83 protein-coding genes and 2 pseudogenes (1 of these 85 running past the window's edge) are annotated in these 115,343 nt (G+C 64.5%); 48 read left to right on the top strand and 37 right to left on the bottom strand.

What is annotated here, in order from left to right:
* Positions 1-896, top strand: partial view of a bifunctional phosphoribosylaminoimidazolecarboxamide formyltransferase/IMP cyclohydrolase gene (purH, locus tag BJF92_RS17025; protein ID WP_075635946.1) — the 3' portion only. Its footprint begins 715 nt before the window's first position; 896 of the gene's 1,611 nt are visible here — the last part of the coding sequence; its start codon lies beyond the left edge, outside the window; it ends in the stop codon at positions 894-896.
* Between the two features lie 114 nt (positions 897-1,010).
* Here purH and BJF92_RS17020 read toward each other — a convergent pair whose 3' ends face one another.
* Together BJF92_RS17020 and BJF92_RS17015 are read right to left on the bottom strand one after the other, a co-directional pair.
* The gene (locus tag BJF92_RS17020; protein WP_075635945.1) at positions 1,011-2,417 is read right to left on the bottom strand and encodes an MFS transporter; all 1,407 of its coding nucleotides are present in this window, start codon (positions 2,415-2,417) and stop codon (positions 1,011-1,013) included.
* A gap of 162 nt (positions 2,418-2,579) precedes the next feature.
* Positions 2,580-7,349: an NAD-glutamate dehydrogenase gene (locus BJF92_RS17015; RefSeq protein ID WP_075635944.1), complete on the bottom strand. Its 4,770-nt coding sequence runs from the start codon at positions 7,347-7,349 to the stop codon at positions 2,580-2,582.
* Between the two features lie 327 nt (positions 7,350-7,676).
* Here BJF92_RS17015 and pdxY point away from each other — a divergent pair, with 327 nt between their 5' ends.
* Both pdxY and BJF92_RS17005 read left to right on the top strand, forming a co-directional pair.
* Positions 7,677-8,552: a pyridoxal kinase PdxY gene (gene pdxY, locus BJF92_RS17010; protein WP_075635943.1), complete on the top strand. Its 876-nt coding sequence runs from the start codon at positions 7,677-7,679 to the stop codon at positions 8,550-8,552.
* Between the two features lie 212 nt (positions 8,553-8,764).
* Positions 8,765-9,406: a carbonic anhydrase gene (locus tag BJF92_RS17005; protein WP_075635942.1), complete on the top strand. Its 642-nt coding sequence runs from the start codon at positions 8,765-8,767 to the stop codon at positions 9,404-9,406.
* A 79-nt stretch (positions 9,407-9,485) separates the two neighbouring features.
* Here the strand turns inward: BJF92_RS17005 and BJF92_RS17000 are convergent, their stop codons facing one another.
* On the bottom strand, positions 9,486-10,304 hold the full coding sequence (locus tag BJF92_RS17000; RefSeq protein ID WP_075635941.1) for a lytic murein transglycosylase: 819 nt from the start codon (positions 10,302-10,304) through the stop codon (positions 9,486-9,488).
* Between the two features lie 191 nt (positions 10,305-10,495).
* Positions 10,496-11,527 carry an aspartate-semialdehyde dehydrogenase gene (locus tag BJF92_RS16995; protein WP_075635940.1) on the bottom strand — a complete coding sequence of 344 codons (1,032 nt, stop codon included), beginning with the start codon at positions 11,525-11,527 and terminating at the stop codon, positions 10,496-10,498.
* A gap of 497 nt (positions 11,528-12,024) precedes the next feature.
* Here BJF92_RS16995 and BJF92_RS16990 point away from each other — a divergent pair, with 497 nt between their 5' ends.
* Entirely contained in the window at positions 12,025-13,911 is a 1,887-nt protein-coding gene (locus BJF92_RS16990; RefSeq protein ID WP_075635939.1) for an MFS transporter, read from the top strand.
* Here the strand turns inward: BJF92_RS16990 and BJF92_RS16985 are convergent.
* The 5 genes from BJF92_RS16985 to BJF92_RS16965 form a co-directional block, all read right to left on the bottom strand.
* Positions 13,895-14,731 (bottom strand): phosphatase PAP2 family protein, encoded by an 837-nt coding sequence (locus BJF92_RS16985; RefSeq protein WP_075635938.1) that lies wholly within the window; start codon positions 14,729-14,731, stop codon positions 13,895-13,897. The genes BJF92_RS16990 and BJF92_RS16985 overlap by 17 nt on opposite strands.
* Before the next feature lie 183 nt (positions 14,732-14,914).
* Positions 14,915-15,703: a phosphatase PAP2 family protein gene (locus BJF92_RS16980; protein ID WP_075635937.1), complete on the bottom strand. Its 789-nt coding sequence runs from the start codon at positions 15,701-15,703 to the stop codon at positions 14,915-14,917.
* Between the two features lie 344 nt (positions 15,704-16,047).
* Positions 16,048-17,160, bottom strand: a complete 1,113-nt coding sequence (gene leuB, locus BJF92_RS16975; protein WP_075635936.1) for a 3-isopropylmalate dehydrogenase — start codon at positions 17,158-17,160, stop codon at positions 16,048-16,050.
* 252 nt (positions 17,161-17,412) lie between these two features.
* Entirely contained in the window at positions 17,413-18,021 is a 609-nt protein-coding gene (gene leuD, locus BJF92_RS16970; protein WP_075635935.1) for a 3-isopropylmalate dehydratase small subunit, read from the bottom strand.
* Positions 18,022-18,279: 258 nt separating this feature from the next.
* Positions 18,280-18,561, bottom strand: a complete 282-nt coding sequence (locus tag BJF92_RS16965; RefSeq protein WP_075635934.1) for a hypothetical protein — start codon at positions 18,559-18,561, stop codon at positions 18,280-18,282.
* A gap of 154 nt (positions 18,562-18,715) precedes the next feature.
* Here BJF92_RS16965 and BJF92_RS16960 point away from each other — a divergent pair, with 154 nt between their 5' ends.
* Together BJF92_RS16960 and BJF92_RS16955 are read left to right on the top strand one after the other, a co-directional pair.
* Entirely contained in the window at positions 18,716-19,681 is a 966-nt protein-coding gene (locus tag BJF92_RS16960) for an HpcH/HpaI aldolase/citrate lyase family protein (RefSeq protein ID WP_075635933.1), read from the top strand.
* 54 nt (positions 19,682-19,735) lie between these two features.
* Positions 19,736-19,942, top strand: a complete 207-nt coding sequence (locus BJF92_RS16955) for a DUF1737 domain-containing protein (protein WP_075635932.1) — start codon at positions 19,736-19,738, stop codon at positions 19,940-19,942.
* Between the two features lie 161 nt (positions 19,943-20,103).
* Here BJF92_RS16955 and BJF92_RS16950 read toward each other — a convergent pair whose 3' ends face one another.
* Positions 20,104-20,538 carry a metallopeptidase family protein gene (locus tag BJF92_RS16950; protein ID WP_075635931.1) on the bottom strand — a complete coding sequence of 145 codons (435 nt, stop codon included), beginning with the start codon at positions 20,536-20,538 and terminating at the stop codon, positions 20,104-20,106.
* A gap of 32 nt (positions 20,539-20,570) precedes the next feature.
* The gene (locus BJF92_RS25270) at positions 20,571-20,798 is read right to left on the bottom strand and encodes a hypothetical protein (protein ID WP_143524074.1); all 228 of its coding nucleotides are present in this window, start codon (positions 20,796-20,798) and stop codon (positions 20,571-20,573) included.
* Between the two features lie 32 nt (positions 20,799-20,830).
* On the opposite strand from BJF92_RS25270, the gene BJF92_RS16945 reads away from it, so the two are divergent.
* The 5 genes from BJF92_RS16945 to bfr all read left to right on the top strand — a co-directional run bounded on the left by BJF92_RS16945 (position 20,831) and on the right by bfr (position 28,218).
* On the top strand, positions 20,831-21,829 hold the full coding sequence (locus tag BJF92_RS16945) for a hypothetical protein (protein WP_075635930.1): 999 nt from the start codon (positions 20,831-20,833) through the stop codon (positions 21,827-21,829).
* Entirely contained in the window at positions 21,726-23,426 is a 1,701-nt protein-coding gene (locus tag BJF92_RS16940) for a Y-family DNA polymerase (RefSeq protein ID WP_280938388.1), read from the top strand. Before BJF92_RS16945 ends, BJF92_RS16940 begins: the two co-directional genes overlap by 104 nt.
* On the top strand, positions 23,423-27,298 hold the full coding sequence (locus BJF92_RS16935; RefSeq protein ID WP_075635929.1) for an error-prone DNA polymerase: 3,876 nt from the start codon (positions 23,423-23,425) through the stop codon (positions 27,296-27,298). The genes BJF92_RS16940 and BJF92_RS16935 overlap by 4 nt, the downstream gene beginning before the upstream one ends.
* A gap of 139 nt (positions 27,299-27,437) precedes the next feature.
* On the top strand, positions 27,438-27,749 hold the full coding sequence (locus BJF92_RS16930) for a (2Fe-2S)-binding protein (protein ID WP_075635928.1): 312 nt from the start codon (positions 27,438-27,440) through the stop codon (positions 27,747-27,749).
* Complete coding sequence (bfr, locus tag BJF92_RS16925; protein WP_075635927.1) at positions 27,715-28,218, top strand: bacterioferritin; 504 nt, start codon at positions 27,715-27,717, stop codon at positions 28,216-28,218. The genes BJF92_RS16930 and bfr overlap by 35 nt, the downstream gene beginning before the upstream one ends.
* 315 nt (positions 28,219-28,533) lie before the next feature.
* Here bfr and BJF92_RS16920 read toward each other — a convergent pair whose 3' ends face one another.
* The 5 genes from BJF92_RS16920 to BJF92_RS16900 all read right to left on the bottom strand — a co-directional run bounded on the left by BJF92_RS16920 (position 28,534) and on the right by BJF92_RS16900 (position 35,236).
* Positions 28,534-29,445 (bottom strand): SMP-30/gluconolactonase/LRE family protein, encoded by a 912-nt coding sequence (locus BJF92_RS16920; protein WP_075635926.1) that lies wholly within the window; start codon positions 29,443-29,445, stop codon positions 28,534-28,536.
* Between the two features lie 210 nt (positions 29,446-29,655).
* Positions 29,656-31,278: an ABC transporter ATP-binding protein gene (locus tag BJF92_RS16915; RefSeq protein ID WP_075636018.1), complete on the bottom strand. Its 1,623-nt coding sequence runs from the start codon at positions 31,276-31,278 to the stop codon at positions 29,656-29,658.
* A gap of 19 nt (positions 31,279-31,297) precedes the next feature.
* A complete protein-coding gene (locus BJF92_RS16910; RefSeq protein WP_075635925.1) occupies positions 31,298-32,437 on the bottom strand; it encodes an ABC transporter permease in 1,140 nt (379 codons plus the stop codon).
* On the bottom strand, positions 32,430-33,353 hold the full coding sequence (gene oppB, locus BJF92_RS16905; protein WP_075635924.1) for an oligopeptide ABC transporter permease OppB: 924 nt from the start codon (positions 33,351-33,353) through the stop codon (positions 32,430-32,432). The genes BJF92_RS16910 and oppB overlap by 8 nt, the downstream gene beginning before the upstream one ends.
* Positions 33,354-33,640: 287 nt before the next feature.
* Positions 33,641-35,236 carry a peptide ABC transporter substrate-binding protein gene (locus tag BJF92_RS16900; protein WP_075635923.1) on the bottom strand — a complete coding sequence of 532 codons (1,596 nt, stop codon included), beginning with the start codon at positions 35,234-35,236 and terminating at the stop codon, positions 33,641-33,643.
* A gap of 205 nt (positions 35,237-35,441) precedes the next feature.
* Here BJF92_RS16900 and fba point away from each other — a divergent pair, with 205 nt between their 5' ends.
* A complete protein-coding gene (gene fba / locus BJF92_RS16895; RefSeq protein ID WP_075635922.1) occupies positions 35,442-36,482 on the top strand; it encodes a class II fructose-bisphosphate aldolase in 1,041 nt (346 codons plus the stop codon).
* Between the two features lie 233 nt (positions 36,483-36,715).
* Positions 36,716-37,408, top strand: a complete 693-nt coding sequence (locus BJF92_RS16890) for a DUF1045 domain-containing protein (RefSeq protein ID WP_075635921.1) — start codon at positions 36,716-36,718, stop codon at positions 37,406-37,408.
* A 119-nt stretch (positions 37,409-37,527) separates the two neighbouring features.
* Here BJF92_RS16890 and BJF92_RS16885 read toward each other — a convergent pair whose 3' ends face one another.
* The 6 genes from BJF92_RS16885 to hglS all read right to left on the bottom strand — a co-directional run bounded on the left by BJF92_RS16885 (position 37,528) and on the right by hglS (position 43,945).
* Positions 37,528-38,541: a lysophospholipid acyltransferase family protein gene (locus BJF92_RS16885; RefSeq protein WP_078058181.1), complete on the bottom strand. Its 1,014-nt coding sequence runs from the start codon at positions 38,539-38,541 to the stop codon at positions 37,528-37,530.
* A gap of 7 nt (positions 38,542-38,548) precedes the next feature.
* The gene (locus BJF92_RS16880) at positions 38,549-39,958 is read right to left on the bottom strand and encodes a cytochrome P450 (RefSeq protein ID WP_075635920.1); all 1,410 of its coding nucleotides are present in this window, start codon (positions 39,956-39,958) and stop codon (positions 38,549-38,551) included.
* A gap of 92 nt (positions 39,959-40,050) precedes the next feature.
* Positions 40,051-40,350: a type II toxin-antitoxin system RelE/ParE family toxin gene (locus BJF92_RS16875; protein ID WP_075635919.1), complete on the bottom strand. Its 300-nt coding sequence runs from the start codon at positions 40,348-40,350 to the stop codon at positions 40,051-40,053.
* Entirely contained in the window at positions 40,347-40,631 is a 285-nt protein-coding gene (locus tag BJF92_RS16870; RefSeq protein WP_075635918.1) for a ribbon-helix-helix domain-containing protein, read from the bottom strand. Before BJF92_RS16870 ends, BJF92_RS16875 begins: the two co-directional genes overlap by 4 nt.
* A 79-nt stretch (positions 40,632-40,710) precedes the next feature.
* Positions 40,711-42,258 carry an L-piperidine-6-carboxylate dehydrogenase gene (gene amaB, locus BJF92_RS16865; protein WP_075635917.1) on the bottom strand — a complete coding sequence of 516 codons (1,548 nt, stop codon included), beginning with the start codon at positions 42,256-42,258 and terminating at the stop codon, positions 40,711-40,713.
* Positions 42,259-42,532: 274 nt separating this feature from the next.
* Positions 42,533-43,945 (bottom strand): 2-oxoadipate dioxygenase/decarboxylase HglS, encoded by a 1,413-nt coding sequence (gene hglS / locus BJF92_RS16860; protein WP_075636016.1) that lies wholly within the window; start codon positions 43,943-43,945, stop codon positions 42,533-42,535.
* A 237-nt stretch (positions 43,946-44,182) separates the two neighbouring features.
* Between hglS and BJF92_RS16855 the strand changes: the two genes are divergently transcribed.
* The 3 genes from BJF92_RS16855 (at position 44,183) to BJF92_RS16845 (ending at position 55,758) form a co-directional block, all read left to right on the top strand.
* Positions 44,183-45,094, top strand: a complete 912-nt coding sequence (locus BJF92_RS16855) for a LysR family transcriptional regulator (RefSeq protein ID WP_075635916.1) — start codon at positions 44,183-44,185, stop codon at positions 45,092-45,094.
* A 724-nt stretch (positions 45,095-45,818) separates the two neighbouring features.
* Positions 45,819-54,311, top strand: coding sequence for a glycoside hydrolase family 94 protein (locus tag BJF92_RS16850; protein WP_075635915.1), 8,493 nt, complete (start codon positions 45,819-45,821; stop codon positions 54,309-54,311).
* Between the two features lie 349 nt (positions 54,312-54,660).
* Positions 54,661-55,758 (top strand): OpgC family protein, encoded by a 1,098-nt coding sequence (locus BJF92_RS16845; RefSeq protein ID WP_075636015.1) that lies wholly within the window; start codon positions 54,661-54,663, stop codon positions 55,756-55,758.
* A gap of 375 nt (positions 55,759-56,133) precedes the next feature.
* On the opposite strand, the gene BJF92_RS25820 is transcribed toward BJF92_RS16845, so the two are convergent.
* Complete coding sequence (locus BJF92_RS25820) at positions 56,134-56,307, bottom strand: hypothetical protein (protein ID WP_176218664.1); 174 nt, start codon at positions 56,305-56,307, stop codon at positions 56,134-56,136.
* A 368-nt stretch (positions 56,308-56,675) separates the two neighbouring features.
* Entirely contained in the window at positions 56,676-56,831 is a 156-nt protein-coding gene (locus BJF92_RS25815; RefSeq protein WP_176218663.1) for a hypothetical protein, read from the bottom strand.
* 303 nt (positions 56,832-57,134) lie between these two features.
* On the opposite strand from BJF92_RS25815, the gene BJF92_RS16840 reads away from it, so the two are divergent.
* From BJF92_RS16840 to BJF92_RS16820, 5 genes are all read left to right on the top strand, one after another.
* Positions 57,135-57,638, top strand: a complete 504-nt coding sequence (locus tag BJF92_RS16840; RefSeq protein WP_075635914.1) for a hypothetical protein — start codon at positions 57,135-57,137, stop codon at positions 57,636-57,638.
* A 404-nt stretch (positions 57,639-58,042) separates the two neighbouring features.
* A complete protein-coding gene (locus tag BJF92_RS16835; protein ID WP_075635913.1) occupies positions 58,043-58,561 on the top strand; it encodes a DUF992 domain-containing protein in 519 nt (172 codons plus the stop codon).
* A gap of 253 nt (positions 58,562-58,814) precedes the next feature.
* Entirely contained in the window at positions 58,815-61,973 is a 3,159-nt protein-coding gene (locus BJF92_RS16830; protein WP_075635912.1) for a response regulator, read from the top strand.
* A complete protein-coding gene (locus BJF92_RS16825) occupies positions 61,970-62,851 on the top strand; it encodes a CheR family methyltransferase (protein WP_075635911.1) in 882 nt (293 codons plus the stop codon). Before BJF92_RS16830 ends, BJF92_RS16825 begins: the two co-directional genes overlap by 4 nt.
* A complete protein-coding gene (locus BJF92_RS16820; protein WP_075635910.1) occupies positions 62,841-64,865 on the top strand; it encodes a response regulator in 2,025 nt (674 codons plus the stop codon). Before BJF92_RS16825 ends, BJF92_RS16820 begins: the two co-directional genes overlap by 11 nt.
* 80 nt (positions 64,866-64,945) lie before the next feature.
* Here BJF92_RS16820 and BJF92_RS16815 read toward each other — a convergent pair whose 3' ends face one another.
* Positions 64,946-66,040, bottom strand: coding sequence for a DUF475 domain-containing protein (locus BJF92_RS16815; RefSeq protein ID WP_075636014.1), 1,095 nt, complete (start codon positions 66,038-66,040; stop codon positions 64,946-64,948).
* Positions 66,041-66,700: 660 nt separating this feature from the next.
* Between BJF92_RS16815 and BJF92_RS16810 the strand changes: the two genes are divergently transcribed.
* Together BJF92_RS16810 and mqo are read left to right on the top strand one after the other, a co-directional pair.
* Positions 66,701-67,621: a DMT family transporter gene (locus tag BJF92_RS16810; RefSeq protein WP_075635909.1), complete on the top strand. Its 921-nt coding sequence runs from the start codon at positions 66,701-66,703 to the stop codon at positions 67,619-67,621.
* A 307-nt stretch (positions 67,622-67,928) separates the two neighbouring features.
* A complete protein-coding gene (gene mqo / locus BJF92_RS16805; protein WP_075636013.1) occupies positions 67,929-69,653 on the top strand; it encodes a malate dehydrogenase (quinone) in 1,725 nt (574 codons plus the stop codon).
* A 93-nt stretch (positions 69,654-69,746) separates the two neighbouring features.
* Here the strand turns inward: mqo and BJF92_RS16800 are convergent, their stop codons facing one another.
* Entirely contained in the window at positions 69,747-69,944 is a 198-nt protein-coding gene (locus tag BJF92_RS16800; RefSeq protein ID WP_075635908.1) for a DUF3008 family protein, read from the bottom strand.
* Positions 69,945-70,370: 426 nt separating this feature from the next.
* Between BJF92_RS16800 and osmF the strand changes: the two genes are divergently transcribed.
* The 5 genes from osmF to BJF92_RS16775 all read left to right on the top strand — a co-directional run bounded on the left by osmF (position 70,371) and on the right by BJF92_RS16775 (position 74,757).
* Complete coding sequence (gene osmF, locus BJF92_RS16795; RefSeq protein ID WP_075636012.1) at positions 70,371-71,276, top strand: glycine betaine ABC transporter substrate-binding protein OsmF; 906 nt, start codon at positions 70,371-70,373, stop codon at positions 71,274-71,276.
* Positions 71,277-71,501: 225 nt separating this feature from the next.
* On the top strand, positions 71,502-72,683 hold the full coding sequence (locus tag BJF92_RS16790) for an ABC transporter permease (protein ID WP_075635907.1): 1,182 nt from the start codon (positions 71,502-71,504) through the stop codon (positions 72,681-72,683).
* Entirely contained in the window at positions 72,680-73,615 is a 936-nt protein-coding gene (locus tag BJF92_RS16785; protein ID WP_075635906.1) for an ABC transporter ATP-binding protein, read from the top strand. The genes BJF92_RS16790 and BJF92_RS16785 overlap by 4 nt, the downstream gene beginning before the upstream one ends.
* 59 nt (positions 73,616-73,674) lie before the next feature.
* Entirely contained in the window at positions 73,675-74,379 is a 705-nt protein-coding gene (locus tag BJF92_RS16780) for an ABC transporter permease (protein ID WP_075636011.1), read from the top strand.
* A gap of 132 nt (positions 74,380-74,511) precedes the next feature.
* Entirely contained in the window at positions 74,512-74,757 is a 246-nt protein-coding gene (locus BJF92_RS16775) for a DUF982 domain-containing protein (RefSeq protein ID WP_075635905.1), read from the top strand.
* 132 nt (positions 74,758-74,889) lie between these two features.
* On the opposite strand, the gene hutC is transcribed toward BJF92_RS16775, so the two are convergent.
* The gene (gene hutC / locus BJF92_RS16770) at positions 74,890-75,654 is read right to left on the bottom strand and encodes a histidine utilization transcriptional repressor HutC (protein ID WP_075635904.1); all 765 of its coding nucleotides are present in this window, start codon (positions 75,652-75,654) and stop codon (positions 74,890-74,892) included.
* 308 nt (positions 75,655-75,962) lie between these two features.
* On the opposite strand from hutC, the gene BJF92_RS16765 reads away from it, so the two are divergent.
* The 9 genes from BJF92_RS16765 (at position 75,963) to BJF92_RS16725 (ending at position 88,064) form a co-directional block, all read left to right on the top strand.
* A complete protein-coding gene (locus BJF92_RS16765) occupies positions 75,963-76,805 on the top strand; it encodes a transporter substrate-binding domain-containing protein (RefSeq protein WP_075635903.1) in 843 nt (280 codons plus the stop codon).
* A gap of 185 nt (positions 76,806-76,990) precedes the next feature.
* Positions 76,991-77,716 (top strand): ABC transporter permease, encoded by a 726-nt coding sequence (locus BJF92_RS16760; RefSeq protein WP_075636010.1) that lies wholly within the window; start codon positions 76,991-76,993, stop codon positions 77,714-77,716.
* Between the two features lie 3 nt (positions 77,717-77,719).
* Complete coding sequence (locus tag BJF92_RS16755) at positions 77,720-78,433, top strand: ABC transporter permease (RefSeq protein ID WP_075635902.1); 714 nt, start codon at positions 77,720-77,722, stop codon at positions 78,431-78,433.
* 15 nt (positions 78,434-78,448) lie between these two features.
* On the top strand, positions 78,449-79,222 hold the full coding sequence (locus BJF92_RS16750) for an ABC transporter ATP-binding protein (protein WP_075635901.1): 774 nt from the start codon (positions 78,449-78,451) through the stop codon (positions 79,220-79,222).
* A 12-nt stretch (positions 79,223-79,234) separates the two neighbouring features.
* Positions 79,235-80,731, top strand: coding sequence for an HAL/PAL/TAL family ammonia-lyase (locus BJF92_RS16745; protein ID WP_075635900.1), 1,497 nt, complete (start codon positions 79,235-79,237; stop codon positions 80,729-80,731).
* A gap of 235 nt (positions 80,732-80,966) precedes the next feature.
* Positions 80,967-84,374, top strand: coding sequence for a type I restriction-modification system endonuclease (gene hsdR / locus BJF92_RS16740; RefSeq protein ID WP_075635899.1), 3,408 nt, complete (start codon positions 80,967-80,969; stop codon positions 84,372-84,374).
* A gap of 80 nt (positions 84,375-84,454) precedes the next feature.
* Entirely contained in the window at positions 84,455-86,002 is a 1,548-nt protein-coding gene (locus BJF92_RS16735; RefSeq protein ID WP_075635898.1) for a class I SAM-dependent DNA methyltransferase, read from the top strand.
* Positions 85,999-87,372, top strand: coding sequence for a restriction endonuclease subunit S (locus BJF92_RS16730; protein ID WP_075635897.1), 1,374 nt, complete (start codon positions 85,999-86,001; stop codon positions 87,370-87,372). Before BJF92_RS16735 ends, BJF92_RS16730 begins: the two co-directional genes overlap by 4 nt.
* A complete protein-coding gene (locus BJF92_RS16725) occupies positions 87,369-88,064 on the top strand; it encodes a hypothetical protein (protein WP_075635896.1) in 696 nt (231 codons plus the stop codon). The genes BJF92_RS16730 and BJF92_RS16725 overlap by 4 nt, the downstream gene beginning before the upstream one ends.
* On the opposite strand, the gene BJF92_RS16720 is transcribed toward BJF92_RS16725, so the two are convergent.
* Genes BJF92_RS16720 through BJF92_RS16710 form a run of 3 tightly spaced genes read right to left on the bottom strand, consistent with a single transcriptional unit; the run spans position 88,027 to position 96,449 of the window.
* A complete protein-coding gene (locus BJF92_RS16720; protein ID WP_078058176.1) occupies positions 88,027-89,478 on the bottom strand; it encodes an HlyD family type I secretion periplasmic adaptor subunit in 1,452 nt (483 codons plus the stop codon). The genes BJF92_RS16725 and BJF92_RS16720 overlap by 38 nt on opposite strands.
* Positions 89,475-91,688 carry a type I secretion system permease/ATPase gene (locus BJF92_RS16715; RefSeq protein ID WP_078058173.1) on the bottom strand — a complete coding sequence of 738 codons (2,214 nt, stop codon included), beginning with the start codon at positions 91,686-91,688 and terminating at the stop codon, positions 89,475-89,477. Before BJF92_RS16715 ends, BJF92_RS16720 begins: the two co-directional genes overlap by 4 nt.
* Positions 91,689-91,709: 21 nt before the next feature.
* On the bottom strand, positions 91,710-96,449 hold the full coding sequence (locus tag BJF92_RS16710; protein WP_245294809.1) for an Ig-like domain-containing protein: 4,740 nt from the start codon (positions 96,447-96,449) through the stop codon (positions 91,710-91,712).
* Positions 96,450-96,707: 258 nt separating this feature from the next.
* On the opposite strand from BJF92_RS16710, the gene BJF92_RS26135 reads away from it, so the two are divergent.
* Positions 96,708-97,292, top strand: coding sequence for a hypothetical protein (locus BJF92_RS26135; RefSeq protein WP_245294808.1), 585 nt, complete (start codon positions 96,708-96,710; stop codon positions 97,290-97,292).
* 148 nt (positions 97,293-97,440) lie between these two features.
* Here BJF92_RS26135 and BJF92_RS16705 read toward each other — a convergent pair whose 3' ends face one another.
* Entirely contained in the window at positions 97,441-98,037 is a 597-nt protein-coding gene (locus BJF92_RS16705; RefSeq protein ID WP_158032244.1) for a LysE family transporter, read from the bottom strand.
* 336 nt (positions 98,038-98,373) lie between these two features.
* Between BJF92_RS16705 and BJF92_RS16700 the strand changes: the two genes are divergently transcribed.
* The gene (locus BJF92_RS16700) at positions 98,374-99,519 is read left to right on the top strand and encodes a helix-turn-helix transcriptional regulator (RefSeq protein ID WP_075635893.1); all 1,146 of its coding nucleotides are present in this window, start codon (positions 98,374-98,376) and stop codon (positions 99,517-99,519) included.
* A 411-nt stretch (positions 99,520-99,930) separates the two neighbouring features.
* Here BJF92_RS16700 and BJF92_RS16695 read toward each other — a convergent pair whose 3' ends face one another.
* From BJF92_RS16695 to BJF92_RS16675, 5 genes are all read right to left on the bottom strand, one after another.
* Positions 99,931-100,326 carry a (R)-mandelonitrile lyase gene (locus BJF92_RS16695; protein WP_075635892.1) on the bottom strand — a complete coding sequence of 132 codons (396 nt, stop codon included), beginning with the start codon at positions 100,324-100,326 and terminating at the stop codon, positions 99,931-99,933.
* A gap of 59 nt (positions 100,327-100,385) precedes the next feature.
* The gene (locus BJF92_RS16690) at positions 100,386-101,450 is read right to left on the bottom strand and encodes an alpha/beta hydrolase (protein WP_075635891.1); all 1,065 of its coding nucleotides are present in this window, start codon (positions 101,448-101,450) and stop codon (positions 100,386-100,388) included.
* 157 nt (positions 101,451-101,607) lie between these two features.
* Entirely contained in the window at positions 101,608-102,624 is a 1,017-nt protein-coding gene (locus BJF92_RS16685; protein WP_075635890.1) for a zinc-dependent alcohol dehydrogenase family protein, read from the bottom strand.
* A 19-nt stretch (positions 102,625-102,643) separates the two neighbouring features.
* Positions 102,644-103,114, bottom strand: a complete 471-nt coding sequence (locus tag BJF92_RS16680) for a cyclophilin-like fold protein (protein WP_075635889.1) — start codon at positions 103,112-103,114, stop codon at positions 102,644-102,646.
* Positions 103,111-104,301, bottom strand: coding sequence for an MFS transporter (locus tag BJF92_RS16675; protein ID WP_075635888.1), 1,191 nt, complete (start codon positions 104,299-104,301; stop codon positions 103,111-103,113). Before BJF92_RS16675 ends, BJF92_RS16680 begins: the two co-directional genes overlap by 4 nt.
* A 122-nt stretch (positions 104,302-104,423) precedes the next feature.
* Here BJF92_RS16675 and BJF92_RS16670 point away from each other — a divergent pair, with 122 nt between their 5' ends.
* The gene (locus BJF92_RS16670; RefSeq protein WP_075636007.1) at positions 104,424-105,320 is read left to right on the top strand and encodes a LysR family transcriptional regulator; all 897 of its coding nucleotides are present in this window, start codon (positions 104,424-104,426) and stop codon (positions 105,318-105,320) included.
* Positions 105,321-105,778: 458 nt separating this feature from the next.
* Here BJF92_RS16670 and BJF92_RS16665 read toward each other — a convergent pair.
* A pseudogene (locus BJF92_RS16665) lies at positions 105,779-106,245 on the bottom strand (site-specific integrase); the annotation flags it as partial.
* 519 nt (positions 106,246-106,764) lie between these two features.
* Between BJF92_RS16665 and BJF92_RS26130 the strand changes: the two are divergent.
* From BJF92_RS26130 to BJF92_RS16625, 8 genes and pseudogenes are all read left to right on the top strand, one after another.
* A pseudogene (locus BJF92_RS26130) lies at positions 106,765-107,039 on the top strand (helix-turn-helix domain-containing protein).
* Between the two features lie 105 nt (positions 107,040-107,144).
* Positions 107,145-108,050: a HipA domain-containing protein gene (locus BJF92_RS16655; protein WP_245294807.1), complete on the top strand. Its 906-nt coding sequence runs from the start codon at positions 107,145-107,147 to the stop codon at positions 108,048-108,050.
* A 583-nt stretch (positions 108,051-108,633) separates the two neighbouring features.
* Complete coding sequence (locus BJF92_RS16650; protein WP_143524073.1) at positions 108,634-109,722, top strand: AraC family transcriptional regulator; 1,089 nt, start codon at positions 108,634-108,636, stop codon at positions 109,720-109,722.
* Positions 109,723-109,897: 175 nt separating this feature from the next.
* Entirely contained in the window at positions 109,898-111,880 is a 1,983-nt protein-coding gene (locus tag BJF92_RS16645) for a vWA domain-containing protein (protein ID WP_075635886.1), read from the top strand.
* Positions 111,877-113,142, top strand: a complete 1,266-nt coding sequence (locus BJF92_RS16640; protein ID WP_075635885.1) for a hypothetical protein — start codon at positions 111,877-111,879, stop codon at positions 113,140-113,142. The genes BJF92_RS16645 and BJF92_RS16640 overlap by 4 nt, the downstream gene beginning before the upstream one ends.
* Before the next feature lie 64 nt (positions 113,143-113,206).
* Positions 113,207-113,683, top strand: coding sequence for a hypothetical protein (locus BJF92_RS16635; RefSeq protein WP_075635884.1), 477 nt, complete (start codon positions 113,207-113,209; stop codon positions 113,681-113,683).
* On the top strand, positions 113,680-114,150 hold the full coding sequence (locus tag BJF92_RS16630) for a hypothetical protein (protein ID WP_143524072.1): 471 nt from the start codon (positions 113,680-113,682) through the stop codon (positions 114,148-114,150). The genes BJF92_RS16635 and BJF92_RS16630 overlap by 4 nt, the downstream gene beginning before the upstream one ends.
* Positions 114,147-115,007: a hypothetical protein gene (locus BJF92_RS16625; protein ID WP_075635882.1), complete on the top strand. Its 861-nt coding sequence runs from the start codon at positions 114,147-114,149 to the stop codon at positions 115,005-115,007. Before BJF92_RS16630 ends, BJF92_RS16625 begins: the two co-directional genes overlap by 4 nt.
* The last annotated feature ends 336 nt before the right edge of the window (positions 115,008-115,343 follow it).

Below are 115,343 nucleotides of genomic sequence, written 5' to 3'. Positions count from 1 at the left end.
TGACCGGCGAGCAGCGCCCCGGCGTGGCCACGGCCACGCTCCTGCAGGGCAAGCACCTCTCCTACAACAACATCAACGACACCGACGCCGCCTTCGAGCTGGTCTCGGAATTCCAGACCGGCCTCCCCGCCTGCGCCATCATCAAGCACGCCAATCCCTGTGGCGTCGCCACCGCACCGACGCTGCTGGAAGCTTATCAGCGGGCGCTCGCCTGTGACTCCACCTCCGCTTTCGGCGGCATCCTCGCTTTCAACGGCGAGCTGGACGAGGCGACGGCCGAAGAGGCGGTGAAGCTCTTCACCGAGGTGATCATTGCCCCCGCCGTCAGCGAAGCCGCCAAGGCGGTGATCGCCCGCAAGCCGAACCTGCGCCTGCTGGTGACCGGCACCCTGCCCGACCCGAAAACGCCGGGCCTGACGGCCAAGACGGTCTCAGGCGGATTGCTGGTGCAGACGCGCGACAATGGCATGGTCGAGGATCTCGAGCTCAAGGTCGTCACCAAGCGCGCGCCAAGCGAGCGGGAGCTGGCAGACATGAAGTTCGCCTTCAAGGTGGCCAAGCATGTGAAGTCCAATGCCGTGGTCTATGCCAAGGACGGCCAGACCGTCGGCATCGGCGCCGGCCAGATGAGCCGCGTCGATTCGGCGCGCATCGCCGCGATCAAGGCGGAGGAGGCGGCCAAGGCGCTGGGTCTCGACAAGCCGATGACCATCGGGTCCGCAGTAGCATCGGAAGCCTTCCTGCCCTTTGCCGACGGCCTGCTCTCGGCGATCGCCGCCGGCGCTACGGCCGTGATCCAGCCCGGCGGCTCGATGCGGGACGCCGAGGTGATCGCCGCGGCCGACGAGAACGGCGTGGCGATGGTGTTCACCGGCATGCGCCACTTCCGCCACTAACGGCTCAGCCAGGGCGCCGCTCGCTGCGGCGCCCTGGCTTTGATGAAATGTTTCACGGGAAACATTTCGGTCTGCCATCAGGCAGATAGAGCAGCCACTTCTTAAGCCGGATTCCTACACCACCGTCCCTTCCCCATCCTTCACCCTTTCCGCCGGATAGGGCGTGGTCGCCAGGAGAATGAGCCCGGCGACGAGGAAGAGGATCAGCGTTGCCATGCCGAGACGCGCCGAGCCTGTGGCGACGGTGACAAGACCAACCGCTGCCGGGGCGAGGAACGAGGTGGCGCGGCCTGTCAGCGCATAGAGGCCGAAGATCCGGCCGGCTTCCTGTGGTGACACGGATCGGGCGAGATAGGCCCGCGCAGAAGCCTGCACCGGACCGAAGGCCAGCCCGATCAGCAGGCCATAGAGGATATAGGCCTTCTCCGCCGCCGTGCCGAACAGGCCGCCGAGGTCGTCGGTGGAAAGCGGCATCAGCTCGTAGGCAGTAAAGCCCGGGCCGGTGCCGACGATGCCAAGCGTGGCGATGACGAGGCAGATGAGGCTCGCCACCACCAGACGCTTGGCGCCGACCATCCGGTCGAGCCGTCCGGCAGCCAGGCAGCCGCCGATGGCCACGACGTTGAGAATGATGCCGAACAGGCCGAGCTCCGTCGTGCCCCAGCCGAACATGCCGGCGGCGAAGGCGCCGCCCAGCGCGATCAGGCCGTTCACCCCATCCTGAAACAGCATGCGCGCAACGAGAAAGCGCGTCAGCCCCGGACGGTTGCGCAGGCTGAGGATGGTCTGTTTCAGCTCCGACAAGCCGTTGCGGATCGCCGCGCCCGCCCGGTGGCCGCGGATGCGCGGATCGGGCGTGAAGAGGAACATCGGCAGGATGAAGAGCGCATACCACAGGGCAGCGATCGGCCCGGTGATGCGCGCATCCTCCCCCTTGGCAGCATCCAGGCCGAAAAGGGGTTCAATGCCGATCAGCGTCCTGCCGGTCGCGGGATTGCCGGCGAGGAACAGGATCACCACGATCAGCACCACCATGCCGCCGAGATAGCCGATGCCCCAGGCGAGATTGGAGACGCGCCCGACCTCGGCCGGCGGCACCAGGCGCGGCATCATCGCATCGTTGAAGACGATGGAGAACTCCGCCGCCAGCGTGGCGAAGATCATGCAGACGAAGCCGAGCATCAGCCCGCTGCCGGGGGCGGCGAACCAGAGACCGAACAGGCTGACGATCTTGACCAGCGCGAGCGCGCCGATCCAGCGCTTGCGCCCGCCGGTCTGGTCCGCCAGGGCGCCAAGAATGGGCGAGAGCACGGCAATGACGATGCCGGTGATGGTCAGCATCAGGCTCCACCAGGCCTGCCCTGCTTGCGGGTCCGCAGCGAGCCGCGCGACGAAATAGGGGCCGAAGATGAAGGTGGTGACGACGGTGAAGAAGGGCTGGGCTGCACAGTCGAACAGCATCCAGCCCCAGATCGCCGCACGGCTCGGCGCCGTGCTCTTTCCGCTTTCCTGTTCCGTCACGTATCCGCTCCCTGCCCCGTCCGGATCCGACCAAAGGATGGTCGTCCCGTATCAGGGAATAGGACACGGCTGGCGCCCGCTGGCAATGGGACGCCGGCGAAGGCCGGCGCCCTTTCTCAATCAAAGGCCCTCGTTCAGCGCCTGTGGTTCAGAGCTTGTGCCTCAGGCCGAGAGACGCACGAGATCGCCGAGCAGGCCGGCGGCGACGGTGAGCTTGGCAAGCGTTGCCTCGCCCTTTTCCGTCAGGGTGGAAAGCTCGCCGATCACCCGCTGGACGCGCTCGCGCGCATGCTCCTGCCAGGCGGCCACCGGATCCTCCTCGTCCTTGTGCGCCGTCAGCGCGGCGATGGTGATCGCCCGTCGGGCCTGGGCCAGATCGCCGATGGCGCGCGAGAGCGCCATGGCTTCATAGGGATCGGTGACGACCACCCGGTCTGCGGCGACCAGCAGCGCGCCGACCTTCAGCCGCTCGGTGACGGCGAAGTAGCTCTGCGCCGTGCGCGTTAGCGATACGCCGGTGTCGTCGGCGATCTGCAGGATATCCGGCAGCAGCGTCATCGGCAGCAGCGTGGCGATGGCCTCGGCGAGATCGGCTGGCGCGCCGTCGGCCGTCAGCGCCTCGGCCCTGCTGCGGGCAAAGGCGAGTGCCTCGTCGGAGATGCTGTCGGTCAGCACCGCCTTGAGCTCGCCGAGCGCCTGCGACAGCCGCGCGACCGCCGCACCCAGCGGACCGGCGACGATCCGCGTGCGCAGGGCGCGCTCGGTGACGACCGCGAAGATCCGGCCGACATCATCATAGAGGCTGTTCTGGAGGGCGCCGCCGATCCTGTTGTCGAGCGCGTCGATCCGGGCATAGAGCGCACCGAGATCGAAGCCGTCGCGCGCGAGGATCGCCGCCTTGACCACGTCGGAGGGCAGGACGCCGGTGCGGTCCACCAGCGCGGTGACGAAGGCCGGGCCGCCGCGGTTGATCACCTCGTTGACGACAACGGTGGCGATGATCTCCCGTTTCAGCGGATGGGCGAGAATGTCGCCCTCATGGCCTTCATGCATCGTCGAGGGGAAGTAGCCGAGCAAGGTTTCGCGGAAATAGGGATCGTCCGGCAGGTCGCTGTCGAGCACGTCGTCGAACAGAACGATCTTGGAATAGGAGAGCAGCACGCCGATTTCCGGCCGGGTCAGCGCCTTGCCTGACTGGTAGCGTTCGCTCAAGGCCGCATCGGTCGGCAGCGCCTCCACCTTGCGGTTCAGCCGGCCGATCGCCTCGAAGCGGCTCATCAGGCGGGAGAGCGGCGTCCGGTTGGCCGCGCCCTGGCGCTCCACCAGCGAGATCGCCAGCGACTGCAGATAGTTGTTGCGCAGCACCAGATGGGCGACCTCGTCTGTCATGGAGGCGAGCAGCACGTTGCGTTCCTCGCGCGGCAGGCGGCCGTCCTTCATGGCCGGGGCCAGCGCGATCTTGATGTTGACCTCAACGTCGGAGGAATTCACCCCGGCCGAATTGTCGATCGCGTCAGAATTGCAGCGTCCGCCTTTCAGCGCATAAGCGATGCGGCCGCGCTGGGTGACGCCGAGATTGGCGCCCTCGCCGATCACCTTGGCGCCAACGTCCTCGGCGACGATGCGGATCGCATCATTGGCCTTGTCGCCGACTTCGGCATCGCTTTCGCTCGCCGCGCGGATATAGGTGCCGATGCCACCGAACCAGAGAAGATCGACCGGGGATTTGAGGATCGCCGTCATGATCTGCGCAGGCGTTGCCACGTGCGTGGCAAGGCCCAGCCGCTCGGCCGCCTCCGGCGTCAGATGCACCGACTTCTCCGCGCGCGAGATGATCATGCCGCCTGGAGAAAGCAGGCTGCGGTCGTAATCCTGCCAGCTCGAGCGCGGCAGGGCGAAGAGCCGCTCGCGCTCGACAAAGGCGGTCTCGGTATCCGGAGAAGGATCGATGAAGATGTCGCGATGGTCGAAGGCGGCGACCAGGCGGATCTGGCGCGAAAGCAGCATGCCATTGCCGAAGACGTCGCCCGACATGTCGCCGACGCCGGCCACGGTGAAGGGCGTGGTCTGGATGTCGATGTCCATCTCGCGGAAATGGCGTTTGACCGTTTCCCAGGCGCCGCGCGCGGTGATGCCCATCTTCTTGTGGTCATAGCCGGCCGAGCCACCCGAGGCGAAAGCATCGTCCAGCCAGAAGCCGGCTTCCTGCGCCAGACCATTGGCGGTGTCGGAGAAGGTGGCCGTGCCCTTGTCGGCGGCGACGACGAAATAGGGATCGTCTTCATCCAGCCGCAGCGTGTTGGCCGGCGGCACCACGGTCTGGTCGATGATGTTGTCGGTGATCGACAGGAGCGTGCGGATATAGGTCTTGTAGGCGGCCGTTCCGGCGGAAAAGACGGCGTCGCGGCTGCCGCCGGCGGGCAATTGCTTGGGATAGAAGCCGCCTTTGGCGCCGACGGGTACGATCACCGCATTCTTGACCTGCTGCGCCTTCACCAGGCCCAGCACCTCGGTGCGGTAATCCTGCGCGCGGTCGGACCAGCGCAGTCCGCCACGCGCCACCTTGCCGAAGCGCAGATGCACGCCTTCCACCTCGGTGCCATAGACGAAGATCTCGCGGAAGGGGCGTGGTTCCGGCAGGCCGTCGAGAAGCTTCGGATCGAGCTTCATCGCCAGCATGGCCGGCGGCTTTCCGGCGGCGTCCTCCTGGAAATAGTTGGTGCGCAGCGTGGCGAGCACGGCATTGACATGCCGGCGAAGGATCTGGTCCTCGTCGAGGCTCGGCACGGCGTTCAGCCCCTCTTCCAGCGCGGCAAGCCGGGTGGCCGTTTCCTCCTCGCGGGCGGCAGGGTCGGCCTGCGGGTTCATGCGGGCGAGGAACAGCCGGGCGATGTCGGCGGCGAGCGGCGCATATTTGTTCAGCGTCTCGGCGATGTAGCCCTGCGAATAGGTGATGCCGGCCTGGCGCAGATAGCGGGCATAGGCCCTGAGGATCGTCACCTCCCGCGCGGTCAGCCCGGCGAGCAGCACGAGGCGGTTATAGGCGTCGTCTTCCACCAGACCGTTCCAGGCGGCGAGGAAGGCCTCTTCCAGCCGCTGGCCGGCCTTGGCGAGATCGAGCGCCATGCCGTCGCGGTGGGTCAGCTCCATGTCATGGACGATGACCACGCGCAACCCCTGCCCGTCGGTGACGGCAAGCTCGTGCGTCTGCTCGCTGATCACGGAGAAGCCGAGATTTTCCAGAAGCGGCACGCGCTTGGAGAGCGGAACCGGAACGGCGGCGTGGAAGATCTTCAGCTCGAGGAAATGGCTTTCCTTGTTGGAGCGCTGGTAGAAGGCGATGCGGATCGGGTCTTGTGGCGAGACCGCGCGGATGGCGGGCAGGTCGGCGAAGGCCTCTTCCGGCGTGAAGGTGGCCTGATAGGCGTCACCCGCCTCCAGCTTCACCTGGGCCTGTCGCGTCAGCCGCTCCAGCCGGTCGGTCCACCGGGTGACGATGTCGCGTATGGCCTCTTCCAGCTGGCGCTGCGGCACGCTCGGCGTCTTGCCGCCGGAGCGGCCGATGATGAAGTGGACGCGGGCGAGACCGCCGGCCGGAAAGCCGGGATAGAAGGCCGAGACGCGCCCGTCATAGACCGTCTTGAGATAGAGGCCGATCTCCTCGCGCACCTGCGAATCATATTGTTCGCGCGGGACATAGACGAGCACCGAGACGAAGCGGTCGAACCGGTCGGCGCGCACCAGCACGCGCACGCGCGGCCGGTCCGACAATTCGTTGATCTGGGCGCAGAAGGATTGCAGGAGATCGGTGTCGATCTGGAAGAGATCGTCGCGCGGATAGGATTCCAGCGTGTTCAGCAGCATCTTGCCGGAATGGCTTTCCGGGTCGAAGCCGAAATGCTCGACCACGTGCTCCACCTTCATCCGCAGGAGTGGAATGGTGGCGGCCGGCAGCGTATAGGCGGAGGAGGCGAACAGGCCGACGATCCGCAGCTCGCCGATCACCCTGCCCTCGGCATCGAAACGCTTGATGCCGATATAGTCCATGTAGGTGCGGCGATGGACGACTGATTTGACGTTCGCCTTGGTGACGATCAGGAAGTCGGGGCCCTGCAGGAAGGCGAGAATTTCCGGTGTGGTGACCACGGCATCATGGCCGAGCCGGAGAACGCGCACTTCCGGGTCGGAGAGAATGCCGAGCCCATGGCCGGTGCCGCGCTCCAGAACGGCCGTCTCGCCCTCGCCCGAATAGCCATATTCGCGCATGCCGAGAAAGGTGAAATTGTCGTCGCGCAGCCATTTGAGGAAGGCGAGCGCTTCCTTGCGGTCAGCCTTGCGCTTGGCCGGCGCATTGGCCTTCAGCGCGCTTATGGCGTCGTCGAGGCGCTCGATCATCGCCTGCCAGTCGCCCACGGCGAGATGAACCTGAGCGAGCACCTTGGCCACCTGCGCCTTCAGCGTCTCGGCTTCCTCAGCGCCGAGGCGCGGCAGGTGCAGCTGGATATGGCTGAGGCGGCGTGCGGGATCGGCGGATGTCTCGGGATCGAAAGCCTGCGGCCTGCCCTGTCCGTCTATGTCGAAGATCGGATGGATGGCGAGCAGCATGTCACGGTAATGGCCTGTGACCTCGCCCATGACGGAATCATAGAGGAAGGGCATGTTGCGTTCAGTCACCGCCAGCACCGAGATCGGCTGTCCTTCCGGCGCGATCCGGTCGGAATGGATCACCTGGATGCGTGCGCCGTCCTGCCCGTCCTGCAGATAGGCGGCGATTTCGGCGGCGGCGATGGCCGCCGTCTCGCTGCGCATCGCACCGTCATAGGCCTCGAGATCGTCCTGGCTCGCATGGGCAAAGAGCAGTGCGGGATCCAGATCCGCCCTCGCCTTGCCCGCACTGTCCGTGTCGATCGTCCATTCCTGCTTCGTGCTCAAGATCGTCCTCCCAGGCCTGGGCGTGCACCCGCCGCCCCGTTATGTGATGACCGTAGCGCAGATTCCTTAGAATTCGAGTAGGCTGCGCGTTTTTGACAGATTTGCCGCAAAAGAGGGTCAGCTGAAGGCTCTCAGGCAGATTTTTTCGGGATTTCTCGGTCGGTTTTCCGCTTTCGAGCCTCGATCGCGTCTCTTCGGCACCTTTCGGCCCGGCGGAGCCGCCTTGCTTGCAGGCCTTTTTGACGCCTTCGGTTGACAGGAGCGTGACCGACGCGCCATGCATGCGGCGGGTTTTGCCGGATGGCAGCGTTCAAGGGGTGTGCCAGCATGTCGGAAGCGCAAAAGGGCGCGGTCATCGTCCTATCGAGCCATGTGGTGCGCGGGGCTGTCGGCAACAGGGCGGCCGTGTTCGGACTGGAAAAGCTTGGCCATCCTGTCTGGGCTCTGCCGACCATCGTGCTGCCCTGGCATCCGGGCCATGGCCCCTCCACGCGCATGCCGGTTCCCGCCGAGACCTTCGCCCGGATGATCGAGGATCTGATGGCCGCGCCCTGGGCCGGCGAGGTGACGGCCGTGCTTTCGGGCTATCTCGGCATGGCCGAGCATGCCGAGGCCGTGGCGGATCTGGTTACCAGCCTTTCGGCCCGCAATCCGGATCTGATCTATGCCTGCGATCCCGTGATCGGCGACGAGCAGGGCCTCTATGTGCCCGAAGCGACGGCGGTGGCGATCCGCGACCGGCTGATCCCGCTGGCGGGGCTGGCGACGCCCAATCGCTTCGAACTCTCCTGGCTGACCGGAGCGAGCCTTGGAGACAACAACCATCTGCTCGACGCGGCGCTGACGCTGGGGCCGAAGCGGGTGCTGGTCACCTCGGCCTTTCCGATGATCACCGGCAGCACCGGCAATCTCTACCTCTCCGGCCGCAATGCGCTGCTGGCGGAGCATAGGCTGGTGGAGCGCGCGCCCAAGGGCACGGGCGATCTTCTTTCGGCGCTTTTTCTCGCCCGGCTTCTGGAAGGGCTCGACGAGGAGCGCGCCCTGCATCTGGCGACCGCAAGCCTGTTCGAGATCGTTGCCCGCTCGGCCAGCCGTGGCGCGGACGAGATGACGCTGACGCAGGACAGCGCCAGCCTGGTCACCCCCATGGCCATGGTGCAGATGCGCCGCCTGTTTCACCCCGCACAGGCGCCGCGGCGATAGGGCCTGCTGCCCGAGCAGCGATCTGCCCGATCGCCGTCTTTGGCAGGCGCGGTCTTGTGCGCTGCAGCAGGCAGTCTTGCGCCTCGGCCCCTTCCTCGTTTACACGATCTTATTTGGCATGACGCCCGCGACCGCACCCTTGTCAGTGCGCGGGTCCATCCCATTCGGCGAGGAGAACCGCTTCCGCCGGCGCAAGAGGAGAATGAGGGCGTATGCATCGATTTCCCGCCAATCTTCTGGACGGCTATCGCAACTTCATGACCGGGCGCTATTCGGAGCAGCAGCAGCGCTACAAGGTGCTGGCCGAAACCGGGCAGTCGCCGCAGACGCTGATCGTTGCCTGTTGCGATTCGCGCGCGGCGCCGGAAACCATCTTCGACTGCGGGCCGGGCGAGCTTTTCGTGGTGCGCAATGTCGCCAATATGGTGCCGCCCTACGAGCCGGACGGCCAGTACCACTCCACCTCCGCCGCGCTGGAATTCGCGGTTCAGGCCCTGCAGGTCAGCAATATCGTCGTCATGGGCCATGGCCGCTGTGGCGGCATCAAGGCCGCGCTCGATCCCGAGGCTGAGCCCTTGTCGGAAGGGGATTTCATCGGCCGCTGGATGAGCCTGCTCAAGCCTGCCGCCGAACAGATCGCCAGCAATTCGATCCTGACGGCTGCGGAGCGCCAGCGGGCGCTGGAGCGTGTGTCGATCCGCAACTCGATCGCCAATCTGCGCACCTTCCCCTATATCCGCGACCGCGAGCAGGCCGGAACGCTAAGCGTCCATGGCGCCTGGTTCGATATTTCCACCGGCGAACTCTGGATCATGAACGGCGAAACCGGCGATTTCACCCGCCCGGGCATGTAATCCAACCTGGTGACAGAAACAAAAAGGCCGCGCATCGGTGCGATGCGCGGCCTTTTTCGTTGCTTTCTGCAGTACGAGATCAGCGGCCGTCGATGGCGGCGCCCATCTTGGCAATGGCTTGCTGATAGACGCTGGCGGCGTTCCAGCCCTGGATCGCAGCGAAATTCGGCTCGCCCGGCTGATAGCCGGCGCCTGCCCGCCAGCCATGGCCGCGCAGGAAGTTGGCGGTCGATGCCAGGGCGTCGGCGCGCGAGCGGACCATGTCGACATGACCGTTGCCATCGCCGTCCACGCCGTATTTGATGACATTGAGCGGCAGGAACTGCGTCTGGCCAATTTCTCCATGGGCAGCGCCACGGGCATTCGGGCTGAGATCGCCGCGCTGAACCAGCGTCAGCGCCGCATTCAGCTGTTCCAGGAAATAGTCCGAGCGGCGGCAGTCATAGGCAAGCGTGGAGACAGCCGAGAGCGTGTGCTCATTGCCCATAAAGTTGCCGAAGCCGGTTTCCATGCCCCAGATCGCAATGACCGGGCCGGCGGGCACGCCGAAGCGCTGCTCGATCGATGAGAACAGCGCCGCATTCTGCGCCTTCATCTTCTTGCCGCGGGAAATGATTGTGTTTGCGCCGCGCTTTTCCATGAACTCGTCAAGCGAGAGCTTGAAGCTCTTCTGCCCGCGGTCGGCGCGGATGGTCGCCTTGTTGTAGGTGACATTGGCGAAGGCCTGATCGAGAAGCGAGGGGCTGAAGCGGCCGCTGGCCTGGGCCTTGAAATTCTGCACCCAGGCATCGAAGCCTGCGGCGGTGTTTCCGCATTGCTGCGCGGCTGCGACCGATGGCAGAAGTGCCACGGCGGCCACCGCCGCCAGTTTCGTCGCCCAGCCCTTAATCGTCTGCATCAAGCCCTGTTTCCTCGCTGTCAATCTACATGTTCGACCGGATTTGCCGTAACGCGGCTGTTCGTCAGTATCGCCTTGCCAACGAAAGACCGGCACAACAACGCGGGGGAGGTCCCCCGCGTTCCATTTTCCACCTCTGCGCCTCGCATCCCTGCCCTGCTTTGTCGCCGGCATGGGTACGAAGGATGGCGTCAGGCGGCCTGCTTTGCCTTGATCAGGCCGCGGGCGACCAGAAGCTCGGCGATCTGAACCGCGTTCAGGGCCGCGCCCTTGCGCAAATTGTCAGAAACCACCCAGATATTCAGCCCGTGTTCGACGGTTGCGTCTTCACGAATGCGCGAGATGTAGGTGGCGTCTTCGCCGGCGCTTTCATAAGGCGTGACGTAGCCGCCATTCTCATGCTTGTCGACGACGAGGCAGCCCGGCGCATCGCGCAGGATCTCGCGCGCCCGCTCGGCCGTCATTTCGCTTTCAAACTCGATGTTGACCGATTCCGAATGGCCGATGAAGACGGGAACGCGCACGGCCGTGCAGGTCACCTTGATCTTCGGGTCCAGCATCTTCTTGGTTTCGGCCAGAACCTTCCACTCTTCCTTGGTGTAGCCGTCCTCCATGAAGACGTCGATGTGCGGAATGACGTTGAAGGCGATGCGCTTGGTGAACTTCTTGCTCTCGATCGGATCGGCGACGAAGACGGCGCGGGTCTGGTTGAAGAGCTCGTCCATGCCATCCTTGCCGGCGCCGGAGACCGACTGGTAGGTGGAGATGACGACGCGCTTGATGCGGGCGACATCATGCAGCGGCTTCAGCGCGACCACCAGCTGGGCGGTCGAGCAATTGGGATTGGCGATGATGTTGCGCTTGGTGAAGCCGGAAATGGCGTCCGGATTGACCTCCGGCACGATCAGCGGCACGTCGGCGTCGTAGCGCCAGGCCGAGGAATTGTCGATAACGACACAGCCCTGCGCGCCGATCTTCGGCGACCACTTCAGCGACACGGCGCCGCCGGCAGACATCAGGCAGATGTCCGTATCGGAGAAGTCGTAATTTTCGAGGTTCTTCACCTTCAGCGTCTTGTCGCCGAAGGACACTTCGGTCCCATGCGAGCGGGCCGAGGCGAGCGCCACGACTTCGTCGGCCGGGAAGCCGCGTTCGGAAAGGATGTTGAGCATTTCGCGGCCGACATTGCCGGTCGCGCCTGCCACGGCGATCTTGTAACCCATTGTCCTGCTCTCTTTCTCGTCTCTCCCAAGGGCTTTTCGAGGGGAAACCCGCCTGACCATCGTCGCGGGGCTTCTTGTCCCCGAGCCATGCCGGGGAGAGAGCGGGTGGCCAGGAGACGTCAGACGGTTTTCGTCGTCGTTTTGGCCTTGATCGTGAAAAGCGGATGGCACGGCATCATCGCGCCCGCGCAAGAAGCGCGGGATGAAGCGATCGATGCTGGAATGCGGTGACGCATGGGTGCCTTCCCGTTTTCGGGTTCTCGTGTGCGGGCAAAAGCCCTTGATGTCAAGGGATTTCAGTCGCGCCGCTCTGCCGGACGCCGTTCCCTCCTCCACGGGTCCTTATACCAAAGTCATACGCCCAAAGCATCGCTATCGCCTGCGCGGCAATCTGGCACAGTTCATCCTGGCGCAGACGTCGATGAAATGGGCAAGGAGGGCTGCTTTCATCCGGTGTGCTGCGAGACCACCTGCCGTTTATTGTGGAGGACAAGGAAATGGCCAATGTTACATCGGTGAGCGGCGCGAAAGCTGCTCCGATGACCGCCGAAGAGAGGAAGGTCATCTTCGCCTCTTCGCTCGGCACCGTTTTCGAATGGTACGATTTCTATCTTTACGGCTCTCTGGCCGTCTATATCGGCGCCACCTTCTTCAGCGCCTATCCCGAGACCACGCGCAACATCTTCGCCCTGCTCGCCTTTGCCGCCGGCTTCCTGGTGCGCCCCTTCGGCGCCCTGGTCTTCGGCCGGCTCGGCGATCTCGTCGGGCGCAAATATACCTTCCTGGTGACCATCCTGATCATGGGCATTTCCACCTTCACGGTGGGCGTCCTTCCGGGCGCGGCCTCGATCGGCATTGCCGCGCCGATCCTGCTCCTGGTGCTGCGCATGCTGCAGGGCCTGGCGCTGGGCGGCGAATATGGCGGGGCGGCGACCTATGTGGCCGAACATGCGCCCCATGGAAGACGCGGCTATTTCACGGCCTGGATCCAGACCACGGCGACGCTCGGGCTGTTCCTGTCGCTGCTGGTCATTCTCGGCGTGCAGCTGATCGTCGGCAAGGAAGCTTTCGCGGCCTGGGGCTGGCGCATTCCCTTCCTGGTCTCGGTCGCGCTTCTCGGCGTCTCGGTCTGGATCCGCGTGAAGATGAACGAGTCGCCCGCCTTCCAGAAGATGAAGGCCGAGGGCACCGTGTCCAAGGCGCCGTTAACGGAGGCCTTTGGCCAGTGGCGCAATGCCAAGGTGGCGCTGCTGGCGCTCTTCGGCGCCGTCGTCGGCCAGGCCGTGGTCTGGTACACCGGCCAGTTCTACGCCCTGTTCTTCCTGCAGAGCATTCTGAAGGTGGACAGCCAGTCGGCCAATCTGATGGTTGCGGCCGCACTCCTGCTCGGCACCGGCTTCTTTGTGCTGTTCGGCTGGCTGTCGGACAGGATCGGCCGTAAGCCGATCATCATGGCCGGGCTGCTGCTTGCCATGCTGACCTATTTCCCGCTGTTCAAGACGCTGACCTGGGCCGGCAATCCGGCGCTGGCCGAGGCGCAGGCCTCCAGCCGGGCGACGGTGACGGCCGATCCGGCCGACTGCAAGTTCCAGTTCAACCCCACGGGCACGGCCAAGTTCACCACCTCCTGCGATGTGGCGACGGCCTTCCTGACCAAGAACTCCGTGCCTTATGATGTGGTTGCCGGCCCGGCTGGCCAGCCGGCCACCGTGTCGATCGGCGGCGCCACGATCCAGAGCTTCGACGTCATCGCCGCCGGCGCCGACGCCAAGGCCCGCACCGCCGCCTTTGAAAAGCAGGTAAATGTGGCCCTGCACGATGCCGGCTATCCGCTGCAGCGCAGTGCCGCCAAGGTGCCCGATGCCAAGCTGGATGGCTTCATCGCCGCCAATCCCGAGCTGGGGCTGAATGCGGCGGCCGTGCGCGCCGGCGAACATGCCACGATGACGGGCCAGCAGTTGGTCGATGCCAAGCTGATGACGGCGGATGAGGCCGCGGGCGTGACCGGCATGCCGGTCTATACGGTGGCGGGCGGCGGCAGCTTCACCATGGTGGCCGATCCGCAGCGCGTGAACTGGGCGGTGATCATCGCCGTGCTGACCGTTCTGGTGATCTATGTGACCATGGTCTACGGCCCGATCGCAGCGCTTCTGGTCGAGCTGTTCCCGACGCGGATCCGCTATACCGGCATGTCCCTGCCCTACCACATCGGCAATGGCTGGTTCGGCGGCCTGCTGCCGGCCACCGCCTTCGCCATGAGCGCGGCCAAGGGCGATATCTATTACGGCCTGTGGTACCCGATCGTCTTTGCCGGCATCACGCTCGTCATCGGCATGCTGTTCCTGCCGGAGACCAAGGACCGCAACATCAACGCGATCGAATGATCGATAGCCGCCCGGTGGCCAGCGCCATCGGGCGTGCGCCTTCCGCCCCGGCAAGGAGAGGTTCGCTCTCCGCCGCTGCCGCTTGAGCCAGGCCCGGTCTCCCAGCGAGGCCGGGCTTTTGCGTTTCCCCTGTCTTCCTAAGCGGGGCCGGGCACTTCAGCGGCCGCAAGACCGGCCATCCCTGCGCCGAAATGTCGAAGACCCTGCCGCTGCGGGCAAAGAGAAGCGCGAAGGCCAGCGCGCTCCAGCCGCCAAAGATCAGGCCGGCCACCACATCGCTCGGATAATGCGCACCGACCATGACCCGGCTCAAGCCCAACCACAGCGCAGCCATGGCGAAGAAAAGGCGCGCGCGCGGCAGGATCAGCGCGCCGGCCATGCAGAGCGCGCCGATGGTGGTGGCATGGCCCGAGGGAAAGCTTTCAAAGACGGAATGGCCGGCAAAGGGCTGGAAAAAGGCAGCGCCATGCTCGGCGAACAGGCTTGGCCGGGCACGACCGATCGCCCGCTTGAGGAGGTTGGCGGCCAGGCCCGAGACCACGACCGTCATCAGCAGATAGGCGCCGAGCCAGCTGATCCTGAGGGCGACGGCGCGGGCCCGCGGCGCGCGCAGCAACCGGTAGCCCACCCTGCCCTGCATCAGGAGAACGAAGGCGCCGATGATCGACCAGCTGGAATCGCCGAAGCCCGAGAAGAAGGCGCCGAGCCGGCGCACACCCTGCGGCAGGCCGTCGGTGGCCTGCGGCCGGTCGAACAGAAGGGCGGCGATGAGGACGATGTTGACCGCGACAAACAGACAGGGCTTCCAGCGCAGGCGCATCGATGTCGTCTGTCGGCACCAGCGGGCGCAAAGCGATGTCCAGAAGGTGTGCATGGGCGGCCCGGCGAAAAGAACTCGTCATCCTCGCCTTTGCCCGAGCTTTGTAACAGGCACGCGTCATTGTCGCTGCCATTATATGAAAATATGCGCATGTGCCATTTTTGCCGCGTTTTGGCGGGTAATCTACACGACCCGGTTCAGGCGCGGCATCGGCCAGCCGTTTCGGTCGACGGAGAAGACCAGGCCGAAACGGGCGAACAGGATCGACACCGCAAAGGCGAGCCAAGCGCCGAGCGCCAGCCCGGCGACGACATCGCTCGGAAAATGCACGCCAAGGATGATGCGCGTCGCCCCCAGCCAGAGGCCGAGGCCGATGAACACCAGGCGGAAGCGCGGAAAGAGCAGCGCCAGTGCCATGAACAGGGCGCCGATATGGGCGGAATGGCCGGATGGGAAGCTCTCATGCAGGAAGTCGCCGCTGAAGGGGTGGACGCTCAGGACCCCGTCCTCCTCGAACAGCAGGGGCCTTGAGCGGCCAATCGCATATTTGAGCAGGTGAACGACGATGCTGGAAACGAGCACCGAGAGCGCCGCGTAGAGCGTCATCTGGCCGAGATAGGCCATGCGGAAACGGCGGCGCACGCCCGAAAGCCGCCGCCCCATGAGAAACAGGCTGATCAGCACCGTAGTGACGGCCGCGAGGATATAGGCGAGCTTGCCGATATCGGTGACATTGCCGGCAAAGCCTATCAACGGCGGCGGCAGGGATTTGGCCGCCTGGCCGAGCGGCGTGTCGAGCACGAAGAAGGCGATGGCGATCAGGTTCAGCGCCGAAAGGGTGAAACCGCGCCAGGGCACACGGCGGTGCAGGGTGCGGCGCGCCTCGTAGCGGCGGCGCAGCTTGGTCCAGAGAGGGACCCTGCGCGATTTCTCGCTGACACTGGTTTCGGCCCTGCCCTTTTCTGTGCCCATGCTGCGATCCGCCACGCCAATCCCTTCTCGATGTTCACGATCTCTGTTCAAGCTTCCGCTGGAGATAGGCATCTGCGCCGCGGGTTCAAACCGCAAAGCGCGATGTGATACGGTTTCCGGTTGATCAGACCGGAAACCGTATTCCGTCCAACGAAAATCTGGCCCTCCGGCCAGAGATTTTCGTTGGTTCTTGTTTCCGGTTCGCGAAGCGATCAGCCGGAAACCATATGAGCGGCCCGTGATCGGGTGGCGTGGCCCAAAAGCGGAAAACGGCGCCGCGCGAGGGCCGCGCGGCGCCGTTTGTCATGCGAAAGGATGGTCGGTTCGATGGTCCCGCCCGGCGATCAGGCCGAAAGGGCCTTGAATTCGGCGAGGATCGCGTCGCCCATCTCGGTCGTGCCGACCTTGCGGCAGCCTTCGGCCATGATGTCGCCGGTGCGGATGCCCTTGTCGAGCACGTTGGCGATCGCCTTTTCCAGGCGGTCGGATTCGGCCACCATGTTGAAGGAATAGCGCAGGCACATGGCGAAGGAGGCGATCATGGCGATCGGATTTGCCAGCCCCTGACCGGCAATGTCGGGGGCCGAGCCATGGACGGGCTCGTAGAGCGCCTTGCGCTTGCCGGTCTTGGCGTCCGGCGCGCCGAGCGAGGCCGACGGCAGCATGCCGAGCGAGCCGGTCAGCATGGCGGCGACGTCGGAGAGCATGTCGCCGAAGAGATTGTCGGTGACGATCACGTCGAACTGCTTGGGCGCGCGCACCAGCTGCATGCCGCCGGCATCGGCCAGCATGTGGTCGAGCTTCACATCGGCGAACTTGGCCTTGTGCGTCTCGGTGACGACCTGGTTCCAGAGCACGCCCGACTTCATGACGTTGCGCTTTTCCATCGAGCAGACACGGTTCTGGCGGGTGCGGGCCAGCTCGAAGGCGACCGAGGAGATGCGCTCGATCTCATAGGTGTCATAGACCTGGGTGTCGATGGCGCGCTTCTGGCCGTTGCCGAGATCGGTGATGGTCTTCGGCTCGCCGAAATAGACGCCGCCGGTCAGCTCGCGCACGATCAGGATGTCGAGGCCTTCGACCAGCTCGGGCTTGAGCGAGGAGGCATTGGCGAGCGCCGGATAGCAGATGGCCGGGCGCAAATTGGCGAACAGCTCCAGATCCTTGCGCAGACGCAGGAGCCCGGCTTCCGGGCGGACCTCATAGGCCACGCTGTCCCACTTCGGGCCGCCGACGGCGCCGAAGAGCACGGCGTCGGCCGCCAGCGCCTTGGCCATGTCGGCTTCGGAGATCGCAGCGCCATGCGCATCATAGGCCGCGCCGCCGACCAGACCCTCGTCCGTGGTGAAGCCGGCCGCCATCTCCTCGTTCATATAGGCGATGATCTTGCGCACTTCGGCCATGGCCTCCGGGCCGATGCCGTCGCCGGGCAAGAGGAAGAGATTGCGCGTTGTCATGAAACCCTCCGCGGAAAAACAAGCTGCGGCTTCTTAGACGCGGGGGGCGAGCGTTTCAAGCAAGGAGAGAAGGGCGCGTGCCGCAGGCAAAAGAAAAGCCGGGCAAGGAGCCCGGCCTGTCTCGTTCAGCATCTCGTCGATCCCAGAGCATCGGACTGAAAATCGTACGCAGTTCGCTGCTCTAGGCTTTCGTTTCCGCATCGGATTTATCCGAAAACCGGTTCCCACTTTTCGGACCGATGTTCTCGTGGATCAGGCAGCCCAGGGGCGGGCGGCGGCATTGGCCTTTTCGAAGCTGTCGATGTCGTCGCGCTTTTCCAGCGTCAGGCCGATGTCGTCGAGGCCGTTCAGCAGGCAGTGGCGCTTGAAGGCGTCGATCTCGAAGCTGATCTTGCCGCCATCGGGGCCGGTGATTTCCTGGGCCTCGAGATCGACGGAGAGAACGGCGTTGGAGCCGCGCGAGGCATCGTCCATCAGCTTGTCGAGGTCCTCAGGGCTGACCACGACCGGCAGGATGCCGTTCTTGAAGCAGTTGTTGTAGAAGATGTCGGCAAACGAGGTGGAGATCACGCAGCGGATGCCGAAGTCGAGCAGCGCCCAGGGGGCATGCTCGCGCGAGGAGCCGCAGCCGAAATTGTCGCCGGCCACGAGGATCTGCGCATTGCGATAGGCCGGCTTGTTCAAGACGAAATCGGCGTTCTCGCTGCCGTCTTCCTTGTAGCGTGCTTCGGCGAAAAGCCCCGTGCCGAGGCCGGTGCGCTTGATCGTCTTCAGATAGTCCTTGGGGATGATCATGTCGGTGTCGACATTGACGACGGGCAGGGGGGCGGCGACGCCGGTAAGCTTGACGAACTTGTCCATGATGCGGCTCTCGTTCCAGACAGTGAGACGGCGGGCGTCAAGTGATCCGGACGGGTCTGCCAGCCACGCCGGAGACGTCTCCGCCCCGATCGCTGCCTTGAGCCCCTCTTGGGCCCCGCCGAAGCAGGACCCGGTCCGGATGTGTGAAGCACCCTTTCGGCGTCGCTTTAGCCGAAAATGACGGAAAAATGAAGGAGATTTTCCCTGTGCAGCGCAGGGCACGCGCCGCCTCTGTCGCGCGGCCCGAGCCTGCCTGTCTCAGAGGTCGATGATCGTGCCGCGGCCATCGTTCCAGATGCGCGGTTCGCGGCCGGAATTGCGAGCGGCATCGCGGTTGCTCGCGGCCTGGGCGCTGTAAGAATTGGAGCGGGCACGCACCGGTGCGGGCTTGGCCGAGAAACGGGCCGACAGCGCCGAGCCGATCATGGCCAGAGAGACGAGACCCGCCAGGATGAGACCGAGCGAGGCGGTGAACACGAAAGCAGCCAGCACCAGGAGAAGGCCGATGGCCGAAAGGGCGATGGAGCGAAGGCTTTGCATCAACAGGTCCTTGATCTGAACGAGACCCCGAAAAGCGGGATCCTCTTCGTCCCCTCATATGGGAACGCGACCGATGCGACGCAAGCACAACGACCCCGGCCGATGCCTCCTCGTCTCGCTTGCGAAAGTGGCGAAAGCCGGGCATCAACAGAGTATGGACTCTTCAACAAATCGTCATCCGGCCCGTGTGCGTCGGTCCGTTCTGACCGTTCCGGCCGACAATCCACGGGCGCTGGCCAAGCTGGCGAGCCTTGCCTGCGACGCCGTGATCTATGACCTCGAAGACGCCGTGGCGCCCGAGAACAAGGCCGCCGCGCGGGCCGCGCTGGTGGCGCATCTCGACGCGCTTTCGCCGGACAGGCATGCGGGGCTAGACAGGCATATGGGGAAGGATCCGGTCGAACGGATCGTGCGCATCAACGCGCTTTCCGCGCGCGAGCAGGGGCCGGCCAATCTCGGCCTCGCCGATCTCGAGGCGGTGCTGCCTTTCGCGCCCGACGCCATTCTTCTGCCCAAGGTGGAAAATCCAGGCGATGTGCAGCAGGTGGCCGATCACCTCGAAGAGGCCGATGTGCCCGCGACGGTGCGGCTCTGGGCGATGATCGAGACGCCGCGCGGCCTTCTCAACGTCGCGGCGATCGCGGCAGCGGGCCGCACCAGCGGCGGCCGGCTGGATTGCCTCGTGCCCGGGCTCAACGATCTGGCCAAGGCCACCGGCGTGCTGCCGCAGCCGGGCCGGCCCTATCTGGTGCCCTATCTGATGCAGGTGCTGCTCGCCGCCCGCGCCTTCGGGCTCGATGCGATCGATGCGGTGTTCAACACGATTTCGGATGGCGCGGGCTTTGCCGAGGAATGCCGCCAGGCGCGCGCCATGGGCTTTGACGGGAAGATGCTGATCCATCCCGCCCAGATCGCTCCGGCCAATGCGGCCTTCGGTATCGATCCGGCCGATCTTGCCCGCGCCCGGGCGATCATCGCCGCCTTCGCTGAGCCCGATCAGGCGGGCAAGGGGGTGATCCGGCTTGATGGCGAGATGGTGGAGCTTCTCCACCTGGCGCAGGCCGAGCGGCTGGTGGCGCGCGCCGCGCACCTTGCCGCCCGAGACGGCACGACGATATAAGCTCAGGCCAAGGAAAAGCGTCCGGCGGGATCGGACCCGAAACAGGAGACACCGATGAAGCTCTACCGCTTCCTGACAGCCCCCGACGATGCCAGCTTCTGCCACAAGGTGACGGCGGCGCTCAACAAGGGCTGGGAACTCTACGGCTCGCCGACCTATGCCTTCAATGCCGACACGCAGCATATGCAATGCGGCCAGGCCGTGGTGAAGGAGGTCGAGGGCAAGGAGTATGACCCCGAGATCAAGCTGTCCGAGCAGTAAGCAGGACAAGGCGTGCGGGGGGAAGGCCCCGCCGCGCGGCAAGACCGGAGAGCGGCAGTCCAGGCGCTATCCGGTCTGATTGAATGAGATCGGCGCCTCTAAAGCCTTTTATGTGAAGCATAATCTGATCGATCTTCGTTTCACGCCGATCGGATTATGCTTTAGCCGCCCACATGCTCCACGCTGGCCTCGATGCGCTCCATATCGTCGTCGGACAGGCCGAAATGGTGGCCGATCTCGTGGATCAGCACATGGGTGATGATGTCGCCGAGCGTCTCGTCATTCTCGGCCCAATAGTCGAGGATCGGGCGGCGGTAGAGGATGATCTTGTTGGGCAATTGCCCGGTTTCCAGCGTGAAGCGCTCGCCGATGCCGCGGCCTTCAAACAGGCCGAGCAGATCGAACGGCGTTTCCAGCGCCATGTCCTCAAAGACGTCTTCGCTGGGAAAATCCTCGATCTCGATGATCAGGTCCTGCGCCAGCGCGCGGAATTCGTCCGGCAAATGGCCATAGGCCTCCATCGTCAGCGATTCAAATGCGCTGATCGTCGGTGCGTGACGGTCACGCCAGTCGTCTGTCTGGTCGATACGGGCCATGGACACTCCTTGTTGTCTCTATATAGCGGTTTTCACGCTCTTGACGAGAGTTCGCGAAATTTGCCCCCATCTGAGACCGGCGCCGTCACCTGTTCTTCATCATTGTCTCGCCCGGCGCCTGTTTCTGCACTCTCTGAGTATAGGGGCTGCAGACTGTTCGCGGCCTGCGCGATTCCGGCTTGTGGATAGGTTGCGTCAGGAATAAAGTCATAATTTCCGGCGTTGACTCTTCCGCCATCCTCTGGAATCAATTCGAACATAACAGGAACGAAATCCAGCGGGAGTGACCGTCATGGTGCAGACGACCATGGCGCGCGAGCGGCTTTTTGCGCTGCGCGAACAGATCGCCAAACTGGAAGGCCACGCGGCGCCGGCGCTGGTAGCGCAGGCCCGCGCCGAAGCGCTCAAGGCCTGTCTGGACGCCGAAGAGACGGATGCACCGGTCGGCGCACAGGATTATACTCCTGTCCCCGACCGGCTTGCCTTGCGGATTCCGGCGCTGGATCAGGCGCTCGAAGGCGGTCTGCCGCTCCAGGCGATCAGCGAGATCCGCGCCGAGAGCCATCGCGATGCCGGCGCGGCCAGCGGGCTGGCTTTGGCGCTTTCGGCCTGCCTGCGGGCCCGGCATGCCTCTGGAAATCCCGCAGAAGGTCCGCAAGCTTCACCCCGCCGGGCTGGCCAGCCGCTGGTCCTGTGGATTTCCGACCGTTTCTGCAGCCGGGAGGATGGCCGGCCCTATGGGATCGGGCTGGAAGGGTTCGGCCTGCCGTCCGCAGCGCTGATCGAGGCCCGGCCGCGCCGGCTGGAGGAGGCGTTGTTTGCCGCCGAGGCGGCGCTGCAGAGCGGGCTTTTCTGCGCCACCATTCTGGAAATTGCCGGCAATCCCAAGGGATTCGGCCTGACGGAAAGCCGCCGCCTCAGCCTGCGCGCCAAGGCTGCCGGCCGTCCGCTCCTGCTTCTGCGCCTCAGCGGGGCGGAGGAGGCGGGCAGCACGGCGCTGCGCCTGCAGGTGGCGGCCGCCCCGGCGCAGGCACGCCGTCTGCCGGATGGCACGCCGCTGGCCGGCAGCCTCGGCAATCCCGTTTTCCGCGTGACGCTTGAAAAGAGCCGCCTTCCCGCCCCCTTGACCTTCCTCCTGGAGTGGAACCCCCATGCCTGCCAGTTCCTGCCCGTCGCCTCTGCTGACGATGCCGCCCTTGCACGCCCAGCGCATTCTGGCGCTGTTCCTGCCGCATCTGGCCACCGACCGGCTGCGCCGCCGCGACAGGCGGGCCGGATCAGCCATGGCTGATGCCGGACAAGGCGCGGCGGCCGGCGCGGGGCAGGGCGGGCCTGCGGCAAAGAATGCGGGGGCCGGCAAGGGGGCCGGCGCCTGTCAGGGCCAGCAGGAGGCGGGCGAAGGCGAGACCCTGCTGGTCTGCGCCGGCCAGCGCGGCAATGCCATGGCGCTCACCGGCCTGTCACCCAGTGCCGCTGCGCGGGGCTTACGCCTGGGCCAGCCTCTGGCCGAGGCACGCGCGCTGTTTCCCGGTCTCGATGTGCGGCAGGAAGATGCGGCGGCCGACCGCCAATGGCTCGAGCAGCTGGCCGACTGGTGCGACCGCTATACGCCGCTGGTCGCCTGCGATCGACCGGACGGGCTGCTGCTGGACATTACCGGCTGCGCCCATCTCTTCGGCGGGGAGGCGTCCCTTCTCGCGCAGGTTCTCCGGGAAATCGGCGCGCTCGGCTTGCATGCCAAGGCGGCGATTGCCGACAGCGCCGCGCTGGCCGGTGCCGTGGCGCGTTTCGGCCCCGGCGGCGTGATCGCGCCAGGAGGGGGGCGGGCGGCCCTGGCGCCGCTTCCGGTCGCCGCGCTGCGGCTGGAGGCCGGCGTGGTTACGGCGCTCCACAAGCTCGGCCTGCGCCAGATAGAGGCGCTTCTGGATGCGCCGCGCGCGCCGCTCGTGCGCCGATTTGGCCCGGATCTCCTGCGTCGGCTCGATCAGGCGCTGGGCGCGCAGGGCGAGCCGATCTCGCCGCGCCGGCCCGTGGCGCCCGTTTCGGCCGAGCGGCGGCTGCTGACGCCGATCGACACGGTCGAGGCGATCCTGTCGCTGCTCGCGCCGCTCGCCGAAGCCTTCCTGCCACAGCTCGAAGAGCGGGGCACGGGCGGGCGGCTGTTCGAACTCGTGCTGTTCCGCGTCGATGGCATCGTGCTCCGGCTCAGTGCCGGCACGTCCGCGCCCCTGCGCAGCCCGGCGCGCATCGCCGCCCTGTTTTCCGCCCGGCTTGCCAATCCGCAGACCGTTCTCGATGCCGGCTTCGGTTTCGAGATCGTCAGGCTGAACGTGCTGCATGACGGCCCTTACAAGACGGAGCAGGGCCGGCTTCAGGGAGCGTCGGGGGAGGCGGAGGCCGGGGAACTGTCGCTCGGCGCCTTTCTCGATTCCATCGCCGCCCGCTTCGGCGATCATTTTCTGCTGGTCGGCACCCATCGCGAGAGCCATCTGCCCGAGCGCGCCGTCGAGACCCTGCCGGCTGCCCGCGCGCTGCTGGCGCCGGCGCAGGGGCGGGCCGCAGGCCAGACCCTGTCTCCGGTCTTTGCCCGGCCCCATCGCCGGCCGATCCGGCTGCTCGATCCGCCCGAGCTGATGGAGGCCTTCGCGGCCGAGGTGCCGGATGGACCGCCCGCCGCCTTTCGCTGGCGCCGGCTGCGCCATCAGGTGCGCCATGCCGAAGGGCCGGAGCGCATTGCCCCCGAATGGTGGCGCGACGGGCAGGGGGCGGCCACGCGCGATTATTTCCGGGTGGAGGACGAGGAGGGCTATCGCTTCTGGATCTTCCGCGACGGCTTTTACGATGCCGCCCACCTGCCGCGCTGGTACATGCACGGCTTCTTCGCATGAGCCCGCGCGATGAGAGCGGCGAAGGCGCGTCCCGGCCGGCTGAACGCCTTGGCGCCAATGTCGCGCGTCTCGAGGGCCGTGCGCGCCGGCCGCCGCGCCCTGACAGCCTGTCCGAGAGCATTCAGCGCTCCACGCTCGCCTTTGTCGAGATCGGCGCGCGCAGCAATTTCTCCTTTCTCGAAGGCGCCTCCTCGCCGGAGGAAATGGTGGAGCAGGCGGCGCGCATGGGCCTTGCCGGCCTCGGCCTTGCCGATCGCAACAGCGTGGCAGGCGTGGTGCGGGCCCATGCGCATGTGAAGGCCTTCGCCCGGCGGCGAAAGGAGGCGCTTACCTTCCTGGCCAGTGAAGGCGCTTCCGCGGCGCGAGAGCATGGGCGCGGGGCCGAAGCCGGTGCTTCTTTGCCGGAGTCCGAATCTTTATCCGACACGGATGAAGGGGAGGCCGGCGGTGTCGGGACGGAGGATGAGGAGGCCGAGCGGCGTCGGGCCGAGCGGCTTGCCAAGGCGCGGCGGGATGTCGTCCTGCCTGAAGATTTCGTCTTTCGCCCCGGCGCCCGGCTGGTCTTTCGCGACGGCACGCCCGACATTCTCGCCTTTGCCACCGATCGCCCGGCCTGGGGCCGCCTCTGCCGGCTCCTGAGCCAGGGCAATCTGCGGGCGCATAAAGGCAGCTGCCTGCTCGACGAGGCCGATCTCCTGCAATGGGGGGAGGGACTGATGCTGGCCGTGCTGCCGGATGCCGGATTCCATCATGGCGCGACGGAAGACGCCGTCCCTGCCACGCCATGCCCTGCGCAGGGCGATGCTCCGGCTGCTGCCGGTCAAATCCCTATGGCGCCTGCGGTCCGGCTTGAGGGGCTTCTGCGCCGGCTCGGCCAGCGCTTTCCCGGGCAGGTGCATCTGGCGCTGTCGCCCTGCCATGACGGCGAGGATGGCTTCCGCTTCGCCTGGCTGTCAGCGCTGGCCGACCAGGCCGGCGTGCCGCTGATCGCCACCAACCAGCCGCTCTACCATCATGCCGATCGTCGCTCGCTCGCCGATGTCGTCACGGCCATTCGCGAGGGTGTTCCGGTGATGCAGGCCGGATTTCGCCTCGCCGCCCATGCCGAGCGCTGCCTGAAGGACGGGCGGGAAATGGCCCGTCTCCTGCGCGCCCATCGCGTGGCCGTGGACAATGCCGCCCGTTTCTTCAGCCGGCTTACGTTCTCGCTGGACGAGATCTCCCATAATTATCCCGACGAGAGCCAGCCCGGCGAGACGCTGTTTCAGACCCTGGAACGGCTGACCTGGGAGGGGGTTTCCAGGCGGTACCCAAAGGGCGCTTCGGACAAGACAAAGCGACAGATCCACCATGAGCTTCAGCTGATCAAGAGCCTCAAATATGAGGGTTATTTCCTCACGGTCCACGGCATCGTCCATCATGCGCGCCACGAACTTGGCATCTTGTGCCAGGGGCGGGGCTCGGCCGCCAATTCCACGGTCTGCTTCTGCCTGGGGATCACCGAGGTCAATCCGGAGGAGCGCTCGCTCCTGTTCGAGCGCTTCGTCTCGACCGCGCGTGACGAGCCGCCGGATATCGACGTCGATTTCGAGCATGCCCGGCGCGAGGAGGTGATCCAGGCGATCTATGACCGCTATGGCCGCAACCATGCCGGCCTGACGGCGGCGGTGACGAGCTATCGCGCGCGCTCGGCGGGCCGCGAGGTGGCCAAGGCCTTCGGCCTGCCGGCCGACATCCAGACCGCCTTGTCCAACGCCGTCGGCGGCTGGTGGACGGAGGCGCTCAAGGCCGGCGATGCAAGGCTGGCCGGGCTTAATGCGGAGGATCCGGCAATCCGCGCGGTGCTGCGCCATGCCGCCATGCTGGCCGGCTTTCCGCGTCATCTCACCCAGCATGTCGGCGGCTTCGTCATCACCCGCGACCGGCTGGACGAGATCGTGCCCGTGATGAACACGACCATGCCTGATCGCATCATGATCGAATGGGACAAGGACGACCTCGACCAGGTGCGCCTGTTCAAGATCGACATCCTCGCGCTCGGCATGCTCACCTGCATGGCCAAGGCCTTCCGCCTGCTGGAGGCGCGCTATCAAAGGCATCTTTCCCTCGCCAGCCTGTGTCTGGACGCGCAGGACGATGTCTATGACATGATCTGCCGGGCCGATACGATCGGCGTGTTCCAGATCGAGAGCCGGGCGCAGATGAGCATGCTGCCGCGCCTGCGCCCGCGCGAACTCTACGACCTCGTCATCGAAGTGGCGATCGTCCGTCCCGGGCCGATCCAGGGCAATATGGTGCATCCCTATCTCAAGCGGCGCGAGATGGTGAACCGGGGTGAGGCGATCACCTATGAATATGAAAAACTGAAGGATGCGCTGGAGCGCACGCTCGGCATTCCCCTGTTTCAGGAGCAGGCGATGCAGATCGCCATCGATGCCGCCGGCTTCAGCCCGGAAAAGGCCGACCGGCTGCGCCGCTCCATGGCCACCTTCAAGCGCTCTGGCGAGGTGGCGGGTTTTCGCGAGGAGATGATCGAGGGCATGGTGCGCAACGGTTATGATGCCGATTTCGCCGCGCGCTGCTTCAGCCAGATCGAGGGCTTCGGCGAATATGGCTTTCCCGAAAGCCATGCCGCTTCCTTCGCGCTGCTGGTCTATGCCTCCTGCTGGGTGAAGGCCTATTATCCCGATGTCTTCCTGGCGGCACTCTTGAATTCCCAGCCCATGGGCTTCTATGCCCCGGCGCAGCTGGTGCGCGATGCGCACGAGCATGGGGTGGAGGTGCGCCCTGTCGACGTCAACCATTCCGACTGGGAGACGGTGCTCGAGGAGGGAGACTGGCGGGGAGAGCGGCTGCATCCGCGCCATCAGTCGATGTGGCGCGTCATCCGGACCCGCCATGCCGTCCGCCTCGGCTTTCATCAGGTCAAGGGTGTGGCGCAGGAGCGGATGGACGTGCTGCTTGATCGCAGGACGACGCCCTACCGCACGGTGCGCGATCTCTGGCTACGCACGCGGCTGGCGCCTGCCGAGCTCGAACGGCTTGCCGATGCCGATGCCTTCGCCTCCATGGGCCTCACGCGGCGCGAGGCGCTCTGGGCCGTGCGCGGGCTGGAGCGCGAAGGGCCTGTCGACGCCCTGCCGCTCTTTGCGCAGGCGGTGAAGACCGATGCGACAGCGACCGGGGATCGGCACGCGCACGCCCGGACTGAACAGGGGGAGGCAGCCGCGAAGGCGGAGGGCCCCGAGGAGCCGGATGCCTTTGCTGAGCTCCTGCGCGAGCCGCCGGTCACTCTGCCTGATATGACGCCGGGCGAGGAGGTGATCGAGGATTACCGCGCCCTGCAGCTGTCGCTGAAAGCCCATCCCGTCGCTTTCCTGCGCCAGCAGCTGCGCGACAGGGGGGCTGTGCCGGCCCAACGCCTGGCCGAGCTGGCGCATGGCTCCGATGTCACCATCGCCGGGCTGGTGCTGGTGCGCCAGCGGCCGGGCTCGGCCAGGGGCGTGATCTTCATGACGGTGGAAGACGAAACGGGCAGCGCAAATGTCATCGTCTGGACCGATGTCTATGGCCGCTATCGCCGCGAGGTGATCGGCGCGCGCCTGGTGCAGGTCTCCGGCCGCCTGCAGCGCCAGAACGAGGTCATCCATCTCGTCGCCCGCCATCTGGAGGATCTGACGCCGATGCTCGGCCTGCTCCAGACTCAGGCGCGCCGCTTCGGTGTCAGTCCGCGCGCGGACGAAACCCTGTCGGGCTCCGGCGATCCGCGCGACAAGCGCGCCGCGATCGCGGCCGAACGGGCGGCGATGGAGCGCCGTCTGGCCGCAGGCGCCGCCGCAGCCGTCATGCCCAAGGGGCGCAACTTTCATTGAGGAGATTTGTAAGAGTGATCTTTCGCAAGCGCCGCAGGGGCCCGCAACTCACCTGGATTTTTCTTGACAATCACTCTCCTCTTTTGAAATATCGTTGGCGAACCGACGCCGTTACCGGCCCTTGTTTGCAGGCGAAGCCATGTTGGTATGCAGCTGTAATTTCATTAGCGAACGCGACATCGAACAGGCGATCATCGATCTTCTGAATGAAGACTGTTGGCAGCTGATCGTTCCCGCAAAAGTCTATCATTTCATGCAAAAACGCGGCAGGTGCTGCGGCTGTTTTCCGAACGTGGTGGACATCATCGTTCGCACGACGGAACGGTATCATGCCGAACACCCCTCGACTGAGGAGGAAAAATCGGTATTTATGGCCCGCCTAAAACAGTTTCATGAAGATAATAGGAGGGCAGATCTTGAAAGGCGACACAAGAGTCATCGAGCGGCTTAACGAGGCGCTTCATCTCGAGCTTGGTGCGGTAAACCAGTATTGGTTGCATTTCCGCCTGCTCGAGGATTGGGGCTATACGCTCCTGGCCAAGAAGGAACGGGCCGAATCGATCGAGGAAATGCAGCACGCCGACAAGCTGATCGCGCGCATCATCTTCCTCGATGGCCATCCGAATTTGCAGACCGTCGCTCCGCTGCGCATCGGCCAGAACGTCAAGGAAGTTCTCGAGGCCGATCTCGCCGGCGAATATGACGCCCGCGCATCCTACAAGACCTCCCGCGACATCTGTCATGAGGCTGGCGACTACGTCACGATGAAGCTGTTCGAAGAACTGCTGATCGACGAGGAAGGCCATATCGACTTCCTCGAAACCCAGCTGCAGCTGCTGAACACGATCGGGCCGGAAAAATACGGTCAGCTCAACGCCGCCTCCGCCGACAAGGCCGAGGTCGGTTCGGAAGACGCCTGAAGCGTTTCGATCAGCCTGCTCTGTGTCGCGGTGCAGGCTGTTTCCCGTGAAACAGTGTCAGACGAGGGGCCGTCAATCCCGGCCCCTCTACCCTTGCCTTAGAGCATCGGACTGAAGAATAGCACTCAGTGCGATGCTCTAGATTTTTGTTTTTGCATCGGATTTTTCCGAAAACCGNAGGGGCCGTCAATCCCGGCCCCTCTACCCTTGCCTTAGAGCATCGGACTGAAGAATAGCACTCAGTGCGATGCTCTAGATTTTTGTTTTTGCATCGGATTTTTCCGAAAACCGGTTCCCACTTTTCGGTCCGATGCTCTAAGGCCTCAGCGCGCCATTGGCCGCGACATAGATCGCGTGCAGCGACTGGGTGGCGGTGACGAACAGCCGGTTGCGGCGCGGCCCGCCAAAAGCCAGATTCGACACTCGTTGCGGAAAGGCGATGCGCCCGAGCGACGTGCCATCGGGCGCGAAGACCTGAACGCCCTTGCCCGCAGCCGCCCAGACATGTCCCGCCGCGTCCACCCGCAGCCCATCCGGTCCGTGTTCGGCGTCGAGCGGGTAAAAGACCGAACCGCCGGACAGGCGGCGCCCCTCCTGCACGTCGAACATGCGGATATGGCGCGGACTGCCGCTGTCGACGATATAGAGCCGGCTTTCATCAGGGGAAAAGGCCAGCCCGTTGGGCTGCTCGAAATCCTCGCAAACCGCCTCGACCGCGCCGCTTCTGGGATCGATGCGGTAGACGCGGTTGCGCGCCTGCTCGATCTCGGATTTGTAGCCCTCGTAATCGCTCAGGATGCCGTAAACGGGATCGGTGAACCAGACCGCACCGTCGGAGGAGACCACCACGTCATTCGGCGAGTTCAGCGGCTTGCCGTCGAAGCGATCGGCCAGAACGGTGATGGTGCCGTCGATCTCGGTGCGGGTCACCCGGCGCAGGCCGTGCTCGCAGGACACCAGCCGGCCTTCCCGGTCGCGCGTGTGGCCATTGGCGTAGTTCGATGGCCCGCGAAAGACGGAGACGCTGCCAAGCCCGTCGGCTTCGGGCGAAAAGCGCAGCATCCGATTGTTGGGAATGTCGCTCCACAGGAGCAGGTTCTGGTCGGCGAACCAGACCGGGCCTTCGGCCCAGCGGCAGCCGGAATAGAGCAGGTCCGGCAGGGCATGGGACTGGATCAGATCGGCAAAGCGCGGATCGTGATGGGTGTAGAGCGGTGTGTCGGTCATGATTCTCCTCCGTCACGTCAGGCGAGAGCGGATCGCCGGCCGTGCCTCCTATGTGTTCCTGCCGCATGGCCGGGCAGCGCGCGCCGGCCGGGACCATGCCTCATGATGGGCGTTCACCGCGCCCTATGCTTCTGAAGGGGCGGACCTCCTCCCGATCCGTCCCCTCGTCTTGCGGCGCGCAAGGCGTTCAAGCCCTGCGCGCCGATCGGCTCAGCGCGAATAGGCGGCGCTGAGCAGAGCCCGGGTATAGGCCTCGCGCGGGTTGGAGAACAGCGCCGCCGTCTCGCCCTCTTCCACGATCTGCCCACCCTGCATGACGATGACATAGTCGGACATGGCCCGGATGACCGACAGATCATGGCTGATGAAGAGATAGGAGAGGCCGTGGCTGGCCTGAAGCCCGCGCAACAGCTCGATCACCTGCCCCTGCACCGAGCGGTCGAGCGCCGAGGTCGGCTCGTCGAGCACGACCAGGCGCGGCTTGAGGATGATCGCGCGGGCAATGGCGATGCGCTGCCGCTGGCCGCCGGAAAATTCATGCGGATAGCGGTTGCGCGCGGTGGGATCCAGCCCGACCTCCTGCAGCGCCGCCACGGCGCGGGCATCGCGCTCAGCCTTGGAGAGCTGCGGCTCGTGAACATAGAGCCCCTCGGTGATGATCTCGCCCACGGTCTGGCGCGGCGAGAGCGAGCCGAACGGGTCCTGGAACACCAGCTGCATATCGCGCCGCAGCGGCCGCATGGCCTTGCGGTCGAAGCCGGAAATGTCGCGCCCGTCGAACAGCACCCGGCCGGAAGAGGGGGTGAGCTTCAGCAGCGCCCGGCCAAGCGTCGACTTTCCTGAGCCGGATTCTCCGACGAGGCCGATGGTCTGCCCCTGGCGCAGGTGGATGTCGGCGCCGTGAACGGCGGTGAAGAGGCCGGACTTCTTCAGGAAGCCGCCAGCGATCTTGTAATCGACGCGCACCTTGCGGCCTTGAAGGATCACCGGCGCGTCCAGCGCAGGCGGCGCCTTCTCGCCGCTTGGCTCGGCATCGATCAGCATGCGGGTATAATCCGCCTTGGGCGCGTCGAATACCGCGCGTGTGGTTCCGGTCTCCACCACCTCGCCCCGGCGCATCACCACCACCCGGTCCGCCACATGGCGCACCACGCCCAGATCATGGGTGATCAGCACCACGGCCATGCCGAAGCGCTTCTGCAGCGATTGCAGGAGGGTGAGGATCTGCGCCTGGATCGTCACGTCGAGCGCGGTGGTCGGCTCGTCGGCGATGAGGATGTCGGGCTCGTTGGCAAGCGCCATGGCGATCATGGCGCGCTGGCGCTGGCCGCCGGAGAGCTCGTGCGGATAGCTGTCGATGCGCCGCGCCGGCTCGGGAATGCCGACCAGTTCGAGCAGCTCCAGCACCCGGGCGCGGGCGTCCGCCGCCGTGCCGCCGCGATGGTGGCGGATTGGCTCGGCGATCTGCCGGCCGATCGGGTAGAGCGGATCGAGCGAGGTCATCGGCTCCTGGAAGATCATGGTGATCTTGTCGCCGCGGATCGTGTTGAGATCCTTGATCGGCAGCCCGACCATTTCCCTGTCGCGATAAAGTGCGGAGCCGCTTGCCCGGCCATTGGCGGCCAGCAGGCCCATGATCGCCATCATGGTCTGGCTCTTGCCGGAGCCGGATTCGCCGACCACGGCCAGCGTCTCGCCGGCCCTGACGTCGAGATCGACGCCCTTGACAGCCTCCACCGCACCATCAGGCGTGTCGAAGACGACCTTGAGCTGGCGCACGGCCAGGATCGTCTCACCCGTTGCCGTCGCCGCCTGCGCAGTCCTGCTTTTCATGTTCGTGCGTGCTGTCATCTCAGCGGTCCCTCGGGTCGAGCGCATCGCGCAGGCCATCGCCGACGAAGTTCAGCGCGAACAGCGTCACCACGAAGAAGGCCGATGGGAAGATCAAGAGCCAGGGCGCGGACTGGATGTTGTTGGCGCCCTCGGCGATCAGCGCGCCCCAGCTCGTCAGCGGCGCCTGAACGCCGAGGCCGAGGAAGGAGAGGAAGCTTTCGAGCAGGATCACCTTGGGCACGATCACGGTGACGAAGACGACCACGGGGCCGATCGTGTTGGGGATGATGTGCCGGCGGATGATCTGCCAGTCCGACAGGCCGAGCGATTCGGCCGCGCCTACGAATTCGCGCCGTTTCAGCGCCAGCGTCTGGCCGCGCACGATGCGGGCCATGTCGAGCCATTCCACCGCGCCGATGACGAGGAAGATCAGGATGAAGGAGCGGCCGAAGAACACGACCAGAAGCACCACCAGGAAGACGAAGGGCAGCGAATAGAGGATTTCGACGAAGCGCATCATCACATTGTCGAGGCGCCCGCCGACATAGCCGGCCGTGGCGCCGTAGACGACGCCGATGCCCAGCGAGACGAGGCTCGCCAGAAAGCCGACGGCGATCGAGATCTGCCCGCCCAGCATGACCCGCACCAAGAGATCGCGGCCGTTGGAATCGGTGCCGAAGGGGAAATATTCCCGCGTCACCCGGCCCTCGACCACGAGCTTGCGGCCGTCCTCCAGCGTCTCTTTGACCACCGTGTCGTCGAACTCGTTGGCCCGGTCGATATAGCGCGTGGCGCGCGGATCGATCGGCTGGTCGGCGGCAAGCGTGGCGGTGAAGCTGCGGCCTTCGACCTGGAAGGCATCCAGCCGCAGGCGCGCGCGCTGGACCGCGTTTTCCATGGCGCCTTGCAGCGTGTCGGCGCCTGGCCGGGGCTCGAGGCTCGGGGCGATCGAGACGTAGGAGGGGAAGACCTCGTCATAGCTGTGGCTGGAAAACAGCGGGCCAACAAAGGAGAACAGCGCCACCAGCGCCAGCACGACGCAGCCGGCAATGGCGGCGCGGTTGCGCCGGAAGCGGCGCATGGCCAGCGCGAATAGGCTGCGGCCGCGCGTTTCCGGGGCGTGCGGGGCAAGGACAGGCATCTGGGCGAGATCACTCATGGCGCACCCTCGGATCGAGCAGGCCATAGAGCAGATCCACGACCAGATTGAAGACGATGACGAAGATCGCGATCAGAACCACCGTTCCCATCACCAGCGTATAGTCGCGGTTGATGGCGCCGATGACGAAATAGCGGCCGACGCCGGGAATGGAGAAGATCGATTCGATCACCGCCGAGCCGGTGAGCAGGCCGGCCGCGCAGGGCGCCAGATAGGAGACGATCGGCAGCAGCGCCGCGCGCATCGCATGGGTGACGATGACGGTGCGCGCCGGCAGGCCATAGGCGCGCGCCGTGCGGATGTGATCGGCATGCAGCGCCTCGATCATCGCCCCGCGCATCAGCCGCGCGAAGACGGCCAGCTGCGGCAGGGCGAGCGCGATCATCGGCAGGATGAGGAAGCGCAGCGAGCCATCGCCCCAGCCGCCGGCGGGAAGCCATGCGAGGATGACGGCGAAGACCAGCGTCAAGACAGGGCCGACGACGAAATTCGGCACGGTGACGCCCACGGTGGAGACCGACATGACGAGTAGATCGGTGAGGCTGTTCTGGCGCAGCGCCGCATAGGTGCCGGCAGCAACGCCGCCGATCAGCGCCAGAAGCAGCGCCAGCAGGCCAAGCTTGATCGAATAGGGCAGGCCCATGGCGATCAGCTGGTCGACCGTATTGTCGCGATAGACATAGCTGGGGCCGAAATCGCCATGCACGACATTGCTGAGATAGCGCAGATATTGCTCCCAGAGCGGCAGGTCGAGGCCATAGGCCCGGTTGAGGTTCTCCATGGTCTGCGGCGGCAGCGGCCGCTCCAGATTGAACGGACCGCCAGGGGCGAACCGCATCATGAAGAAGGAGATGGTGACGACGATGAACAAGGTCGGCACCGCACTCGCCAGTCGGCGAAGGATGAAGGAGATCATGTCCTGTTCCTGAGGCTTGAGAGCGTCCAGCGCTCTTCTGCACGGGGAGGAACAGGACAGGGCACAGTCGATCTGCTTGGCAAACCACCCTCATCCGATCCTTCAGGCCACCTTCAGCCCAACGGAGAGAAGGTGTCGGAAGCCGGGCGAGGGGGCGCGAAAGGGCGAAATCCCTGTGTCCTGTCCTGTGAGAGTTTGCAAACGCGGCCGCCCTGAGAGCCGCATCCCGCCCGGCGGTCTCACGCCAGGCGAGATGCGGCCGACAAGGGCAACCGCTTTGTCCGTGCTTAGTTGCTGACGCTCAGGAAGCGGCTCAGATGCTGGTTGTTGGCATTGTCGTACCAGCCCTGCACCTTCTTGGAGACGAGCCACAGATCGTTGTTGACGAGGAAGGGCGCAACCGGCTGCTCCTTCATCAGGATCGCCTCGGCCTGGTGCAAAAGCTTCTGCCGGGCCTCCGGGTTCTGCTCGTCATAGGATTTCGCCATCAGGGCATCGTAATCCGCGTTCTTCCAATGCGCATAGTTGAACGTCTTGTTGGTGGAGATGTTCAGCGACAGGAAGTTCTCGGCATCGGCATAGTCGGCCGTCCAGCCGGCGCGGGCTGCGGAGTATTTGCCGTCCTGCTGCAGGTAGGAATAATGCGAGGAGACGTCGAGGTTGACGAGGCTGACCTGGGCGCCGAAGGTGGTCTTCCACATATCGGCGATGGCGGTGGCGACGCGCTCGTGATTGGGGTTGGTGTTGTAGCGGATTTCCAGCGTCAGCGGCTTGCCACCCTCGCCATAGCCGGCCTCCTTCATCAGCTTCAGCGCTTCGTCCTCGCGGTCGAGCTGGCCCTTGTCGGCGAAGTCGGCCTTCTCCGGCGTGCCGTAGCTGGCGATTCCCGGCGGGATCCAGCTGTAGAGCGGCTGCTGGGCGCCCTTGTAGATCTCGTTGGCCAGGAAGTCACGGTCGACCGCCATGGACAGCGCGCGGCGCACGCGCACGTCGTTCATCGGTTCGGAGCGGGTGTCGAAGGTGTAGTAATAGGTCGCCAGAGCCGGCGAGACATGCACCTCCCCGCCAAACTGCTGGCGCAGGCGCGGCAGCTGGTCTGCGGAGAAATTATAGTCCACATGCAGCTCACCCGCCTCATAGCGGCGCACGGCGGCGGCCTGGTCTTCCAGCGGATAGAAGATCACCTTGTCGAGCTTGGTGTTGGCCGCGTCCCAATGTTCCGGGTTCTTCACCAGCGTCAGATGGTCGTTGGCCACATGCTCGGCCAGCTTGAAGGCGCCGTTGGAGACCAGCACGCCGGGCTTGACGAAATCGGCGCCATTCTTCTCGACGCTGGCCTTGGACAGCGGCAGCGCCGTCTGATGCGCCAGGAGCTCCAGGAAGAAGGGCGTCGGGCGCTCCACGGTCAGCTCCAGCGTCTTGGCGTCGATGGCGCGTGCGCCCAGCTGGTCGATCGGCAGCTCGCCCTTGTTGACCTTCTCCGCATTCTTGATCGGATAGAGGATATTGGCATAGGCGGCGGCGGTCTTGGGGTCTTCCGCACGGCGGAACGAGAAGACGAAGTCTTCCGCGGTGACAGGCGAGCCATCCGACCATTTGGCATTTTCGCGAATCTTGAAGGTGTAGGTCAGGCCGTCCTTCGACAGCGTCCAGCTCTCGGCGGCGCCGGGAACGATCACGCCCTTGGCATCATAAAGGGTCAGGCCCTCATAGAGATCCTTGAGGATGAATTCCTCGATATTGATGGAGGTGTGATGCTGATCGAGGGTCGTCGGCTCTCCCGCATTGCCGCGATAAAGTACATTTTCAGCCCAAGAGGGAGCAGCTGCAAAAAAAATTGTGGCTGCGAGAAGCGCCCTCAGTGTCGTGATGCTGGACGTCATCAAAAGATCTCCCGTTTTATATCGTTTGAATTGGGCGCTTTGACGCCCGAAACGTTTTTACCTTGATTTTGTGCCGCAAAAACAAGTCTTTCGACCCGGATTGCCAAGCGGTCATCATGCTTTAATAGTGGCCGCCTACGCGTCGTCGAGCGGCTGACGCGACGGATTTCCAACCGATTTTCAACTCCTTTGGAGGACAGATCCTATGGCCTTGATTACCCTGCGGCAATTGCTCGATCACGCGGCGACGGAAAACTACGCCCTTCCTGCATTCAATGTAAACAATCTCGAATATGTTCAGGCGGTGATGCGCGCCGCCGACGCGACCGATTCGCCCGTCATCCTCCAGGCCAGCCGCGGCGCGCGCGCCTATGCCGGCGACGGTTTCCTGCGCCATCTCATCCTCGGTGCGGCGGAAGAATATCCGCATATCCCGGTCTGCCTGCATCTCGACCATGGCGACCAGCCCTCGACCTGCATCTCGGCGATCACCAACGGCTTCACCTCGGTGATGATGGACGGCTCGCTGCTCGCCGACGGCAAGACCGTCTCCACCTATGAGTACAATGTCGATGTGACGGCCGAAGTCGTGAAGATCGCCCATGCCGCCGGCGTTTCCGTCGAAGGCGAACTGGGATGTCTCGGCAATCTCGAGACCGGCGCTGGCGACAAGGAAGACGGCCACGGCTTCGAAGGCAAGCTCACGCGCGAGGAACTGCTGACCGATCCGGAGCAGGCCTTCGACTTCGTCACCAAGACCGGCGTCGACGCGCTGGCGGTTGCCATCGGCACCAGCCATGGCGCCTACAAGTTCACCCGCGCTCCCGACGGCGACATCCTGTCGATCGACACGATCGCCAAGATCAATGCCAAGCTGCCGAACACCCACCTGGTCATGCACGGCTCCTCGTCCGTTCCGCAGGACCTGCAGGATCTGTTCACCACCTATGGCGGCGATATGAAGCAGACCTGGGGCGTTCCGGTTTCGGAAATCCAGAAGGCCATCCCGCTCGGCGTTCGCAAGGTCAACATCGACACCGACCTGCGTCTGGCCATGACCGGCACGATCCGCAAGAGCTTCAAGGAAAAGCCGGACAATTTCGATCCGCGCAACTATCTGAAGCCGGCCGTCGCGCTGATGACCGAGGTCTGCAAGGAGCGCTTCATCGCGTTCGGCACCGCCGGCAATGCCTCCAAGATCCGCGCCAAGCGTCTGGCCGAAATGGCCAAGGCCTACGCCGCCTGAGGCCTTTCCCAAGGCCAGCGCCGGGGCCGTCATGGCCCCTGGCGCGGCCGTCAGGACCGGATCCGGCGTTTCTTTGCCGGATTCTCCCTCGCTTTTCGCAGGATGGTGGCGCGCAGCCATAAGGCCGGCCAAGACCCTTGCGCGCCGGCCTTTGTGCATGTCATGGCTTTGCCGCAACCCCGCGGCCGGGTTTTGGCTTGGTCGCGCATTCCGGCCCCTGCTGCGAGACGCCCATGCGCTATGCCCTCTATTTCACGCCTCCCGCCGATGATCCGCTGACGCTCGCCGCCGCGCGCTGGCTGGGGCGCGATGCCTTTTCCGGCGCAGTCCTGGAGCAGCCTGCGGTGCCGGGTCTCGACCGCGAGCGCTTTTTCGATCTGACGGCCGATCCCCGCCGCTACGGCTTTCACGCCACCCTGAAGGCGCCCTTCGCGCTGAAGGACGATGCAAGCGAGACCGCGCTCCTCGACGCCTTCGAGCGCTTTGCCGGGACGCAGCCGGCTTTTGACATTCCCGAACTGGCGCTGACGCGGATCGGCAGTTTCCTCGCGCTGGTCTCCGCTGAACCCTGCGCGCCGCTGCAGGATCTCGGCGCGGCCGCCGTGCGCCACTTCGAGCCGTTTCGTGCAGCCTTGAGCGAGGCCGATATCGCCAGACGCAAGCCGGAAACGCTGAGCGAACGCCAGCGCCTTGCCCTGATGGACTGGGGCTATCCTTATGTCTTCGAGGATTTCCGCTTTCACATGACGCTGTCGGGCCGCGTGCCGGAAGCGGAACAGCCGGCGCTGCAGGCCGCCGCCGAGGAATGCTTTGCCGGATTCATAGGCAGGCCGCTTACGGTCAAGACAGTCGGCCTGTTTGTGGAGCCCGCGCCCGGTGCGCCCTTTACCGCGCGTGCGCTGCTGCCGCTTGCCGGCCTCGGCTGATCGGCCGTCGGTCTAGAGCATCGGACCGAAAAGTGGGAACCGGCTTTCGGAAAATCCGATGCAAAAACAAAAGTTTAGAGAATCGGACTGCGTATGATTTTCAGTCTGATGCTCTAAGGTCACAAGGCGCTGTCGAGAAAATACCATTGATCGAGATGCGCCCGGATCACCGGCTCGATCTCGGCATTCAGCCGGATGACATCGGCGGTCAGCTGGTCCATGTCGGCCGCGCCCGGATCGAGCGTGAGCGCTGGCCGGATCGTTAGGGCGAAGCGGGTAGGGTCCTTTTCGTCGCGCACGGTCCAGACCGGACAGATCGCGGCACCCGTCAGCCGTGCCAGCCGCGCGACCAGAGCGAGATTGCCGTCGAGATGGGCCGGTCGGCCGAGGAAGGGGCCGCGGATCTTTCCATGCAAGCCCTCGTCGCAGAAGATGATCACCTGGCCGCCCGCCTGCAGCCGCTTCAGCGCCGGGCGCACGGCGCTCATGCCCGGCGGCAGCAGGTCGATGCCCGCCTGGCGCCGAGTGCGGCGGGCGATCCAGTGGCGCGCGCGGGAACGTGGTGGCGCATAATTCAGGGCGGGGTGAAGGTCGAAGCCGACGAGGGCCGGCCAGATCAGCTCCCAATTGCCCAGATGCAGGCCCATGAAGATCACGGGCCCCAGGCCTGCCGCGGCCTGCGCATGTTCGCCGCCCTCGATGCGCAGGCGCTCGGGGTCGCGGGCGATGCGGTGGACCACGGAAAATTCCGTCATCAGCCGACCCTGGTTCTCCCAGTTGCGCCGCATCAGCGCGGCGCGCATTTCCGCCTTTGCCTCCGGCAGCAGCCTTTCGAGATTGGCAGTCAGCCGCGCCACCGCCGTCTTGTGAAAGCGCGGCAGGGAGAAGCGGCCGAGACGCGCGCCAAGGCCGGAGCAGCCAGCGACGGGCAAAGCGCGCATGGCGTAGAACAGGAGAATGTCGAAGCCGTCCTGCAGGCTGTCGGCGATCCAGACGCGCCGCGCCGCGCGCCTTTTGCCGGCCTCGCCGGACCAGAGATCGGCTAGGGGAACGGCATCCGGCGGGCGCCAGATCCAGGCGCGCTTGCGGATCTCTCTCTTCGGCTGTCGTTCTCTCTTCGGCTCTGTGGCCATATCCGCCTCAGCGCCGGTGCAGCGTAACAGGAATGCCGCCGCGTGGGCGCAGTGTCAGCCGGCATTGCGGCTCCACCTTATGCTCCTCGGGCACGCGCAGGCGAAAACGCTGGGTGAGGATGGCCAGGCACAGCACCGCCTCGTTCAGGCCGAACTGCAGGCCGGGGCAGACGCGCGGTCCACTGGCGAAGGGAATATAGGAATAGGGGATCGGCTTCTGGCCGGGCAGGAACCGCTCGGGCTTGAACAGATGCGCCTCGGGAAAGAAGGCTTCCGTGCGGTGGAGCAGCCAGGGCACGATCAGGATCAGCGAAGCCGGCTTGACGTCAATCTCGCCGATCCGGTCGGCCTCCTTGGCCTGCCGCGCGAGGATCGGCACGGGCGGATAGAGCCGCAGCGTCTCTTCGATCACCGCCTTGCACCAGACGAGATCGTCGAGATCCTCGAAGCGGGGTGGGCGGTCGCCGCAGACCCGCTCAATTTCTTCATGCAGCCGCGCCTCCACCCAGGGCGCGCGGGAAAGCAGATACCAGGCCCAGGTGAGCGTTGCCGCCGTTGTCTCATGGCCGGCCATGAAGATGGTTGCCGCCTCGTTGCGCAGCGCCACCACGTCGAGCTTGAGTTCGGGCGAGCGCTGCTGGCGTCGCACCAGGAGCTCGATCATCGAATCATGATCGCCGCGCCCGGCCAGATGATCCTCCACCACCTTGTCGATGATCGTGTGGATGCGCTTGACCGAGCGGCGCAGCTTCGGCGTGCGCAGCACCGGCAGGCCCTCGTCGAAGCCGAGGAAATAGCCGATATTGATGCTGTCGATCAGCGACTGGTAGCTTTCGAACCCCTCGCTCACCGCATTGGCCGCATCCTCGCCCAGATCGCGGCCGAAGACGCTGCGGGCGATGATCTCCGCCGTCAGCCCCGCCATCTCGAAGAGCACGTTGACCGAGGCGCCATCGGCTAAGCTCTCCCAGCGGCGCACCAGTTCGCCCGTCGTCTGCTCCATGATCCTGCCGAAGAAGGGCAGGCGGTTCTTGTGAACGATGTCGTTGACGAGGGGACGGCGCTGCTTCCAGGTCTCGCCATCGGAAATGAACAGGCCATCTCCGAGCAGGAATTCCAGCGCGCGGCGCATCTGCGGCGTCTTGCGCTCGAAGTTCTCATGGCGCTTGGCCACGACAGTGCGGATCGCCTCGGGCGAATTGACGACCACCAGCTGGCGGCCGAACAGCGTCATGGAGGAGACCTTGTCGCGGTAATCGCTCTCGCGCCAGATCGACAGGAAATCATGGCGCGCCTGCAGCATAAGCTTCAGCGGCCGGCCCGGGCGGCCGCGATAATAGTCGGAATGTGCCGGCTCGAAGCGCTGGGCGTCGCGCCGCTCCACGATGTCGGTCGATGGCTTCAGCCCGGCCAGCATGGCCTCTCCTCGCACGGGTGTCGCCCGTCCCCGGGCTTCGTCATCCTGTCCGGATAACAGCAAATGCCGGCAAGGCCAATGGCGGGGACCTCTCAAAGACCATCCAGGCGGATTTGCCGGCCGCCGATGAAGATCCGCAGGATCATGATTCGATCTGTCATGACCACGAAGGCAATCGAAGCACGCCGCCGATACCCGACGATCCGCAGACCCGGGCGAATGTCGTCATAGGCCTGCCCGCGCTCGGGAAACAGGGAAGACTCCCGGCAATGATTGATCAACCTGTCCACCGTACGGCGCGCGATCGCTTCGCCTGCAAGGGGAACGAGATAGTCAAGAAAGTCCGAAAGATCGGTAATGGCTTCGGGGCTGAAGAGGACAGGCCGGTTCATTGCCGGCTTTTGGAGAGGATGGTTCCGATGTGAGCGTGAAGACGGTCGCGAACCGCATCAAGGCCGACAGCGCGGCCAGGATCGGCCATGGCAGCATCGTAAGCCGGCGCGACCTCGTCGCGAAGCCAGGCTTCCATTGCATCGTCGCGTTCATCAAGCGCCGACAGGCTTTCCCGGAGCACGGACTCTTCCGTGTCATAGCGCCCCGAGCGCAATTTCGCCTCGACCCGCTCGGCGAGGTCAGGGGGAAGGGCGATCAGCTTCGGCGCGATTTCGGCCATGACAGGCATCCCAGGTTCGAAGGCTGTGTCATAGCATGAATGGCCGCCCGCGCGAAGTACGCGGGCGGCCTGTTGCGGATCATTCGATATCGAAGGACACGCCCTGTGCCAGAGGCAGGGCCTTCGAATAGTTGATGGTGTTGGTGGCGCGGCGCATATAGGCCTTCCAGGAATCCGAGCCGGATTCGCGGCCGCCGCCGGTTTCCTTCTCGCCGCCGAAGGCCCCGCCGATCTCGGCGCCCGAAGTGCCGATATTGACGTTGGCAATGCCGCAATCCGAGCCGTCCGCCGCCAGGAAGCGCTCGGCCTCCTGCATGTTCAGCGTGAAGATCGAGGAGGAGAGGCCGGCAGCCACCGCATTGTGATCGGCGAGCGCTGCGTCGAAATCGCTGTATTTCATCACATAGAGGATCGGCGCGAAGGTCTCTTCCAGCACAGGGCCGGTCTGGGCGGGCATTTCGACCAGCGCGGGGCGGACATAATAGGCATCCGGTGCGCCGGTATCGACGCGGGTGCCGCCGACAACGCTGCCGCTGCCGCCGCTGGTGCCGGATTTTGCCTCTTCAAGCGCCTTCTGCATGGCGTCGTAAGCCTGTTTGTCGATCAGCGGGCCGACGAGGGCCGACGAGGTCAGCGGATTGCCGACCGACACGCTCTCATAGGCCTTCTTCAGCCGCGGCACGAGCTGGTCGTAGACGCTTTCATGCACGAAGAGGCGGCGCAGCGTGGTGCAGCGCTGGCCGGCCGTGCCCATGGCGCCGAAGGCGATGGCGCGCAGCGCCATGTCGAGATCGGCCGAGGGGCAGACGATGCCGCCATTGTTGCCGCCGAGTTCGAGAACGGCACGGGCGAAGCGCTTGGCGAGACGAGGACCGACCTCGCGGCCCATGCGGGTGGAGCCGGTGGCCGAGACAAGCGGCACCTTGGGATGATCGACCAGCACCTCGCCGATCTCGCGCCCGCCGATCAGCACCTGGGACAGGCCTTCCGGCGCATCCTTGCCGAAGCGGGCGATGGCGCGCGCGAGGATCGCCTGGCAGGCGAGCGCGGTCAGCGGGGTCTTTTCCGACGGCTTCCAGACGACGCTGTCGCCGCAGACCAAGGCCAGCGCCGCATTCCACGACCAGACGGCGACGGGGAAGTTGAAGGCGGAGATGATGCCGACGACACCGAGCGGGTGCCAGCTTTCCATCATCCGGTGGCCGGGGCGCTCGGTGGCGATCGTCAGGCCGTAAAGCTGGCGGGAGAGACCGACGGCGAAATCGCAGATGTCGATCATCTCCTGCACTTCGCCCAGGCCTTCCGACGGGATCTTGCCGGCTTCGATTGAGACCAGCCGGCCGAGATCGGCCTTATGGGCGCGCAGCTCTTCGCCGAGCAGGCGCACCAGCTCGCCACGACGCGGGGCCGGCACCTGGCGCCAGGCGCGGAAGGCGGCGTCGGCCGCATCGATCTTGGCCTTGGCCTCCTCGGCGCTGTCGGTCGGCAGCTGGGCGATCACTTCGCCGGTGACAGGCGTGCGCGAGGCCATGTCGCCGCGGGTAAAGGCCGCGGCATCGACGCCGAGGGCGGCAAGAAGGGCGACGGTTTCGCTTTTAAGGTCGAGCGGATTGGTCGCGATGTTCATCGGGATCTCCTTGAAGAGGTGGCCGGCTCGAAGGCGGTGCCGGCCTGAAGAGGATGGATGCCGCCGGGCCAGATCGCGTCTGTCGGCGGAGGGTTCATGGGGCGCATGCTGCGGCTTTTTCAAAGGACAAGGCAACGCGGTTAAGCCCCCTCACCCTGCCCTCTTCCCGGTGGGGAGAGGAGAACAGTGCCTCAAGCGCCTTTCCCACTGCGTATCGAGCGGCAGGCAGATGAGGGGGCGACCGCCCGCCTTTATCGTCTTGTCACTGCGCCGCTCATTCCGCCGCGCGGGCACCGGCAAGCGCGGCGAGGCAGGCATCGATCGAAGCCTGTTCGATCGCGGCATAATGGTCGAACTCGTTGAGCACGGATGCGCCGAGATCGCGCTCGAACATCACCTGGTTTGGGCTCGCGACGAAGTCCTGGGCGGCATCGTCGCCGAGATTGGACTGGAAGATCCCGGCGGCGCTCACCGGCAGGAAGTCTTCGTAGACGATCGGATCGGCAACGATGTGGCCGCTGGCAATGAGGCTTTCGAGTTCGCCCGTCACAGGAACACCGGCGCGGCCTTTCGGCGTCAGGCGATAGGCGAAGTAGCCGAGCCCGGCCTTGCGGATTGCTTCCCAATCATCGGGGAAATCGGTGAAGGCCTGCTTGAGCGCCGCTTCGTATTCGCCGGCATTGGAGCCGTCCGCGGCCGGGCGGACGATGGCGCGGGAGCGATCGAGCAGCTGGTCGTAGAGCGCCCGGCCCTTGGGCGTCAGCGCCAGGCCTCGCTGCTCGATCTCGCCGAAGCGGGCGGTGTGCGAACCGGGCACCCAGCGTCCGTCCTCCGCCTCGAAGGAGACCGGCTCCTCCAGCGCCTTGAACGAGGTCTGGCGCAGCAGGATCGGACAGGCGCGGGTCGGCGGACCTTCCACCACGGCCTTGGGCGCGATGCCGCGCTCGGGCATCAAGGCCTGCACGCGGTCGATGTCGAGCGTGCGCGGCGTCAGGTGGTTGATGTGTGGCCCCTTGAAGGAGACGACGTCGGCGATCAGGCGATGGGCGCCGTGCAGGCGCTTGTACAGCGCGGGGCTGACGATGGCGCGGTCATGCCAGCGGAAGGTTTCCAGCGCTTCGGTGACGAAGCGGTCCGCTTCGGCCTCGGTCAGGCCGCCTTCGCGCTCGGCGGTCTCGATCAGCGAGAGCACGCCGGGCGTGAAGATCTGGCGCTTGGACAGCACCGCCTCGGCCTCGGCGCGCAGGGCCGGATCGGCGATCAGGTCGAGGCGCAGGAGCGAGGTGAAAACGCGGAAGGGATTGCGCTTCAGCGCGGCATCGCCCACCGGGCGGAAAGCGGTGGAATGCACCGGCACGCCTGCGGTCGACAGGTCGTAATAGCCCACCGGCATCATGCCCATCACGGCAAACAGCCGGCGCATGGTGGCCAGCTCCTGCGGCGTGCCCAGGCGGATGGCGCCGTGGCGCTCCTCGGAAATGCGCTCCAGCGTGTCGGTCTCGGAAAGCTGGGCGGCAAGCTCCGGCCGGGCGGCAAGCGTCTCCGCGTTCACATCAGCCACCAGCGTCATCAGCGTGCCATAGGCCGGCACTTCCGTCTTGTACATGGCGGACATGGCGCGCGAGAAGGCGCTGCGGATAAAGTCGCTGCTGACGAGATCCTTCGTGGTCGAAACGGCATGTGTCATGATGTTCCCTCCCTCGGGCGTCTTGTGGTGTTGATCGGCGGGCATTGCCGATCTTGTGACGGCCGCCATGTCCCGTTCGCCGGGCCTGTCCCGGTCTTTCTCGCCGATGACCGATTTCGGTCCGGCGTAATTGGCGCTAAAGAGGGCTTGGCGAGCCGGTCATTCTGAAAACGTATCATATCCTCGGAAAGACCGCACCGCTTGCAATGGATCCGACTATCGTCATGCGAGGATGGAATGAAGTTGAGCCGGCGCCTGGTTCCCGACATCGCCACGCTGCAGGCCTTCGAATGCGCGGCGCGCCATGGCAGCTTCACCCAGGCCGCGGCCGAGCTCAGCCTGACGCAGAGCGCGGTCAGCCGCCAGATCAAGGATCTGGAAAACCAGATCGGCACGCTGCTGTTCCAGCGGGTGCGCCAGCGCGTGGTGCTGTCGGAGGGCGGGGCCAAGCTTTTGCCGGAGGTCCGCCGGCTTCTCAACCAGTCGGAAGCGCTGATGCTCAAGGCCATGGGCTCGGCCCAGGCCGAAGGGGCGCTGGCGCTCGCCACGCTGCCGACCTTCGGCAGCCGCTGGCTGACGCCGCGCCTGCCGGATTTTCTCGCCCGCCATCCCGGCGTCACGCTCAGCGTCGCCTCGCGCTCCCAGCCTTTCGATTTCGCCGAGGAGAGCTTCGATCTCGCCATTCATTATGGCCAGCCGGTCTGGGCCCATGCCCATTGCATCTATCTGTGCAGCGAGATCATCCTGCCGGTGGCTGCGCCCTCGCGCTTTTCTCTCGGGCGGCCGCAGGCTCCCGCCGATCTTGCGCGCGGGCCGCTGCTCCAGCTCGCCACCCGGCCGAAGCTCTGGGCCGAATGGCTCGAGGGGAACGGCGCGGAGACCGGCGGCGCCTATCGCGGCAACCGCTTCGACCAGTTCTCCATGGTGATCGAGGCGGCCGTGGCCGGTCTCGGCTTTGCCCTGGTTCCGCGCTACCTGATCGAGCAGGAACTGGCGAGCGGCGCGCTGGAGGTGGTCTTCGAGCGGCCGATGCGCACGGAAAACGACTATTATCTCGTCGTGCCCGAGGGGAAGACCGGCAACGGACCGGCCCAGGCCTTCTGCGCCTGGATCGCCACACAGATCAGTCCGGCCAGCGGCGCGGCGTAGCCATGAGGATCGGCCGTATCATCGAGCCCGCCGCCGCGTCCCCCCCCCCCGAAATGTCCCGATTGAAATGCGCCTGTGAATTCCGCAGCTTGCCATAAAGGCGCCGCGAGCGGGTGGCATCCAGCTCACGCAACCGTGAAGCTAGGGGCAGGACGCTAGGGGAGGGGCCATGATGATCCGCCTGCGCTCGAGAGGAGATGAAAATTGGCTCCAAACCCCCTGGAAGAGCGCTTTAGAATGTTGAATTCACTATGTAATTTTATGGAGACGCACCTTCCGGTTTCCGGGATTATGCAGTAGAACAACATCGATCTTCGCTTGAATACGAATTCCTCGCCCCTATCTGCGCCGCTAGTCAGCCATTCGCGCCGACAGTGCAGACGGGATGCCGAAGCCCGCAAGGCCGAAGACGGGCCGAGCGGGTGGGCGGGGCGCCGGCGCATCCCGCGCTGGTTGCCTGGCCCAGGCCTTTCGTCGCGTCGGACCCTCTGTCCTGCGGCCCTTCGTGGCCGCAGCCGGAGGCCGGCGCAGGCAGGGCATGACCCCGTGGTGTGATTTACCCTGACAGATGGTCCTCATCTGTCAGGGTAAATCGCCCTACCAGACCCATAGCTTGTGGGCTGACTTTTCGAAACAGATGGGCCCCATCTGTTTCGGTCAGACCGCTAGACCCGGCCCTTGCCGGACCCGCCAACCTCTCGTTCGGACGCTAGAACCCGCACCCATGGCCCTTAATACCCCGCAGACTGCCGCGCGAGACGCGCAACCTCTCCCGGTCGATTACAACGATTCCATCCGCTCGACCTATCTGTCGACCGAGGAATTAAGGACGCTGGGCGAAACGCTGGCGCGCAACGGGGCGCCGCCGCTGGCCGGCTTCTTCCCCTTCGAGTTCCGCGCCCGCCACCGCGAGAACGAGAACGAGATCTTCCGCGTCTACAAGATCACCGCGGCCGATGTCGAAGCCGGCGCGTCGATCACGCCGGCGGCGGAATGGCTGCTCGACAACCACTATATCGTTGAGGAGGCGATCCAGGAGGTGCGGCGCGACTTCCCCCGCCGCTTCTATCGCGAGCTGCCGACGGTGCCGGTGGCCGGCACGACCATCCCGCGCATCATGGCGCTGGGCTGGCTCTATGTCGCCCACACCCATTCCACCGTGACGCAGGACACGCTAACGGCCATGGTGGAGGGCTTCCAGAAGCACAGCGCGCTGAAGATCGGCGAGCTCTGGGCGCTGCCCTCGATCGTCCGCTTCATCCTGATCGAGAACCTGCGCCGCATCGCCATCCGCGTCGAGCGCTCGCGCGCCATGCGCAACAAGGCCAATGACGTGGCCGACCAGATCGAGCGCGCCGGCGACCCGGAAAAGGTCAAGGTGCTGCTTGCCGATTTCGAGGCGCTCGCCGCCGACAATACCTTCGTCGCGCAGCTGCTCTACCGTCTGAGGGACGGGTCGGCCAGCGAAGGCGTGGTCATGACCTGGCTGGAGGACCTGCTCGACAAGCGCAACAGCCATATCGAGGATGCGATCGCCGCCGAGCAGAACCGGCTCGCCTCCGGCAATGCGACGATGAGCAACATCATCCGCTCGCTGCGCAAGATCGACGACACCGACTGGGCCGTCTGGTTCGAAAGCGTCAGCAAGGTGGACGAGGCGCTGCGCGACGGCGCCGATTACACCGCGCTCGATTTCGGCTCGCGCAACAAGTACCGCACCACGATCGAGAAGCTGGCCAAGCGCGCCTCCGCCTCAGAGCTGGAGGTGACGCAGACGGCGCTGAGGATCGTGCGCGAGGAAAAGCTGGCTTACGAGGCCGGCACGCTCAAGCACGAGCCGAATGTCGGCGAACTGCTCGTCGGCAGCCGCAAGAATGTGCTCGAAGAGGCGATCGGCTACGACCCCTCGCCGCTGCAGAAGTGCATCCGCTTCGCCCGCAGCCTGAACTGGCTGGCGATTGCCGGGCCGAACCTGATCTTGACGGTTCTCGCCATGGTGCTTGTCTATGGCTTTGTCAGCCCGATGGACATTCCCGATGGCGCCAAGCTGATCATGCTGCTGCTCTTCGCGCTTCCGGCCTCGGAAGGCGCGATGGGCCTGTTCAACACCGTGGTGACGCTGTTCGTCACGCCGACCCGGCTCTCGGGCTATGAATTCCTGGAGGGCATTCCGCCGGAGGCGCGCACGCTCGTCGTCGTGCCCTGCCTGATCTCCAAGCGCGACCATGTCGACGAGCTGGTGCGCAATCTCGAGGTCCACTATCTCGCCAATCCCAAGGGCGAGATCTCTTTCGCGCTTTTGAGCGACTGGGCCGACAGCCAGGTCGAGCAGACGGCGCATGACCTCGACATTCTCGACCATGCCAAGCAGGAAATCGCCGCGCTTTCCGCGCGCTATGCCCATGACGGGCGCCAGCGCTTCTTCCTGTTGCATCGCCGCCGGCTCTATAATGAGGGCGAAGGCTGCTGGATGGGCTGGGAGCGCAAGCGCGGCAAGCTGCACGAGCTGAACCTGCTCCTGCGCGGCGACCGCGACACCACCTTCCTCGCCGGTGCCGACATCGTTCCTGAAAACGTCCAGTATGTGATGACGCTGGATGCCGATACGCGCCTGATGCGCGATGCGGTGACCAAGCTCGTCGGCAAGCTCTACCATCCGATCAACCGCCCAGTTATCGATCCGAAGACCGGCGCGATCACCTCGGGCTATTCGATCCTGCAGCCGCGCGTCACCCCTTCGCTGACGACGGGCAGCGAGGCCTCGGCCTTCCAGCGCATCTTCTCGGCCAATCGCGGCATCGACCCCTACGTCTTCACCGTCTCCGACGTTTATCAGGACATTGCCGGCGAAGGCACCTTCACGGGCAAGGGCCTCTACCATGTCGACGCCTTCGAATCGGCGATCCGCGGCAAGATCGACGAGAACGCGGTGCTCAGCCACGACCTTCTCGAAGGCTCGCTGGCGCGTTGCGCCCTGGTGAGCGATGTCGAGCTGGTTGAGGATTTCCCGATCCGCTACGAAGTCGAAATGTCGCGCCAGCATCGCTGGACGCGCGGCGACTGGCAGCTGCTGCCCTATATCGTCGATCCCTCCAACGGCCTGTCCATGCTCGGCCGCTGGAAGATGTATGACAACCTGCGCCGCTCGCTGATCCCGATCGCCTGGGTCATCGCCTCGGTCATGGGCTGGTACTATATGGAGCCGACGGACGCGCTGATCTGGCAGATCGTGCTGATCTTCTCGCTCTTCGTGGCGCCGACGCTTTCGCTCTTCAACAGCATCCTGCCACGGCGCAACGACATCGTCGCCCGCGCCCATCTCCATGCTGTGCTCTCGGAAGTGCGCGCGGCCAATGCCCAGGTCGCGCTGCGCATCGTCTTCATCGCCCATGGCGCGGCGATGATGGCGGATGCGATCGTGCGCGCGATCTACCGCACCTTCGTCAGCCGCAAGCTGATGCTAGAATGGCGCACGGCCGCCCAGGTGCAGAGTTCGTCCAGCGGCTCGGTCGCCGACTATTACCGCAGCATGTGGACCGCGCCCGTCATCGCCGCCGTCTCCGTGCTGATCGCCGCCGTGTCGGATACCGGCCTGCCCTATATCGGCCTGCCCTTCGTGGCGATCTGGGCGCTGTCGCCCGCGATTGCCTGGCTCGTCAGCCAGTCGGCCGAGACCGAGGACCAGCTTGTCGTCTCGGAAGAGAGCAAGGCCGAGCTGCGCCTGATCGCCCGGCGCACCTGGCGCTATTACGACGAGTTCGTCACCGAAAAGCAGTCCTTCCTGCCGCCGGACAATTTCCAGGAAATTCCGCATCCGATTCTCGCAGAGCGCACCTCGCCCACCAATATCGGCGTCTATCTGCTCTCGGTCATGTCGGCGCGCGATTTCGGCTGGATCGGTTTTGAGGAGACGGTGCGCCGTCTGGAAGAGACCATCGGCACGCTCGACGCCATGCCGAAATTCCGCGGTCACCTGTTCAACTGGTACACCACCAATCCGCTGGCGCCAATGGAGCCGCGCTATATCTCGGCGGTCGACAGCGGCAACCTCGCCGGCCACCTGATCGCCGTCTCCTCCATGTGCCGCGACTGGGCGGAAGCCCCGTCCGCTCATGTGCAGGGCAATCTCGACGGCATCGGCGACGTTGCCGGCATCCTTCTGGAAACCCTGGCCGATCTGCCGGATGACCGGCGCACCGTGCGCCCGCTGCGCCGCCATCTGGAGGAACGGATCTCCGGCTTCCAGAACGCGCTCGACGCCGTCAAGCGCGAGCGGGAATTCGCCTCGATCCGCGTGATCAACCTGGCCGTTCTCGCCCGCGACATCGAGAAGCTGGCGCTCAATCTCAATCATGAGATCAAGAGCGAGAAGAGCGGCGAGATCAATCGCTGGGCCAATCTCCTGGTGAAGACCTGCGAGGCCCATATTGCTGACGGCGTCTTCGACCTTTCGGCGATCGAGACCCTGCGCGAACGGCTGGTGGTGCTGCGCGACCGCGCCCGCGACCTCGCCTTCTCCATGGACTTCAGCTTCCTGTTCCGCCCGGAACGCCGGCTCTTGTCGATCGGCTATCGCGTGGCGACCGGCGAGCTCGACGAAGCCTGCTACGATCTGCTCGCCTCCGAAGCGCGCCTGACCTCGCTCTTCGCCATTGCCAAGGGCGACCTGCCGACCGAGCACTGGTACAAGCTCGGCCGTCCTGTCGTGCCGATCGGCTCGCGCGGCGCGCTGGTCTCCTGGTCCGGCTCGATGTTCGAATATCTGATGCCGCCGCTGGTCATGCAGGAGCGCTATGGTGGCATTCTCAACCAGACCAACAATCTGGTGGTTCGCGAGCAGATGAACCATGGCCGCCGTCTCGGCACGCCCTGGGGCATTTCGGAAGCGGCTTTCAACGCCCGCGACCATGAGCTGACCTATCAGTACACCAATTTCGGTGTGCCGACGCTGGGCCTCAAGCGCGGTCTTGGCCAGAACGCCGTCATCGCGCCCTACGCCTCGATCCTCGCCTCGATGTATGATCCGAAGGCGGCGCTCGCCAACCTCAAGCGCCTGCGCGCCGTTGGCGCGCTGGGTCCGTATGGCTATTATGACGCAGTGGACTACACGCCGACCCGCGTGCCGGAGGGCAAGACCTGCGCCGTGGTGCGCAACTACTATGCCCACCATCATGGCATGTCGATCGCAGCCGTCGCGAACGTGGTGTTCAATGGCCGCCTGCGCGAGTGGTTCCACGCCGATCCGGTGATCGAAGCGGCCGAACTCCTGCTGCAGGAAAAGGCGCCGCGCGACATCCCGATCATGAACGCCAAGCGCGAACCGGAATCGCTCGGCAAGGGCCAGGCCGACCTGTTGCGGCCCGAGGTTCGCAGCATCGTCAATCCGCTGGTCAAGGATCGCGAGACCGTTTTCCTGTCGAACGGCCATTACTCCGTCATGCTGACGGCGACGGGCGCGGGCTATTCGCGCTGGAACGGCCAGACGGTTGTGCGCTGGAAGCCTGATCCGGTCGAGGACCGCACCGGCACCTTCCTGTTCCTGCGCGACACGGCGACCGGCCAGTGGTGGTCGGCCACCGCCGAGCCGCGCCGCGCCGAGGGCGAGAAGGCCTCGACCAAGTTCGGCGACGACAAGGCGGAGTTCATCAAGGTCGTCGGCGATCTGACGAGCGAGGTCGAATGCATCGTCGCGACCGAGCACGATGCCGAAGGACGCCGCCTGACGCTGGTCAACACCGGCACCGAGGATCGCTTCATCGAGGTGACCTCCTATGCCGAGCCGGTGCTGACCACGGATGACACCGACAGCGCCCATCCGCTGTTCTCCAAGATGTTCTTGAAGACGGAGATCGATCCGAAGGGCGACGTCATCCGCGTGGTGCGCAACAAGCGCGCGGCCAACGAGCCGGACATGATGGTGGCGCATCTGATCACCGACAGCGCCGGCGCCTCGCGCCAGACCGAGGCCGAGACCGACCGTCGCCGCTTCATCGGCCCCGGCCGCACGCTCGCCGAGGCCCGCGCCTTCGATGGCGATGTCAAACTGTCCGGTACGGATGGCTTCACGCTCGATCCCGTCATGGCCCTGCGCCGCACCGTGCGCGTGCCGGCCGGCAAGAAGGTCAAGGTGATCCTGTGGACCATCGCCGCACCGAGCCGCTCCGAGCTCGATGCCGCCGTGGAACGCTATCGCCATGCCGCGAGCTTCGACCAGGAGCTGATCCAGGCTTGGACGCGCGCCCAGGTGCAGATGCGCCATGTCGGCATCACCTCGCAGGAGGCGGCAAGCTTCCAGATGCTGGCGCGCTATCTCGTCTATCCGGATATGCATCTGCGGGCGGACGCCGCTTTCGTCGAAAGCGGTCTGGGGCCGCAGTCGGCGCTGTGGCCGCTGGCAATTTCGGGCGACTTCCCGATCGTGCTGGTGCGCATCAATGATGATATCGACCTCAACATCGCCCGCGAGGCGCTGCGTGGCCAGGAATTCCTGCGCACGCGCGGCGTGATCGTCGACGTCGTCATCCTCAACGAGCGCGCCTCGTCCTATGTGCAGGACACGCAGCATGCACTCGACGGCATGTGCGAGGCGATGCGCATGCGCGCCATCGGCGATGGCGGGCGTCAGCACATCTTCGCGGTGCGCCGCGACACGATGGAGCCGGCGACCTATTCGGCGCTGCTGGCGGCGGCCCGCGCGGTCTTCCATGCCCGCAACGGCAAGATCTCCGACCAGATCACCCGAGCCGAGGCACTCTATGCCAAGCCGGTGGTGGCCAAGGAGGATGCTCCCCTTCCGCTCGCGGCGCTGCCCCCGGTCGATCTCTCGCGCAAGCCGGCTTCCGTCTCGGGCGAAGACCTCGACTACTGGAACGGCTATGGCGGCTTTACCCGCGATGGCGCGGAGTATGTGACGCGGCTGACGGGTGGCGAAACCACGCCGCATCCGTGGATCAACGTCATCTCCAACGAGCGCTTCGGCTTCCACGTGTCCGCCGACGGTGCCGCCTTCAGCTGGAGCCGCAATTCGCGCGACTATCAGCTGACCCCCTGGAGCAACGACGTGGTCGGCAACCGGCCGGGCGAGGCGATCTTCCTGCGCGATCTCGATCGCGGTTCGGTGCATGCGCCCTATGCCAGCCTGTCGCGCCGCCAGGATGTGGTGTTTGAAACCCGCCATGGCCTCGGCTATTCGGTCTTCACCAGCCGGCAGGACGAGCTGACGATCGAGGTCACCCAGACCGTCCATGCCAGCCGCCCGGTCAAGGCGGTGCAGCTCGTCGTCGTCAATGACGGCCGCGAGACCCGCCGTCTGCGCGCCTATGCCTATGCCGAATGGGTGCTGGGCAACAACCGCGCCAAGACCGCGCCCTTCATCGTGCCGCATTATGACGATGCGTCCGGGGCGGTCATGGCCGCCAATCCCTACAGCATCGATTACGGCCAGCGCACCGCCTTCCTCGCCTCCAGCGAGACTCCGTCGAGCCACACGGCCAGCCGTCGCGAATTCCTGGGCGGCTTCGGCGCGATCCAGGCGCCGCAGGCGGTGCTCGATGGCGCCAAGCTTTCCGGCGCCACGGCGATCGATGGCGATCCCTGCGCGGCGATCGCCATCGACCTGACGCTGGCACCCGGCGCCCGCCAGGCGCTGACCCTCTATCTCGGCGACGGCGACGACCGTGCCGAGGCGCTCGGCCATCTCGAAGCCGTCAAGGGCGAGGCCTTTGACGATCTCCTGGATCAGGCCAAGCGCTTCTGGGCGGATTTCACCGCGCATGTGCAGGTGGAAACGCCGGATGCGGCCTTCAACAATCTGGTTAACCGCTGGCTGCCCTATCAGAGCCTCGGCTGCCGGATCCTGGCACGCTCCGCCTTCTACCAGGCCAGCGGCGCCTATGGCTTCCGCGACCAGCTGCAGGACACGCTCGCCTTCATCGGCCACCGGCCGGAGCTGGCGCGCGCGCAGATCCTCAATGCCGCCGCGCGGCAGTTCAAGGAAGGCGACGTGCTGCACTGGTGGCTGCCGGGCACGGGTGCCGGCGTGCGCACGCTGATCTCGGACGACGTGGTCTGGCTCGGCTATGCCGTCAACAGCTTCTGCACGGCGACGGGCACGACCGACATTCTCGACGCGCAAATCCCCTTCATTGAAGGTGATCCGCTCGAGCCCGGCCAGCATGACCGCTTCTTCCAGCCGAAGGTCTCGGAAGAGGTCGCAAGCCTCTACGAGCATTGCGCCATCGCGCTCGACCTCGCCATCAAGCGCACGGGCGAGAACGGCCTGCCGCTGATCCTGGGCGGCGACTGGAACGACGGCATGAACCGCGTCGGCATCGAAGGTCGCGGCACCAGCGTCTGGCTCGGCTGGTTCCTGGCCGCGACGCTGCGTCCCTTCATCGCCATTGCAAGGTCGCGTGGCGACGAGGCGCGGGCAAGCCATTGGTCCGCCCATCTCGACAGCCTCAAGGCCTCGCTCGAACAGGCCGGCTGGGACGGCGCCTATTACCGGCGCGGCACCTATGATGACGGCACGCCGCTCGGCACCGCCGACAGCGACGAATGCCGCATCGACTCGATCGCCCAGTCCTGGAGCGTGCTCTCGGGCGAAGGCGATCCGGCCCGCGCGGCTGAGGCCATGGATGCGGTTCTGGCCAATCTGGCCGACGAACAGCACCAGATCATCCGCCTCTTCACCCCGCCGCTTTCGGGCACCGAGCAGGATCCCGGCTATATCAAGGCCTATCCGCCCGGCGTGCGCGAGAATGGCGGCCAGTACACGCATGCGGCCACCTGGGTCGTGCTGGCGCTGGCCCGGCTGAAGCGATCCGAGGATGCCTGGAAGGCCTTCTCCATGCTGAACCCGGTCAACCACGCGCTGGACCGTCCCTCAGCCGATCTCTACCGCGTCGAGCCCTATGTCGTGGCCGCCGATATCTATGGCGACGGCGCGCTGACGGGGCGTGGCGGCTGGACCTGGTATACGGGCTCCGCCGCCTGGCTCTACCGTGCGGCGGTCGAGGGCATCCTTGGCGTCACCCGCCAAGGCGGCAGGCTCGTGGTCGATCCGGCGATCCCCGATCACTGGGAGGGCTTTGCCATCACGCTGATGGTCGAAGGCCGCGCGCGCCGCATCGAGGTGCGTCGCGACGGGCAGGGTGCGTTTGAGGTTACGCTCGACCATGCTGCCATAAAAAACGCGCAGGAAGGCCTTTTGCTGTAGGGCGAATCGAACGGAGGCGCGGGCGGCCCCACCGCCGGCGCCTCCGTTCGCCCTGACTGCACGCTGATCATGAACAGACCCGGATCGTCATCTTCACGCATGTCTTCACGAGGACGTGCGTGAAAAGGCCGTTCTTTTCCTTGAAAAAGGGAAGAATGAAGGCTGTCAAAGCCGGGTGGCTGCCTATGTTCGTCTTCAGGTGCAGTCGCAAAGCGCTGGATGGCCGTCCCTGATCGGACCATTCGCGCCTGGTCAAGGGAACGCCAGCATGCTGCAGATCACACCGCCATCCGAGCGCCAGGCGGCGCCCTTCGCCGCAGCACCGGCCAGAGTGGCCCAGCCGGTGCCGATGGCGCGCGACACCAGGCTGGACGTCTTCCGGGCGATCTGCCTGATCATGATCTTCATCAATCACGTTCCCGGCCAGTATCTGGAACACCTGACCTCGAAGAATTTCGGCTTCTCCGATTCGGCCGAGGCCTTCGTGCTGATCTCCGGTCTGTCGGCCGGTCTCGCCTATGGCCGGAAATTCGTGCCCGGCAAGCGCATCGCCACCGCCATCAAGATCTGGCGCCGCGCCTTTACCCTATATGTCGCGCATATCATGACCAGCATCATCACCCTGGCGATCTTTGCCGGGGGCGCGCTCTATTTCGGCCGGCAGGAGCTGGTCGGCGAGATCAACATTCGCCCGCTGGTCGATCATACCGAACAGGGCATTGTCGCCATGGTGCTGCTCGGCCACCAGCTCGGCTACAACAATATCCTCTCTATGTATGCGATCGTGCTCCTGGTGCTGCCGGGCATGCTGCTGCTGCGCAACATCTCCGCCGGCCTGCTGATGGCGGTCTCAGGTGCGCTCTGGCTGTCGGCCGGCCTGTTTCACATCGTGCCGGCCAATTTTCTGGATGAGGGCTACTGGTTCCTCAATCCCTTCTCCTGGCAGTTCCTGTTTGCCATCGGCATCGTCTGCATGATGCGCACAAAGCAGGGCCGACCGCTGCCGCGCCATCCGCTGCTGATCGGACTGGCGGGCGGCTATGTGCTGATCAGCCTGTTCTGGGTTGCTGGCTCGCTCTGGCACTACGACATGTCCTTCGGCCTGCCGGCCGTGCTGACCGGCTTCGACAAGACCTTCCTCTCCGCACCGCGCCTCCTGCATGTGCTGGCGGTTGGCTATCTCTGCGCCGTGATCCCCTCGATCAGCGGCTGGGCGCGCCTGCCGATGGACCATCCGCTGGTGCGCGTTGGCCGCCACTCGCTGCCGATCTTCATTCTTGGAACGATCCTCGCCATGCTCGGCCAGGTGCTGATGTTCGTGACGGGGCACGATCCGCTCTGGGGAACGCTCTTCGTCATGGCCGGCATCGCGCTGCATTTCGCCTATGCCCGCTATCTCGACTGGCTGAGCACGCTGACCAAACCTGCCGCACCTCTGGCGGCATAAGGTCGCTTGGCTGGGGCCGTGCGCTTCTGGGCTGCTCGCAAGCCGGGGGCGGCGGCGAAGAGATGCCTGATGGCGCGGAAGGCGCACACACAGACCGATCCACAGAAGTCGGCTCTTCCCGGCGGGTTTTCGGCAACAAAAAAGCGCAGCTTTCGCCGCGCTCGTGTTCCGTTCCAGACTGGTTCGCCCCTAGGATTGTCTCCCATGAGGCTGTCTCGCATGCCGCCGGATGACTGTAGGCACCGGCAGGCCAGGGGCGCGACTTTGTGACTTAAAGCCCGTCGCGATCCTTTGGATGCGCTGCCCGAGCCTCAGTCACGTGTCATGCTGCATGTCGTGATCGCAATAGCTGTGACCACGTTTGCAGGACATGCGTTAGCGGCGGCCGACCGAGTTGAATGCGGCCGGGTCGATGCCGAGCGTGCCGAGATCCTGGGCGCGGGGGCGGCGACCGCTTTCGACGGCTGCAGCAGCGGCCGATGCTGCGCCGAACACAGCGATGGCGCGGCCAAGGAAACCTGCCTTGCGTGCATTGTTCGGGGTGGTCATCGTCTTTCTCCTGATCTGTCGTTTACAGGGACAATATGGGCGTCCCGGCGCGTTGTCACAATGAACAAGGGCACAGTGCTGCCATGCAGTCAGGGCAGGGCCGCCGTAAGCGAAAAGAGACGAATGGATGCCGTGCGCGTCGGCTTGCCGAAGCGCTGGGGCGGTCGCGCATAAGTTTTGGACAGGAGAGGGGGGCCGTCCCGCGCTGGACCGCGTGCCGTGGCACGGAACCTATGGCGTGTCGTGGGAGGCAGGAAGGCGGGGGAGGGCTGCCGACGCGGGCGCCGGACAGGATTGTCCGGCCTATGCGTCAGGAAAAGGCTTCAGTGTCTTCGGGCATCCGCCCTGGGGCGGGGTGCGCCTGGTGCTCAGTGCAGGGTGCCGCTGGCGTCTCTCAGCACGTCGAATGCCTCGTCGAGGGCAGCGACCAGAAGGTCGGTCAGAGCGTCGCCATTGTCATTGGCAAGAAAAAGCGCGATCGCCTCTTCGCTTGGCTCGCTCGAGATATGATTTTCGTTCGACATCCTGTCGTCTCCTTGAGGTCGAATCATTCGACGCCGAGCCAGAACTAGACAGAGAGGCTTGTGCTGGGCTTGTGCGCCCGGCGCAGATGAGCCGAACGCGGTGGGCAGCCCATGGCGACCTGCTGTCGAGGCGGCCGCAGAACTGACTGCTTCGCCGGTGCCCGTCAAGACGGCCGTGCCAACAAACTTAAGCTCCCCCGTCGGAATATGATGCGAAAACATGAGCCTACCGCTGCTGCGCTTTCCGCCCCGCCTGGCTGTGCTATAGAGCCAGTGTGATGCTGCGGAGACAAGATGACACGAATGGCCAGGAAGACGAAGAGCGCAGATCGCTTGAGCGCGCCGATGCCGCCCGGGGCCGGTGAGGGAACCCAACCCGCCGCCACGACGGGCGAACCGGCCGCGTCCGAGGGCGCCGCAGCAGCGCGCGTCCCGGATCCGCAAGCCATGGCCGAGGGCGCGCGCCGCCTGCGCAAGGCGTGGACCAAGGCGGATGAGGCCGCGCGCGGGCAGTTTCTCACCTGGCTGTCGAAGAAGGGGTATCTGCCCGAAGCGGCCTCGGCGCCGCCGATCGCCTCCGGCCGCTATCTGCTGCCGGCCACTGTCGAGCGCATCGCCCTGAAGATGACACAGGAGAAACTGTCGCCCGCCGCGCTTGCGCGTCACCTCGGCTTTTCTACGGAAGGACCGGCGCTCGAGCGCGCGCTGCGCCATGGCGCCGCCCTGCGGCTGGCCCTGGTGGCCGCGCTCTCGGCCTGGCTTGTCCAGCCGGCGCAGGGTGAGGCGGATCCGACAGAGCAGGCCTGATTGCATCGCACCAGAGCATCGGCCCGAACCGGGTTTCGCCTTCTGGCCCGATCTTTCGACAGGGCAAGCATGGCGCTGCTCCGCTCGCGTTCCTGCCGGCCCTTGCCTGATCAATGCGGTGCCGGCGTGGCGCCATCTTGTTTGCCGGCTTTTCCTGCCTAATTGCTGTCGAGGTCGTTCTCGACGGTCCCGGCCGCAAGGCAGGACGGCACTGCACGGCTTGCGCCCTGTCTGGCGATCTCGAACAGATGCCAAGTACTGTGGACGTCGAAAATGCACCCTGGCACCGGCACGATGCGCTTGCGGCATCCATCAATCGCCGCAGTTTTAGCCGATTGACATGTGAGTCGGGAACGAAATGCCCGGCTTCATCATTTCTGTCCCGATTGTTGAAAGAGGACACCATGCGTAAAAAGCTTACCACCGTTCTGGCTCTGGCCGGCGCCCTCGTCGGCGCAAATGCCGTTTCCGCTGCCGATATGATCGAGGCCGCTCCGACCTATCAGGATACGGACAGCCGCGATGGCGTGAAGATCGGCATGCTGAGCTGCAATGTCGGCGGCGGCGTGGGCTATGTGATCGGCTCGGCCAAGTCCGTCGATTGCGTCTTCACCTCCACGCGCGGCACCACCGATCGCTATACCGGCACGATCCGCAAGATGGGCGTCGATCTCGGCTTTACCACACAGGGCCGGATCGTCTGGGCGGTCTTCGCACCGACCGCCGGCTATCACCGCGGCTCGCTCGGCGGTCTCTATCAGGGCGCAACCGCCGAGGTCACGGTGTTTGCCGGCGTCGGCGCCAATGTGCTGGTCGGCGGAACCGCCGGGTCGATCCAGCTGCAGACCGTCAGCATCGGCGGCCAGCTGGGCCTGAACCTCGCCGCAACCGGCACCTCGGTCACGCTGACGCCGGCTGGCTGAGGCGGGATGGTCAGGAACGGGCATGAGGCCTTGGGTCTCGTGCCCGTTCGTCTTTTTGCCTCGACGTCCTCGGCGATCTGTCCCTTTCGCGCGAATTGATGACAAGATCGGTACGCTTGACGACGATCTGTCGCCAAAAGTTAATTTTGCCTTCTGGCGGATCTGGACCGGGCAGGCGGGCTAACCTATCTCTCGCCCCGGCGATTAGGGGCGCATTGAATGAACAGCCGCTCCGCTGGGAGCATTATATTTGATGAAGGCGATTTCCGAAGGCCGGTTCGATCCCTGGCTTCACGCTGTTCTGGTGGTCATGGTCGCGTTTGCGTTCCTGGCCGATATTCTTCTTCCGCTCGGAACCGCGAACTGGCTGGTCTATGTCCTGGCCATCGCCCTTTCATCCCTGACCTCGCGTGCCTCGACGCCCCTGATCCTGGCGGCCGTTTCCACGGTTCTGATCGTCATAGGCCTGTTCCTGGCGCCGGATGGCGTATCTGTGCAACTTGCCCAGCTCAACCGTAGCCTCTGCATCATCATTTGCTGGATCATCGCCGCGAGCGGCTATTCTTTTATTCGCAACAAGGTGGAGGTGCGCCAGCAGGAATGGGTGCGCCAGGGACAGGTCGCCATGGCCGCCCGTGTGTCGGGCGAGCAATCGGTGGAGCAGCTTTCCGACAATATGCTGACCTTCCTGGTAGATTATCTCGGAGCCCAGGGCGCCGCGATCTTCGTTAACCGCGAGGGACGCTTTGCCCGCCTCGGCGCCTTTGGCCTGCCCTCGGATGCACCGGTGCCGGCGGAGATCCTGCCCGGCGACGGGCTGATCGGCCAGGTCGCGCGTGACGGTCGGCTGATCGATCTCAGCGACGTTCCTGAAAACTACCTCTATATCGGCTCGGCGCTTGGGCGCAGTCTGCCGCGCCGGCTGATGATCGCGCCGGTCGCCGCGGACGGCACCGTCCATGCGGTGATCGAGCTCGGCTTTCTCAAGCCGATCGACCGGCCGGTGGAGGAGCTTCTCGGCCGGCTGTCCGACAAGATGGCCGTTGCCATCCGCTCGGCCGAATATCGCGGCATGCTGCGCCGGCTCCTGGAAGAGACGCGCCAGCAGGCCGACGAGCTGCGCGCCCAGAGCGACGAGCTGCGCGCGGCCAATGACGAGCTGGAGGCCCAGAGCCGCAGCCTGCAGGAAAGCCAGCAGCGTCTGGAACATCAGCAGGCCGAGCTTGAGCAGAACAATGCCGAGCTGGAGGCACAGACCCACGAGCTGATGACCCAGCGCGACGAGCTGACGCGCGCCCGCTCCGAGCTGGAGCGTCAGGCGCGCGATCTCGAGCAGGGCAGCCGCTACAAGTCTGAATTCCTGTCCAACATGTCGCATGAGCTGCGCACGCCGCTCAATTCGCTGCTGATCCTTGCCCAGCTGCTCGCCGAAAACAAATCCGGCAATCTGACCGAGGAGCAGGTGAAGTTCGCCCGCACCATCGGCGCGGCCGGCAATGATCTCCTGGTGCTGATCAACGACATTCTCGATATTTCCAAGATCGAGGCCGGCCAGGTCGAGCTGCAGATGCAGCCGGTCGCCATTTCGACCCTGCTCGACAAGCTGCGGCGGACTTTCGAGCCCTCGGCGGTGCAGAAGGGGCTGGATCTGCAGCTCCTCGCCAATTCCACAGTACCGCCGACGATCGTCACCGATCCGCAGCGGCTGGAGCAGGTGCTGAAGAACTTCCTCTCCAACGCGCTGAAATTCACGCATAAGGGCGAAGTCTCGCTGACGGTGGCGCGCGAGAACGACGCCTTGTCCTTCAGCGTGCGCGACAGCGGCATCGGCATTTCGGCCGACAATCTCAAGGCGATCTTCGAACCTTTCCGCCAAGCCGATGGCACGATCAGCCGCAAATATGGCGGCACCGGCCTCGGCCTGTCGATCTCGCGCGAGCTTGGCACCCTGCTGGGCGGCCGTATCGCCGTGTCGAGCGCGGAAGGCCAGGGCTCCACCTTCACGCTGACGCTGCCGATCGATGCCGATCTCGGCCTGTCCGAGCCTGTGCAAGGCGCGTCCGTCAGCCGCGGCGAAATCGCGCCGGTGCTTGCGGTCGGCCCGCATTCCTCGGAGAGAACGCCGCCGATTCAGCCTTTGGCACAGCCGCCTTTGTTACAAACGCCGCCGGCGCACCGGCCCGTGCCGATCCGCGACGACCGGGCAATGCTGCGCGCCGGCGAACGCGTGCTTCTGGCGGTGGAGGACGATCCGGCCTTCGCCGAGATTCTCTACGACCTCGCCCATGATCTCGGCTTCCAGTGCATCGTCGCCGGCACGGCGGATGACGGGGTGATCATGGCCCGGCAATATCTGCCGCATGCCATCGTTCTCGATATCGGCCTGCCCGATCACACCGGCCTGTTCGTGCTGGACCGGCTGAAGCACGATCTGCGCACCCGCCATATCCCGGTCCATGTCGTGTCCGGCGCGGACTATACGTTGAAAGCCCGCGCGCTGGGGGCTGCCGGCTATACGCTCAAGCCGGTCAAGCGCGATGAACTGGCCCTGACGCTCGAAGGCATCGAAAACAATCTGCAGGAGCCGGTGCGCCGGGTGCTTGTGGTCGAGGACGATGCGACCCAGCTGGAAAGCGTGCAGCTTCTCCTGGGCTCGCGCAGTGTCACCACGGTCGGTGTGAAGACGGCGGCCGAGTGCATCGACATGCTGACGCGCGAAAGCTTCGACTGCATGGTGCTGGATCTCACCCTGCCGGATGCCTCGGGCCTGGATGTGCTCGACCATCTCAAGGAAAACGGCACGCTCTCCTTCCCGCCTGTCATCGTGTATACCGGCCGCGACCTGTCGGCCGATGACGAGCTCCGGCTGCGCCGCTATGCCAAGTCGATCATCATCAAGGGGGCGAAGTCGCCGGAGCGGCTCCTCGACGAGGTGACCCTGTTCCTGCATCAGGTCGTCTCCGCCCTTCCCGACCGCCAGCAGGAGATGCTGGCCAAGTCGCTCAACCGCGACGAGACGGTGGAGGGCCGCAACATTCTGGTGGTCGAGGACGATGTACGCAATGTCTATGCGCTGACCAGCATCTTCGAGACCCATGGCGCCAGCGTCACCATTGCCCGCAATGGCCTGGAGGCCCTGAAGGCGATCGAGACGGGGCTGGAGCAGAAGGGTGCCGTGCCCTTCGATCTCGTGCTGATGGATGTGATGATGCCGGAAATGGACGGCCTGACCGCCACGCGCGAGATCCGCAGCCGCTTCCGGCTGAATCATCTGCCGATCATCATGCTGACAGCCAAGGCCATGCCGCAGGATCAGGCGCAATGCCTGGCCGCGGGCGCCAATGATTACGTCACCAAGCCGCTGGATGTCGACAAGCTGCTCTCGCTGGTGCGGGTGTGGATGGCGCGATGAGCGAAGACTTGATGATCGAAAAGCTGGCCAAGACCCGGGAGATCGAGCTGAGCCTGCTCCTCGAAGCGATCTACCGCGCCAGCCATTATGATTTTCGCGGCTATTCCCAGGCGTCGATAATCCGGCGTATGGATCAGGCCTGCCAGCATTTCGGCTGTTCGAGCCTGTCCATGCTCCAGCATCTCGTGCTGCATCAGCCGGGCGTGATGACCAGGCTCCTGGATTTCCTGACCGTGCAGGTCAGCGAGCTGTTTCGCGATCCCGGTTATTACCGCCGCCTGCGCGAGGAGGTGCTGCCGCATCTGAGAACCTATCCCTCGCTGAAGGTGTGGATTGCCGGCTGCAGCGAGGGCGAGGAGCTTTATTCCATGGCCATCCTTTTCCGCGAGGAAGGGCTGGCCAGCCGCACCATCTTCTATGCCACGGATATCAACCCCGAGGCGCTGCGCAAGGCCGAGGCGGGCATCTATGCGCTCGACCGCATGGCGCTCTTCACCGACAATCATCGTGCATCGGGCGGCCGCTCCTCGCTGTCGGATTATTACACGGCCGCCTATGGCGCCGCCGTCTTCGACAAGACGCTGCGGGCGCAGACCGTGTTTTCCGAGCACAATCTGGTGGCCGATCAGGTCTTTGCCGAGGTGCACCTGGTTTCCTGCCGTAATGTTCTGATCTATTTCGACCGCGCCCTGCAGGATCGCGCCATCGGCCTGTTCGACGAATCGCTGGTGCGTGGTGGCTTTCTCGGGCTGGGACTGCAGGAAACCCTGGCTTTTTCGCGCCACAACGACAATTTCAATGAGTTTGCCGGGCGCGAGAAGATCTATCGCAAGCGACTGGCGCCGCGTGACGACGAGGGACGCCACCATGTCGCCTAGGCCGATCACCTTTCTGATTGTCGACGATCTCGAGGAGAACCTGACGGCGCTCGAGGCCTTGCTGCGTCGTGACGGGCTGACGGTGCTCAAGGCCCGGTCCGGCGCCGAGGCGCTTGAACTTCTTCTGGTGCATGAGGTGGCGCTGGCGCTGCTCGACGTGCAGATGCCCGAGATGAACGGTTTTGAACTGGCGGAGCTGATGCGCGGGCTCGAGCGCACGCGCGCCATTCCCATCATCTTCGTCACCGCGCTGCCCAGCGACGAGAGCCGGCGCTTCCGTGGCTATGAAACCGGCGCGGTCGATTATCTGCAGAAGCCGATCGACTCGGGCATTCTCAAGAGCAAGGTCGGCGTGTTCTTCGATCTTGCCCGCCAGCGCCAGGCGCTCGCCGAAAACAGCGAGCAGCTTGCCCGGGCGCTCGCGCAGCTGAGAGCCCATACCAACAATTCGCCGCTCGCCTTCGTCGATTTCGACCGCGAACTGACGGTCACCTCCTGGTCGCAAGGGGCCGAGCGGCTTCTCGGCTGGACGGCGCGCGAGGTGGTCGGCCGCTCTTTCGGCCAGATCGGCTGGATGGACGATGAGGAGGCCGGGCATTTTGCGAAAGAGGCCGGGCGGCTGATGCGGGAAGCCGGCGATGGCCGCGCCGTCTGCGAGATCAGGCTGTCGCATCGCGATGGTTCGGATCGGATCACGGAGTGCTATCTGTCCGCGCTGGGGCAGGGGGGAAGCCAGGAATGGGCGCGCCTGTCGCTCAGTGTGCAGATCCTCGACATTACCGAGCGGCGGCGGGCGGAAGAGACCCAGCGGCTTCTGATGGGCGAGCTCAATCACCGGGTCAAGAACACGCTTGCCACCGTCCAGGCGATCGCCAGCCATACGCTGCGCCATGTCGCCGATCCCCAGGACTTCGCCGTGACCTTTTCCGGGCGCATCCAGTCGCTCTCCAAGGCGCATGCGCTTCTCAGCGCCACGAGCTGGAGCGGAGCGAGCCTGGAGGAGCTTCTGCGCGAGCAGCTCAGCCTCGGCTCGCTCGACCCCACGCGTTTCCTGGCAGAAGGGCCGGCAATCCAGCTCAAGCCGCAGCAGGCATTGCATCTGGCCATGATCCTGCATGAGCTGGCGACCAATGCCGGCAAATATGGCGCCCATTCCGTGCCCGAGGGGCAGATCACCTTGGGTTGGACCCTGGCGGACGAGCGACTGGATCTCGTCTGGCGGGAGCGGGGCGGCCCGGCGATGGCAGAGGTCACCCGCAAGGGCTTCGGCACGCGGCTGATCCAGCAGAGTGCGCGCGCGGAGGGCGGCGATGCCGAGATGCAGCGCGACGAGACCGGGCTGACCTGGCGCCTGCGCCTCATTCTCGGCCCGGCAGGCCCTCTTCCCGCGCCGGGAAGGCTGAGGGAGAGGCAGGAGCCTCCCGTATCGGCGGCGGAGACCACAGGTGCACCGGTCCAGGCTCAGCAGCAACAGCAGCCGCAGTCATCCTTGACGGTCTCAGGCTCGACGGTACCAGGTGTGGCGCCTGGCCCGGCGGGCGCGCAGGCATCGGCTGCTCCTGCTCCTGCTCTTGGCGCAGCCGATGCAGGTGCCGCACAGACATCCGTGCCGAAATCCACCCTCCAGCGCGCTGCCTCGCAGAGCGACGCGCCGGGCGGCAAGGGGCGGATCCTGATCATCGAGGACGAGCCGCTCGTGGCGCTCGATCTGGCGGAGCGGCTGGCGGAAGCCGGCTTCGATCTCGCCGGAAGCGCCAGCGACATGGCCTCGGCCATGGCGATCGCACGCGACTGCGTGGCCGATGCCGTCCTGCTCGATGGCAATTTGCGGGGGGAAGCGGTGGATGCGCTCGCCGCTATGCTGACCGGGCGCGGCATCCCCGTTCTGTTCGTCACGGGTTACACCCAGGAAAGCCTGCCGCAGGATTTCCGCCATCTGCCGATCCTGTCCAAGCCCTTCACCGACCGGCAGCTTCTCCAGGCGCTGGCCGCCGTCCTGCCCACGGGGGCGTGACGGGTAGCCAAGCCACGGCATGAAAAAGGCCGACGGATCGCTCCGCCGGCCTCTGCTGTCCGCTCCGTGGGTCGCTGCCTTTATGCCGAATGTCCGGCCGGCGCGTGTCCCGTCAGCGTTTCCCCGGCATGCTGCCGGTTGTAGCGGATCGACGACCAGAGCGAGACGCCGATCAGCGCCGCGCCGCCCAGCCCGGTGATGACTTCGGGAATGTGGAACAGCGTCTGCACATACATGATCACCGAGAGGATCAGGATGGCGTAGAAGGCGCCGTGCTCCAGATAGCGGTAATGGGCGAGCGTGCCCTTTTCCACCAGCATGATCGTCATCGAGCGCACATACATGGCGCCGATGCCGAGACCGATGGCGATGACGAAGAGGTTCTGCGTCAGCGCGAAGGCGCCGATGACGCCGTCGAAAGAGAAGCTGGCATCCAGCACTTCCAGATAGATGAAGGCACCGAGGCCGCCCTTCGCCGCCTCGCTCATGGTCTTTTGCGAGGCATCCAGCAGGCCGCCGATGACCTCGACGATCAGGAAGGTGACCAGACCATAGAGCGCGGAGTGCACGAACAGCGTCGCTTCCGCTCCCTCCAGAAGCCGCGAGAAGCCGAGGATCAGGATCAGCACGAAGGCAATCTCGATGCCCTTGATCGCCGCTGCGGCCGAAAGCCGGCGCTCCAGAAACGCGATCCAGTGTACGTCCTTGTCCGGATCGAAGAAGTAGCTGAGGCCTACCATCATCAGGAAGGTGCCGCCGAAGGCAGCGATCGGCAGATGCGCCTCGTTCATGATCCGGGCATATTCGTCCGGCCGCGCGGCCGCCAGAACAACGGCGTCGATCGGGCCGATGCCGGCGGCGATCACCACGATCAGCAGCGGGAAGACGATACGCATGCCGAAGACGGCGATGAGGATGCCCCAGGTCAGGAAGCGCTGCTGCCAGACCGGCGTCATATCCTTGAGCTTGTTGGCATTGACGATGGCATTATCGAAAGAGAGCGAGATTTCCAGCACGGCGAGCACGGTGCAGATGAAGAACACGGAGGCCATGCCGCCCACGGTGCCCGTGGTGTTCCAGCCGAGCCATGCGCCGAGCGCCAGGCCGATGGCGGTGACGATGAAGGACCATTTGAAATAGCCCAGCGTCGAGGTGTGCGAAGAAGGCTGGGTCATGCCGCCCTCCCGCAGAAGGTCAGGCCCGAAAGGATAGGGCCGCAACGGTCACGAAACAGGAAAATCCGGCACGGCAAAACGCCGCGCCGATCGGAGATCGGAAGTTGGGGTGTCATCTTGGATCAAGATTCCGCCGGCTGATTGCTGGCGGTACCGACATCACGAGAGCGCCGTAACTCTCGCCAGAGGGGCCCGGCACCAAGTTTATCGCTGCGCGCGGAGAATACGACGTTTAAGGCGGCAGCTATAGATGAGCAAATAGCAAGACGGGGTTGAAGGTCAAGTCCCAAACCTCCGATCGCGTCATAATCATGGCTGTTCCGTCGTGTTTTAGACATGTATGTGACCACACAAACTTTGATGCGACCATCGCTTTTGGCGACTGGATCGGCCCAAGCGAATCTGTCACCGCTCGCTGACGTCGTCAGGCCTTGAGAAAGCGGTTTCTCCAGCTCTCGCGCTCGCCAAGCCGCCGCGCCGGCCAGGTCTGCATGTCAGACCATCGCTGGCCATGGGCGGCAGAAGCCGGGCCGAAAGCCATTGCCGCGCGGGCTCACGCCGATAAGAGAAGAGAGTCCCAAGCGACGTCCGCCGTACGGATTTGCCGGAGCCCGTTCCGGTCGATGCTCTCGTGCAGCCGTCCAGAGCCGGAGCCCGTTCATGGCCGTGCAGACCGTCGCAATGCCGCAAGGTGTCTCCGCCGCCCGCGCTGGTGTCCTGTTCATGCTCGCGGGCATGCTGATGTTTTCGCTCAACGACGTGCTGGGCAAATGGATGGCGGCTAGCCACTCCGCCTTCCAGGTGATGACCGTGCGCAGCGTGGCGGCGCTCCTGGTGCTGGCGCCGTTCATGGTGAGGGCCGGCTGGCGCAGCCTCGTCCTCGTTCCGCAGCCGGGGCTGAACATGCTTCGGGCGCTGTTCTTCTCGGTCGATGCGCTCGCCTTCTATTATTGCGTCGCCTTCATGCCGCTGGCCGATGCCATGACCTATTGGCTGGCGGTGCCGATCTATGTCGCCGCCGCCTCGCCCCTGGTGCTCGGGGAGCGGGTCGGCTGGCGGCGCTGGATCGCCATTCTCATTGGCTTTTCCGGCGTGCTGATCGCGCTCAATCCCTCGAGCGCCTCCTTCTCCCTGCCTGCTCTGGTCGCGCTGGGCGGCAGCCTGGCCTATGGCGGTGCGGTGGTTTTGGGGCGGCGCTTGCGTGAGACGCCTGATCTCACGCTCGTCACCTGGCAGGTGGTGAGCGCGCTGCTTGCCGCAGGCCTCGGCCTGGCGCTGTTTCCCGAGGCCTGGAGCCCGCTGACGCCGGTCAGTCTCAGCCTGCTCGGCCTTTTGGGCATCGTCGCCCTTAGCGCCCATCTCCTGGTCAACCGCTCGCTGAAGCTTGCCGATGCGGCGATGGTCGTGCCGCTGCAGTATACTCTGCTGTTCTGGGCCATCCTCTTTGGCTGGCTGATCTTCGGCGACATTCCCGGCACCCATGCGCTCGTCGGTGCCGCGCTGATCGTGGTCTCCGGCCTGTTCATCTTCTTCCGGGAGCAGAAGACACGGCGCGCTGCCGCCGTGGCCGAGGTCGTCTAAGACCATCCGGCACGCGCCATTTTGCGTTGCAGGTTTGTTCATATTGCAGGACAGCAATGCATGGCTGCGAGGTCACGATCACGAAACCGTGATCAGCTACTGCCGTTTGCTTGCGCAGGTGCGCAGATTCCCCTAATGGCGGTCAATAAGCCATCTTCAGTGACGAAATGTCGCTGCGGTTCATACTGTCGCAGTCCCGGCCGCTGTGGTCGGGCATTTAACTGAAACATCAGATTTTTCGATTTTTCTCGCGGCGCGGTTGTTTCACCGCAAGCTCAGCGATCTCCTGAAAAAGGGCGAAAACGACATGGTCTCCAGCAAAGATACCGGGCGCGCATCGCCCTTGAACGCAGCATCCGATAGCCTGAAGATTAACCGGCGCCAGTTCGTCGGTTCCGCTGCGGCGGGCCTGGGCGCGGCGGCCCTGACCAGCGGTGCGGCCCGCGCCTCCGGCGCGACCGGCAAGGTCGACGTGCTGCTGATCGGCGGCGGCATCATGAGCGCGACGCTCGGCGTCTGGCTGCGCGAACTCGAGCCTTCCTGGTCCATCACCCTGCTCGAACGGCTGGACGGCGTGGCGCTGGAAAGCTCCAACGGCTGGAACAATGCCGGCACCGGCCATTCGGCGCTGGCCGAGCTGAACTACACGCCGGAAAAGGCCAATGGCGAGATCGACATCTCCAAGGCCGTCGAGATCAACGAGGCCTTCCAGATTTCCCGCCAGTTCTGGAGCTGGCAGGTGCGCAACGGGGTGCTGAAGAACCCGCGCTCCTTCATCAACCACACGCCGCATATGAGCTTCGTCTGGGGTGAAGAGAATATTGCCTATCTCGAAAAGCGCTATCAGGCGCTGAAGGCCAGCCCGCTCTTTGCCGGCATGGACTTCTCCACCGATCCCGACGCGATCGCCAAGTGGGTTCCCCTGATGATGGAAGGGCGCGATCCCTCCCAGAAGATCGCCGCGACCTGGACGCCGCTCGGCACCGACATGGAATTCGGCGAGATCACCCGCCAGTTCGTCGCCTCGCTGCAGAGCCAGCCGAAGTTCGACCTGAAGCTCAATGCGGAAGTCGATGACATCAGCCGCAATGCCGATGGCAGCTGGCGCGTGACGCATCGCAACACGAAGGACGGCCGCGAAGAGAGCATCGACGCGAACTTCCTGTTCATCGGTGCCGGCGGCGGCGCCATCCACCTGCTGCAGAAGTCCGGCATTCCGGAAGCCGATGATTACGCAGGCTTCCCCGTCGGCGGCTCCTTCCTGATCAACGAGAATCCCGACATCACCATGCGGCATCTCGCCAAGGCCTATGGCAAGGCTTCGGTCGGCTCGCCGCCCATGTCGGTGCCGCATCTGGACACGCGCGTGCTCGGCGGCAAGCGCGTCATCCTCTTCGGGCCCTTCGCCACCTTCTCGACCAAGTTCCTCAAGGAAGGCTCCTATTTCGACCTTCTGACCTCGACCACGACAAGCAATGCCTGGCCGATGATGAGCGTCGGCATCGACGAATATCCGCTGGTCGAATATCTCGCCGGCCAACTGATGATGTCGGACGAAGACCGCTATCAGGCCCTGCGGGAATATTTCCCCAATGCCAAGAAGGATGAATGGCGCCTGTGGCAGGCCGGCCAACGCGTGCAGATCATCAAGCGCGACAAGGACAAGGGCGGCGTGCTGAAGCTCGGCACCGAAATCGTCGCCGCCAAGGATGGCAGCATTGCGGCCCTGCTGGGCGCATCGCCGGGTGCCTCGACCGCCGCGCCGATCATGCTGAAGGTCCTGGAAAAGGTCTTTGCCGCGAAGGTGAAGACGCCGGAATGGCAGGCCAAGATCCGCCAGATCGTTCCCAGCTACGGCACGCAGCTCAACGACGATCCGTCCAAGGTTCAGGCGGAATGGGCCTATACCAGCGAGCATCTGCAGCTGCCAACGCCGCCGCAGATCACGCTTGCCGCCGTGACGCCCGCAAGCCAGCCAGTGGTGCAGACCGCTTCGGACGCCGCAAAGCCGGTTCATGACTTCGCGCCGTAATCGCAGCTCGGTTTAAGTAAGAGGCCCCGTTGGCAAACCTGCCGGCGGGGCCTTTTGCATGAGGTGCATTAAAGACGCTGAAAGGCGGCGTGCTTAATCCGCGCGCTCTTGCGAGACGTGCTTCGGCTTGCCCTTCTGCTTGGTCGAGGCCATGTCGCTGAGTTCGGTTTCGCTCATCGACTTGGCCATGGATTTCGAGGCGCCCTTGAGCGAGCGCATCGGCCGCTCGCCGCGTTTGGCCGACAAGGCGGCCCCGGCTGCCATCTGCTGTGCTTTCGATTTGGCAGGCATTGCTGGTCCTCCATCGCATCGATGCGATCCAACCCCGGCCGCGCGCCGATTGTTCCCCCAGATCGCCGGCTTTGTCCCCAAAGCGGCGCCTTCGCTTTTGGCGCCTGACCGCGCCCGTGGTACGTCCGGCCTTGCCTGGGCGCGCTATGCGCGGTGATCGGCCAAGCGCGCAGGGCTAAAATCCGGCTGCGACCTTCAGCGCGATGGCGCAGCCCATCTTCTTCCGCGGCGATGCTCCCCTATCTTCGCAGGTCAGGTGATTGAGATCGGGTTCGGCCTGCCGAACGTATGGGCGAAAAACCGGCCGCGCGGATGCCTTCCTTTCGACGCGGCGCCCTTCCTTTCGACACCGTTTTCGACCTGCCGTCCGGTCTTCTTAGCCGGCGTCATGATGCAAACCCGCTGATGTCCAGAAAGGACAAGCCGATGAAGAAAAGCCTGCTCACAGCCCTGGCCGCCCTGGTTCTTGCCAGCGCGCCCGCCTATGCCGATGTCGTCGTCTCCTCCAAGATCGACACCGAAGGCGGGGTTCTCGGCAACATCATTCTCCAGGCGCTGAAGTCCAGGGGCATCGCCGTCAGCGACAAGATCCAGCTCGGGGCGACGCCGATCGTGCGCGAGGCGCTGCTGCAGGGGCAGATCGACATCTATCCCGAATATACCGGCAATGCCGCCTTCTTCTTCAACGAGGCCGCGTCGCCGGTCTGGAAGGAGGCGCAGGCCGGCTATGAGAAGGCAAAGGAGCTGGACTATGCGGCCAACAAGATCGTCTGGCTGGAGCCGGCCTCGGCCAACAACACCTGGGCTATCGCGCTGAAGCAGGCGGTGGCCGATGGCGCCTCGCTGAAGACGCTCAGCGACTTTGGCAAATATGTTCAGGGCGGCGGCGCGGTGAAGCTCGTCGCGTCTTCCGAATTTATCACCTCTCCTTCCGCTTTGCCGGCCTTCCAGACGACCTATGGCTTCCAGCTGAAACCCGACCAGCTCATCACCCTCTCCGGCGGCGACACGGCGGCGACGATCGCGGCTGCCGCGCAGGGCACGTCCGGCGCCAATGCCGCAATGGTCTATGGCACGGATGGCGGCATTGGCGAGGCGGGCCTTGTCGTGATGGAGGATGACAAGGGCGTGCAGCCGGTCTATCGCCCCGCACCGATCATCCGCGAAGCCGTGCTGAAGGAGCATCCAGAGATCGCCGAGATCCTGAAGCCGATCTTTGAAAAGCTCGATCTCAAGACCCTTCAGGGCCTGAACGGGCGGGTGCAGGTCGGCGGCGAGCCGGCGGCGGCCGTCGCGGCCGACTTCCTCGCCAAGAACGGCCTGGCAAAGTGATGGCGGCTGCCCGGCTTCATCGAACGGCCATGGTGGCCGGGCAGCGCCCTGCCGCCTGTATCCCGCGCCTAGAGCATCGGACCGAAAAGTGGGAACCGGTTTTCGGAAAAATCCAATGCGAAAACAAAAACTTAGAGCATCGGACTGCGTGCGATTTTCAGTCTGATGCTCTAGCGGGATGGGGCGTCATGCTTGGACAAATGGACCGGAAGGACTGGGTCCAGGATGGCTGAGCCTGCCTTTGCCGCATCGCGACGCGCCTTGATCGACCCTTTGGGCGCGACGCTTGCCGCGATCGTGGCCATTGCATTCCTGTTCCAGCCGCTGATGCTTTTGCGGCCGAACCGCATCGCCCCGGCTCAAGGGGCCTTCGCCTGGGAGGCGCTGCCGGGCCTGCAGCCGATGGCCTGCGGGATCATAACCGCGCTCGTCGTCCTCATCCTGATTTCGCGGGCCGATGCGCGGCTGCGGCTTGCTGCGGCCGTTGCCGGGCTGGTCGGTCTCGGCCTGGCCGTCGGTTCCGGCGCCTCGCATCTCCTGCCGCCGGGCAGTGCCTATGCGCGCGTCGCGCCCGGCGCCGGTGCCTGGCTTGCTCTGTTCGCGCTGTCCCTGGCCACGGGCGATGCGCTGGTGCGCCTGCGGCTTTCGCCTTCAGGCCGGATCGCCGCGCTCGTGGTGGCGGCCGGGGTTCTGGCTGGCTTTCTTGCCTCCGGTCTCTGGAGCGATCTGTCGGTGCTGCGCGAATATGCCAGCCGTTCGGATGCCTTCCTGCGGGAGCTGTGGGTGCATGCCGGCCTCTCGGTGTTCTCGCTTCTGGCTGCCGTCGTGGTCGGCGTGCCGCTCGCCATGCTGCTGCGGCGCGTTGCGACCTTGCGTCGGGCCGCGCTGGCCGCGCTGAATGTGTTGCAGACCATTCCCTCCATGGCGCTGTTCGGGCTGCTCATCGCCCCGCTTGCTTGGATCGGCGCGCATGTGCCCGGCGCGGCAGCGCTCGGCATTGCCGGCATCGGCGTGGCGCCCGCCTTCATCGCGCTCTTCGCCTATTCGCTGCTGCCGATCGTCGGCTCGACGATTGCCGGCTTCGAGGCGGTTTCCGAGCGGACGCGCGAGGCGGCCGATGCCATGGGCATGACGGCCTGGCAGAAGCTTCTGCGCGTCGAGCTGCCGCTGGCGCTGCCCGTCATCCTCACCGGCGTGCGCATCGTCCTTGTGCAGAATATTGGCCTGTCCGTCATCGCCGGCCTTGTCGGCGGCGGCGGGCTCGGCGTGTTCGTGTTCCAGGGCATCAGCCAGACCGCCACCGATCTCGTCCTTCTCGGCGCCCTTCCGACCGTCGCCATGGCCTTTGCGGCCGGCATCGTCTTCGACGCCCTGATCGACCTCAGCCGCCGACAGGAGACCCGATGATAGACTTCGACAGCGTCAGCCGCCTCTATGGCGACAGGCCCGCCGTGGCGGATGTTTCCCTGCGGGTTGGGACAGGCGAGATCGCCGTGATCGTCGGCACCTCGGGCTCGGGTAAGACCACCCTTCTGCGCATGGTCAACCGGCTGGTGGAGCCCTCCTCAGGACGCATCCTGATCGGCGGGCGGGACAACCGCACCCTGCCGGCGCATGCGCTTCGCCGCGGCATCGGCTATGCCATTCAGGGCCATGGCCTGTTTCCCCATCGCACCGTGGCCGAGAACATTGCCACCGTGCCTTCGCTGCTCGGCTGGGATGCCAAGCGCATATCGGCCCGTGTGGACGAGCTCCTGTCGCTCTTCCACCTCGATCCCGCCCTGTTTCGCGACCGCATGCCGCATCAGCTCTCGGGCGGGCAGCAGCAGCGCATCGGCGTGGCACGTGCGCTGGCCGCCGAGCCGCCCGTGCTTCTGATGGACGAGCCCTTCGGCGCGCTCGATCCGATCATTCGCGAAAAGGCGCAGGAGGATCTCCTGGCGATCCAGAAGGCCTATGGCACGACGATCATTCTGGTGACCCATGATATGGACGAGGCCCTGCATCTCGGCACGCGCATCGGCGTGATGGATGCCGGGCGGCTGGTGCAATATGACGTGCCGCATGCGATCGTCGCGGCCCCCGCCACCGATTTCGTGCGCAGCCTGCTCGGCGCGGGCGACCGGGCTTTCCACCTCCTCTCCTTATCCACGGTGGAGGAGATGATCGAGAGTGGCGAGGCGCCGGGCGCGGCCATTCCGGCCGACATGTCGATGCGCGCCGCCTTGTCCGAAAGTCTCTGGTCGCGGCGCGAGGCCTTGCCGGTGGCGAAAGACGGCCGCGTGATCGGCCGTGTGACGCGGGCGGCACTGGAGCGCCGGGGAGCGGGGCCCCAGTGACGCCTGCAGCCCCTGTGACGCCCGCCCGTCTTCCGACCCTTCTGCTTCTGGTGTGCCTGATGGCCTTTCTGGCCATGCCGGAGGCTTTTTCAGGGCTTTTCGCGCCGCTGACCCGCAATGGCGCGGCGCCGATCTACACCCAGGCCCCTCTGCTCTTCCTGACGCTGAACCATCTGGCGCTGGTAGCGGCGGGAACGCTTGCAGCCACGATCGCGGCTGTCGGCCTGGCGATCGCGACCACGCGGCTGGCGGGTCTCTCCTTCCTGCCGCTGGCCCGGGCGGTCGCCAATATTGGCCAGACCTTCCCGCCCGTTGCGGTTCTGGCGCTCACCGTGCCGATCTTCGGCTTCGGCCCGGTGCCGACGCTGGTCGCCCTGTTCCTCTATGGTCTCCTGCCGATCTTCGAGACGACGCTGACCGGGCTGACGGAACTGGCCCCCGAAGCACGGGAGGCGGCCACGGCCTGCGGTATGACCGAGACCCAGCGGCTGATGAAAGTGGAACTGCCGCTGGCCCTGCCGCTGATCCTCTCCGGCATCCGCCTTTCGGCCGTCATCGCCCTGGCAACCGCCACGATCGGCTCGACGGTGGCCGCCTCCACGCTCGGCGAGGTGATCATCTCCGGCCTGCTGACGGGCAACACCGCCTTCGTGCTGCAGGGTGGCCTGGTCGTTGCGGCGCTGGCCATTCTGCTGAACGAGGGTTTCATGCTGCTCGAAGCCATCGCCGCGCGGCGCGCCGGCCGTCCGTCCGCCAAGGGCTGAGGATCGCGCTCGCGGCCGACACCGCTGCCGACGGTGGGCTGGTCGTATCGGCCTGCGAAAACGCATGTCCCGCCTCGCCATATCAGATGATTGGCGCTACGGGAGGGACATGAACATCAGGAGGCCATCCGCTTGAGCAAGGACTGGAACAAGCCCGTTTCCCTGGCGCTGGGCGAGCCCGGCACCGTCACCACCATCCGAAACATCCAGGAAGCCTCCTGGGCGCTGATCGAGGACTGGCCCCTGGAAGAGGGCAAGGCGCTGGACAGTGCGCTGCAGACGCTGGAGGCCGCGATGAAGGGCAAGGCATCAGCGGAAGCCGCACGGCTCGCCTTCATCGCCGCGGCGCATGAGGCCGGCATCGAGATCCGGGAGTAAGGCCCGATCGCGCTGAGAAGCCTGCTCGCCGTTTGATCGGGGCCTTCGACGCGGGATTGCGCTGGTTGCGGTCCCGGGCCAACGCGATTGTCCCGTCTCTCCGTCAAGCACGTGCCAAGTCCCATATACAAGTTAGCGCGGCTGTTCCTCGAACATCCGGCCATTGCGCGCCTCCAGCCGGTAACGATTGCCCGGATAGATCAGCCGCGCCAGCGAGACGACCTGATTGGCCGACCAGGTTCGCCGGCGGATCATCAGGCAGGGTTCGGTGCGCAGAATGGTAAGAAGCTTGCATTCCCAGGGCTGCGGCATGGCTGCCTCCACCACATGCTCCGAGCCGGAGAGGGGGGCTGCGGCGGTCAGATAGGCATTGGGCGTGATCCGGGTGAAGTCCTGCTCCAGATAGGCGGGCGCGGCCTCGGGGCAGACGAAGCGGTCCTCCACCTGCACCGGCACGCCGTTTTCGCTGTGGACGATCAGAGAGTGGAAGACCGGCGCGCCGATCTCGAGCTCCAGCGCGTCCGCCACCTCCGGAGAGGCGGTTTCCTGGGCCAGAACCACCACGGCGGCCTCGTGAACATGGCCGCGTTCGGCGATTTCCTCGGCAATGCTGCGCACCTCGAACAGGGCGGAATAGCCCTTGCGCTCCGCCACGAAGGAGCCGACGCCCTGGATGCGCACCAGTTCGCCCTCGCTGGCGAGCTCTCTCAGCGCGCGATTGGCCGTCATCTTGCTGACGCCCAGCTCGGCCACCAGCTCGTTTTCCGAGGGCACGCGGTGGCGCGGCGGCCATTCGCCGCTGTGGATGCGATCCAGAATGGCCTGTTTCACACCCCTGTAGAGCGGCGTTGCCTCCCCCTTCGCTCCCTGCCGGCCGAGTCCGTCCGAACGTTTCATTGCCCAATCCTTTTGCACCGCCTGAAATTGCCTCTTAAGTGATTTTGCCTCTTGCGTCAGCCCTCATATTCCCTATGCTGCCATATACAACCTCCCGGTCAAGCGCGATCTGCGTGACCGGGCAAGCCGGCGGCAGATCGGCGGTTCGTTCGAGGCAAGGATCAGGACGGTCATCCCCCAGGGGTGCTCGCTCAGCGTCCGTGCGTTCGAGCCTTGGTTCTGGTCATCGTGGCGGCGGCAAAAAAGCTGCGCCCGGTGAAGGCGGCCCGCAACGGGCCCATGTCCCAATCTTCAGAGGAGAATGCTTGATGAAGCTCAGCGCACACCTTCTTTCCGCTGTCTGCGCCTTGACGATGCTCGCCGCACCGGCCGCGCATGCCAAGGACTGGAAGACAGTCACCATCACGCTGGAGGGCGCCTATGCGCCCTGGAATCTCACCAACGCCGACGGATCGCTCGGCGGCTTCGAGCCGGAGCTTGCCAAGGTGCTCTGCGAGCGCGCCAAGCTCGACTGCAAGCTGGTCGCTTCCGACTGGGACGGCATGATCCCGGCGCTGAATGCCGGCAAGTTCGACGTGATCATGGATGCGCTCTCGATCACCGAGGAGCGCAAGCAGATCATCGACTTCACCATTCCCTACGCCGCCACCCCCGCCGCCTTCGCCACCGCCAAGGACAGCCCGCTCGCCAAGGCCGCCGGCACCGGCGAAACCATCCAGATGACGCCCGGCCAGACCGGCGTGAAGGAGATCGAGGCGCTGAAGGCGGCCTTCAAGGGCAAGACCATCGGCATCCAGGCGGCCACCGTCTATGCCAAGTTCATCTATGACAATTTCGGCGATATTGCCGAGATCCGCGAATACAAGACCGGCGCGGATCGCGACCTCGACCTGCAGAACGGCCGCATCGATCTCGGCTTCGACGACGCCGTCTATTTCAACAATGCCTTTGCCGCCGCCAATGACACGCTGGCCTTTACCGGTCCGGAAATCGTCGGCTCGATCTGGGGCGAGGGCGAAGGCCTCGGCCTGCGCAAGGCCGACACCGATCTGCGCGACAAGTTCAACGCGGCCATCAAGTCGGCGCTTGCCGATGGCACGGTGAAGACGCTGTCCATGAAGTGGTTCAAGATCGACGTCAGCCCGCGCTGAGCCGCGGCCCTGCCGCGCCCGGCCACGGTGACGGCCGGGTTTCGCACGGGAAGACGGCGCGCCGGCAAGAGGCCGCGCCGCTTTCCTGTCAATGCCATGCCGGGTGGTGCCGAGCGAAAGCCCGGCGCCATCGGGCGCGATCAGGCAGAAGGGCGCCGCAAAGAGCGCCATGCGGGGAACCTATGATGACAAGCCTGCAACTCCTCGGCTTCGGTCCCGGCGGATGGGGCGCGCTCCTGCTTCTGGGCGCGCTGATCACGCTGGCGGTCACGGCGACCGCGCTCGCCATCGGCGCCGTCCTCGGCGCGCTTGTGGCGTCCATGAAGCTCTCGCGCAACCTGCCGCTGGCCGCGATCGGCCATGCCTACACCACCGTGTTTCGCGGCGTGCCCGAGCTGCTGATCATCTATCTGATCTATTTCGGCGGCAGCTCCGCCGTCACGGCCATCGGCCAGGCGCTGGGCTATGAAGGCTTTCTCGGCCTGCCCTCCTTTCTCGCCGGGGCGCTGGCGGTCGGCATCATTTCCGGGGCCTATCAGGCGGAGGTCTATCGCGGCGCCTATCTCGCGATTGCGCCGGGTGAGCTGGAGGCGGCGCTGGCCGTCGGCATGTCGCGCCGGCTGCGCCTGCGCCGCATCGTCATGCCGCAGGTCATCCGCTTCGCCATTCCCGGGCTGGGCAATGTCTGGCAGCTGAGCCTGAAGGATTCCGCGCTGATCTCGGTCACCGGCCTTGCCGAGCTGATGCGCACCAGCCAAGTGGCGGCCGGCTCCACCCGGCAATATTTCCTGTTCTACATCGTCGGCGGCAGCCTCTACCTGATCCTCACCAGCCTGTCGGACCGGATCTTCCGGCGCGCCGAGCGCCAGGCCGACCGCAGCCAGTCCGTCGCCATGATCGGCAGGGGGTAAGCCATGGATATCGCCTTTCTCTCCCAGACCATGGCCACGCTGATCAAGGCCGTTCCGACCACGCTTCTCCTGTTCTCGCTTTCGGTCTTCTTCGGCGGGCTGCTGGCGCTGCTGATCGTCTGGATGCGCGTCAGCGGCAATCCGCTGCTGTCGGGCTTTGCCCGCGGATATATCTTCGTCTTTCGCGGCTCGCCGCTGCTGATCCAGATGTTTCTGGTGTTCTACGGCCTCGGCCAGTTCGGCGTGATCCGCTACTCGTTTCTCTGGCCGTTCCTGCGTGAGCCGATGGTCTGCGCGGTGCTGTCGCTGGCGCTGTGCACAGCCGGCTATTCGGCTGAAATCTTCCGCGCCGGCCTGCGCGCCGTGCCGACGCGCGAGATCGAGGCGGCGCGGGCGATCGGCATGTCCGGCTTTCTCCTGGTGCGGCGCATCCTGGCGCCTGTTGCCTTCCGCCATGCACTGCCGGCCTATTCCACCGAGATCGTGCTGATGATGAAATCGACGGCACTGGCAAGCCTCGTCACCGTCTGGGAGGTGACCGGCGTCGCCCAGCGGCTGATCTCGCAGACCTACCGCACCATGGAGGTCTTCCTCTGTGCGGCGCTGATCTATCTCGTCTTGAACTTCCTCATTCTCCAGGCGCTGGCGCTGCTCGAATATGCCCTGTCGAAGCACCGCCGTGCCCCGTCCGCCGCAGCCGGCCCTCTTCCACGCTGATCTTCGGAGCCTCCCATGTCCGGCCCACCCCGCCTGTCCGTTCGCAACATCCGCAAGAGCTTCGGCACGCATGAGGTGCTCAAGGGCATCTCGCTGGAGGCGCGCGATGGCGATGTCATCTCGCTGCTCGGCGCCTCCGGCTCCGGCAAGTCCACCTTCCTGCGCTGCATCAACCTTCTGGAAATCGCCACCGAGGGCGAGATCTTCGTCGATGGCGAGGAGATCCGCATGGTGAAGAAGGGCGGGCACAACCAGCCGGCCAGCCAGAAGCAGGTGGACCATATCCGCTCCGAACTCGGCATGGTGTTCCAGAGCTTCAATCTCTGGTCCCATATGACCATTCTCCAGAACGTTATCGAAGGGCCCGTTCACGTGCTGAAGCGCCCGCGCGCCGAATGCATTGCTGAGGCCGAAGCGCTTCTGGAAAAGGTTGGCATCGTCGACAAGCGCCATGCCTATCCCGCCCACCTCTCCGGTGGCCAGCAGCAGCGCGCGGCGATTGCCCGCGCGCTCGCCATGAAGCCGAAGGCCATGCTGTTCGACGAGCCGACCTCCGCGCTCGATCCCGAGCTGGTGGGCGAAGTGCTGCGCGTGATGCGCGCGCTGGCGGAAGAAGGCATGACCATGCTGGTCGTCACCCATGAGATGAGCTTTGCCCGCAACGTCTCCAACCGGGTCGTCTTCATGCGCGAGGGTGTGGTGGACAGCGCCGGCGCGCCGCAGGACATGTTCGGCAGCGGTGCCTCGCCGGCTTTCCGCCAGTTCATCGGCCATTTCGGCCAGGCCTGAAAGGAAGACCGCATGACCCTTCAGCTCGACCGCTCCCTGACCTGGCAGGATGTCGCCGCCATCGCCAAAGGAGAGGACCTCGCTTTGTCCGATGCCACCTGGGCGCGGATCGGCCATGCGGCGGAGATCGTCGACAGGCTGGTGGAAACGGGGGTGCGCGCCTATGGCATCACCACCGGCGTCGGCGCGCTGTCGGAGACTGTGGTCGATCGTGCGTCGCAGGCGGCGCTGTCGCGCAATATTCTCTTCAGCCATGCCTGCGGCGTCGGGCCGCTTCTGCCGCGCGAGAGCGTTCGGGCGATCATCGCCGCGCAGATCGGCAATTTTGCCCATGGCCATTCCGGTGTCCGGCCCGTCGTCATCGAGACCCTGCTTTCGCTTCTCAGCCATGACATGATCCCCGAAGTGCCTTCCGGCGGCTCGGCGGGCTATCTCACCCACAATGCCCATACGGCGCTGGTGCTGATCGGCGCCGGCTGGGCAAGGCGCGGTGATCGACGCTTCTCCGGCCGCGCCGCTCTGGCCGAGATCGGGCGTAAGCCGCTGGTGCCCGGCGCCAAGGAGGGGCTGAGCCTCGTCAACGGCACCGCCTGCTCCACCGGCCTTCTCGCCCTGGCGCTGTCGCGCGCCGCCCATCTGCTCGACTGGGCGGATGCCGTCGCCTGCCTCACGCTGGAGGCAGCCGGTGCGCAGATGGCCGCCTTCGACGAGGCGGTTCTGGCGTTGCGCCCGTCCAGAGGCATCGCCACGGTCGGCCGCGCCCTGCGCCAGCGCCTGGCCGGCAGCGGCCTGATCGCTGCCAGTTGCGGCCGGCGCACGCAGGATGCGCTGAGCCTCCGGTCAATCCCGCATGCCCATGGCGCAGCGCGCGATCTCTTCGACCAGGTGGCCGCGACGGTCGATCGCGAGCTTGCCTCCGTCACCGACAATCCCGCCGTCTCGGGGTCGCCGGAGGCGCCGGTCGTCTCCTCCCAGGCCCATGCCGTCGCGCCCGCTCTGGCGCTGTGCGCCGATGGGCTGGCGATCGCGCTCGCCCAGCTCTCCGCCATGAGCGAGCGGCGGCTGGACCGGCTGGTCAATCCGCTGGTCAGCGGCCTGCCGCCGTTCCTCGCCAGCGATGCCGGCAGCCAGTCCGGCTTCATGATCGCGCAATATACCGCGGCCGCTCTCGCCAATGAGAACCGCCGGCTTGCCGCGCCGGCCTCCACCGATGGCGGCATCACCTCCGGCCTGCAGGAGGATTTCCTCGCCCACCCGACCGCCGCCGCGCTCAAGCTCCATGCCGTGCTCGACAATGCCGAGCAGATCCTCGCCATCGAGTTCCTGGCCGGCGCGCAGGCCCATGATCTCCTCGCTGAGCGCGCGCCGCGCGCGCCCGGCACGCAGGCGCTGCATGCCCTGATGCGCGATCAGATCCCGCCCTATGCCGACGACCGCCCGCTTGCCGACGACATGGCCGCGGCGCGGGCGCTGATCCGCGAGATGGCGCCGCCGGCCGTCCCTGTGTGAGGGGCCCGGCGCCCGGTCTTTGCCCCAAAGGACGACAGGTGCCTTTCGGTCCGATGCCGCGCGGCTCCCACGGAAATTTTGTCCGCGCGGATGTCATGATCGGCGGGCGGCGCGTCGGAATGCGCAATGACAGAGCCATGATGGGCAGCAGCCGGCTGCCGTTGCAACTGCAGTTTGCCTGCTTGCCTGTCGTGTGGCATGTTCGCTTTCGCACGATCAGCGTCTGGGTGGGGCATTGTCGGTCAATTTCGGTCATCTGCAGGGGATCAGCCCTGAGCTGTATCGCCTCGGCACGCTGGCCGAGCGCTTCTTTGCCGAGGACGCCAACACCTCGCTGATCAAGAGCCGCCAGTTCGGCGAATACATGGTCAAGGAGATCGCCGCGCTCTCCGGGGTCTATGATTCCGCAGCGCGCGAGACGACGCATGATCTCCTGCGCCGGCTCACGACACAGCAGGTCCTGCCGCGCGAGGTCGCCGATGTGTTTCACGCGATCCGCAAGCGCGGCAACGATGCGGCCCACAGCATGGCCGGATCGCCGGCCGAGGCGCTGGCCGCGCTGAAGTTCTGCCATGCGCTGGCGACCTGGTATCGGCGCAGCTATGGGCGGGATCCGGGGTTCAGGCCGGCGCCGTTCGTTCCGCCAAGGCCATCCGGCGACATTGACCGGGAGACGAAGAGCGAACTGGAGGCCCTGCGTGCGCAGGTGCGGGAGGCCGAGGCGCAGCTTGCCGCCGCGCGCGCCTCCGCCGACGAGCTTGCCAGGGCCCGGGCCGCGGCGGAAGCGCTGGCCGCCCAGGCCACGGCCGATAGTGCTTCCTGGGAGCAGACGGCTGTGGCGATGGAGGCCAACCAGGCGGCCCTTTCGCGAAAGCTGGCGGAGCTGCAGAAGGCGGCCGAGGCCCAGCCCGAACAGATCCAGATGCAGTTCAAGCAGGCCGGTCTGGAGGCCGCGAGCCGGCTGGAGCTGGATGAGCGCCAGACCCGGCGCCTGATCGATGTCCAGCTCACCGATGCCGGCTGGGAGGCCGACAGCGACCGCATCACCCATCGCAAGGGCGCCCGGCCGGAGGAAGGGCGCAATCTGGCGATTGCGGAATGGCCCTGCGAGGGCGGGCGGGCCGACTACGCCCTGTTCGTGGGGCTGGCCTGCGTCGGCGTGATCGAGGCCAAGCGCGCAAGCGTCGATGTGCCCTCCTCCCTGCAGCAGGCCGAACGCTATGCCCGCATGATCGCCCTCGCCCCGGAAGAGATCCACCCCCATGGCCCCTGGAAGCACGGTCTCGACGATCCCTTCCGCGTGCCCTTCATCTTCGCCACCAATGGGCGGCCCTATGTTCGGCAATGGCTGACGAAATCAGGCATCTGGTATCGCGACGTCAGGCGCGAGACGAACCATGCCATCGCCATGACCAGCTGGTTTTCGCCCAAGGACCTGATCGACAAGCTGACCACCGATGTCGGTAGCGCCGCCCAAGGGCTGGCCGATGAAAGCTTCGGCAAGGGCCGCATGCGCCCCTACCAGGAAGAGGCGATCGCCGCGATCGAGGACGCCGTGGCCGCCGGCCAGCGTGACATCCTGATTTCCATGGCGACCGGCACCGGCAAGACCCGCACGGCGATCGCCCTGATGTATCGCCTGCTCAAACACAAGCGCTTCCGCCGCATCCTCTTCCTGGTTGACCGCAAGGCGCTGGGCCGGCAGACCAGCGACGCGCTGGAGACCACCGAGATCGAAGGCATGCTGAACTTCGCCCAGATCTACAAGGTCGCCGGGCTGGAGCAGAAGCTGCCGGAGGACGAGGACCAGGTGCAGGTGGCGACCGTCCAGTCGCTGATCGCCCGCATCCTGAACGAGCCGGATCCGGCAAAGCGCCCGACGCCCGGCACCTTCGACTGCATCATCGTGGACGAGGCCCATCGCGGCTACACGCTGGATGCGGAGCTGCGCGAGACCGACATTGGCTTCCGCAACATCGATGAATACCAGTCGGCCTATCGGCAGATCCTCGACTACTTCGACGCCGTTAAGGTGGCGCTGACGGCGACGCCCGCGCTGCACACCCGCGAGATCTTCGGCCACCCGGTCTTTCACTATGGCTATCGCCAGGCCGTGGTCGAAGGCTATCTCAACGACCATCTGCCGCCCAGGCGCATCACCACGGCGCTTTCGGAAGCCGGCATCCATTTCGACGGCGGCGAGGAGGTCGAGATCATCGACCGCAAGACCGGGCAGATCGATCTCTTCGAACTGCCGGATGAGGTGTCGCTCGATTATGACCTCGCCGATTTCAACAGGCGGGTCTATTCCGAATCCTTCAACCGCATCGTCTGCCGTGCGATCGCGACCGAGATCCCGCCATCCAGGCCCGGCAAGACGCTGATCTTCGCGGCTCGCGATGCCCATGCGAACGATCTCGTGCAGCTTCTTATCCAGGAGTTGCAGGACGAATACGGCAAGGAAAACGTGCCGCATGGCATGGTGACGAAGATCACCGGCGCGGTCGACAAGGTCGATGACCTGATCCTGAAGTTCAAGAACGATCCCTATCCGAAATATGTCGTCACCGTGGATCTGCTGACCACGGGCGTCGACGTGCCCAAAATCTGCAATCTCGTCTTCGTGCGCCGGGTCAAGAGCCGCATCCTCTACGACCAGATGATCGGCCGCGCCACGCGGCTCTGCCCTGACATCGACAAGGAGTATTTCCGCATCTTCGATGCCGTCGATCTCTATGCCGAGCTGCAGGAGATGAGCGACATGCGCCCCGTCGTCGTCAAGCCGGATATTGCGCTTGGCCAGCTGGTGAGCGACCTGGAGAAGGCCGAGACGCAGGAGGACAAGAGCTGGGTGGCCGCCCAGGTGATCGTGCGCATGCGCAGCCTGGTGAAGCGCATGGATGCCGAGACCCGCGAAAGCTTCGAGCGCCACACGGGCGAGAGCCCCGAAAGCGCGCTTCAGCACCTCGCCACCCGCTCCGGCGCCGAACTTGCCGGCTGGCTTTCCGCCCATCCCCGCGCCGTCGAGCTTCTTGAGCGCCGGCCGCTGCGCTTAGACAGGAACGATGGCGTGGTCATCTCCACCCATGAGGACGAGCTGCTGCGCATCGAGGAGATCTTCGGCAGGAACACGACGCCGGAGGATTACATCACCGGCTTCGAGCGTTTCGTGCGCGAGAACATGAACCAGGTGCCGGCGCTGATCGCCGTCACCCAGCGCCCGCGCGATCTCACCCGCAAGGAACTCTCCGAACTCGCCGGCCTGCTGGACGAGAAGAACTATTCCGAAGCCATGCTGCGCGCGGCTTACGGCCGCGCCCGCAATGCCGATATCGCCGCCCATATCATCGGCTTCGTGCGCCAGGCCGCACTCGGCGATCCCTTGATCCCCTATGCCACCCGTGTCGACAATGCGATCCTCAAGATCGAGGCCTCGCGCCCCTGGACGCAAAAGCAGAAGGAATGGCTGCGCCGCATCGGCCGCGCCCTGAAGGACAAGCCGGTGGCGGACCCCACCCTGCTTGACCAGGGCGCCTTTGCCGACAAGGGCGGCTTCAAGCGCATTTCGCAGGAGTTCGACGGCGCGCTGGACGAGGTGCTGCATGCCTTCAACGAGGCGATCTGGGCGCCGCCCGCCGCCTGACCGCGCAAGGCGAGCGTTGACCATCGACGGCTGATCGCTACAACCGCAATCAGGAGCCCTGAGCCGAAAAGAATAGTGCCATGAACGCCAATGCCATCGTCCAGAAACTCTGGCGCCTCTGCACCGTCCTCAGGAAGGACGGCATCACCTATCAGCAATATGTCACCGAGCTGACCTATCTCTTGTTTCTGAAGATGATGGCCGAGCGCAACCGCGAGACGGGCAGCCTGCCCAAGGGCATGCGCTGGGCGGATCTGGTGGCCAAGAACCCCTTTGACAGGCTCGGTCACTATCGTACCGTCCTGCTCGCCCTCGGCTCCTCTGCCACCCGCCTTGGGAAGGACGACGAGCTCATCCCAGCCCCCGGTGACGATGCCGGCCCGGAGGAGCGCAAGCGCTATGCCGATGCGCGGCCCCTGCCTGACATGGTGCAGAAGATCTTCGACAATGCCTCCACCTTCCTGCGCGAGCCGCAGAATCTGACGACGCTGGTTACCGCCATCGACGAGCTCGACTGGTTCTCCGAGGATCGCGATCAGTTCGGCGATCTCTATGAGGGGCTGCTGCAGAAGAACGCGGAGGAGACCAAGCGCGGCGCCGGGCAATATTTCACCCCGCGCGTGCTGATCGAGCTTCTGGTCCGCCTGATGCAGCCGCAGCCCGGCGAGGTGATCCAGGACCCGGCGGCCGGCACCGGCGGCTTCCTGATCGCCGCCGACCGCTCTATGAAAGCGCGCACGGACGATTATCTGGCGCTGGGCGAGAAGGAACAGGCGTTTCAGAAGCGCCGCGCCATTCACGGCATGGAAAACGTGCCGGGCACGCTGCGCCTGCTGCTGATGAACCTCTATCTGCACGACATCGAGGGCGACCATGTCGATCTCGGCGATACGCTCTCCGACAAGGGCACCAAGCTTGGCCGCGCCGACCTGATCCTGACGAACCCGCCCTTCGGCCCGGCCGGCGGCACGCCGACGCGCGACGATCTGTCGGTCACCAAGACGGTCTCCTCCTACCAGCTTCCCTTTGTCGAACATTGCATCCGCGCGCTTGAGCCCGGCGGCCGCGCGGCCATCGTCGTGCCCGACAATGTGCTGTTTGAAGACGGGCGCGGGAAGGAACTGCGCCGGATGATGATGGAGCGGTGCGATCTCCACACCATCCTGCGCCTGCCGACCGGCATCTTCTATGCGCAAGGCGTCAAGACCAACGTCCTGTTCCTGACACGGGGCAAGACCGATACCGGCAACACCAAAGCCGTCTGGATCTACGACCTGCGCGCCCAGATGCCGAAATTCGGCAAGACGACGCCGCTGACCCCGGCCCATTTCGAGGGCTTCGAGAAAGCCTTCGGCGCGAGCCCTTACGGCGCCGAGCGCGGGCCGGATGAAGGCGAGGCCGGCCGCTGGCGCCCGTTCACCCGCGAAGCCATCGCCGCCCGCGGCGACAATCTCGACATCGCCTGGCTGCGCGAAGCGGAGGAAGAGGCGGAAGAAGGCCTCACCGAACCCGACGACATCGCCGCCGCCATCCTCGGCCATCTCCAGGCCGCGACGCTGGAGATCGAGGCGCTGATGGCGGAGCTGGGGGATGAGGTCTTGGCGGAGCTGCCGGAGGCGGCGGAATGACTGAATTGCCGAAGGGGTGGGTTGAAAGCTCTGTTGACGAGGTCGGAGACATATCATCAGGCTTCGGTTTTCCAGACCGTTTCCAGGGAAATGCCACAGGTGAGTTGCCGTTTGCCAAAGTCCGTGACATTTCACAGGCATATCAACGAAATGGAGGCACCCTTAGCAGTGCCGGCAATTACGTAAGTCGTGCGGACCTCCCTGCTCTCAAAGCGAGAACTGTCCCTGCAGGCTCGGTCGCGTTCGCAAAAATCGGTGAAGCGCTAAAGCTCAATCGCCGCGTCTTGCTGGATGTCGAGGCAGTACTAGACAACAATTGTATGGCTGTGACACCACATCAGCGGCTAGTTGAGTCGAAGTTCTTGTATCGCTTTCTGACAACGCTCGATTTCGCACCCTTTTCAGTCGCAACTACCGTTCCTTCTATCAGGAAAGGGGACGTCGGCAGCATTCGGCTACCTCTCCCACCCCTGGCCGAGCAAAAGCGCATCGTGGCCAAGCTGGATGCGCTGAACGCGAAATCCGCCCGCGCCCGCACCGAACTCGCCCGCATCGAAACCCTCGTCTCCCGCTACAAGCAGGCTGTGCTCAGCAAGGCGTTCAGCGGGGAGTTGACGCGGGAGTGGCGGAAAGTTGCAGCGACAATTTGGCCGTGGCGCTTAGAATTTTGGCGTGATTGTGGTGAGACCTTAAACGGGCGCGCATTCCCGAGTGACGAGTACTGTGAGTCTGGAGTAAGGCTCTTGAGGCCCGGAAATCTAGCTGAATCAGGCGTTGTATTCTGGAGTTCGAAAAACTCGCGGTTTCTCCCTAATAATTACGCTGTCAAATTCCCCAAGCATTTTGTTAAAGGCGAGGCGATACTTATTAATCTTACGGCTCAGAGCCTCGAGGACCAGTTTCTGGCAAGAGCCTGTCTTTCATCTGCGTCGGATGAGTTTATGTTGAACCAGCGAATTGGCCTATTTCGCCCTCGAAACATGATCCCAAAGTTCTGCCTGTTCGCTCTCAAGAGCCCCCGCTTCCGGAGCTTCGTGGATAACGGAATGAATTCAGGTAGCCTGATTCAGCACGTTCATACAAAGCAGCTTGAGCAATATAAGTTTGATATTCCAGATATTGAAGAACAACACGAAATCGTCCGCCGCATCGAATCCGCCTTCGCCAGGATCGACCGGCTGGCGAAAGAGGCAAAGCGCGCGCTGGCGCTGGTGGGCCGGCTGGACGAGGCGATCCTGGCCAAGGCCTTCCGCGGCGAACTGGTGCCCCAGGACGAAAACGACGAGCCCGCCGAACACCTGCTCGCCCGCATCCGGGCCGAGCGGGAGAGCGCGCCGAAGGGGAGGCGCGGGCGGGGCGCGAAGGCATGACAAGCGCCCCCAGCGCCGAAGAACGGTCGCTGGAAACGCCGGCCGAGGCCATGGCCGCCATCGGCGCCGCATGGCCCTTGATCGTCGCCGATTGCCGAAAGGTTCTGGGCGGCGAGCTTCACTATCAGGCCATGATCTATCATTGCCTGCGCCTCACCGGTGTGCCGATCGCTCAGCTCGGCATGAACGTCAAACAATGGATCGCCAATCCGGTGTCCCCCTTGTTCCAGAAAGCTGATCTGCGCAAGCACGAAGCCTTTCGCGGGGGCTTTGAACCCATCCCGGATCTCGTGCTGTTTTCACGGCAGGTCGGTGCCGATTGGCGCCGGCGCAGCCATGACAGCACGCTGCTGACGATGCGCGCGGCGATCGAGGTCAAGGCGAGCGAGCGCAAGGGCCTGTGCCTGGGTTCAGGCGAAATCATCGCCGATATCGAGAAACTCGCCGCCCATCGCGATGAGGTCTCTGCCCGTGGCGGCGCGATGATCCCTGTCATGATGGTCATCGATACGGCGCCAATCGACAGCGAACGCATGCGCCACACTGCGATCAAGGGCTGCCGGGAAAGGGCACGAGAGCTTGGTGTCGTCTGGTTCTATCTCTCGCCGGATGTCGAGCAGAGCCCGACGATAGAGAACGCGGCAGCCTCCAGCATCATCGTTCCCGCAGCGCGTCATGGGCGTGGCGGCTGATGGGGGAGAGGAGGTAGTCGAGGACGGTGCGCTGACCGGTCTTGATTTCGACCGTCACCGCCATGCCCGGCTCGAGGCGGGTTTTGACGCCGTCAATCATCAGCGTCGGGTCGTCTATATCTATTCGCGCTGTATAGACGAGCGCGCTGGAGCGGCGGAGCGCTTCTGTGGTTGCGGCCGCATCGCGCGGGCTTGAGACGGCATGCTGCCGCGCCGCGTCCGGACCGGCATCCGCGTCGCGGGCGATGTGGGCGACGCGCCCCGCGAGCAGTCCATATCGTGTATAGGGAAAAGCATCGACCTTGATCTCGGCGAGATCGCCCGGATGGACAAAGCCGATATCCTGGTTTTCGATCACGGCCTCAATGGTGAGATGGTCTGATGAGGGCACCACCTTGAGAAGCTGCTCGCCCGCCTGGACCACGCCACCCTCCGTATGGATGGACAGGTCGGCGACCGTTCCATCGACCGGCGAAACGACAGAGGTCCATTGGTTGCGGCGCTCGGCTTTGGCGAGTTCGCTGGCGGCTTCGGATCGCTCGCGCATGGCTTTTTGCAGGTCCGCCAGCCAGTCACGCTCCGTTTCGGCGCGCAGGCGTTCGAGATCCGCCAGTTGCGCCTGCATCGCCGCTTCCGCAGCCTTCTGTTTTTCGAGCATGACCCGGCGCTGGTTGACGAGTTCGGCCTCGGACTGGGCCGCATTGAGATAGTCGATCCGCGAGCCGAAAGCCTGGTCCGACGCCTTCTTGCGGATGGTCGTGCGCTCATGGGCAAGCGGCGCCTGCGCGTCGATTCTGGCGATCTCCGCTTCGTAGCTGACGGCATCCAACCGTCGCGCGGCAATTTCCCGGTCGGCGGCGGCGAGTTTCGCGTCGCGGCCGGCCCTGTCGGCGCTGTAGCGGCCACGCGCGGCCTCGATAGCTTCCGGCTCGGCCGTGACGCCGGCGAAGGGATCGATGCCGGGCGCCGGGGCCGTGACGAGGGCGGCAAGCCGTGCAATGTCGAGATCGGCGCGCATGGCCGCATCGCGAAAGCGCGCGCGGTCGGCACCGGCAAGCGTGGCATCCATCAGGATGAGAGGTTGGCCGGCCTTCACCGGCGTTCCGTCATCCACCAGAATGCGCCGCACGGTTCCGGCTTCGAAGGCCTGAACCTCTTTGGTGCGGCCGACAGGCACGACCTTGCCCGGCGCGGTCGCGATCAGATCGACCTTGCCGATACTGGCCCAGCCAAGGGTGGCGACGAAAATGGCGCAGATGACGCCGGAGGTGACCCGCAGTGTTGGCGAGGCTGGCGTTTCCACGATTTCCAGTGCGGCCGGCAGAAAGGCGCGTTCGGCCGAAGCGAGCCCCTTTTCCCGGCGGGGAAGTGCAATGATCTGGGCCGTCGCGGAGCGCTGCGGAAGCGTTGTCATGGTCTGGCCTCCACGGGCCGAAGCGCTGCGGCCGCCGGCCCCTCGGACTGGATGCGCCAGAGCCTTGCATAGCGACGGTTGAGCCGCATCAACTGGTCGTGGGTGCCGCTTTCGGCGATGCGTCCTTCATCCATGACCACGATCCGGTGGGCCGCGCGCACGGTGGACAGCCGATGGGCGACGATCAGCACGGTTCGCTCGCGCGTGATGGCTGCCATATTGGCCTGGATCGCCGCCTCGCTTTCGTAATCGAGTGCCGAAGTCGCTTCATCCAGAATGAGGATACGGGGATTGAGGGCGAGGGCGCGGGCAATCGCGATGCGTTGGCGCTGGCCGCCGGACAGGCTCGCGCCGCGTTCGCCGATCATCGTCTCATAGCCCTCCGGCAGCGAAAGGATGAAGTCATGGGCGCCGGCGAGCCGGGCAGCGGCGATGACCTGATCCATGCCCATGGCGGGATCGGCAATGGCGATATTTTCGCGCACTGCCCGATTGAAAAGCACGTTTTCCTGGAGAACGACACCCATCTGCCGGCGCAGCCAGGCCGGGTCGGCCAGCGCAAGATCCGTGCCGTCGATCAGCACGCGGCCGCGTTCGGGTACGAAAAGACGCTGGACGAGCTTGATGATGGTCGATTTGCCCGAGCCGGAAGTGCCGACGATTCCGATGATCTCACCAGCGGCGATGTCGATCGAGACATCCGAGAGAATGGCGGAGGCGTCAAGCCGGTAGCGGAAGGAAACGGCCTCGAAGCGGATCGCGCCGCGGATCGGCGGCAGGCTCGATGTTGGCTGTGCCACAGGTTCCGTGGGCGTGTTGAGAATATCGCCGAGGCGATCGATGGAGACACGGGTCTGCTGGAAATCCTGCCAGAGCTGGGCAAGCCTGAGGACGGGCTGGGCCACTTGCCCGGCGATCATGTTGAAGGCCACAAGCTCGCCGATCGTCAGCTCTCCGGTGATGACCGAACGCGCACCGAAAAACAGGATACCGACGGTGACGATGCGGGAGATCGCCTGCACCGCTTGCTGGGCAAACGTCGAGACGCCGATGACGCCGAAGGCGGCGGTCACATAGCCTGCAAGCCCTTCCTCCCAGCGTCGCTGCAAGGCGGGCTCCAGCGCCATGGCCTTGACCGTTTCGATGCCGGCAATGCTTTCGACCAGAAAGGACTGGTTCTCCGCGCCACGCCGGAATTTCTCGTCGATGCGCTGCTTGAGCATTGGGCTCGCGACCAGGGACACCAGCACGTAGAGCGGAATGGAGGCTGCGACGATCGCCGTCAGCGAGGGCGAATAGAGGTAGAGGACGCCGATGAAGATCGTCGCGAAGAAGAGGTCGATGATCAGCGTCAGTGCCGATGAGGTCAGGAACTGGCGGATCTGCTCCAGCTCGCGCAGCCGCGCCACGGTGTCACCGACGCGGCGCGTGCTGAAATAGGCCATCGGCAAGGCCACGAGGTGCTGGAAGAGCCGCGCGCCAAGTTCCACGTCGATACGGTTGGCCGTATGGGCAAAAAGCCAGCTGCGAATGCCGGTCAGCAGGACTTCGAAGAGGGACACAAGGATGAGCCCCACCGCCAGGACGTCGAGGGTAGAGAGGCCGCGATGCACCAGCACCTTGTCGACGACGACCTGAAAGAAGAGCGGCGCGATCAGCCCGAAAACCTGGATGAACAGCGAGGCGACGAGAACTTCGACCAGCGGCCGGCGGTATTTGGTCATGGCGGCGACGAACCAGCCGATGCCGAAGCGCCGGTCGAGCGACAGACGCGTCGCCCGCCGCGCCACGAGTATGAGCCTGCCGCTCCACCGTGTCGTGAAGTCGTGGCGCCCGATCAGTTCGGGCGAGCCGTTCGCCGGGTCGAGCGCCAGCACCTTCTCGGCGTCAGCCTTGCCGATGACGATCCAGCCGCCGTCCGTCAGCTCGGCCAGCGCCGGCATGGGCGTGGCGGCCAGCCGCTCGTAGCGCGAGCTTATCGCCTTTGCCTTGACCGGAAAACGCCGCGCCGCACGCAGCAGATCAGCGTCGCGGGCGGCACCGGAAACGCCGTGGGCGTGCAGCATCTGGTCGGCATCGGCCGGCAGACCGAGCAGGTTCAGGCACCAGACGAGCGCCAGAAAGTCCCGCTTGCCAGGCGGAGGCGCGTCCCGTTGCGCCGGGTTCGCGGATGCCTCCTCGACCGGGACATGATCGTTTTCGGACAGCATGAGCGCGCGTGTCTCCCTGTCTCAACCAAGCAGCGTCGGTCGTGGCGTCTGATAGTCGATGGTCACGCCGCCATGACCGTCGTCGCCCGCGTGGAAATTCGTCGCCGCATACTGTCCCATCAGGATCAGTGCCGTCTGCTGCTGCCCGCTGGCGACCGTCAGCGTGCCGAAGGCGCCGGAGCGGTCTGCCTCAAAGGCGAGCGTCGTGCGTTCGGCGACGAAATTGGCCAGATCGATCGACGACTTGCCGTTGAAGGGCGCATCGGCGTGGCCACGATTGGAAAAAGCGATCGGCAAGGTACCGCCCTCTTCGAGCAGGGAGCCGCCATCGGAAAGCGACCAGCTTTCGGCATAGCGTCCGAGAAGGTCAGCCTCCGAGGGATGCTCGAGCACGGTGCCGTCGGCAAGCGCGATATCGGTGGCGCGGCTGGTGTTGGAACCCAACAGGCCCTCGACGGAGCCGGGGCCGTCCGAAGGACCGAGCGAGGCCACCTCATCGAACCAGGCACCCTGGTTGGTGACGCTCAGGCTTTGGCCGCTGCTCCAATCGACCCGGTAGCTTTCTGCCGAAAGACGTGTGATCGCACCGCCGTCCAGACCAAGCACCTGCCCGTCCGATGACAGGCTGCGATCAACCGCGCCGTTGATCCAGATCGAGCCGTCAAGCTCGAAGCGAACCGCATTTCCCCCGATCTGCGCGGCGATCTTGTCGGTGACGCTGGCCAGATCACCCCAGCTCTTCGTCTCGATCTGGATGTCGAAGGGATCTGACGCCGCGACGGAACGCACCATGGTGAAGCGGCCGACGGCCTGGAAATCATAGGAGAGACCCTGGAACGTTCTCATGTGGACATCGCCGAGACCGCTGCCGGGATCGTTGGCGCGGGTGATGGCGAAGGAGACCTGGGCCGTGTTGCCGGCCACGTCCATGGCCGTCGCTGTCAGTTGATGGTCTCCCATCTGCGGCACCTGGACGGTCAGGCTCCAGTGGCCATCAGCAGTCGCCACCGTCGTTCCGAGCAGTGTCTGCGTTTCGTCGAAGATTGAAATCTGACGGCCGATGTCGGCTGCCCCGATCGTGCCGGAGACGAGGATATCCGACGAGACGGAGCGCCCGCCGCCTGTGGTGACATGGAGGTCCGGCGCCTGGCTATCGAGCGTGAAGGTCACCGTCGTCGGGTCCGAACTATAGCCAAGTGCATTCGTCTCGGTGACGCTGACGGTGTGCGTTCCCTGCGAGAGGCCTGAGGGATCGTAAGTCGCGACGGCGTGACCATCGACGGTCACAGACAGGCGGTCGGCGGAGGCGCTGGGCGTTATCGCGAGCGCGGCATTTTTCGTGAGGCCATCGGCGCTCGATGTGCCCGTGTCGGCGGCCAGCGCCACACGTGGCGCATCGGGCTTCAGCACGGGAAGCGCGGCGGCCGAGGTCGCGAATTCCGCATTCCCTGTCAGCGCGACATCAAGCACGGCATTGTCGAAGGTGAGCGTGCCCGGCGTCAGCCCGGCATTCCTGGCGGTTTGCTCGGCAGCCGCACGCACCGTGGGATCGAGATCGGCGAGCGTGACGATTGCATGCGGGAAGGAGCGGTCCGTGAAACTCGCCGTGCTCTCGCCCGCGCCATAGGTGAAGAGGCTCGTCGCATCGGTGATCCGCCAGCTGTCGGCGAAGGTCGAATAGAGCGTTGCGCTCGAAACGGTCTCGCCGAGATCGGTGCCATCGCGCATACGGAAATCATTGCTCGCGCTGCCGTCGGCATTACCGAGCAGTCCGGAAATGGCGCGGCCGGAGCTGCCAAGCATCGGCTGAACCTCGATGACATTCGAGCCCAGCGCTGCGTAAAAGCCGTCGCCATTGCCATTCGTCACCACATAGGCCGAGCCACTGCGGGCAATGCTGCCATTGCCGACCTGAAGCGAATCGCCATCGCCGAGGTCGGTCGCGACACCGCCGATCAGGAGCGGATGGGCACTGCCGGCATAGAGCGACACGGCGACGCCATCGACAGACATGGCAACCGCCGTATTGACGGAAGCGTTGCCGCTCCCCAGGGCTGACTGGCGCACCTGGATCTCGAAGTCAGGCCCCTTGACGAGCGTGAATTCACCCGCCGCCTGGAAATCGTAAGGCCGTCCGTCAAATGTCAGAAGATGCGGGTCGCCGGTGGATCTGCCACCTCCGCCACCCACGGACAGGCCGGAAAAGTAGCCGGCCGCGTAGTTCAGGAGCTTGACCGTCGCGATATTGCTGTCGACCGTACCGTCATTGACCTTATAGGTGAAGGTGTCGGTGCCGGTAAAGAACGTCCCGCCGGATGCCGGCGGCGGCGTGTAGGTGAAGGAGCCATCGGCGTGGAGGTCCAGCGTGCCCTTCGCCGGGCCCGCCACCAGCGTCGCGGTCAGCGGATCACCGGTCGGGCTCACGTCATTCTTCAGCACACCTTCCCGCGCGGAGACGATCAGGGGCTTTCCTAACGGCGGTGAATATCTGTCTTCGTTGGCTGTCGGGGGATAGTGGATCGACTTGAGGAAGATGTCGGATGCGTTGTTGGTGTCGTTTTGTACGAGATTGTTGGCAGCCGACCTGAACAGAAGCTTCGACCCGTCGCTCGAAAATTCGAATGCGTCATTGAAGGAGATGCCCACATTCGCGGGTTGTCCGTCGGCGCTACCGATCATCTGCATAATAGCACCGGACTGGATGTTCTTGAGATAGATGAAATCCTTGTCCAGGGATGCACCTGCGTCGGGCCGTCCGCCGGGGACGAGATTGGTGGCCTCAGAAGAGAAGGCGATATACTGGTCGTCCGGCGAAAACGTCACGTAATCGCTGTCCGCGTCCGCCAGCGTTCCATCCGCTGACGTCGATAAAACCCGTAACTCGCCCGTTGCCAGGTTTTTCAGATATACCTGTTGGAGACCGCTCTTCGGATCCGGGTCGAGTGACGGAAACGATGAAAGAAATGCAATGTACCGTCCATCATGGGAGAAAGCGTAGCTGCCGTGTGAACTTCCGGCCACGTTGGGATGACCGTTGATCATCTGCACTTGGTAACCCCCGAGCGAGAGCTCTGTCCCGTCGCTATTCGTCGTCACCCGTGTCAGCAAGCCGGTCGCCAAATTCTTGATGAAGAGGTCTGCGCCACCGTTCGTGTCATCGGGGACCATATGGGGGTCAAAGGAATAAAACGCGATTGAGCGGCCGTCCGGCGAAAACCGCGGCGTTGCATCCGGAGTGGCCAAAGCCGAACTATTCTGGGCGGTGCCCCTCATGTTTCGAGACACGATATCCGTGCTGCCGGTAATCAGATTTTTAACCATTACTTCGGCGTCTGAGATAACTATGTTTGAGTAGGCTATCTTTGTACCGTCGGGTGAAAAGGAGATTGAGCTGGACGAAGATCTATCATCGGAAATTTTTGTAATAACGTTCGTGGATAGATTTTTTACATAGAGATGCGCGCCAGTCCCATCCGGGAGCCCTGCTTCAAAGGCGATAAGATTGTCTCCGCTCGACACCGCCGCACTGTAGCCGGTAATGACGCCGCCACCCCCGAGATCTGAACCAGACACGAGCGGCGTGACCGCACCCGTGGCAAGATTCTTGCGAACGATGACTCGCTCGCGCGTGTTCCCGCCTATGATATCGTCGCGCGCAACGAAGATGACGCTCGCCTCATCTGCGCTGAAGACCGGAGACCCCATCGCTTCCGTGATCTGTCCGCCACTCGATGTGGTCGAGACGCGCACCACCTTGCCCGCATCCGAATAGACCTGCAGGTTCACCGTCGCGACATTGCCGTTGGTGGTGCCGTCATTGGCCCGATAGGTGAAGCTGTCGGCGCCGTGATAGCCGGCCGTTGGCGTATAGGTGAAGCCGCCATTGGCCGCGAGCGACAGGGTGCCGTGCTGCGGGCCGGTGATCAGGCTGGCGGTCAGCGGATCGCCATCGGCATCGGTATCGTTGGCCAGAACGCCGGCCGATGCTGCGACCGTCAGGACCTTGTCCTGCCGCATCGTGTAGGTCTCGCCGGTCGAGACCGGCGCCTGATCGACCAGCAACGTGACGGTCGCGGAGGCGCTGTCAGCGGTGCCGTCATTGGCCTTGTAGGTAAAACTGTCGGCGCCGTGAAAGCCGGTCTCGGCCGTATAGGTGAAAGCGCCGCTCGCATCGAGGTTCAGCGCGCCATGGGCGGGGCCGCTGAGCAGCACGGCATGCAGCGGATCGCCATCGATATCGACATCGTTCGCCAGCACGCCGGCACCGCCCATCTGCAGCGGTGTGCCACTGACGACCGTGAAGCTGTCGGCATTGGCGACCGGCGCGTGGTTGACCGGCGCCGGATAGAGGGACGAGACGTCCTTGACGAAAAGCTGGCCGTTATTGCCATCCGGTCCCGACACGAGATTGGTTGCGCCGGAATAGAAGACGATCGATCGGCCATCCGGCGACCAGCGCCCTTCCATCCCGCCGAAATTCGCCTGGGTGCCATCGGCGGCGGTCGAGACGCGCGTGATCGTGCCGTCGCGCAGATCCTTTACGAAGAGGTCGAAATTGTTGTTGTTGTCTCCGGGAACGAGATTGCCGGCGAGCGATGTGAACAGCAGGAAGTTGCCGTCCGGCGAGAAGGCCGTCGTCAGGTCCTGATTGGAGAACCGGTTGGCCTGAACGCCGCCCGCCGTCTGCGTCACCAGCGTGACCGCGCCGGTCACGAGATCCTTCACGAAGAGATCGGTGAGGCCGTTGGTGTCGTTCGCCACCAGATTGGTCGCCTGCGACCAGAAGGCAATCTTGGTGCCGTCGGCCGAGATCGATGCGGCGAGGCTGGCAGAGTTGGCGACCGTGCCGTCTGCAGCGCGCCCGACGAGCGTGAGCGCGCCGCTGGTCAGATCCTTCACATAAAAGTCGAAGCCGCTATTGCTGTCTTCGGGGACCAGACCGGCGCTCGTCCTGAACAACAGCTTCGTCCCATCACCGGACAGCGCCGGCGCCGTGGAGGCCTGATCGATCTGGTTTCCATGGGCGTCGGTCGAAAGGCGTGTCAGCACGCCGGTCGTCAGATCGACGGCGTAGATGTCGCGGGCGTGGTTGGTGTCGCCGGCAACCAGCGGATCGCCGGTTTCAAACAGCAGCTTGTTGCCGTCAGGGAAAAACGATGGCCGGCTGTTGGCGACGCCCTGATCGGCATTCGGGCTGACGCGGGTGATCGCGCCGGTCGCGAGATCGGCCACAAACAGATCAGAAAGCCCATTGCCGTCATTGAGGACGAGATTGCCGGCAACCGAGACGAAGGCGACCTTGGTGCCGTCGGGCGAAAACACCGGCAGATAGCTGCTGTCGTCGGCCTGCGTGCCGCCGACACCGACCGAGAGGCGCGTGATCGTGCCCGTCGTCAGATCCTTGAGGAACACGTCCAGGCCGCCGGCATCGCCCGCCACGAGATTGTTGGCGCTGGAATCGAAGACGAGCTTCTTGCCATCCGGCGAGAAGACGGGGTCGTCGCTGCGCCCATTGCCAACCCTGCCGCCGAGCGCGCCTGTCACCAGAGTCACAGTGCCCGTCAGATCATTGGTTCCGGCCATGGTTTGGCTCCTTCTTGGTAGGGTGTGCACCGTCAGCGACCGCAAGCGGGCCGGAGACAGCCGCGCGACGGATCGGGACAAGGGCGCAAGAGGGGTGGTTGCGTCCCGTTTGTCGGGTCCGCATTGCTGGTTTGAGGATTGATCGGGTCCATCCGGGGCGATATCCGCATCACCGCACCGCCATCATCAGCCCCATCACAATGAGGATGGGGCCGGAAACGAGATGAAGCCGGGAGAACAGAGAGTGCGGCAGATGCCGGCCGACGAGCGCCGTCAGTGCGATCAATGTCGCGTAGCATGACAGAGCGCCAAGCCCTGCCCCGCAGACAAAGGCTGTCTGTTGCAGGCCCATGTCGGTTGTCCGCGCCGTTGCGGTCGCGGTGGCGGCGGCAAAGGTCAAATAGGTTAGCGGCGTAGCAGGATTGCTCAGGGCAAGACCGGCGCCTTTCAAATAGGCGATCCCCCGGCTGCCGATCGTGGCTCGGGGTTCGGCAGCCACGCGCGCAAGAAGCAGGCTGCGCAGGCCCAAAAGCGTCAGAACCAGCCCGAGAACCAAATTCACTCTGCCGTTTATGGCTGCAAGAGGAAGAGCGATCGCCTTGGCTCCGAGCACTGCGACGGCGGCATGGAGGCAATGGCTCGTTGCTGCACCCGCGCCGCTTGCCAGCCCGGAGCGTGCGCCCTGCGCCAGGCTTTGCTCCACGCATTGCAGACTGACGGGCCCCAGGGGTAACGCGATCGAAAGACCCAGAACCCAGGCCGACATGAACGGCTCCATGCCATCGTCTCCGGTTACGCTCCGCGGCAAAGGGCAGCCGTCCGGCCAAGTCGCGCGAAATCCCCTCACAGGAGACGTTTGAGATCAGCATGCCCACGCGCCCGCCCGAAAATCCGAGAGGAATGCCCCCTGCGTTGATGTCACTGCGGCGCCGACGCTCAGACAGTCCTCATCATCAAGGCATCCCCCGCCAGCACCCGCGCAGCATATCGACATGGCCAACCGGGCCACGCATCACCTGTTCGGGTAGGGCCGCCAATTTCGATGGATTTTGCGACGATTGAATCGCTAAAGTAGCGTCGGGCATCGAAGCAGGGTGTGAGAATGAGGCAGTCGCAGGCGGAACTGGACGGGCTATCCGACGTGATCGGCTCGATTTACGAGACGGTGCTGGACGAGACCCTCTGGCCGCAGACCCTGCAGATGATCTGCGTTTATACGGGCGGACAGGCCTCGCGTATCTACTGGCGCGATGCCAGCAACGGGATCGGTGAGACGGTCTATTCCTGGGGGATCGATCCGGAATTCATCCGCCTGTATCGGGAAAAATTCGTCACGCTCAACCCCACCTATCCCGCCTCGATCTTCATCAAGCCCGGTGAAGTCTTCGCAAGCAGCCAGTTGGTGGCGCATGACGCCTTTCAAACCAGCCGCTTCTTCCGGGAATGGGCCGCACCGCAAGGCTTCTTTGACGCGGCGATCTTCAACATCCAGCGTTACGAAGCCAGTGCGGCAGCTTTCACGGTCATTACAGGCGATCAGTATGGGCTGGTGGATGAACGCCTTCGTATCCGTTTGAGGCGGCTGGCGCCGCATATCCAGCGTGCGGCCCTCATTCGCCGGGAAATTGGCAGGCAGGAAAAGCGCGTGCGCTCGCTGGAATCGGCGCTGAACCAGGTCGAGGCGGCTGTCTTCATCCTCGGGCCAGACGGCGTGGCGACATGGACGAACCAGAGCGCGCAAACGCTTCTCGCCCGCGGGGATGTGGTGCGCGAAGGTGTGCAGGGACTTGGACTTGTGGATCCCGCAGCCCAGCGCCTGCTTCGCGATGCGCTCGCCGGCGATGTGGCGGAGCGCGAGGTGCTGCTGCACACCTATCCCGCGCTTATCAAAATGACGGATGCGGAGGGAACGGACTGGATCGCTTATCTGATGCTGCTCGAGCCGAATTCCTCGACGAAGACGGCCTTCGAGCAGGTTGGTCGATCGGCACGGGCGGCGCTGTTTATCCGCAGGGCAGAGGCTGTGCCCTCCTCCGGCATCGAGGCCTGTGCCGTCCTTTACGGACTGACGCCGGGAGAAGTCCGGGTGCTGCACGCCGCCGTCCAGACCCATACGGTCGCGGAGATGGCGCTTACCCTCGACATCTCCCCCAACACCGTCAAGAAACATCTCCAAGCGATCTTCGCAAAAATGGGCGTCAGCCGCCGCGCCGCCATGATCCGCGCCGTCCTAGCCGCCCGGCAATAATGGGAGAGGTTCCGCGCCTTTTCGAAGATGTCTCCTGAATGCGTGTCGCGGCTTCAGGAAAAAACATTGAGAAACAATATCTTAAAGCATATTTCCAGAATCCCGAATCAGGCCGCATGCTGTAGCTGAGAGCGCGATCCGAAAGCGCGAAACCAGAGCAAAGTTATCCAATGACCGCTCAAGTGGCACGGCATGTTTCGGAAAGAAATGGCACTTTGCCCAATTGAAAAATGAATAGCCCCGAGTTTCGTAGACGCCTTAGCGAAAAGGGCGCTTGTCGTAACTCGGTGCAAAGCATGGGGAAGCCTAGCGAGGCGTGATCTCATGCTCTTCATTCTATTTGTCCTTTCTTGAAATCCACATCGTCATCCGGAAACGGACGGACTGCTGTCTCGGAGCCAAGTCGATCCTTCAGCCTTCGTATTGCTCCTGAGTAACGTGCTCCATCCAGTCCACGACCTTTCCGTCTAGATGTTCCTGGATCGCAATGTGGCTCATCGCCGTTGTTGGCCCCGCGCCGTGCCAATGTTTTTCGCCAGGCTCGAACCACACGACATCGCCGGGGCGGATTTCCTGGATCGGCCCACCTTCGCGCTGCACGCGTCCCAATCCGCTCACGACGACGAGGGTCTGGCCCAGCGGATGCGTGTGCCAAGCGGTTCGAGCGCCAGGCTCGAATGTGACCGTCGCAGCGGCACTGCGCCTTGCTTCGTTGGCGGCGAACAGCGGGTCGATCCTCACCGAACCCGTGAACCAGTCCGACGGACCTTTGCCGGACGCCTGGCTGCCGAGGGAAATAATATCCATGTCGAATCTCCTTTGTGGAACCGAGCCGACCGCCCGAACGGTGGCCGGCTCGGTTTGCATCAAACCGCCAGATGTTGGTTGAAGAACTGTGTGAGCTTGTCAAACGGAATGACATCCGTCCTGTCGTAGAGATCGACGTGGCTTGCGCCTGGAATGACTATCAGTTCCTTCGGCTCGGCCGCCGCTTCGAAGGCCGTCTTGGCGAAGTAGAGCGAGTGAGCCTTCTCGCCGTGAACGAAGAGAACCGGACGCGGGGAAATCTCTGCGATATAGGACAGGATCGGCATGTTCATGAACGACAGCGGTGTTGTCTGCGTCCAAGCGTTACGGGAGTTGACGGCGCGCTTATGGTATCCGCGCGGCGTGCTGTAATAGTCGTGATAGTCGATCATGAACTGCGGAGAGTCTGCAGAGACAGTGGCGTTGTAGGCAGGCTGATAGGCGGGGCTACCCTTTTCCGCGTCGATCCAGCGCTGACGGCTCATCTGTTCCAGCGCCTGGGTGCGCTGTTCCAACGTGACGCTGTCATTGTAGCCCTTCGACATCACGCGGGTCATGTCGTACATCGTACTGGCAACGACGGCCTTGACGCGCTTGTCGACGGCGACGGCGTTCAAAGCCATGCCGCCCCAGCCGCAGATGCCGATGACACCGATGCGCTCACGATCGACCTCGGGGCGCAGGCCGATGTAGTCGACCGCTGCGCTGAAGTCTTCTGTGTTGATATCAGGCGAGGCGACGTTGCGCGGCTCACCGCCGCTTTCGCCTGTAAAGGACGCGTCGAAGGCGAGCGTGATGAAGCCGCGTTCGGCCATCGTCTGCGCGTAGAGACCGGAGGATTGCTCCTTGACCGCGCCAAAGGGGCCGCCGATAACGATTGCGGGAAGGCCCCGGCCACCGCGGTTCTTCGGGAGGTAGAGATCGCCCGACAGGGTGATGCCGTAACGGTTCTTGAACGTGATCTTCTCGTGGTCGACGACTTCGCTCCTGGGAAATGTCTTGTCCCAGTCAGCACTGCCCTGAGCGAAAGCGGGCGCCGCGGCAGCGCTTGCGACGCCCAGTGCTGCGACGCCGACTCCGGTTAGTTTCAGGAAGGTACGGCGAGCTTCATTATGGTCGGTCATATGTGCTTCTCCTTGATGATATGTGCTTGCAGTGTATGGTTTGATCCGGGCACGAAGGCGCAGTTGCGGAAACGGGAGGTTTCCACATCGGCAATCCTGGTCTTGGGCGTAATCGGCAGCCGGCGGGCTCGAACCTGCGGCTGGCTACCGAAAGGCGCTAGAGGCGCAACAGCGTCTTGATCGCGCGGCGGTCGTCCATCGCCTTGTAGCCTTCGGCGACATCCTCCAAAGGAAGTTCCAAGTCGAACACCTTTCCGGGATCGATCTTGCGGCTCAGAATCAGGTCGAAGAACTGCGGCAGGTAGCGGCGCACGGGAGCCGGGCCGCCGAGCAGGTTCTTCTGGGCGAAGAACAGCATCTGCCCTTCAAGCGACATACCGTGGGGTACGCCGACAAAGCCTATCGAGCCGCCCGGCCGGGCCGCATTGAGCGCCTGCATCATGGATTCCTGCGTGCCGACGCATTCCAGCACAGAGTCAGCGCCGATGCCCTTCGTCAGTTCCCGAATCTTGGCGACGCCTTCGTCGCCACGCTCGGTGACGATATGCGTCGCGCCATAGTCGAGCGCCAGGTTCTGACGGGACTTGTGCCGGCTCATTGCGATGATCCGCTCGGCCCCCAACTGCTTGGCGGCGAGGACACCCATGAGGCCAACCGCGCCATCGCCAACGACGACGGCCGTGCAGCCTGGCTGGACACGCGCGGCATCCGCGGCATACCAACCCGTGCCCAGAACATCTGACGCGGCGAGCAGGCTTGGGATCAGGTCTTCGGGCGGCATCTCGGCGGTTGCCACCAGCGTACCGTCGGCATTCGGGATGCGCGCGATCGGCGCTTGCCCGCCGGACATGAACTGCCTGACGACGCAAGACGACGGCCAACCACCGAGGCAATTGAGGCACTGACCGCAAGACAGCACGAAAGAGCCGACGACGAACTGGCCGGGCTTCACCGTCGACACGGCCGATCCGATCTCGACGACGACACCGCAATACTCATGACCCATATGGGCGGGCTGGTTGACGGGCTGGAGCCCGCTATAAGGCCAAAGATCGGAGCCGCAGATACAGGACGCCGAAAGCTTGATGATCGCGTCCGTCGGCTCGATGATCTTCGGGTCTTCGACTTCGACGCACCTGATATCGCCGGGGCTGTAAAGAACTGTCGCACGCATGATCGTGTCCTTCCTTCGATTATTCGGCGCGTTCGATGCGCAGGGGAAAGGTGCCACGCGTCAGCATCGGCTCGATCCCGCCGTCGACGCGCCCAAGGCGGATCAAGCCGCTGGAATAGCGATAGGGTGCATAGAACAGGATGACGTCACCCCAAGGCGCATAATAACAGACGTCGCCAGGTCGCTCGTTGCCGAACGGACCGCTTCCGTCCTCCGTCAATTTTCGTGGCAGGTAGGCGATCTTCTCGTTGTTGGAATAGTCCTCGATCGTGAGGTCGAGCGGCAGCATCGATGCGAAGTCCCGTGCCGAGGGATTGTCGTAGAGGGTCGCGTTGACGGTGTGCCTGTCGAAGCTGAAGCGGACTTTCATGTCTGTGGGCTCCTGATTGGCGGGGTCGCGGCGCTGCTGGCCGAATGCCAAGGGCGGCAAGATGATGGTGGCAAGGCTGCCGGCCAACACCGTCCGGCGATGCAGTCGAGGCGATGTCATGTGGTGTTCCTCCGGGCGTTGCGCATGGCGGCAAGCGCGACAATGGATGAAGCCGCCAAGATGATGGCTGCAAGAGCGAACGGCCCCCGCCATCCGACGGCGTCGAACAGATATCCACCGCCCGCGGCTCCAGCCGTGATGCCGAGCTGGATGACGGCAACGCTCAGCCCGCCGCCGGCCTCGGCGTCATCGGAGATATGCTTGCTTACCCAGGTGCCCCAGCCCACCTGCGCAGCGGTGCCAAAGAAACCCCAGGCAACCAGCAATGCTGCCACGAGCAGAGACGCCGAGGTGAGTGCGGCCATACCGATCGCAAGAAGTGCCATGACGGCTGGAATGCCTATCAGCAGCGTGAACAGGCGTGTCCGCAAGGCTCTGCCAATGGCGATCGTGCCGAGTACGCCAGCAAGGCCCATGAGCAGAAGCACGAGGGAGATGGCTTCGATAGAGAAGCCGCCCGCGGTTTCGAGATAGGGTCGCAGATAGGTGAACAGTGCGAACTGGCCCATGAACAGGAGCATAGTCGAAGCCATGCCCAGAAGGACCTGACGGCGGGCGAGAAGTCGCAGCACGTTGCCGCGGGACTTCTGATCCCGAGGCGGCATTGGCGGCAGGCTGATCCACTGCCAGACAAGCGCCAGCAACGCGATGGGAACGACCAGGAAAAATGCGCTGCGCCAGCCGACATAGGCACCCAGCAGACTGCCGAGCGGCGCGGAGATCGTGGCGGCCAGTGCGTTGCCGCCGTTGATCCAGGCGAGCGCTTTTGGGACCTCGTTCTCCGCGACCAGGCGCATGACGATCGAGGTTGACATCGACCAGAAGCCACCGATCGCGATACCGAGCAAGACCCGACCAATCATGAGCACAGGATAATTCGGCGCGAAAGCCACGATCGTGCCGGACACCACAAGCAGGGATGTGAAGCCGCTGGCGACGAGGCGACGGTCGATCCGGCGGGTAAGGTGCGCCACCACCAAGCTGGTGATCACGGCGAAAACGCCGGAGACCGAGATCGCTTGTCCGGTTTGTCCCTCGGTTATTGCCAGATCGTGAGCCACGAGCGGAAGCAAGCTCACAGGCATGAACTCCGAGGCGATGAGCACAAACGCGGCCAGAGCCATCGAAAAGACCGCACCCCAGGGTCCTGCTAGGCGGACTGGCTGTTGATCGCAGGTCAATGCCATTGGTTCGCGTCTTCCTCATACTTGCTTCGTTAGAAGAGGAACATACGCGGTGGCCATTCCAAGGATAAGATGCCATAATCCGAAAGGACTTATCGACCGAGAGTATGAATAGGAGCTGGCTGTTGGAGCGGCAGGACCTCAACGACATGTTGTCTTTCATAGCAGTCGCCGAGGAACGGAGTTTCACCAAGGCTGCCGCAAAACTGGGGACATCACAGTCCACGCTGAGTCATACGATCAAGCAGTTGGAAGCGCGATTGGGTGTCAGATTGCTGACGAGGACCACGCGGAGTGTGTCACCGACGGACGCCGGGGACCGATTGCTCAAAGCCTTCGTCCCGCGACTTCGTGAACTTGACGGCGAACTGGAAGACCTGATGTCGGCCCGCGACAAGCCTGCCGGGGCGGTCAGGATCACTCTTTCGGACCATGCGCTGGAGACTGTCCTTTGGCCGAAGGTGCGACCGCTTCTTCTGGAGTATCCGGATATCAAGCTTGAGCTCAACATCGACAACGGGTTCCGGGACATTGTCGAAGAACGCTTCGATGCGGGCGTCCGGTTGGGGGAGAGCCTCGACAAGGACATGATTGCCGTGCGCATTGGTCCGGATTGGCGGCTCGTTGCGGTCGGTGCACCCTCCTATTTCGCGAACCGCCCCGTTCCCAGAGTTCCGCAGGACTTGGTGGAGCACGTATGCATCAACACCCGGCAATCTCGATCAGGTGGTCTCTATGCATGGGAGTTCGAGAAGGACGGCCGCGAACTCCGCGTCCGCGTCGATGGCCAGATCATCCTGAACAGCTCGATCGTCCAGGTCGAAGCGGCCATGGCGGGCTACGGCATCGCCTACGTTCCGGAAAACCTCGTGGAACGTCAGATCGCCAATGGCGAACTCATCCAGGTTCTCGATGATTGGTGCCCGTTGTTCACAGGCTACTACCTCTACTATCCCAGCCGACGCCAGAACTCGGCAGCGTTCCTGCTAATCATGAACGCTCTGCGGTTTCGGACCGAGTGACTCGTGATGCGAGCAGGACTTCTATTGGCGCTTTGCAGGCAAGGCGAGCGGACTAACAGGTTTCGGGCCAACGACAGAACATGCCCAAGGGGCGATATGAGGGCGCAAAGCCGCCAGTCGGCAAGACCTATGCCAGAACACCCAGGGCGGAAATCATTTCCGCTCTGACGGACCTGCTTTCCGCCTTCGCTTAGCGATCGCCTCGAAGTCCAATCCCTCGAAGATCGAATAGTCGATCTCTGGATCGAGCGGCAGGGCTTTGAGCTTGCGCGCCTCCTTCTCGGTCGCGACGTCGAAACCGTAGAGGTCGTGCTCATCGACCCCGGCGCTGTGCCCTGCCTGGACACGGCGTTCGCGCGGATCGATCCCGATTCGCGCATGTCCTGGATGTTGCCGCTGCGGAGAGAGTGGAAGACCTCGCGTCGCCCGTTGCTCTCTCCACCGGACTTCGGCTTGATGCGGATCACCTGACGGCGAACCAGCTTCACCACATTCTTCGCGAGCGGCAGCCCCAGTCCCGGATCGCGACTTCGATAACGTGGCTCAGGATTGCCAGCTCCCAAACGGTTGTCGAGGGGGCAACCGAGCGCAGGCGCTCGTCCCGGAACGACGATATGTCCTGAGGCGAGAGCCCGATCATTGTGCGATGAGCGATGTCGTGACGCTTGAGCACATCGATCCGCTGGATCTCCTGGGTGGCGCCGCGTTTCGTCGGCGAAACCTCGATCCTATAGCGCTTGAGGAGCGTCGTGCTTTCGAGGATGCGCGTGTCAGGCGCAGCACCGAAGCGGTCGACCTGGGCCTCGAGCTCGCGCGCCCACTTCTCGGCTTCCTGCTTTGTGTCGAACGACTTGCAGCGGGGCTTCATGCCTGCGCGACGGACCTGAGCTTGCCAGCGGCCTCTGAGTTTGCGGATCGTTGCCATGTGATCTCCAGTGGGTATTGAAGATCACGCGTAGGATGCCCCTGAAAGGCTGCCAAGGATTATCCCGGCAAGCTCACATTACTCAGAGAATCTAACAATCGGATTGGATTAAGCCATAGATTCCGCGCAGGGGGCGCCGTCACTGTGGCCCTATGCTGATTGTGATCCACAGATCACAACGAGCAACACCCACATTCAGGCATGTGTGTCTTTTATGCAATTGAAATTTCATAAAAATTTGGCGGAGAGGGGAGACTTTCCGCCAATTAAGCCCGCGATACCTGAGAAAGCTGGACTTTCTCCAACCTGCCGCTCTCATTGGCGAAATTGCGATATCCCGAGGTATACCACAGGCGATACCGCGGGCTCAAGGACCGTCAATCCGAGGCATTCCCACACGGGAAAACTTCCCGATCGGTATGAACTCGAAGCTTGATTTCGAGGGCTTCCCGTACGGTAAGGACGGCGTTGATCGGCAGTAAATCTTCCTGTACGGTAAGCGCTCACGGGAGACGATCCATGTTCAGGTCTGCACGCGATTTCGGCGCCGCGATCCGCGAAAAGCGCAAGGCGGTCGGCGCTGGACACAGACCGAGCTTGCGGCGCGCTCCGGTACGGGTGAGCGTTTCATTGTGGATCTTGAGTCCGGGAAGCCGAGTTGCCAGCTTGAGAAGTCGCTGATCGTGGCGCGCACCGTTGGACTGGAGATCGGTGACCTCAAGGCGGCTCAGTCCGTCACGGACGCCCCGGAAGACGACCTTGGGTTCCTGCCCACCTTCGGCGACGGCCGATGACGACCATCTACAGGACATCGTCGGCCTCCTCGGCCATATCGGGCGCGACACAGCCGGCGCCTTGTCGATCGGTAGCCACGTCGACCGGGTGTCAATCTCCAGCCCTTGCCGGATGCCGCGGCGCTGGAGCGCATTCTGGATGAGCTTCCGGCAAAGCCCTTCCTGGTCGGGGAGCGCGGGGTCTCGATGTCTCTCGCGGGCGTCCAGGAGAAGCTGCCGGTCTTCGTCGGAGAGAATGGTGCGATATCGATCCCTGTCGATGGGACACCCTTCACCCACATTCTGAAGCCTGATTCAAGGCGGCTCGCAGGGAGCGTCGAGAACGAAGCGTTCTGTCTCGCCCTTGCGCGCGCCTGTGGTCTTGAGGGTGCTGAGGCGACCATCTGCGTGGCTGACCGACGCCGCTATCTTCTGGTGAAGCGATATGACCGCTTCACCGATCCGCAAAACGAAATTCGCCGGCTTCACCAGGAAGATCTTTGCCAGCTAACCGGACATTTCCCGTCGCAAAAATACGAGTGCTCCTCGACCGGGCAGGGCGTGACCCTGAAAATGATGTTCCAAGCCGTCAGCGACCTGGCTTCGCCTGCAGAGCGCATGACACTCCTCGATGCAGTCATCCTCAACGTGCTCATTTGCAACTCGGATTCGCACGCGAAGAACTATTCGATCCTGATCGGTGCGGGTGGGTCCGCGAAGATGGCGCCGCTCTATGACCTGATGTGCGCTGCTGTCTATCCTGCCGTCGACCAGAGCCTGCCTCAGGGGATTGCAGGCCGGATCAGCGCTGCGGATCTGCAGAAAGCCGACTGGCAGGCGCTTGCCGCCGACATCGGGTTGAGCAGAGCATCGACGGTCAGGCGCGTTGCCGACTTAGCCGAGCTTGTCGCCGCGCGATGCGCGGATGTGGCTTCGCAGGTTGCTGACCTTGCGGGCGATCCGGCTCGGGTTCTGGAAAGGGTCACACATCAGATCCAGAAGCGGTGTCGGCGCATTCAGGCGGATTGCTGATAATCGGTGAGACGGCAATTATTTCCGCATGCAAGGCAACGGTGGAATGGCCGTTCGTCATCTTTCGTTGGCGCTGCAGCTGAGCCAGACATAGCAACACTCGTCGCAACCAGTGCCGATTGGTCACGCCTGCCGAAATCGATCGAAGAGCATGACCCTGACATTTTGCAGACGCCACATCTCAGGACATCCGTTGTGATTGAGCAATTTTGACCCTTTCGGCGTGGAAGCCTGGCCCCGGTTGCTACAGGTCAACACGCCGATCAATCTGCCGTTTCTTTGGTGGGACGGGGGTCAGCCTTCGGCGCCAATGGTGGGGTTGAATTGAGTTGGTTGGACTTTGAAATTCTGACCGCACGCTTCACGCTGTTAGTCCCACACATTATTCGAACTGGCGCGCAGGCTCGGATATGACGCGGGTTACTCTCGGCAAGAGCGGGGTACGGGAAATCCGCACGCCCGGATCCGGCCGGACATGCTCAACGTCACACTGCCCGGCGTCGGCATGATGCTGCGCTGAGATTGGCCGAACCACGCTGAAATGGCGGCGAAGCAGTCGTTCTCCTAAGGCAGCCGCCGGCCCTTGCCCAATGATGAGAAACCACTCCGCCTCATAATCGTCATTCCTTATTTTCAGGAATTCGCTAGTATCGACGGGCAGCTCCCAGCGAGCCGAGAACGGGGCGGTGATCGCATGACACTTCCGTTGCGTGGTCCCTCAGCCATGGCTTGCGACGATGCGTTCGCCGTCGGCGAACTTTATGAAGCCTATGGCAGGCTGATCGGCCATCGCTATGTCCTCCATGAGCGAATGGCGCAGACCGGCGACAGCAGCTTTTCGAATATCTCCGTGCTCGACGCCTGCGCAACGCGGTTCCAGGGCGGGGTGCTCCGCTTCGACATGTCGGCCAACCAGGATGGGCTCGATCTGGTGATCCTGTCCTTCGCTTTGTCGGGGCAGGCCCTGTATTATCGGCAAAACGGCGTCGATTGCGTGGCGCTGCCCGGCAATGCCATTCTCCACACCACCGACGTCCCCCTTCACGCGCAGGCGGATCGGGCGGGGGAGGTGATGGCCGTGGCTCTGCCCCGCGCCAAGCTGAGCGCGATGCTTGCCGACCGGGACGCGCTGACAACCCGCGTCCTTCCAGGCGACAATCCTGCTCTTTCGCTTTTTTCAGGACATGCGCGCAGCTTCCTATCCTTAAGCGGGCTGCCCGATGCCACGCTCGCGGATCTCGTCGGTGATCAGCTCTGCGATCTTGCTGCCGTAGCCCTGGGTGCGAATGGGACAGGCAAAGACAAGGTCATGAGCGGGGAGGCCGTCACCGACGTCCGCTTCAACAGGGCGATACGATATATCCACCGCCACCTCGCCGATCCGACGCTGGGGGACGCCGACATCGCCCGCCATCTCGGACTGTCGGTTTCCTCCGTCCGCCAGATCTTCGCGCGAAAACAGACGACACCGGCGCGCACCATTCGCAAGGCGCGGGTCGAGTTGGCAGCGAGACTATTGCGCCAGACGTCGCATCCCCCGCGCAAGGTCCTGTCGATCGCTTTCGATTGCGGTTTTCACAGCGTTTCCGCCTTCTACGACGCATTCCGCGATCAGTACGGCCTGCACCCGAGCGATCTCCGGCCTCTGCCCCGCAAATCTTCCCTCGATTGACAGATTCCGGAGCCCATTCTGGCGGAATCGACACGCGATGCCTGCTCGTGCGGTGCTAGCAAAGGCAGCGCGCGTCGCCGGTTCATGATGATCCGGCCGGCCGGCGGGGGAACGTCTTATGCAAGCGCATCACCAATGGACATGTGCGGCACGGATCGCCTTGTCGAGGCTGGCGATGCACTGCCTGATGCTCGGCCTCGCCTGTCTCCTCGGCGGCTTCGCCCCGAGCGGAGCCGCCGCCGAGCGAACGGTTCTGCCCGCGAGCCGCGATCCGGTCATCATCGTTCTCGACGCCTCCGGGAGCATGGCGGCGGCCCTCGGCAAGGAGACACGGCTGGACGCCGCCCGGCGCATTCTCCTCGACACGCTGTCGCTCTTTCCGGTCGATCGCCAGGTCGGCCTCGTTGCCTATGGCCATCGCCGCAAGAATGATTGCGGCGATATCGAGACGGTGAGGGACCTCGGCCCCGTCGACGTCAAGGCCATACGCGAGGCGCTCAAGCCGCTTCGCGCCAGGGGCAAGACGCCGCTCTCCGGCGCACTGCGCCATGCGGCAGGCCTTCTTCCCGAGAGCGGCGGCACGATCATGCTGGTCAGCGACGGGCTGGAAACCTGCCATGAGGATCCCTGCGCTGTGGCCGAGTCGCTCAAAGAGGCGCGGGCTGGTGTGGTGATCCACGTCGTTGGATTCGGTCTTTCGGAGGGCGAGATGAAGGGCCTCGCCTGCATCGCCGAACGCGGTGGCGGGCAGGCGATCGAGACCAAAAATGCCAATGGCCTGGAGCACGCATTGAGGACTCTGGCCGAACCGCCGCCGGCGCCCATTGGCAACCCTTCGGAAAAACCAAGCCCGGTGGAGACGAAGCCGGCTTCGCCGCCACCGCCGATGCCCAAGCCCGTGACGCTCAAGGCCGTGATCGACGGCCGGGCGGTTCCCGGCCCGGTCACGTTCACGGTCGCAAGCGACAAGGGCGAGACCGTCTATTCCGGCAAGGGGACGCAGGTGACCCCAAGCCTCGCGCCCGGTCGCTATAGGCTGCGCCTTGCAGGCAGCAATATCGACGCTCAAACGCCGCTGACGGTCGCGGGGCAGCCCGATGAGCGCCACGAGATCCCGCTGAAGGCCGGCCTCGTCCGTCTGTCGATCGTCGCGGCCCAAGGACTGTCGCTGGCCGACACTGACCTGAAGGGCGACCCGGTCTGGACGCTGGCGCCGAAAGCGGGACAGGCTCTCGCGACGCTGGAGGGCGTCCTTGCCCCCGAAGCCATGCTCGCGCCCGGTCGCTATGCGCCGACGGTATCGCTGGGCGGCTTTTCGGCGACCGCCGAGATCGACGTGGTCGAGGGCAAGACGGTCGAGAGCGTGCTCGACCTTCGGCTGGGCAAGGTAACCCTGGAGGCCGCCTTGCCCGGAGAGAAGACGCCGATCAAGACGGGAACGGGCCTCTCCTGGACGCTGGCCGGACAGGCGGACACAAAGCCTCTGACGGCGGAGGCGGTGGCGCGGCCGACCTTCCTCGTTTCGGCCGGCGCCTATATGGCCCGGCTTGCGATTGCTGGCGCGGTCATCGAACAGGCCGTCACGGCGGAGGCAGGAGAGACGAAAATTGTCCAGCTCGATCTGCCCTCCGCCGCGCTCGCGCTGCAAGGCAGCCTCGGACCGGGCGCACCCGCCTTCACCGACTGGCGCGACGCGGCCTGGACCGTGCGGCCGGTCAAGCTGATCGGGGGTGCGCAAGCGGGCCCGGCCCTTGAAGGAAAACTGGAGGCGGCCCCCTCGCTGGTCCTGACGCCGGGCGAGTGGGAGGTCACGCTGGTCTCGGGTGCGGCAAGCGCCACGCGTCATCTGACGCTGGCGCCCGGTGCAAAGCTGCGTGAGCGCCTCGACCTTGCCGCCGGCCGACTGACGATTTCGGCTCAGCCGGCGCCTGGCGCCGCGCCGCCAGCCAATGTCCTTCTGTCGATTTTTGCGGCCAAGACCGAGGGCGGCTTCGAGGAAAAACCGATCGTCCAGGTGGGCACGCCGCGAAGCTATGCAGCGATCCTGCCTGTGGGACGCTACCGGGTCGATGCCGCCGACGAGCAGGGGCGGAAGGGAACTACTGATATAGACCTAAAGACAGGTGAAAGCGTCGAGAGGAGTATTGATCTCAAATGAAGGCTTTGTCGACTTACAAACTCGGTCGTGCTCTCTGGGGCCTGCAGCTGCTGCTCTGCGTTTTCTACGCCCCTGCTGTCCTTGCAGAGTCGAAGCTTGGCTCCGGCGAACTTCCACCAGACCAAGCCGCGATCGCGACCTACTGGCATAACAAGCTGGATGTGCAGCTTGCCCCGACCGAGGTTGCGGATCCCAAGGTCCCCGGTGGAACGATCAAGGTTTTCTCTGCCGATGACATGGTCCGGTTCATGGACGCGACGCTTGCCGAACTCAACTTCTGGATCGACAAGGTCGATCCAGAGCGCAGGGCCGGCGGAGGTAAATCGAGCGGGCTGGGTGGCGCTCTGCCGCCGATGTCGCCCGACGAGCTGCAGCTCCTCGTCGGCCGCGTCGAAGACCTGATGCGTCGGATGGATGCCGTCGAAGCCAAGGTGGATGCCTTGATGAAAGGCGAGCACAAGGCCCCCTTCAAGGTGGTCAGCGCCGGCGGCAAGACGCTCTTCCAGGTCGATGCGTACGGCAACAGCCTGTTTCAGGGCGCGACCGGGGAGGGCCTGATCCATATCGGCTTTGTCGGCAACGGCGGGTCGATTTCAGCGATCAGCCCGGATGGCGGCTTTGCGGCGAGCATCGGCGCGAGCGGCGGCATGCTGCAGGTCCAGAGCGCGGAAGCTAAGACCAGCGCCTATGTGATCGCCAGCGACAAGGCCGGTCTGCATCTGACATCGGGCGAGAAGCACACCGATCTCGCAGCGGACGAGGATCTCTTCGGACTGAAATTGAGCGACGGGGAGAAGCCCGCCGCTTCGCTCGGGACTGTGCCCGGGAAGGGCGTAGCCCTTCGCCTCTTCAACGAGGCAGGCGAACAGGTGATGTCCGCCGGCGCCAATCCGGCCAAGAACAATGCCGGCCTCGTCGCCGTCGGCAGCGGTGGCCAGACGGTAGCCTGGATCTCGGCCGAGGCCGACGGGTCGGGTCTGGCCCAGGTTTTTGCGGCGGACGGCTCGCCGGCGGCCGCTCTGGTCGGCAAGGAACGTGCTGCGGTCGCCTATAACCAGGCGGGCAATCCTGTCGCGACCATTTCCAAGAGCGGCAAATCCGAAGGCGGCACGGTCGTCGCCCGCAACCCGGATGGCGACGGCATCTTTGCCGCCGGCTTCGCGGCGGAATATGGCGGCGGCGAAGCCTGCGTTTGGCGCGCGAAACGCAGCAACACCTTCTGCCTCGGCCTCGGCATGCCGGGCATGGGGGTGGGCAAATGACGATCCTTGACCCCGAGAAGAAGGCAATGACCGCATGAGATCTCTGCCTAGAACGACCGCTTCCTTGACCTGTTTCCTCCTGGCCGCGGCCCCCTCCAGGGCCGCATCGGACTGCCAGCCGATCTACGATGCCTATGCCGCCATGTTCCAGAAGCCGGCGATCAAGCGGACGATCACGACGCCTGGCATGGCCGATCCGGTGGAGATGGTCCTGACGCCGGACGCGCTTTACAGCCGTGTCGGCGCCAAGGACAGCTGGGGAAAGGTTGAGCTGAATGCGGCGACGCGTTCGGTGATGAAGAAGGGTACACCGTCGCCGGAGACGGTGACCGAGTGCCGGCGGATCGGCCCGCGCGCCGTCGAGGGCGTCTCCGGCACGGCTTATGACTTCACGCCTGCAAAGATGAGCGGAAACGCCCCCGGCGAGACAATCACGGTCGTGCTCGACGACGCAACTGGTCTTCCCCTTCTGGAAACGGCGCTGAAGGCCGGCACGAAGGTGGCGAACGTCTATGACGGCGTCACGATTCCCCTTCCGTGAGCGACACGAAGTACGAGCTCATTGGCGGACAGTCAGCGAGCACAGCGCGGCTAATGCCGTTCCATGCCGCTTTTCTGGCGCTTGTCGTACCTCCGTTCACCGGCGCGCTCGTCTTCGCCATGTTCGGCGCCGATCTCAGCCTGCGACTGATCGCCAGTCTTCTCGCTCCCGCCTATCTGCTCGGGGCCGCGCCCGCCTTTCTTTGCGGTCGGCTCGACCGGAGACTGGCGCGACTTGGCTGGAGCGGAGCGGCACGTTTGGCCGTTGCCTCCGGTCTCGGCGGCCTTGCTGGGCTCGTCGTCCTCGGTCCGCTCTTTCTCAAGGGCAGCATTCACGGAGCGCTACCGCTGCTTGCGCCCGTGGCGTTCGCCTTTTCTGCTTTCGCGGCACTAGGGCTGGCCATGCTGCTCGCCTGGCTGCCGGCCATGACCTGGAAACCACCCACGCCACCGGAGGGCGATCGATGACGATCCGACATGTCGGCACCCTGCTGCTCCTGCTCCTCGGCTGTCTCGCCATTCCCACAGCGGCAGCGGCGGTCCAGCCGGAAGCCTGTCCGGCGGCCTTCCCGGCCTCCGCCTTCGCCCGCCCGGCTGAGGCGCGCGATGTCCGGCCCTGTGCCCAGGCGCTTCTTTCGATCCTCTTTCGCCGTCTGCCGCCGCCACCGGAGACGGAAATCCACGTTGTCGATACGCTCTACGGGAAGGACGAAGCGGGCGCGCACAATGCCTTCATCACCTTCCAGATCGCCACGCCGAACCGGCGCAGGCTGTGCCGGGACTCTGCCGAACCGGCGGATATGCAGGTCAACTTCGTTCGCGACCCGGTCGACGGCTGGATCGATCTCGACAGCAGGGGGAGCTACGACCCCGCGGCATGCGGTCAATGGACCTATTGGGCGGACGAGGACATCGCCGAGATCCTCCACCCGCCGCATTTCACGCGGCTGCCCGCGGCGCAGCGCGCGGGCATTCGCGAGGTTGCCAAGGGTGATCCGGAGCGAAAGGCCATTCTCGACGCGGTCAGGGAGGCCAATGCCGACCTCAACCGCCGGACCCCGATCGTCTTCGTCGTCGGGCGGTTACGAAGCGACGGGGAGACCGCCTACTTTCGCGGCGCTGTGCGTCGAAAACTAGATGGAAGGCCGATCGATCCTGCGCTTTGGGGTGAATGCGAACAGGACCCGGAAACGGCCGTGCTGGAGGCGTTGCTGGAAAAGAACAATGGCCGCTGGCACGCCATCAAGGCCAACCGCTGCGCCGACGACCTCTTCCTCACCGGAGCCGAACGCAGCCGCTACCGCCTGTTCCTGATGGATGAATAGGGCGCTATCGACGGATTCAGTCGCTCAGTGTGTCAATCGGCGTCGAATTCCGGCTCTCACACAATTTTGGTGGTCAGAGGCCTATCTGACGCCGATGACGCGCGCCTGAATGCACCCGATTTTTTTCCCTGGTCGTACATCTGGCGCTTTACAAGCTTGAGCTTGGTAATCGATCGCATCCCAGGACGTGGTGTAGCTTAGACGACCACGGCCCATCCCAGAGGGGCGGAATGAGTGTCAGCTTGCGGCTGGCAGGCTAAGGTCTGTTGACAGACGTCAGGCTGGGGCAAGGTTTGTTGCCGAGGGTCTCCTTGTTTGACAGGAGGCTTTGATGGT

It is taken from the genome of Xaviernesmea rhizosphaerae (assembly GCF_001938945.1).
Classification (GTDB): domain Bacteria; phylum Pseudomonadota; class Alphaproteobacteria; order Rhizobiales; family Rhizobiaceae; genus Xaviernesmea; species Xaviernesmea rhizosphaerae.
The sequence above is the reverse complement of the archived record's forward strand: the minus strand, read 5'-3'. Positions and strand labels throughout refer to the sequence as shown.

What these genes read in the sequence shown, in the direction of transcription:
- pdxY (WP_075635943.1), top strand. Translation starts at nt 7,677, where the DNA reads ATGTCGGAAGCGCAAAAGGGCGCGGTCATCGTCCTATCGAGCCATGTG.
- BJF92_RS17005 (WP_075635942.1), top strand. Translation starts at nt 8,765, where the DNA reads ATGCATCGATTTCCCGCCAATCTTCTGGACGGCTATCGCAACTTCATG.
- BJF92_RS17000 (WP_075635941.1), bottom strand. Translation starts at nt 10,304, where the DNA reads ATGCAGACGATTAAGGGCTGGGCGACGAAACTGGCGGCGGTGGCCGCC.
- BJF92_RS16995 (WP_075635940.1), bottom strand. Translation starts at nt 11,527, where the DNA reads ATGGGTTACAAGATCGCCGTGGCAGGCGCGACCGGCAATGTCGGCCGC.
- BJF92_RS16990 (WP_075635939.1), top strand. Translation starts at nt 12,025, where the DNA reads ATGGCCAATGTTACATCGGTGAGCGGCGCGAAAGCTGCTCCGATGACC.
- BJF92_RS16985 (WP_075635938.1), bottom strand. Translation starts at nt 14,731, where the DNA reads ATGCGCCTGCGCTGGAAGCCCTGTCTGTTTGTCGCGGTCAACATCGTC.
- BJF92_RS16980 (WP_075635937.1), bottom strand. Translation starts at nt 15,703, where the DNA reads ATGGGCACAGAAAAGGGCAGGGCCGAAACCAGTGTCAGCGAGAAATCG.
- leuB (WP_075635936.1), bottom strand. Translation starts at nt 17,160, where the DNA reads ATGACAACGCGCAATCTCTTCCTCTTGCCCGGCGACGGCATCGGCCCG.
- leuD (WP_075635935.1), bottom strand. Translation starts at nt 18,021, where the DNA reads ATGGACAAGTTCGTCAAGCTTACCGGCGTCGCCGCCCCCCTGCCCGTC.
- BJF92_RS16965 (WP_075635934.1), bottom strand. Translation starts at nt 18,561, where the DNA reads ATGCAAAGCCTTCGCTCCATCGCCCTTTCGGCCATCGGCCTTCTCCTG.
- BJF92_RS16960 (WP_075635933.1), top strand. Translation starts at nt 18,716, where the DNA reads ATGGACTCTTCAACAAATCGTCATCCGGCCCGTGTGCGTCGGTCCGTT.
- BJF92_RS16955 (WP_075635932.1), top strand. Translation starts at nt 19,736, where the DNA reads ATGAAGCTCTACCGCTTCCTGACAGCCCCCGACGATGCCAGCTTCTGC.
- BJF92_RS16950 (WP_075635931.1), bottom strand. Translation starts at nt 20,538, where the DNA reads ATGGCCCGTATCGACCAGACAGACGACTGGCGTGACCGTCACGCACCG.
- BJF92_RS25270 (WP_143524074.1), bottom strand. Translation starts at nt 20,798, where the DNA reads ATGTTCGAATTGATTCCAGAGGATGGCGGAAGAGTCAACGCCGGAAAT.
- BJF92_RS16945 (WP_075635930.1), top strand. Translation starts at nt 20,831, where the DNA reads ATGGTGCAGACGACCATGGCGCGCGAGCGGCTTTTTGCGCTGCGCGAA.
- BJF92_RS16940 (WP_280938388.1), top strand. Translation starts at nt 21,726, where the DNA reads ATGCCGCCCTTGCACGCCCAGCGCATTCTGGCGCTGTTCCTGCCGCAT.
- BJF92_RS16935 (WP_075635929.1), top strand. Translation starts at nt 23,423, where the DNA reads ATGAGCCCGCGCGATGAGAGCGGCGAAGGCGCGTCCCGGCCGGCTGAA.
- BJF92_RS16930 (WP_075635928.1), top strand. Translation starts at nt 27,438, where the DNA reads ATGTTGGTATGCAGCTGTAATTTCATTAGCGAACGCGACATCGAACAG.
- BJF92_RS16920 (WP_075635926.1), bottom strand. Translation starts at nt 29,445, where the DNA reads ATGACCGACACACCGCTCTACACCCATCACGATCCGCGCTTTGCCGAT.
- BJF92_RS16915 (WP_075636018.1), bottom strand. Translation starts at nt 31,278, where the DNA reads ATGAAAAGCAGGACTGCGCAGGCGGCGACGGCAACGGGTGAGACGATC.
- BJF92_RS16910 (WP_075635925.1), bottom strand. Translation starts at nt 32,437, where the DNA reads ATGAGTGATCTCGCCCAGATGCCTGTCCTTGCCCCGCACGCCCCGGAA.
- oppB (WP_075635924.1), bottom strand. Translation starts at nt 33,353, where the DNA reads ATGATCTCCTTCATCCTTCGCCGACTGGCGAGTGCGGTGCCGACCTTG.
- BJF92_RS16900 (WP_075635923.1), bottom strand. Translation starts at nt 35,236, where the DNA reads ATGACGTCCAGCATCACGACACTGAGGGCGCTTCTCGCAGCCACAATT.
- fba (WP_075635922.1), top strand. Translation starts at nt 35,442, where the DNA reads ATGGCCTTGATTACCCTGCGGCAATTGCTCGATCACGCGGCGACGGAA.
- BJF92_RS16890 (WP_075635921.1), top strand. Translation starts at nt 36,716, where the DNA reads ATGCGCTATGCCCTCTATTTCACGCCTCCCGCCGATGATCCGCTGACG.
- BJF92_RS16885 (WP_078058181.1), bottom strand. Translation starts at nt 38,541, where the DNA reads ATGGCCACAGAGCCGAAGAGAGAACGACAGCCGAAGAGAGAGATCCGC.
- BJF92_RS16880 (WP_075635920.1), bottom strand. Translation starts at nt 39,958, where the DNA reads ATGCTGGCCGGGCTGAAGCCATCGACCGACATCGTGGAGCGGCGCGAC.
- BJF92_RS16875 (WP_075635919.1), bottom strand. Translation starts at nt 40,350, where the DNA reads ATGAACCGGCCTGTCCTCTTCAGCCCCGAAGCCATTACCGATCTTTCG.
- BJF92_RS16870 (WP_075635918.1), bottom strand. Translation starts at nt 40,631, where the DNA reads ATGGCCGAAATCGCGCCGAAGCTGATCGCCCTTCCCCCTGACCTCGCC.
- amaB (WP_075635917.1), bottom strand. Translation starts at nt 42,258, where the DNA reads ATGAACATCGCGACCAATCCGCTCGACCTTAAAAGCGAAACCGTCGCC.
- hglS (WP_075636016.1), bottom strand. Translation starts at nt 43,945, where the DNA reads ATGACACATGCCGTTTCGACCACGAAGGATCTCGTCAGCAGCGACTTT.
- BJF92_RS16855 (WP_075635916.1), top strand. Translation starts at nt 44,183, where the DNA reads ATGAAGTTGAGCCGGCGCCTGGTTCCCGACATCGCCACGCTGCAGGCC.
- BJF92_RS16850 (WP_075635915.1), top strand. Translation starts at nt 45,819, where the DNA reads ATGGCCCTTAATACCCCGCAGACTGCCGCGCGAGACGCGCAACCTCTC.
- BJF92_RS16845 (WP_075636015.1), top strand. Translation starts at nt 54,661, where the DNA reads ATGGCGCGCGACACCAGGCTGGACGTCTTCCGGGCGATCTGCCTGATC.
- BJF92_RS25820 (WP_176218664.1), bottom strand. Translation starts at nt 56,307, where the DNA reads ATGACCACCCCGAACAATGCACGCAAGGCAGGTTTCCTTGGCCGCGCC.
- BJF92_RS25815 (WP_176218663.1), bottom strand. Translation starts at nt 56,831, where the DNA reads ATGTCGAACGAAAATCATATCTCGAGCGAGCCAAGCGAAGAGGCGATC.
- BJF92_RS16840 (WP_075635914.1), top strand. Translation starts at nt 57,135, where the DNA reads ATGGCCAGGAAGACGAAGAGCGCAGATCGCTTGAGCGCGCCGATGCCG.
- BJF92_RS16835 (WP_075635913.1), top strand. Translation starts at nt 58,043, where the DNA reads ATGCGTAAAAAGCTTACCACCGTTCTGGCTCTGGCCGGCGCCCTCGTC.
- BJF92_RS16830 (WP_075635912.1), top strand. Translation starts at nt 58,815, where the DNA reads ATGAAGGCGATTTCCGAAGGCCGGTTCGATCCCTGGCTTCACGCTGTT.
- BJF92_RS16825 (WP_075635911.1), top strand. Translation starts at nt 61,970, where the DNA reads ATGAGCGAAGACTTGATGATCGAAAAGCTGGCCAAGACCCGGGAGATC.
- BJF92_RS16820 (WP_075635910.1), top strand. Translation starts at nt 62,841, where the DNA reads ATGTCGCCTAGGCCGATCACCTTTCTGATTGTCGACGATCTCGAGGAG.
- BJF92_RS16815 (WP_075636014.1), bottom strand. Translation starts at nt 66,040, where the DNA reads ATGACCCAGCCTTCTTCGCACACCTCGACGCTGGGCTATTTCAAATGG.
- BJF92_RS16810 (WP_075635909.1), top strand. Translation starts at nt 66,701, where the DNA reads ATGGCCGTGCAGACCGTCGCAATGCCGCAAGGTGTCTCCGCCGCCCGC.
- mqo (WP_075636013.1), top strand. Translation starts at nt 67,929, where the DNA reads ATGGTCTCCAGCAAAGATACCGGGCGCGCATCGCCCTTGAACGCAGCA.
- BJF92_RS16800 (WP_075635908.1), bottom strand. Translation starts at nt 69,944, where the DNA reads ATGCCTGCCAAATCGAAAGCACAGCAGATGGCAGCCGGGGCCGCCTTG.
- osmF (WP_075636012.1), top strand. Translation starts at nt 70,371, where the DNA reads ATGAAGAAAAGCCTGCTCACAGCCCTGGCCGCCCTGGTTCTTGCCAGC.
- BJF92_RS16790 (WP_075635907.1), top strand. Translation starts at nt 71,502, where the DNA reads ATGGCTGAGCCTGCCTTTGCCGCATCGCGACGCGCCTTGATCGACCCT.
- BJF92_RS16785 (WP_075635906.1), top strand. Translation starts at nt 72,680, where the DNA reads ATGATAGACTTCGACAGCGTCAGCCGCCTCTATGGCGACAGGCCCGCC.
- BJF92_RS16780 (WP_075636011.1), top strand. Translation starts at nt 73,675, where the DNA reads ATGGCCTTTCTGGCCATGCCGGAGGCTTTTTCAGGGCTTTTCGCGCCG.
- hutC (WP_075635904.1), bottom strand. Translation starts at nt 75,654, where the DNA reads ATGAAACGTTCGGACGGACTCGGCCGGCAGGGAGCGAAGGGGGAGGCA.
- BJF92_RS16765 (WP_075635903.1), top strand. Translation starts at nt 75,963, where the DNA reads ATGAAGCTCAGCGCACACCTTCTTTCCGCTGTCTGCGCCTTGACGATG.
- BJF92_RS16760 (WP_075636010.1), top strand. Translation starts at nt 76,991, where the DNA reads ATGACAAGCCTGCAACTCCTCGGCTTCGGTCCCGGCGGATGGGGCGCG.
- BJF92_RS16755 (WP_075635902.1), top strand. Translation starts at nt 77,720, where the DNA reads ATGGATATCGCCTTTCTCTCCCAGACCATGGCCACGCTGATCAAGGCC.
- BJF92_RS16750 (WP_075635901.1), top strand. Translation starts at nt 78,449, where the DNA reads ATGTCCGGCCCACCCCGCCTGTCCGTTCGCAACATCCGCAAGAGCTTC.
- BJF92_RS16745 (WP_075635900.1), top strand. Translation starts at nt 79,235, where the DNA reads ATGACCCTTCAGCTCGACCGCTCCCTGACCTGGCAGGATGTCGCCGCC.
- BJF92_RS16735 (WP_075635898.1), top strand. Translation starts at nt 84,455, where the DNA reads ATGAACGCCAATGCCATCGTCCAGAAACTCTGGCGCCTCTGCACCGTC.
- BJF92_RS16730 (WP_075635897.1), top strand. Translation starts at nt 85,999, where the DNA reads ATGACTGAATTGCCGAAGGGGTGGGTTGAAAGCTCTGTTGACGAGGTC.
- BJF92_RS16725 (WP_075635896.1), top strand. Translation starts at nt 87,369, where the DNA reads ATGACAAGCGCCCCCAGCGCCGAAGAACGGTCGCTGGAAACGCCGGCC.
- BJF92_RS16720 (WP_078058176.1), bottom strand. Translation starts at nt 89,478, where the DNA reads ATGACAACGCTTCCGCAGCGCTCCGCGACGGCCCAGATCATTGCACTT.
- BJF92_RS16715 (WP_078058173.1), bottom strand. Translation starts at nt 91,688, where the DNA reads ATGCTGTCCGAAAACGATCATGTCCCGGTCGAGGAGGCATCCGCGAAC.
- BJF92_RS26135 (WP_245294808.1), top strand. Translation starts at nt 96,708, where the DNA reads ATGGGCGTCGGTCGAAAGGCGTGTCAGCACGCCGGTCGTCAGATCGAC.
- BJF92_RS16705 (WP_158032244.1), bottom strand. Translation starts at nt 98,037, where the DNA reads ATGTCGGCCTGGGTTCTGGGTCTTTCGATCGCGTTACCCCTGGGGCCC.
- BJF92_RS16700 (WP_075635893.1), top strand. Translation starts at nt 98,374, where the DNA reads ATGAGGCAGTCGCAGGCGGAACTGGACGGGCTATCCGACGTGATCGGC.
- BJF92_RS16695 (WP_075635892.1), bottom strand. Translation starts at nt 100,326, where the DNA reads ATGGATATTATTTCCCTCGGCAGCCAGGCGTCCGGCAAAGGTCCGTCG.
- BJF92_RS16690 (WP_075635891.1), bottom strand. Translation starts at nt 101,450, where the DNA reads ATGACCGACCATAATGAAGCTCGCCGTACCTTCCTGAAACTAACCGGA.
- BJF92_RS16685 (WP_075635890.1), bottom strand. Translation starts at nt 102,624, where the DNA reads ATGCGTGCGACAGTTCTTTACAGCCCCGGCGATATCAGGTGCGTCGAA.
- BJF92_RS16680 (WP_075635889.1), bottom strand. Translation starts at nt 103,114, where the DNA reads ATGACATCGCCTCGACTGCATCGCCGGACGGTGTTGGCCGGCAGCCTT.
- BJF92_RS16675 (WP_075635888.1), bottom strand. Translation starts at nt 104,301, where the DNA reads ATGGCATTGACCTGCGATCAACAGCCAGTCCGCCTAGCAGGACCCTGG.
- BJF92_RS16645 (WP_075635886.1), top strand. Translation starts at nt 109,898, where the DNA reads ATGCACTGCCTGATGCTCGGCCTCGCCTGTCTCCTCGGCGGCTTCGCC.
- BJF92_RS16640 (WP_075635885.1), top strand. Translation starts at nt 111,877, where the DNA reads ATGAAGGCTTTGTCGACTTACAAACTCGGTCGTGCTCTCTGGGGCCTG.
- BJF92_RS16625 (WP_075635882.1), top strand. Translation starts at nt 114,147, where the DNA reads ATGACGATCCGACATGTCGGCACCCTGCTGCTCCTGCTCCTCGGCTGT.